At 56.0% G+C, this 112,654-nt stretch carries 111 protein-coding genes, 1 tRNA gene, 1 pseudogene and 1 riboswitch (2 of these 114 running past the window's edge); of the genes and pseudogenes, 59 read left to right on the top strand and 54 right to left on the bottom strand.

Annotation, left to right across the window (positions count from 1 at the left end):
* Positions 1-438 carry the 5' portion of a hypothetical protein gene (locus tag ACP0GE_RS05375; protein WP_424830971.1) on the bottom strand. The gene continues 1,308 nt to the left of window position 1, outside the view, so only the first 438 of its 1,746 coding nucleotides appear in the window; its start codon is at positions 436-438; its stop codon lies beyond the left edge, outside the window.
* A gap of 120 nt (positions 439-558) precedes the next feature.
* Between ACP0GE_RS05375 and ACP0GE_RS05370 the strand changes: the two genes are divergently transcribed.
* A complete protein-coding gene (locus ACP0GE_RS05370) occupies positions 559-1,266 on the top strand; it encodes a thiamine diphosphokinase (protein WP_424830970.1) in 708 nt (235 codons plus the stop codon).
* Here ACP0GE_RS05370 and ACP0GE_RS05365 read toward each other — a convergent pair.
* The 4 genes from ACP0GE_RS05365 to ACP0GE_RS05350 are packed head-to-tail and all read right to left on the bottom strand — an operon-like array spanning position 1,211 to position 4,703.
* Positions 1,211-2,125 (bottom strand): DMT family transporter, encoded by a 915-nt coding sequence (locus ACP0GE_RS05365; protein ID WP_424830969.1) that lies wholly within the window; start codon positions 2,123-2,125, stop codon positions 1,211-1,213. The genes ACP0GE_RS05370 and ACP0GE_RS05365 overlap by 56 nt on opposite strands.
* 47 nt (positions 2,126-2,172) lie before the next feature.
* On the bottom strand, positions 2,173-2,589 hold the full coding sequence (locus tag ACP0GE_RS05360; protein WP_424830968.1) for a GFA family protein: 417 nt from the start codon (positions 2,587-2,589) through the stop codon (positions 2,173-2,175).
* A 37-nt stretch (positions 2,590-2,626) separates the two neighbouring features.
* Complete coding sequence (locus tag ACP0GE_RS05355; protein WP_424830967.1) at positions 2,627-4,000, bottom strand: L-serine ammonia-lyase; 1,374 nt, start codon at positions 3,998-4,000, stop codon at positions 2,627-2,629.
* A gap of 1 nt (position 4,001) precedes the next feature.
* Positions 4,002-4,703 carry a glutathione S-transferase family protein gene (locus ACP0GE_RS05350; protein WP_424830966.1) on the bottom strand — a complete coding sequence of 234 codons (702 nt, stop codon included), beginning with the start codon at positions 4,701-4,703 and terminating at the stop codon, positions 4,002-4,004.
* A gap of 167 nt (positions 4,704-4,870) precedes the next feature.
* Between ACP0GE_RS05350 and rpiA the strand changes: the two genes are divergently transcribed.
* The 6 genes from rpiA (at position 4,871) to ACP0GE_RS05320 (ending at position 11,031) form a co-directional block, all read left to right on the top strand.
* Positions 4,871-5,656 carry a ribose-5-phosphate isomerase RpiA gene (gene rpiA / locus ACP0GE_RS05345; protein ID WP_424830965.1) on the top strand — a complete coding sequence of 262 codons (786 nt, stop codon included), beginning with the start codon at positions 4,871-4,873 and terminating at the stop codon, positions 5,654-5,656.
* A 119-nt stretch (positions 5,657-5,775) separates the two neighbouring features.
* Positions 5,776-7,134: a glutathione-disulfide reductase gene (gene gor, locus ACP0GE_RS05340; protein WP_424830964.1), complete on the top strand. Its 1,359-nt coding sequence runs from the start codon at positions 5,776-5,778 to the stop codon at positions 7,132-7,134.
* A 72-nt stretch (positions 7,135-7,206) separates the two neighbouring features.
* Positions 7,207-8,349 carry an FtsH protease activity modulator HflK gene (gene hflK, locus ACP0GE_RS05335; RefSeq protein ID WP_424830963.1) on the top strand — a complete coding sequence of 381 codons (1,143 nt, stop codon included), beginning with the start codon at positions 7,207-7,209 and terminating at the stop codon, positions 8,347-8,349.
* Positions 8,349-9,227: a protease modulator HflC gene (gene hflC / locus ACP0GE_RS05330; protein ID WP_424830962.1), complete on the top strand. Its 879-nt coding sequence runs from the start codon at positions 8,349-8,351 to the stop codon at positions 9,225-9,227. The genes hflK and hflC overlap by 1 nt, the downstream gene beginning before the upstream one ends.
* The gene (locus tag ACP0GE_RS05325; RefSeq protein ID WP_424830961.1) at positions 9,227-9,421 is read left to right on the top strand and encodes a DUF2065 domain-containing protein; all 195 of its coding nucleotides are present in this window, start codon (positions 9,227-9,229) and stop codon (positions 9,419-9,421) included. The genes hflC and ACP0GE_RS05325 overlap by 1 nt, the downstream gene beginning before the upstream one ends.
* A 164-nt stretch (positions 9,422-9,585) precedes the next feature.
* Complete coding sequence (locus ACP0GE_RS05320; protein ID WP_424830960.1) at positions 9,586-11,031, top strand: Do family serine endopeptidase; 1,446 nt, start codon at positions 9,586-9,588, stop codon at positions 11,029-11,031.
* Positions 11,032-11,263: 232 nt separating this feature from the next.
* Here ACP0GE_RS05320 and ACP0GE_RS05315 read toward each other — a convergent pair whose 3' ends face one another.
* From ACP0GE_RS05315 to ftsY, 4 genes are all read right to left on the bottom strand, one after another.
* Positions 11,264-11,932 carry a Crp/Fnr family transcriptional regulator gene (locus ACP0GE_RS05315; RefSeq protein ID WP_424830959.1) on the bottom strand — a complete coding sequence of 223 codons (669 nt, stop codon included), beginning with the start codon at positions 11,930-11,932 and terminating at the stop codon, positions 11,264-11,266.
* A gap of 95 nt (positions 11,933-12,027) precedes the next feature.
* Positions 12,028-12,633 carry an inner membrane-spanning protein YciB gene (locus ACP0GE_RS05310; RefSeq protein ID WP_424830958.1) on the bottom strand — a complete coding sequence of 202 codons (606 nt, stop codon included), beginning with the start codon at positions 12,631-12,633 and terminating at the stop codon, positions 12,028-12,030.
* Positions 12,634-12,650: 17 nt separating this feature from the next.
* On the bottom strand, positions 12,651-13,553 hold the full coding sequence (locus tag ACP0GE_RS05305) for an EamA family transporter (RefSeq protein ID WP_424830957.1): 903 nt from the start codon (positions 13,551-13,553) through the stop codon (positions 12,651-12,653).
* A gap of 81 nt (positions 13,554-13,634) precedes the next feature.
* Positions 13,635-14,774: a signal recognition particle-docking protein FtsY gene (gene ftsY, locus ACP0GE_RS05300; RefSeq protein WP_424830956.1), complete on the bottom strand. Its 1,140-nt coding sequence runs from the start codon at positions 14,772-14,774 to the stop codon at positions 13,635-13,637.
* 128 nt (positions 14,775-14,902) lie between these two features.
* Here ftsY and ACP0GE_RS05295 point away from each other — a divergent pair, with 128 nt between their 5' ends.
* Positions 14,903-15,298 (top strand): hypothetical protein, encoded by a 396-nt coding sequence (locus ACP0GE_RS05295; protein ID WP_424833809.1) that lies wholly within the window; start codon positions 14,903-14,905, stop codon positions 15,296-15,298.
* A gap of 8 nt (positions 15,299-15,306) precedes the next feature.
* Here ACP0GE_RS05295 and ACP0GE_RS05290 read toward each other — a convergent pair whose 3' ends face one another.
* A complete protein-coding gene (locus ACP0GE_RS05290) occupies positions 15,307-15,948 on the bottom strand; it encodes a glutathione S-transferase family protein (protein ID WP_424830955.1) in 642 nt (213 codons plus the stop codon).
* A gap of 3 nt (positions 15,949-15,951) precedes the next feature.
* Entirely contained in the window at positions 15,952-17,436 is a 1,485-nt protein-coding gene (xseA, locus tag ACP0GE_RS05285) for an exodeoxyribonuclease VII large subunit (RefSeq protein ID WP_424830954.1), read from the bottom strand.
* Between the two features lie 76 nt (positions 17,437-17,512).
* On the opposite strand from xseA, the gene purD reads away from it, so the two are divergent.
* Positions 17,513-18,775, top strand: a complete 1,263-nt coding sequence (purD, locus tag ACP0GE_RS05280; RefSeq protein WP_424830953.1) for a phosphoribosylamine--glycine ligase — start codon at positions 17,513-17,515, stop codon at positions 18,773-18,775.
* A gap of 80 nt (positions 18,776-18,855) precedes the next feature.
* Here purD and ACP0GE_RS05275 read toward each other — a convergent pair whose 3' ends face one another.
* Entirely contained in the window at positions 18,856-19,602 is a 747-nt protein-coding gene (locus ACP0GE_RS05275) for an FG-GAP repeat domain-containing protein (protein ID WP_424830952.1), read from the bottom strand.
* Positions 19,602-19,925, bottom strand: coding sequence for a 2Fe-2S iron-sulfur cluster-binding protein (locus ACP0GE_RS05270; RefSeq protein WP_170346586.1), 324 nt, complete (start codon positions 19,923-19,925; stop codon positions 19,602-19,604). The genes ACP0GE_RS05275 and ACP0GE_RS05270 overlap by 1 nt, the downstream gene beginning before the upstream one ends.
* A 127-nt stretch (positions 19,926-20,052) precedes the next feature.
* Here ACP0GE_RS05270 and ACP0GE_RS05265 point away from each other — a divergent pair, with 127 nt between their 5' ends.
* Positions 20,053-20,424, top strand: a complete 372-nt coding sequence (locus ACP0GE_RS05265; protein ID WP_424830951.1) for an OB-fold nucleic acid binding domain-containing protein — start codon at positions 20,053-20,055, stop codon at positions 20,422-20,424.
* 60 nt (positions 20,425-20,484) lie between these two features.
* On the opposite strand, the gene ACP0GE_RS05260 is transcribed toward ACP0GE_RS05265, so the two are convergent.
* Positions 20,485-21,258 (bottom strand): extensin family protein, encoded by a 774-nt coding sequence (locus tag ACP0GE_RS05260; protein WP_424830950.1) that lies wholly within the window; start codon positions 21,256-21,258, stop codon positions 20,485-20,487.
* A 233-nt stretch (positions 21,259-21,491) separates the two neighbouring features.
* Here ACP0GE_RS05260 and ACP0GE_RS05255 point away from each other — a divergent pair, with 233 nt between their 5' ends.
* On the top strand, positions 21,492-22,442 hold the full coding sequence (locus tag ACP0GE_RS05255) for a hypothetical protein (protein WP_424830949.1): 951 nt from the start codon (positions 21,492-21,494) through the stop codon (positions 22,440-22,442).
* A gap of 24 nt (positions 22,443-22,466) precedes the next feature.
* On the opposite strand, the gene ACP0GE_RS05250 is transcribed toward ACP0GE_RS05255, so the two are convergent.
* The gene (locus tag ACP0GE_RS05250; RefSeq protein ID WP_424830948.1) at positions 22,467-23,156 is read right to left on the bottom strand and encodes a glutathione S-transferase N-terminal domain-containing protein; all 690 of its coding nucleotides are present in this window, start codon (positions 23,154-23,156) and stop codon (positions 22,467-22,469) included.
* Between the two features lie 118 nt (positions 23,157-23,274).
* Positions 23,275-23,352, top strand: a riboswitch (SAM riboswitch).
* Between the two features lie 62 nt (positions 23,353-23,414).
* Between ACP0GE_RS05250 and metZ the strand changes: the two genes are divergently transcribed.
* Positions 23,415-24,605: an O-succinylhomoserine sulfhydrylase gene (gene metZ, locus ACP0GE_RS05245; protein WP_424830947.1), complete on the top strand. Its 1,191-nt coding sequence runs from the start codon at positions 23,415-23,417 to the stop codon at positions 24,603-24,605.
* A gap of 181 nt (positions 24,606-24,786) precedes the next feature.
* Positions 24,787-25,890 (top strand): GTP cyclohydrolase FolE2, encoded by a 1,104-nt coding sequence (gene folE2 / locus ACP0GE_RS05240; protein WP_424830946.1) that lies wholly within the window; start codon positions 24,787-24,789, stop codon positions 25,888-25,890.
* A 371-nt stretch (positions 25,891-26,261) separates the two neighbouring features.
* On the opposite strand, the gene ACP0GE_RS05235 is transcribed toward folE2, so the two are convergent.
* The gene (locus tag ACP0GE_RS05235; protein ID WP_424830945.1) at positions 26,262-26,672 is read right to left on the bottom strand and encodes a hypothetical protein; all 411 of its coding nucleotides are present in this window, start codon (positions 26,670-26,672) and stop codon (positions 26,262-26,264) included.
* A 54-nt stretch (positions 26,673-26,726) separates the two neighbouring features.
* On the opposite strand from ACP0GE_RS05235, the gene ACP0GE_RS05230 reads away from it, so the two are divergent.
* Together ACP0GE_RS05230 and ACP0GE_RS05225 are read left to right on the top strand one after the other, a co-directional pair.
* Positions 26,727-28,175: a TrkH family potassium uptake protein gene (locus ACP0GE_RS05230; protein ID WP_424830944.1), complete on the top strand. Its 1,449-nt coding sequence runs from the start codon at positions 26,727-26,729 to the stop codon at positions 28,173-28,175.
* Entirely contained in the window at positions 28,175-29,749 is a 1,575-nt protein-coding gene (locus tag ACP0GE_RS05225) for a thiamine pyrophosphate-binding protein (RefSeq protein ID WP_424830943.1), read from the top strand. Before ACP0GE_RS05230 ends, ACP0GE_RS05225 begins: the two co-directional genes overlap by 1 nt.
* A 45-nt stretch (positions 29,750-29,794) precedes the next feature.
* Here the strand turns inward: ACP0GE_RS05225 and ACP0GE_RS05220 are convergent, their stop codons facing one another.
* Complete coding sequence (locus ACP0GE_RS05220) at positions 29,795-31,528, bottom strand: serine protease (protein WP_424830942.1); 1,734 nt, start codon at positions 31,526-31,528, stop codon at positions 29,795-29,797.
* A gap of 192 nt (positions 31,529-31,720) precedes the next feature.
* Between ACP0GE_RS05220 and ACP0GE_RS05215 the strand changes: the two genes are divergently transcribed.
* Complete coding sequence (locus ACP0GE_RS05215; RefSeq protein WP_424830941.1) at positions 31,721-32,650, top strand: glycine--tRNA ligase subunit alpha; 930 nt, start codon at positions 31,721-31,723, stop codon at positions 32,648-32,650.
* An 8-nt stretch (positions 32,651-32,658) separates the two neighbouring features.
* Here ACP0GE_RS05215 and ACP0GE_RS05210 read toward each other — a convergent pair whose 3' ends face one another.
* Positions 32,659-33,291 (bottom strand): MarC family protein, encoded by a 633-nt coding sequence (locus tag ACP0GE_RS05210; RefSeq protein WP_424830940.1) that lies wholly within the window; start codon positions 33,289-33,291, stop codon positions 32,659-32,661.
* 78 nt (positions 33,292-33,369) lie between these two features.
* Between ACP0GE_RS05210 and ACP0GE_RS05205 the strand changes: the two genes are divergently transcribed.
* The 8 genes from ACP0GE_RS05205 to glmM all read left to right on the top strand — a co-directional run bounded on the left by ACP0GE_RS05205 (position 33,370) and on the right by glmM (position 44,459).
* Entirely contained in the window at positions 33,370-33,891 is a 522-nt protein-coding gene (locus ACP0GE_RS05205; protein ID WP_424830939.1) for a DUF6446 family protein, read from the top strand.
* An 11-nt stretch (positions 33,892-33,902) separates the two neighbouring features.
* Positions 33,903-35,114, top strand: a complete 1,212-nt coding sequence (gene gltS, locus ACP0GE_RS05200; RefSeq protein WP_424830938.1) for a sodium/glutamate symporter — start codon at positions 33,903-33,905, stop codon at positions 35,112-35,114.
* A 9-nt stretch (positions 35,115-35,123) separates the two neighbouring features.
* Complete coding sequence (gene glyS / locus ACP0GE_RS05195) at positions 35,124-37,559, top strand: glycine--tRNA ligase subunit beta (protein ID WP_424830937.1); 2,436 nt, start codon at positions 35,124-35,126, stop codon at positions 37,557-37,559.
* A 68-nt stretch (positions 37,560-37,627) separates the two neighbouring features.
* Positions 37,628-40,189, top strand: a complete 2,562-nt coding sequence (locus ACP0GE_RS05190; RefSeq protein WP_424830936.1) for a putative PEP-binding protein — start codon at positions 37,628-37,630, stop codon at positions 40,187-40,189.
* Positions 40,190-40,376: 187 nt separating this feature from the next.
* On the top strand, positions 40,377-41,015 hold the full coding sequence (locus tag ACP0GE_RS05185; RefSeq protein WP_424830935.1) for a cell wall hydrolase: 639 nt from the start codon (positions 40,377-40,379) through the stop codon (positions 41,013-41,015).
* A gap of 150 nt (positions 41,016-41,165) precedes the next feature.
* Positions 41,166-42,086: a dihydroneopterin aldolase gene (locus ACP0GE_RS05180; protein WP_424830934.1), complete on the top strand. Its 921-nt coding sequence runs from the start codon at positions 41,166-41,168 to the stop codon at positions 42,084-42,086.
* Positions 42,083-43,081 carry a dihydropteroate synthase gene (folP, locus tag ACP0GE_RS05175; protein WP_424830933.1) on the top strand — a complete coding sequence of 333 codons (999 nt, stop codon included), beginning with the start codon at positions 42,083-42,085 and terminating at the stop codon, positions 43,079-43,081. The genes ACP0GE_RS05180 and folP overlap by 4 nt, the downstream gene beginning before the upstream one ends.
* A 34-nt stretch (positions 43,082-43,115) precedes the next feature.
* Positions 43,116-44,459: a phosphoglucosamine mutase gene (gene glmM / locus ACP0GE_RS05170; protein WP_424830932.1), complete on the top strand. Its 1,344-nt coding sequence runs from the start codon at positions 43,116-43,118 to the stop codon at positions 44,457-44,459.
* Here the strand turns inward: glmM and ACP0GE_RS05165 are convergent.
* Entirely contained in the window at positions 44,456-45,358 is a 903-nt protein-coding gene (locus ACP0GE_RS05165; protein WP_424830931.1) for a DMT family transporter, read from the bottom strand. The two genes, glmM and ACP0GE_RS05165, sit on opposite strands and share 4 nt — an antisense overlap.
* 77 nt (positions 45,359-45,435) lie before the next feature.
* On the opposite strand from ACP0GE_RS05165, the gene ACP0GE_RS05160 reads away from it, so the two are divergent.
* Positions 45,436-45,747 carry an ArsR/SmtB family transcription factor gene (locus tag ACP0GE_RS05160; protein WP_424830930.1) on the top strand — a complete coding sequence of 104 codons (312 nt, stop codon included), beginning with the start codon at positions 45,436-45,438 and terminating at the stop codon, positions 45,745-45,747.
* The gene (locus tag ACP0GE_RS05155) at positions 45,744-46,199 is read left to right on the top strand and encodes an SRPBCC family protein (protein ID WP_424830929.1); all 456 of its coding nucleotides are present in this window, start codon (positions 45,744-45,746) and stop codon (positions 46,197-46,199) included. Before ACP0GE_RS05160 ends, ACP0GE_RS05155 begins: the two co-directional genes overlap by 4 nt.
* 46 nt (positions 46,200-46,245) lie before the next feature.
* On the opposite strand, the gene ilvC is transcribed toward ACP0GE_RS05155, so the two are convergent.
* Positions 46,246-47,268 (bottom strand): ketol-acid reductoisomerase, encoded by a 1,023-nt coding sequence (gene ilvC, locus ACP0GE_RS05150; protein WP_155151382.1) that lies wholly within the window; start codon positions 47,266-47,268, stop codon positions 46,246-46,248.
* Positions 47,269-47,399: 131 nt separating this feature from the next.
* Between ilvC and ACP0GE_RS05145 the strand changes: the two genes are divergently transcribed.
* Complete coding sequence (locus ACP0GE_RS05145) at positions 47,400-47,855, top strand: Lrp/AsnC family transcriptional regulator (RefSeq protein ID WP_424830928.1); 456 nt, start codon at positions 47,400-47,402, stop codon at positions 47,853-47,855.
* Entirely contained in the window at positions 47,852-48,310 is a 459-nt protein-coding gene (locus ACP0GE_RS05140; protein ID WP_424830927.1) for an Lrp/AsnC family transcriptional regulator, read from the top strand. Before ACP0GE_RS05145 ends, ACP0GE_RS05140 begins: the two co-directional genes overlap by 4 nt.
* A gap of 6 nt (positions 48,311-48,316) precedes the next feature.
* Here the strand turns inward: ACP0GE_RS05140 and ACP0GE_RS05135 are convergent, their stop codons facing one another.
* Entirely contained in the window at positions 48,317-49,018 is a 702-nt protein-coding gene (locus ACP0GE_RS05135; protein WP_424830926.1) for a GntR family transcriptional regulator, read from the bottom strand.
* 231 nt (positions 49,019-49,249) lie between these two features.
* On the opposite strand from ACP0GE_RS05135, the gene ACP0GE_RS05130 reads away from it, so the two are divergent.
* Positions 49,250-50,377, top strand: a complete 1,128-nt coding sequence (locus ACP0GE_RS05130; RefSeq protein WP_424830925.1) for an aminotransferase class V-fold PLP-dependent enzyme — start codon at positions 49,250-49,252, stop codon at positions 50,375-50,377.
* 12 nt (positions 50,378-50,389) lie between these two features.
* Here the strand turns inward: ACP0GE_RS05130 and ACP0GE_RS05125 are convergent, their stop codons facing one another.
* From ACP0GE_RS05125 to ACP0GE_RS05115, 3 genes are all read right to left on the bottom strand, one after another.
* Complete coding sequence (locus ACP0GE_RS05125; protein ID WP_424830924.1) at positions 50,390-51,586, bottom strand: UbiH/UbiF family hydroxylase; 1,197 nt, start codon at positions 51,584-51,586, stop codon at positions 50,390-50,392.
* A 74-nt stretch (positions 51,587-51,660) separates the two neighbouring features.
* The gene (locus ACP0GE_RS05120; RefSeq protein WP_424830923.1) at positions 51,661-51,909 is read right to left on the bottom strand and encodes a hypothetical protein; all 249 of its coding nucleotides are present in this window, start codon (positions 51,907-51,909) and stop codon (positions 51,661-51,663) included.
* Between the two features lie 86 nt (positions 51,910-51,995).
* Positions 51,996-52,640, bottom strand: coding sequence for a pyrimidine 5'-nucleotidase (locus ACP0GE_RS05115; RefSeq protein WP_424830922.1), 645 nt, complete (start codon positions 52,638-52,640; stop codon positions 51,996-51,998).
* Positions 52,641-52,740: 100 nt separating this feature from the next.
* Here ACP0GE_RS05115 and ACP0GE_RS05110 point away from each other — a divergent pair, with 100 nt between their 5' ends.
* Positions 52,741-53,388 (top strand): GntR family transcriptional regulator, encoded by a 648-nt coding sequence (locus ACP0GE_RS05110; protein WP_424830921.1) that lies wholly within the window; start codon positions 52,741-52,743, stop codon positions 53,386-53,388.
* Here the strand turns inward: ACP0GE_RS05110 and ACP0GE_RS05105 are convergent.
* Positions 53,345-55,264, bottom strand: a complete 1,920-nt coding sequence (locus ACP0GE_RS05105; RefSeq protein ID WP_424830920.1) for a glycosyltransferase — start codon at positions 55,262-55,264, stop codon at positions 53,345-53,347. The genes ACP0GE_RS05110 and ACP0GE_RS05105 overlap by 44 nt on opposite strands.
* 72 nt (positions 55,265-55,336) lie before the next feature.
* A complete protein-coding gene (gene carA, locus ACP0GE_RS05100; RefSeq protein WP_424830919.1) occupies positions 55,337-56,512 on the bottom strand; it encodes a glutamine-hydrolyzing carbamoyl-phosphate synthase small subunit in 1,176 nt (391 codons plus the stop codon).
* Between the two features lie 183 nt (positions 56,513-56,695).
* On the opposite strand from carA, the gene ACP0GE_RS05095 reads away from it, so the two are divergent.
* Positions 56,696-57,181, top strand: a complete 486-nt coding sequence (locus ACP0GE_RS05095) for a GatB/YqeY domain-containing protein (protein WP_424830918.1) — start codon at positions 56,696-56,698, stop codon at positions 57,179-57,181.
* Here ACP0GE_RS05095 and ACP0GE_RS05090 read toward each other — a convergent pair whose 3' ends face one another.
* The 3 genes from ACP0GE_RS05090 to ctaD form a co-directional block, all read right to left on the bottom strand.
* Positions 57,182-57,676 (bottom strand): DUF2244 domain-containing protein, encoded by a 495-nt coding sequence (locus ACP0GE_RS05090; protein WP_424830917.1) that lies wholly within the window; start codon positions 57,674-57,676, stop codon positions 57,182-57,184. It lies immediately after the preceding gene.
* Positions 57,677-57,721: 45 nt separating this feature from the next.
* Entirely contained in the window at positions 57,722-58,321 is a 600-nt protein-coding gene (locus ACP0GE_RS05085; RefSeq protein WP_424830916.1) for a 2-hydroxychromene-2-carboxylate isomerase, read from the bottom strand.
* A 148-nt stretch (positions 58,322-58,469) separates the two neighbouring features.
* Positions 58,470-60,128, bottom strand: coding sequence for a cytochrome c oxidase subunit I (gene ctaD, locus ACP0GE_RS05080; RefSeq protein ID WP_424830915.1), 1,659 nt, complete (start codon positions 60,126-60,128; stop codon positions 58,470-58,472).
* A 291-nt stretch (positions 60,129-60,419) separates the two neighbouring features.
* Between ctaD and ACP0GE_RS05075 the strand changes: the two genes are divergently transcribed.
* Positions 60,420-60,839, top strand: coding sequence for an HIT family protein (locus tag ACP0GE_RS05075; protein WP_424830914.1), 420 nt, complete (start codon positions 60,420-60,422; stop codon positions 60,837-60,839).
* Positions 60,840-61,197: 358 nt separating this feature from the next.
* Here the strand turns inward: ACP0GE_RS05075 and lipB are convergent, their stop codons facing one another.
* Together lipB and ACP0GE_RS05065 are read right to left on the bottom strand one after the other, a co-directional pair.
* On the bottom strand, positions 61,198-61,893 hold the full coding sequence (lipB, locus tag ACP0GE_RS05070; protein ID WP_424830913.1) for a lipoyl(octanoyl) transferase LipB: 696 nt from the start codon (positions 61,891-61,893) through the stop codon (positions 61,198-61,200).
* Positions 61,894-61,932: 39 nt separating this feature from the next.
* Positions 61,933-62,592 carry a DsbA family oxidoreductase gene (locus ACP0GE_RS05065; protein ID WP_424830912.1) on the bottom strand — a complete coding sequence of 220 codons (660 nt, stop codon included), beginning with the start codon at positions 62,590-62,592 and terminating at the stop codon, positions 61,933-61,935.
* Between the two features lie 143 nt (positions 62,593-62,735).
* Here ACP0GE_RS05065 and ACP0GE_RS05060 point away from each other — a divergent pair.
* Positions 62,736-62,822 (top strand) — tRNA-Leu (locus tag ACP0GE_RS05060).
* Between the two features lie 547 nt (positions 62,823-63,369).
* Here ACP0GE_RS05060 and ACP0GE_RS05055 read toward each other — a convergent pair.
* From ACP0GE_RS05055 to ACP0GE_RS05040, 4 genes and pseudogenes are all read right to left on the bottom strand, one after another.
* A pseudogene (locus tag ACP0GE_RS05055) lies at positions 63,370-64,344 on the bottom strand (recombinase family protein); the annotation flags it as partial.
* Complete coding sequence (locus ACP0GE_RS05050) at positions 64,332-64,631, bottom strand: hypothetical protein (protein WP_424830911.1); 300 nt, start codon at positions 64,629-64,631, stop codon at positions 64,332-64,334. The gene ACP0GE_RS05050 and the pseudogene ACP0GE_RS05055, both read right to left, overlap by 13 nt.
* A gap of 227 nt (positions 64,632-64,858) precedes the next feature.
* On the bottom strand, positions 64,859-65,155 hold the full coding sequence (locus tag ACP0GE_RS05045) for a type II toxin-antitoxin system RelE/ParE family toxin (RefSeq protein ID WP_424830910.1): 297 nt from the start codon (positions 65,153-65,155) through the stop codon (positions 64,859-64,861).
* Positions 65,152-65,403, bottom strand: coding sequence for a type II toxin-antitoxin system ParD family antitoxin (locus tag ACP0GE_RS05040; RefSeq protein ID WP_424830909.1), 252 nt, complete (start codon positions 65,401-65,403; stop codon positions 65,152-65,154). The genes ACP0GE_RS05045 and ACP0GE_RS05040 overlap by 4 nt, the downstream gene beginning before the upstream one ends.
* A gap of 64 nt (positions 65,404-65,467) precedes the next feature.
* Between ACP0GE_RS05040 and ACP0GE_RS05035 the strand changes: the two genes are divergently transcribed.
* Positions 65,468-66,187 (top strand): hypothetical protein, encoded by a 720-nt coding sequence (locus tag ACP0GE_RS05035; protein ID WP_424830908.1) that lies wholly within the window; start codon positions 65,468-65,470, stop codon positions 66,185-66,187.
* On the opposite strand, the gene ACP0GE_RS05030 is transcribed toward ACP0GE_RS05035, so the two are convergent.
* Positions 66,172-67,161 carry a hypothetical protein gene (locus ACP0GE_RS05030; RefSeq protein ID WP_424830907.1) on the bottom strand — a complete coding sequence of 330 codons (990 nt, stop codon included), beginning with the start codon at positions 67,159-67,161 and terminating at the stop codon, positions 66,172-66,174. The genes ACP0GE_RS05035 and ACP0GE_RS05030 overlap by 16 nt on opposite strands.
* Positions 67,162-67,276: 115 nt before the next feature.
* A complete protein-coding gene (locus tag ACP0GE_RS05025) occupies positions 67,277-67,513 on the bottom strand; it encodes a hypothetical protein (RefSeq protein ID WP_424830906.1) in 237 nt (78 codons plus the stop codon).
* Positions 67,514-67,682: 169 nt separating this feature from the next.
* Between ACP0GE_RS05025 and ACP0GE_RS05020 the strand changes: the two genes are divergently transcribed.
* The 4 genes from ACP0GE_RS05020 (at position 67,683) to ACP0GE_RS05005 (ending at position 72,958) form a co-directional block, all read left to right on the top strand.
* Positions 67,683-68,441, top strand: coding sequence for a hypothetical protein (locus ACP0GE_RS05020; protein WP_424830905.1), 759 nt, complete (start codon positions 67,683-67,685; stop codon positions 68,439-68,441).
* Positions 68,442-68,716: 275 nt separating this feature from the next.
* Positions 68,717-70,033 carry a hypothetical protein gene (locus ACP0GE_RS05015; protein ID WP_424830904.1) on the top strand — a complete coding sequence of 439 codons (1,317 nt, stop codon included), beginning with the start codon at positions 68,717-68,719 and terminating at the stop codon, positions 70,031-70,033.
* 17 nt (positions 70,034-70,050) lie between these two features.
* Entirely contained in the window at positions 70,051-72,021 is a 1,971-nt protein-coding gene (locus ACP0GE_RS05010) for a DEAD/DEAH box helicase (RefSeq protein WP_424830903.1), read from the top strand.
* A gap of 31 nt (positions 72,022-72,052) precedes the next feature.
* Positions 72,053-72,958 (top strand): DUF3883 domain-containing protein, encoded by a 906-nt coding sequence (locus tag ACP0GE_RS05005; RefSeq protein WP_424830902.1) that lies wholly within the window; start codon positions 72,053-72,055, stop codon positions 72,956-72,958.
* Between the two features lie 42 nt (positions 72,959-73,000).
* Here the strand turns inward: ACP0GE_RS05005 and ACP0GE_RS05000 are convergent, their stop codons facing one another.
* A complete protein-coding gene (locus tag ACP0GE_RS05000; RefSeq protein WP_424830901.1) occupies positions 73,001-74,683 on the bottom strand; it encodes a DNA cytosine methyltransferase in 1,683 nt (560 codons plus the stop codon).
* A 282-nt stretch (positions 74,684-74,965) separates the two neighbouring features.
* Between ACP0GE_RS05000 and ACP0GE_RS04995 the strand changes: the two genes are divergently transcribed.
* Positions 74,966-75,196, top strand: a complete 231-nt coding sequence (locus ACP0GE_RS04995; RefSeq protein ID WP_424830900.1) for a hypothetical protein — start codon at positions 74,966-74,968, stop codon at positions 75,194-75,196.
* A 1,268-nt stretch (positions 75,197-76,464) separates the two neighbouring features.
* Here ACP0GE_RS04995 and ACP0GE_RS04990 read toward each other — a convergent pair.
* A complete protein-coding gene (locus ACP0GE_RS04990; RefSeq protein WP_424830899.1) occupies positions 76,465-77,214 on the bottom strand; it encodes a hypothetical protein in 750 nt (249 codons plus the stop codon).
* A gap of 119 nt (positions 77,215-77,333) precedes the next feature.
* On the opposite strand from ACP0GE_RS04990, the gene ACP0GE_RS04985 reads away from it, so the two are divergent.
* Positions 77,334-79,598, top strand: a complete 2,265-nt coding sequence (locus tag ACP0GE_RS04985) for a S8/S53 family peptidase (RefSeq protein ID WP_424830898.1) — start codon at positions 77,334-77,336, stop codon at positions 79,596-79,598.
* Positions 79,599-80,705, top strand: a complete 1,107-nt coding sequence (locus ACP0GE_RS04980) for a trypsin-like serine peptidase (protein ID WP_424830897.1) — start codon at positions 79,599-79,601, stop codon at positions 80,703-80,705.
* A gap of 212 nt (positions 80,706-80,917) precedes the next feature.
* Here ACP0GE_RS04980 and ACP0GE_RS04975 read toward each other — a convergent pair whose 3' ends face one another.
* On the bottom strand, positions 80,918-81,670 hold the full coding sequence (locus ACP0GE_RS04975) for a hypothetical protein (RefSeq protein ID WP_424830896.1): 753 nt from the start codon (positions 81,668-81,670) through the stop codon (positions 80,918-80,920).
* A gap of 723 nt (positions 81,671-82,393) precedes the next feature.
* Between ACP0GE_RS04975 and ACP0GE_RS04970 the strand changes: the two genes are divergently transcribed.
* The 5 genes from ACP0GE_RS04970 (at position 82,394) to ACP0GE_RS04950 (ending at position 85,616) form a co-directional block, all read left to right on the top strand.
* Entirely contained in the window at positions 82,394-82,711 is a 318-nt protein-coding gene (locus ACP0GE_RS04970) for a hypothetical protein (RefSeq protein ID WP_424830895.1), read from the top strand.
* A 166-nt stretch (positions 82,712-82,877) separates the two neighbouring features.
* On the top strand, positions 82,878-83,201 hold the full coding sequence (locus tag ACP0GE_RS04965; protein ID WP_424830894.1) for an H-NS family nucleoid-associated regulatory protein: 324 nt from the start codon (positions 82,878-82,880) through the stop codon (positions 83,199-83,201).
* Positions 83,202-84,089: 888 nt separating this feature from the next.
* A complete protein-coding gene (locus ACP0GE_RS04960; RefSeq protein WP_424830893.1) occupies positions 84,090-84,650 on the top strand; it encodes a recombinase family protein in 561 nt (186 codons plus the stop codon).
* Positions 84,651-84,672: 22 nt separating this feature from the next.
* Positions 84,673-85,140, top strand: coding sequence for a hypothetical protein (locus ACP0GE_RS04955; RefSeq protein ID WP_424830892.1), 468 nt, complete (start codon positions 84,673-84,675; stop codon positions 85,138-85,140).
* 50 nt (positions 85,141-85,190) lie between these two features.
* Positions 85,191-85,616 carry a hypothetical protein gene (locus ACP0GE_RS04950; RefSeq protein ID WP_424830891.1) on the top strand — a complete coding sequence of 142 codons (426 nt, stop codon included), beginning with the start codon at positions 85,191-85,193 and terminating at the stop codon, positions 85,614-85,616.
* On the opposite strand, the gene ACP0GE_RS04945 is transcribed toward ACP0GE_RS04950, so the two are convergent.
* From ACP0GE_RS04945 to ACP0GE_RS04895, 11 genes are all read right to left on the bottom strand, one after another.
* Positions 85,613-85,999: a hypothetical protein gene (locus tag ACP0GE_RS04945; RefSeq protein ID WP_424830890.1), complete on the bottom strand. Its 387-nt coding sequence runs from the start codon at positions 85,997-85,999 to the stop codon at positions 85,613-85,615. The two genes, ACP0GE_RS04950 and ACP0GE_RS04945, sit on opposite strands and share 4 nt — an antisense overlap.
* Before the next feature lie 4 nt (positions 86,000-86,003).
* Entirely contained in the window at positions 86,004-86,549 is a 546-nt protein-coding gene (locus tag ACP0GE_RS04940) for a hypothetical protein (protein WP_424830889.1), read from the bottom strand.
* Positions 86,546-88,036 (bottom strand): type IV secretory system conjugative DNA transfer family protein, encoded by a 1,491-nt coding sequence (locus ACP0GE_RS04935; protein WP_424830888.1) that lies wholly within the window; start codon positions 88,034-88,036, stop codon positions 86,546-86,548. The genes ACP0GE_RS04940 and ACP0GE_RS04935 overlap by 4 nt, the downstream gene beginning before the upstream one ends.
* A gap of 107 nt (positions 88,037-88,143) precedes the next feature.
* On the bottom strand, positions 88,144-89,403 hold the full coding sequence (locus tag ACP0GE_RS04930; protein ID WP_424830887.1) for a relaxase/mobilization nuclease domain-containing protein: 1,260 nt from the start codon (positions 89,401-89,403) through the stop codon (positions 88,144-88,146).
* Complete coding sequence (gene mobC / locus ACP0GE_RS04925) at positions 89,400-89,756, bottom strand: plasmid mobilization relaxosome protein MobC (protein WP_424830886.1); 357 nt, start codon at positions 89,754-89,756, stop codon at positions 89,400-89,402. The genes ACP0GE_RS04930 and mobC overlap by 4 nt, the downstream gene beginning before the upstream one ends.
* A 166-nt stretch (positions 89,757-89,922) precedes the next feature.
* Positions 89,923-90,918, bottom strand: coding sequence for an ABC transporter ATP-binding protein (locus tag ACP0GE_RS04920; protein WP_424830885.1), 996 nt, complete (start codon positions 90,916-90,918; stop codon positions 89,923-89,925).
* Complete coding sequence (locus ACP0GE_RS04915; RefSeq protein WP_424830884.1) at positions 90,915-91,949, bottom strand: Gfo/Idh/MocA family protein; 1,035 nt, start codon at positions 91,947-91,949, stop codon at positions 90,915-90,917. The genes ACP0GE_RS04920 and ACP0GE_RS04915 overlap by 4 nt, the downstream gene beginning before the upstream one ends.
* A complete protein-coding gene (locus tag ACP0GE_RS04910) occupies positions 91,946-92,785 on the bottom strand; it encodes a carbohydrate ABC transporter permease (protein ID WP_424830883.1) in 840 nt (279 codons plus the stop codon). Before ACP0GE_RS04910 ends, ACP0GE_RS04915 begins: the two co-directional genes overlap by 4 nt.
* 10 nt (positions 92,786-92,795) lie before the next feature.
* Positions 92,796-93,710: a carbohydrate ABC transporter permease gene (locus ACP0GE_RS04905; RefSeq protein ID WP_424830882.1), complete on the bottom strand. Its 915-nt coding sequence runs from the start codon at positions 93,708-93,710 to the stop codon at positions 92,796-92,798.
* A 67-nt stretch (positions 93,711-93,777) separates the two neighbouring features.
* Positions 93,778-95,031: an ABC transporter substrate-binding protein gene (locus ACP0GE_RS04900; RefSeq protein ID WP_424830881.1), complete on the bottom strand. Its 1,254-nt coding sequence runs from the start codon at positions 95,029-95,031 to the stop codon at positions 93,778-93,780.
* Positions 95,028-95,951 (bottom strand): N-acetylmuramic acid 6-phosphate etherase, encoded by a 924-nt coding sequence (locus tag ACP0GE_RS04895; RefSeq protein WP_424830880.1) that lies wholly within the window; start codon positions 95,949-95,951, stop codon positions 95,028-95,030. Before ACP0GE_RS04895 ends, ACP0GE_RS04900 begins: the two co-directional genes overlap by 4 nt.
* A gap of 158 nt (positions 95,952-96,109) precedes the next feature.
* Here ACP0GE_RS04895 and ACP0GE_RS04890 point away from each other — a divergent pair, with 158 nt between their 5' ends.
* The 8 genes from ACP0GE_RS04890 (at position 96,110) to ACP0GE_RS04855 (ending at position 104,927) form a co-directional block, all read left to right on the top strand.
* A complete protein-coding gene (locus tag ACP0GE_RS04890; RefSeq protein ID WP_424830879.1) occupies positions 96,110-96,997 on the top strand; it encodes a BadF/BadG/BcrA/BcrD ATPase family protein in 888 nt (295 codons plus the stop codon).
* Positions 96,984-97,739 carry a GntR family transcriptional regulator gene (locus ACP0GE_RS04885; protein WP_424830878.1) on the top strand — a complete coding sequence of 252 codons (756 nt, stop codon included), beginning with the start codon at positions 96,984-96,986 and terminating at the stop codon, positions 97,737-97,739. Before ACP0GE_RS04890 ends, ACP0GE_RS04885 begins: the two co-directional genes overlap by 14 nt.
* A gap of 13 nt (positions 97,740-97,752) precedes the next feature.
* Complete coding sequence (locus ACP0GE_RS04880) at positions 97,753-98,781, top strand: SIS domain-containing protein (protein WP_424830877.1); 1,029 nt, start codon at positions 97,753-97,755, stop codon at positions 98,779-98,781.
* Entirely contained in the window at positions 98,778-99,914 is a 1,137-nt protein-coding gene (gene nagA / locus ACP0GE_RS04875; protein ID WP_424830876.1) for an N-acetylglucosamine-6-phosphate deacetylase, read from the top strand. The genes ACP0GE_RS04880 and nagA overlap by 4 nt, the downstream gene beginning before the upstream one ends.
* 115 nt (positions 99,915-100,029) lie before the next feature.
* Positions 100,030-101,013 (top strand): glycosyltransferase family 2 protein, encoded by a 984-nt coding sequence (locus ACP0GE_RS04870; protein ID WP_424830875.1) that lies wholly within the window; start codon positions 100,030-100,032, stop codon positions 101,011-101,013.
* A gap of 4 nt (positions 101,014-101,017) precedes the next feature.
* Positions 101,018-101,959: a hypothetical protein gene (locus ACP0GE_RS04865; RefSeq protein WP_424830874.1), complete on the top strand. Its 942-nt coding sequence runs from the start codon at positions 101,018-101,020 to the stop codon at positions 101,957-101,959.
* Complete coding sequence (locus ACP0GE_RS04860) at positions 101,956-103,950, top strand: hypothetical protein (protein ID WP_424830873.1); 1,995 nt, start codon at positions 101,956-101,958, stop codon at positions 103,948-103,950. The genes ACP0GE_RS04865 and ACP0GE_RS04860 overlap by 4 nt, the downstream gene beginning before the upstream one ends.
* Before the next feature lie 158 nt (positions 103,951-104,108).
* Complete coding sequence (locus ACP0GE_RS04855) at positions 104,109-104,927, top strand: hypothetical protein (RefSeq protein WP_424830872.1); 819 nt, start codon at positions 104,109-104,111, stop codon at positions 104,925-104,927.
* A gap of 82 nt (positions 104,928-105,009) precedes the next feature.
* Here ACP0GE_RS04855 and ACP0GE_RS04850 read toward each other — a convergent pair whose 3' ends face one another.
* Positions 105,010-105,312, bottom strand: coding sequence for a DUF6476 family protein (locus tag ACP0GE_RS04850; protein WP_424830871.1), 303 nt, complete (start codon positions 105,310-105,312; stop codon positions 105,010-105,012).
* Here ACP0GE_RS04850 and ACP0GE_RS04845 point away from each other — a divergent pair.
* The 5 genes from ACP0GE_RS04845 to ACP0GE_RS04825 all read left to right on the top strand — a co-directional run bounded on the left by ACP0GE_RS04845 (position 105,311) and on the right by ACP0GE_RS04825 (position 109,785).
* Complete coding sequence (locus ACP0GE_RS04845; protein ID WP_424830870.1) at positions 105,311-106,345, top strand: RluA family pseudouridine synthase; 1,035 nt, start codon at positions 105,311-105,313, stop codon at positions 106,343-106,345. The genes ACP0GE_RS04850 and ACP0GE_RS04845 overlap by 2 nt on opposite strands.
* A gap of 147 nt (positions 106,346-106,492) precedes the next feature.
* Positions 106,493-107,389, top strand: a complete 897-nt coding sequence (gene rpoH, locus ACP0GE_RS04840; protein ID WP_424830869.1) for an RNA polymerase sigma factor RpoH — start codon at positions 106,493-106,495, stop codon at positions 107,387-107,389.
* Positions 107,390-107,558: 169 nt separating this feature from the next.
* Positions 107,559-108,533, top strand: coding sequence for a Gfo/Idh/MocA family protein (locus ACP0GE_RS04835; RefSeq protein ID WP_424830868.1), 975 nt, complete (start codon positions 107,559-107,561; stop codon positions 108,531-108,533).
* 66 nt (positions 108,534-108,599) lie between these two features.
* Positions 108,600-108,869: a DksA/TraR family C4-type zinc finger protein gene (locus ACP0GE_RS04830; RefSeq protein ID WP_424830867.1), complete on the top strand. Its 270-nt coding sequence runs from the start codon at positions 108,600-108,602 to the stop codon at positions 108,867-108,869.
* A gap of 13 nt (positions 108,870-108,882) precedes the next feature.
* The gene (locus tag ACP0GE_RS04825; protein WP_424830866.1) at positions 108,883-109,785 is read left to right on the top strand and encodes a DMT family transporter; all 903 of its coding nucleotides are present in this window, start codon (positions 108,883-108,885) and stop codon (positions 109,783-109,785) included.
* Positions 109,786-109,819: 34 nt separating this feature from the next.
* On the opposite strand, the gene ACP0GE_RS04820 is transcribed toward ACP0GE_RS04825, so the two are convergent.
* Both ACP0GE_RS04820 and ACP0GE_RS04815 read right to left on the bottom strand, forming a co-directional pair.
* Positions 109,820-111,640, bottom strand: coding sequence for a M3 family oligoendopeptidase (locus ACP0GE_RS04820; RefSeq protein ID WP_424830865.1), 1,821 nt, complete (start codon positions 111,638-111,640; stop codon positions 109,820-109,822).
* 89 nt (positions 111,641-111,729) lie between these two features.
* On the bottom strand, positions 111,730-112,654 hold the 3' portion of the coding sequence (locus tag ACP0GE_RS04815; protein ID WP_424830864.1) for an alpha/beta hydrolase. The gene runs 47 nt beyond the window's last position; the window shows 925 of its 972 coding nt (coding positions 48-972); the start codon falls outside the window, past its right edge; its stop codon occupies positions 111,730-111,732.

Genomic DNA, 112,654 nt, shown 5'->3' with positions numbered 1-112,654 from the left:
CGCGGCGCTTTCGTTGGAATGCGAGACCACCGCGCGAATGCGCTGCAGCTTGGCGGCGATGCTGTCAGCGGCAGCGTTGTCCGCAGGGGCAACCTCGGCTGGTGATGCCGCTGGTTCGGAAGGCACCGCATCAACCGGTGCGTTGGGCGGGGCGGGTGGCGTTGGCACAGCAGCGGCTGCTGTATCGGTGGCCCGCAGCAGCAAGCCGCTGTCTTTCTGGCTGGCTTCGACTTTGCGTGCGATATCGCGCTGAGCAATGCGGGTCAGCATTTCGGCGTCTGGTTGCGGCGGTTCGGAGCCGAAATACCGGTCATCTGCCGCAAGATCCCGGAAATATTCAGCAATGGCTTTCATCGTTTCAAATGAATCGTCAAAGCCTTCCAAAGTGCAGGAAAAGGTGCCGTAAGAAACGGTCAATACCTTGTTGTTCTGTACCATCAGACGCACGTCCTTTACAAACTAACAGGCCGATTTCCGGGCGCGTTGCACGGCATCGACTCTAAACTTTGTCCATGAGTCTATCATTTTGTGGTCTCATTATGTCCAAAAGCGGGAAAAATGGTCAATCTTACGAAAAATGGGCCAATTGTACGGTCTGAGGAGCCAATCGCGCTGTTTGGAGGGGGCTATATCGGTTCCGAGGACACGAATCTGGTGCTAAGTCGCGTCCAGCGCGCTGTAGCGGCGGATGGGGGCGCTGCGGCGCTGATCGATTCGGGGTACATGCCAGAGGTGGTGATCGGAGATTTTGACTCGCTCACACCTCAGTATCGCGACCGCATTCCAACCGACAGGCTTCACCCGATCCGTGAACAGGACAGCACAGATTTCGACAAAGCCCTGCGGAGTATCCAAGCGCCTTTGGTCATCGGTGTCGGTTTTCTGGGCGCACGGGTGGATCATCAACTGGCGGTCTTCAACTCACTGGTGCGTTTGCAAGATCATCCCTGCATATTGCTGGGCGCGCATGAGCTGGTTTTTCATGCCCCGCCCCGTATCGCGTTTTCGGTTGAGGCAGGTGAGACGATTTCCCTGTTCCCGCTCCGGCCCGTGACCGGGCGCAGCAAGGGGTTGGAGTGGCCGATCGAAGGGCTCGACTTTGCTCCGGACGGGCGGGTGGGAACGTCGAACCGTGCGCTGTCAGATGTCGAGTTGCAGATGGATGGGCCCGGCCTGCTGGTCATGGTGCCGCGTGCGGCGCTGGATCAGGTCATGCAGGCGTTTCTGTCGGGCCGGACCGGGCGCTGGCCCGCTCGTGCAGAATGACGTAAAGCCCCGCGCAGATCGTAATGACGATACCCAGCGCGGCAATGCCGTCAGGCAGGTCATGGAAGATGAGCCACCCAATCAGAGTGGCGACTGGGATTTCGAGATACTGCATCGGTGCCAGCGTGGCCGAGGGCGCATAGCGTAAAGACCATGTCATCAACAGATGCGCGCATGTGCCCAATACCCCGATACCCAGCAACAGCCAGAGGGTATCTCCGGTTGGAAGGACCAGCGTTAACGCAGCGACCTCGGCTTGAGTTCCCAGCAAAAGTATCGGCAGCAATGCGACCGTTGCCATCACGCCCGAGACTGCCTGCAATCCCACCGGATCGATCTCTTTGGCGATTTGACGTGTGACGAGCATGAACAGGGAAAAGACCACCGCGACGATCAGGGGTAGCAGCGCAGGCAGGCCGACCTCGGCAAAGCTTGGCTTGATCACCAGCAACGTGCCGACGAAACCCACCACGCAAGCTGCTACGCGACGGGGACCGACCTGTTCCCCAAGTACATACTTTCCCAGAAGCAGCATGATGAAGGGCATAACAAATGCAATGGCAACCGCGTCTGCCAGCGGCAGGTATTGCAGGGCGCTGAACATGGCCGCGATGCCGATGATATGCAAAGCGGTTCGGATGGCTGTCAGCCTCAGAACCCGGCCCCGCATTTTCCAGACGCGCCCAGTCGCAGCAATCAGCGGGATCAGGATCGCCGCTTGTACAGCGAAGCGAACAAACACCAGCACGCCCAACGGTAGGGTCTCTCCCAACAGCTTTGCCATCGCATCGCCAAGCGGTGCGAGGACGCAAAATCCGAGCATCAATAGGATGCCAAAGACGGGACGATCCTGTGTCATGCCGCGACGCTAGCCTTTTGACAGGGCCGAGGGAAGCGTTCTGACTATTACCGATCCGGCAGCGGCTGAACTTTCGTGTAATCCGGTCCGATGCAGTTCGGCAGCCCGTCATCCAGCTTGAGCCAGTTGAGTTTTTCTTCATGCGCCACATGCAGCGTTGGTCGCAATACCTCGGGGTCTTCCAGCGCAGCCACATACAGATGCATGACATCCGACATGGCGGTCGAACGAAATGACATCGGCGTTCCGCAAGTCGGGCAGAATGTGCGCTCGACGCCGGGGGAAGAGTTGAACACGCGCGGCTCTATGCCCGTCCAGCGCCATTGGCCGTCGCGAACCCCGAAATAGGTGGTCATCGGGGCCGAGCATTGCCGCCGACAGCTTTCGCAATGGCAGGAAACGCAGGAAAGAACCGGTGGATCGACTTCAAAGCCGACAGCTCCGCACAGACAGCGGCCTTTCATGGGGCACCTTCCTTTCGCGTTTTCGCTCGGTTCGGTGTCAGCAGTTCGGGACGTTCACCGCCAACCCGCCGAGTGAGGTTTCCTTGTACTTTTCATGCATGTCCAGCCCGGTCTGGCGCATGGTTTCAATGGCCGAATCCAGCGGCACAAAGTGCTGCCCGTCACCGCGCAACGCCAGCGAGGCCGCCGACACCGCCTTGATGGCGGCCAAGCCATTGCGTTCGATGCAGGGTACCTGCACCAGTCCGGCGACGGGATCGCAGGTCATGCCCAGATGATGCTCCAGCGCGATCTCAGCCGCATTTTCCACCTGTTCGGGGGTGCCCCCCATGACCGCGCAAAGGCCCGCAGCAGCCATGGCCGAAGCGCTGCCGACTTCAGCCTGACATCCGGCTTCTGCACCTGAGATCGATGCGTTGTACTTAACCAGACCACCAATGGCGGCGGCGGTCAGCAGGAAATCCTCAATATGGCTGTCGGATGCGCCCGGCACATGATCAAGATAATACCGAAGCACCGCAGGCAGAGTGCCTGCCGCCCCATTGGTCGGCGCGGTGACGACCTGCCCACCGGCGGCGTTCTCTTCGTTCACTGCCATTGCATAAACGCTCATCCAGTCGTTGATCGTGTGCGGTGCGGTCAGGTTCATGCCGCGTTCAGCCATAAGCGCGTCGTAGATCCCCTTGGCGCGGCGGCGGACTTTAAGGCCTCCGGGCAGAATGCCATCCGTTTTCAGACCCCGCTCGATGCAGTTGTTCATGACTTCCCACAAGCGGGCAGTTCCCTTGGCAAAGCTGTCGGCACAGCCGCGCGCGATCTCGTTCTCGCGCTTCATCTGGGCGATGCTTTTGCCGCTGGATTTTGCCATGTCCAGCATCTCGGCCGCGGACTGAAATGGGAAGGGCACCGGAGCGCCGTCATTGGTGTCCTTGCCTTCGGCCAGTTCTTCTTCGGTCAGGACAAAACCGCCGCCGACCGAGTAATACACTTGCCGTAGGATCACGTCGCCTTGCGCGTCGGTTGCCATCAGGATCATGCCATTGGCATGACCGGGCAGGGTGTTGTCGTAGTCAAAGACCAGATCGGCCTTGGGATCAAACTGCAGTGTTGGCAGGCTTTCGGGCGATACCGAGTGCGTTGTTGCGATTTCCGCCAGTGCCAGTTCCGCTTTGTCATTGTCGTAGTTGTCCGGCACGAATCCGGCGAGGCCCAGAATGGTGGCCCGGTCTGTCGCGTGCCCTACACCGGTGAAGGCCAATGAGCCATGCAGCGAGCCGCGCAGACCGGCGAATTCGAACGGCGAGGCGCGCATCAGGTCCAGAAACCGTGCGGCGGCAACCATGGGGCCCATGGTGTGTGACGAGGACGGGCCAATGCCCACTTTGAACATATCGAAGACAGAGAGGAACATGTCAGGTAGCTGAGCCTTCTGAAGGGTTGGCATAGGTGGGTGAGGTAAAGGGCGTGGCGCCCAGCCCCTCGGCTTGAATGGCGGCGCGCGTTGCGGGCCGTGTTTCCAGCCGCATCACGAGCCCTCGCAGATGGGGCGTGTCCGGCAATTGAAACCAACTGCGGTCCGACCCGGCAGGATAAAGCGCCATCCACCGCAGCATGCAGGCCAGATAATACCCAAGAACCGAAGGGTGATCCGGTGACAGCCAAGCGGGTGCGCGCTGCGCCTCGGTATCCATCAGTTTCAGATGTTGCCGCAGACGTGTACGCATACCGGCACGCAGGGTTTCAGCCTGCGCAGGGTCGATGTACTTTTTGGCATAGAACAGAATGCGCAGATCCGCGTGCAGGGTGTTTGAGGCAAAGAACAGCCACTTCAGAAACGCAGCCCGGTCAGGGCTATCCGCGCCGGGGGCCATTTGCCCATGGCGATCCGCTAGCCACAGCAGGATGGCCGCGGTTTCAAAGATCGGCCCCTCTGGGGTCTCGAGCACCGGGATCAGGCCATTTGGATTCAGCGCGCGATAGGCCACACTATCCTGTTCGTTCCGTCTGCGGTCGACCAGAACGGTTTCATAAGGCAGGCCCATCTCTTCCAACACCAGCCGGATCACCAGCGAAGCGTTGTCGGGGGCGTAGTGCAGGCGGTAGGGCGAATCCATGTGTTCTATGTATGATGTAACACAGTCTGGCGAAGCCCTGATTGCGACGTTTCCGATAGGAAACGCGCATTTCGGCGACATGTTTACGGGGCGGTGGCGTGAATTGGCGCTCGCAGTCGGTCCGAGCATTCCGTATAACGCCTGTAACTGTCTGAGGGGAAAAGGCCATGTCGGCAGAAATGACACCGATTGAAACGGCCAAATACGTCGCCGCGCGGCGGGCTGCCGAATTTGTTCAGGACGGAATGCGCGTTGGCTTGGGCACCGGCTCGACTGCCGACTGGATGGTTCGGCGGCTGGGGGAGCGGATCAAAGACGAAGGTCTGCAGATCAAAGGCGTGCCGACATCTGCTGCAACCGGACAACTTGCGCGTGAGGTTGGCATACCCGTCGTTTCGCTTGATCAGGCGGGGTGGTTGGATCTGACCATTGACGGAGCTGACGAATTTGATGGTGAGTTCAATCTGATCAAGGGCGGCGGCGGTGCGCTGCTGCATGAAAAGATCGTTGCAACCGCCAGCGATCAGATGGTTGTGATTGCCGATGCGGGCAAAGAGGTCGAAACGCTGGGCGCCTTTCCCTTGCCGGTCGAGGTGATCCCGTTCGGCTGGCAGACGACCCGCACCCTGATTGAAGAAGCTCTGGATGCCATGGATGTGCTAGGCACTTCGGTCACTCTGCGGATGAAGGGCGATGCGCCTCGGGTTACCGATGAAGGCAACCATATTCTCGACTTGCATCTGAAAAGGATCGGTAATGCGCGGCATCTAGCGCTGGTGTTGAACCAGGTCCCCGGCGTGGTCGAAAACGGCCTGTTTCTGGATATCTGCGACAAGGTTGTGATTGGCTACGGTGACGGGCGGGTCGAGCTGCGTGATCTGAACGATGGCTCTGTGGAAACCGATCAGCCGGGCGACAAGGCTGAAAACCTGTTTTCAGATTTGGCAGACTAGACACCACGGATTGGGCTGGGGCCTTGCCAGAGCGCGATTTTTCAAACAAAGGGGTTGGCAAGTGGCTGATTGCCCCCAGATATCCAAAGATTTTTGACAAATGAAACGAAGGAACCGGCATGAGCTTTGACTATGATCTTTTCGTCATCGGCGGAGGCTCGGGTGGCGTGCGCGCGGCGCGTGTAGCGGCGGGCGAAAACGGTGCCAAAGTGGCGCTGGCGGAAGAGGATCGTTATGGCGGAACCTGCGTAATTCGGGGCTGTGTGCCCAAAAAGCTGATGGTTTTTGCCAGTGAATATGCGGGCATGGTCGAAGATGCGCAGGCCTATGGTTGGGATGTCCAGCCCGGAGCGTTTGACTGGGATATCTTCCGTGGCAAACTGTATGCAGAACTGGATCGGCTGGAAGGCATCTACCGGAACATTCTGAAGAACAACGGCGTTGAAACCTTTGATCAGCGTGCCCGTCTGGTAGATGCACACACGGTGGAACTGGCCGATGGAACCCAAAAGACGGCCAAGCATATTCTGGTGGCCACAGGCGGTCGGCCGGTTGTGCCGCAGCTCCCAGGCTCGGATCTGGCGATTACGTCGAATGAGATTTTCCATCTCGAAAAACTGCCCGGCTCGATCCTGATCGTTGGCGGTGGATACATCGCATCAGAGTTTGCCGGGATCATGAACGGGATGGGTGTCAAAACCACTCAGTTTTATCGCGGCGCGCAAATCCTGCGTGGCTTTGATGAAGAGGCGCGCGGTCTGATCTGTGAAGAGATGCGTCAGAACGGGATTGATGTACGTTTGGGGACCAACGTGCTTGAGATGACGCGGGACGGGGACCAAATCCGCGTCAAGGCGACTGACGGCACTGAAGACCGGTTCGATGTGGTTATGTATGCAACGGGCCGTTCACCGAACGCCGATGATCTTGGTCTTGAGGCAATTGGCGTCGAACGCGGCCGCAAGGGTGAGATTGTAGTGGATGAATACAGTCAAACCGGCGTACCTTCGATCTACGCCATTGGCGATGTGACTGATCGGGTGAACCTGACTCCGGTTGCGATCCGTGAAGGCATGGCCTTTGTTGAAACCGTCTTCAAAGGTAATCCAACGCCGGTGGACCACGATCTGATCCCGACAGCGATTTTCACTCAGCCAGAGTTTGGTACGATAGGTCTGAGTGAAGAGGAAGCCTCGGCACAGGAACCGATTGAGGTTTATGCGACCTCGTTCAAACCGATGCAGAAGGCTTTCGCTGGTGGCACCCAACGGGTTTTGATGAAATTGATCGTCAGCCAGTCAACCCGCAAGGTGTTGGGATGCCACATTGTGGCACCGGGCGCGGGCGAGATGATCCAACTGGCGGGCATTGCGGTAAAGATGGGCGCAACCAAGGAAGATTTCGACCGCACGGTTGCGGTTCACCCGGTCATGGCCGAAGAACTCGTGACAATGCGGCAACCTGTGCGCACTGCTTGATTTGCAACCGCGCGCACACAAGTTACAAGGGAACCCGTGATCACACGGTCCAACACGAAGGAATTGATACATATGGCGGGCAACAGCGGTGGCCCCTGGGGGGGCGGAGGCTCTTCCGGCGGCGGAGGAAATCGGGGTAACAACGGGGATGGGCGACGCCCACCCGAAGGCGACGGCCCGCAGATCCCCGAGATCGACGAGTTGATGAAGAAGGGTCAGGAACAGCTGCGCGTTCTTATGGGCGGTCGTGGCGGTTCGGGCCGTGGCGGCAGCGGTCAGGGTGGCGGCGGTGGTCCGGCATTCACCAAGGGAACTGTCGTGATTGGTTTGCTGGTCGCGGCTGGTTTGTGGGGGCTCGCCAGTTTCTACACCGTGAAGCCGGAAGAACAGTCGGTTGAGCTGTTTCTGGGTGAGTTCTCGGCCGTTGGCAATCCGGGCCTGAACTTCGCGCCGTGGCCATTTGTGACTGCCGAAGTTATCCCGGTCACGCGCGAACAGACCGAAGACATGGGCGGTGCGCGCGGTAGCGATGACGGATTGATGCTGACCGGTGACGAGAACGTGGTCGATATCGATTATCAGGTCGTCTGGAACATCAACGATCCGGCTAAGTTCCTGTTTAACCTGCGTGATCCACGCGAAACTATTCGTGCAGTGTCGGAATCGGCCATGCGTGAGATCATCGCGCAAAGTGAACTGGCTCCGATCCTGAACCGGGACCGTGGTATCATCGCGGACCGCCTGCAAGAACTGATCCAGTCGACAATGGACAGCTACGATTCAGGCGTGAACATCGTGCGTGTGAACTTTGACAAGGCGGACCCGCCGCAAGACGTGATCGCCGCCTTCCGCGACGTTCAGGCTGCCGCGCAGGAGCGTGACCGGCTGCAGAACGTGGCCGATGCCTATGCCAACCGAGTTCTCGCGGAAGCCCGTGGTGAAGCCGCGCAGGTGCTGGAAGAGGCGGAAGCCTATCGCGCCCAGCAAATTAACAGTGCTCAAGGTGAGGCCAGCCGTTTCAGCGCGGTTCTGGAAGAATATTCCAAAGCGCCGGACGTGACCCGAAAACGTCTCTATCTGGAACGGATGGAGCAGGTTCTGGGTGATGTCGACAAGATCATTCTTGACGAGAACTCGACCGGACAAGGGCAGGGGGTCGTACCCTATCTGCCGCTCAATGAGCTGCGCCGCAATCAGGCCGAGGGGAACAACTGATGCGTAAATCGACATTCATTCTGCCGGTTCTCGTAATCGCAATAGTCGGGCTTCTGTCTTCGATCTTTATCGTGGATGAACGTGAACGGGCGCTGGTTTTGCAATTCGGTCGTGTTGTCTCGGTTAAGGAAGATCCCGGACTGGCATTTAAAATTCCGTTGATTCAGGAAGTGGTGCGCTATGACGACCGTATCCTTTCGATTGATGTGCAACCGCTTGAGGTTACGCCTCTGGATGACCGCCGTCTGGTGGTTGACGCTTTTGCACGCTATCGGATCGCGGATCTGGAACGCTTCCGTCAGGCCGTTGGTGTCGGCGGAATTCCAGTGGCCGAGGATCGTCTGGACCGTATCCTGCGCGCTGAAACGCGTGAGGTTCTGGGTTCGGTTTCGTCCCGAGACATCCTCAGCTCGGACCGCGCGGCCCTGATGCTGCGCATTCGCAACAGCGCCATTGCCGAAGCGCAGGCGCTGGGCGTCAGCGTAATCGACGTGCGTTTGAAGGCGACCGATCTGCCGCAGGCCAACCTTGAGGCGACCTTCGACCGGATGAAGGCCGAGCGGGAACGTGAAGCAACCGACGAACGCGCCCGTGGTAACGAGGCCGCGCAGCGTGTCCGTGCGCAAGCCGACCGGACCGTGGTTGAACTGGTCTCGGACGCCAACCGCGAGGCCGAGATCATTCGCGGTGAGGCCGACGCCGAGCGCAACGCGATCTTTGCCGAAGCCTTCGGTAAAGACCCGGAGTTCTTCGAATTCTATCGCTCGCTATCCGCGTATGAGCGCGCGCTTGGCGGCAGCAACAGCTCGATGGTGCTGAGCCCGGATTCCGAGTTCTTCAACTACCTGAAATCGCCCACAGGGCAGGCGACCCAGTAATGGGTATGATCCTTCTGGCCTTAGGGCTGGTACTGATTGTCGAGGGGCTGGCCTATGCGCTGGCCCCTTCGCTTATTGAACGGATGCTGGAAGCCCTGCGCGCCTTGCCGGAACAGGCGCGGCGGCTGATGGGTCTTTTATGTGTGGTCAGCGGTCTGGCTTTGCTTTGGGCAGCATATCAAGTCGGTTTTTAGCTCACGCACCGGTGATTTCCCCGCGATCCTGTGTTGCGGGCTTGGACAAACTGACTACATTGTTTTGCAACAGGCGCCGTGAATACGGTCGGAGCGTTTCTATAAGGAGATCCCAGGTGCAGGCACAGGCACGCAGTCTTTCAGTCCAACGCGATGAAACGAACATGAAATTGCGGCTGATGTGGTTGGGGTTCGCCACCATGTTTTTTGTCATGGCTCAGACCCTTATGGCCCATGCCCGTGGTGAGAGTTTGGCCCCCTTGGCCGAACAGATCAGCCCGGCGGTGGTGAACATCACCACAAGCACGCTCATAGAAGGTCAAACCGGACCGCAGGGTATCGTGCCCGAGGGCTCTCCGTTCGAGGATTTCTTTCGTGAATTTCAGGACCGGAACGATGACGACGGCACCCCGAGCCCGCGTCGCAGTAATGCGCTGGGATCGGGTTTTGTGATTTCTGAAGATGGCTTCATCGTAACAAACAATCATGTCATCGCAGAAGCCGATGAAATCCTTGTGGAATTCTTCCCCGGGGACGGTCAACCCAAAAAGGAATTGCCCGCCCAGGTTATTGGCACCGACGAAAAGACAGATATTGCACTGCTGAAGGTCGAAGCTTCAGGGCCACTGAAATACGTCCAGTTTGGCGACAGCGATACAGCGCGGGTGGGCGACTGGGTTATTGCCATGGGCAATCCGCTGGGGCAGGGGTTCTCGGTCTCGGCCGGGATCGTTTCAGCCCGGAACCGTGCACTCAGCGGATCGTATGACGACTACATTCAGACCGATGCGGCGATCAACCGGGGAAACTCGGGCGGGCCTTTGTTCAACATGGATGGGCAGGTGATCGGCGTGAACACCGCGATTCTTTCACCCAATGGCGGCTCGATCGGGATCGGATTTTCGATGGCGTCGAATGTGGTGATCAAGGTTGTCGATCAGCTTCGCGAATTCGGTGAAACCCGCCGCGGCTGGCTGGGCGTCCGTATTCAGGATGTGACCGAAGACATGGCCGAGGCGATGGGCCTTGAAAAACCCGGCGGCGCACTGATCAGCGATGTCCCTGAAGGACCAGCCAAAGAGGCCGGGCTGCTGGCGGGCGATGTGATCCTCAGCTTCGATGGGGTCGAGGTTGAAGATACGCGCGCGCTGGTCCGGCAGGTCGGCGAGACGTCGGTCGGCAAATCCGTTCGCGTCGTGGTGCACCGTGATGGCGGAACACAGACCGTTCTGGTGACGCTGGGCCGCCGAGAGGATGCCGAACGCGCAGAAGAAGCTGCAGAAGAATCTCCCGAGGCGGTTGAAGAGGAAAACAAGGACATCCTTGGCCTGACGATCTCACCCCTGACGGATACCCAACGTCAGGATATGGGGCTGGATGCAGATGCCGAAGGGTTGGTTGTCACCAATGTCGATGAGACATCCGAAGCATATTCGAAAGGCCTGCGCGCAGGGGATGTGATCACCGAAGCGGGGCAACAGAAAGTGACTTCTATCGACGAGCTTGAGGCTCGTATGGAAGAAGCGCGCGAAGCGGGGCGGAAATCGCTGTTGTTGTTGGTGCGCCGAGGAGGCGAGCCCAGGTTCGTGGCACTGAGCCTCGGAGAATAAGCTTTGCAAATTAGGGGCCGGGCAACATCCCGGCCTTATTCATTCTGATGGCCTTTTCACCCTTTGAGAAAGAAGTGAGCCATATGCCGGGGAAGGCATATGGCTCTGGTACAGGGAGAGGCCGGTGGACAGATATCGGGGATGATAGAACCAGCCTCCTACGGTAACAGGAATGACCTTAGGTCAATTTTAGTTCTAGGTATGTGAAGCGGATCACAAGCCGTGAAATTTTTTAGATCAGGTCAGATTCGGCAAGCTGCTTGAGCGCGTCGAGATCGTGAATCTGAAGACCACCACGAGACGCTTCGACCACGTTGCTGCGTTTCCAGGTCGATATGGTTTTCGACACGGCCTCGCGCGTAGCGCCAACAAACTCGGCCAGTTCGCTTTGCGACAGGGTGATGCGTGCGGTTGGAGCCTCCTGCTGTCCGGCCAGCAGCAACAGTTTTCTGGCCAAACGCACAGGCATCGGCAGAAAGACCTGTTCGTTCAGCTGCGCCCCCATCCATCGCATCCGCAGGCCGGCCAGACGGATCATATCGACCGCAAGGCCCGGATTTTGCCGAATCTGTTCCATAACATCCCTGCGACGCACGCGCAGGACCTTGGATGGCTCTGCCGCGGTAATCGTCGCAGTACGCGGGCCGTTGTCGAACAAAGCGATCTCGCCAAATACTTCACCGGCCCGCATCAGGCTTAGCGACAGCTTTCGGCCGCTCATTGCAAGAAAAGACGCCTCAAGCGTGCCTTCCAGAATGGCGTATAGTGCATCGCCCTCATCGTCTTGTTCGAACAAAACCTCGCCACGCGCCAGGTTTACTTCGGAGGCCTGCGCAGCGAGCATCGCCTTAAGACCCTCGGATGCTTCAGACAGGAATCCGCTATCGGGAAAGGCCGTCATGGTGACGTGGTGCTCCGGTTGAGTGAGTTGAGTGGTCCCTCAACTTCCCACAGCTTTGCCGCCAAGCCAAGGTTTTTGTCGCATGGTTCCGGGTTCTATCGTTGATCCGGGTCGTCCATATAGCGTTGCAACATGCTGAATTGCAGCATCAAAAACCCCATCAAAGCGATTGGAAAGCCAAAGGTTTCGATCTTGACCCACAGGTCGGTCGACATCGTGCGCCAGACCAGTTCATTGGCTACTGCAAGCACCGCAAAGCAGGCGCAAAGGCGGCGGGTCAGGATCATCCAGCCTTCGTGTTGCATCGGCAGCATCTCGTCCAGAACATAGGCCAGATAGGATTTCTTTTGCAGCAGGCCAATGCCCAGGATCAGCGCGAAAAAGCCGTAGACCAGCGTGGTTTTCATTTTGAAGAAACGTTCGTCGTTGAACCACGCCGTCAAGCCACCGAAGAAAATGACCATGAAAGCGGTGAAAATCTGCATCCGGCTGAGTTTTCCCGTCAGGAACCAAAGGATGCCCATCGCGGCCAGCATCAGCGGTACAAACAGGATGGTTGCGACGATGAACCCCGAATATTCGATGCCACCGATCAGAAAGCTGTCATCGCGCAGGCGCAGGTAGATGAAGAAAAAGGCAAGTGGCGGGCCAAGCTCCAGCACTTGTTTCAGAATGGGGTTGATCTCTTTTTTGCCTGTCATTGCTCGCGTCCTGCTGCTTACCCGCCCATTTCAACTATTACGGCGCCGAGCGCAATCAATGCCATCAGTGCAATGCGCCTTGGGCCGACAGTTTCTTTCAGTATCAGCCAGCCGATTAGAGCGGCGAAGACGGTTGATGTCTCGCGCAGCACGGCGGCCTCGCCGACCTTGTCCAGTCGCGTGGCCAGCATAATTGAGCCAAAAGAGAGTGGGGCGATGACGCCCCCCACAAGACCACGCAACATCAGAGGGCCCAGAGACGGGCGATTGGCCATAGCCCGCCATCTGAGTGCGGCATAGATCGGCATGGCTGCGCCGTCGATCATGAAAAACCATGCCAGAAAGGTGAACGGGTCCGCGGTGGCGCGAATTCCATAAGCATCGTAGGTGGTATAGAGCGCGACAAACAGACCGGTTGCGACGGCCAGTGCGAGGGCGACGCCAAGTGTTTCGCGATCTGTTTCCAGAAACCGCAGGTTATAGACAGCAAGACCGAAAATCCCGGCCATCAGGGTGGCGACGCCCACCCATTGGACAGCCGAGAAGGTCTCTGCGAACAAAAGGTAGGCACCGATGACCGTGAACAGAGGGCCGGTCCCACGTACGACTGGGTAGACGACCGTATAGGATCCTTTGGTATAGGCCATGGCCTGCAAGATCTTGTAGGTGACATGGATCAGCCAGACGAGCGCGAAGATCGGCCACATATGCGGCTCGGGCCAAGGAACGACGAACAGGGCAAATGGGGCGGCCATCAGGCCATAGCTGGCGTCGATGGCTCCGCGTGACAGCCAAGGATCGTGACGGCCTTTTTGCAGAGCCCCAAACGCTGCGTGCAGGAAGGCTGCCATCAGCGCAAGACCAAGGGCGAGTTGGTGACCTGCTTCAGTGCCTTCAAGAGAGATCAGCCAGTCGCTCAAATCAGGGCCTTCGTTGGATGGCGAGGCCGGGGGCGCTGCCCCCGGACCCCCGGGATATTTAGGGCCAGATGAAGTTCTGGATCAGGTTTGCAGGCCCGTAAGGGCGGCGGCGAATTCTTCGGGATCGAACGCAGCGAGGTCGTCGATTTGTTCGCCGACGCCGATGGCGTGGATTGGCAGGCCGAATTTATCGGCCAGCGCGACCAGAACACCGCCCTTGGCTGTGCCGTCCAGCTTGGTCATCACCAGCCCCGAAACGTCCGCAAGTTTGCGGAAGGTTTCGACCTGGCTGAGCGCGTTCTGGCCGGTGGTAGCGTCGAGCACGAGCAAGGTGTTGTGGGGCGCGGTGTCGTCAATTTTTCGGATGACCCGGACAATTTTGGCCAGCTCTTCCATCAGGTCGGCGCGGTTTTGCAGGCGTCCTGCTGTGTCGATCATCAGCAAGTCCGCGCCGTCTTCCTGCGCCTTGGTCAGCGCGTCGAAAGCCAGGCTGGCTGGGTCGGACCCTTCAGGCGCGGTCAACACGGGTACGCCAGCGCGATCACCCCAGACCTGCAACTGTTCCACGGCCGCGGCGCGGAAAGTGTCGCCGGCTGCGATGACAACCTTTTTTCCGGCCGCTTTGAACTGACTGGCCAGCTTGCCGATGGTTGTTGTTTTGCCCGAGCCGTTGACACCAACGACCAGCACGACCTGTGGACGTTTAGGGTAGATCGGCATCGGTTTGGCAACCGGCTCCATCACGCGGGCCACTTCTTGTGCCAGAAGATGCTTGATTTCCTGCGTCGATAGTTTGCGGCCAAAGCGCCCCTCGGCCATGTTGGAGGTCACGCGCAGGGCGGTGTCGACACCCATATCCGAAGCGATCAGCAGTTCCTCCAGCTGTTCCAGCATGTCATCATCCAGCGCGCGGCGCACGACGGCTCGATCCTCGCCACGGTTGAACAGGCGTCCAAGCAGACCCTTGGAGTCGGGGACCTCGGGCGGCGGTGGCGCGGGTGTGGGATCGGCGGGGATCGGGGCGGGCGGTTCAACTGGTGGCGTTACAGGTTCCGGCGCGGGAACTTCAGGGACAGGCTGCGGTTCGGGCTCGGGGTCAGGGATGACCGGATCCGGGACTGAGGTCTCCTCACCGCCATCCTCGACAATCGCGTCGAGCCCCTGTTCCAGGCGCGATGAGGATTTGAACAACTTGTCCTTTAGCTTGGAAAAAAACGCCATTTTTGGTCTCCGCAGGTGTTCCCCCCACCTAATGCGGAATTGCGGCAGTTGCAAAGGGTCAGAGAATGGCATCGTTCCGGGTGGCTCGTGATTGGTACGTCAGCGCCTCATCTGCCACAATGCATCTCATGCTCAGGTATCTGCTGATTCTCACTTTTCTTCCGGCGCAGGCCTTACTTGCGCAATCACCCATGTCTGGCAGTGAGTTTGACAGCTACACCCGGGGAAAGACCCTGTTTTACGGTTTCAACGGGCAGATTTATGGTGTCGAACGTTACCTGCCGAACCGCCGGGTGATCTGGTCCTTCCTTGATGGGAATTGCAAGGAAGGGGTTTGGTATGAGCGTGCGGATCAGATTTGTTTCATTTACGAAGACCGGCTTGATCCGCAGTGTTGGGTCTTTACCCGATCGGGTGAGGGTCTGATTGCGCAGTTCGAGGGCGACCCGGCTGCGACTGAATTGTACGAAGCTGATGAAATCGGGGAAAAAATGGTCTGTCTTGGCCCTGAGGTGGGCGTTTAACCTGGGCCTCAGGTGGCGCGAAGCTCGTCATAGCTGATCATGACGTGGTTCTGATAGGCGGGCCTTTGGGCGAGCGTATCGTAATACCGGCGCAGGTTTGGCAATTTCGCACGCGAGATATCAATGTCGAAGTACCGGAACAGGACATGGCCAAGCTGAATATCGGCCAGCGTCAGGTTTGAACCGGTTATGTAAGTGTGGTCGGCCAGAATGGCCTCGGCAATCTTAAGTTTGCTTTCAAGGGTGTTGATGGCCTGTTCGATGGCCTGCCGATCCTGCCGGGCGGGCGCTGTTCGCACGGTGCGCCAGAACACCGGGACCGTGAAATTCATTGCGACGTTGATTTTGGCCCATTCCGCCCATTTGTCTACTTCCGCCTGTTGTATTGGCGCGCGCGGCCAAAAGGCATCGCTACCATACTGATTGGCCAGATATCTTAGGATTGCGCCGGTTTCCCACAGCGGCGGAGCGTCTCTGTCTTGCAGAACCGGAATGGTCCGATTTGGATTCAATTCTCCAAACGCGCTGCTACCCAGCCCACCAAAGCGATGACCAATATCATGGCGCCGATATTCCAGTCCCAACTCACCGACACACCACATCAGAGCCTGAACATTCGAGGAAGTTTTGCGACCCCAGATCGTCAGCATGGTTCAGAACAGCGAGCCCTGATCGGGCGTTCCCGGTTTGGCCTTTTTTGCAGTGGATTTGGCTGAGGCCCCGGTTTTAAGGCGGCCATCGGCGAATTCTATCTCAAGAACCGGATGACCGGCGGCTTGTTCCCTGGTTGTGACAACTCCGCCTTCAGCGCGGACCACGGCGTAGCCACGCGCAAGGGTGGCTTTGTAGCTGAGCGTTTCGCGCAGCCGGTCTGTGGCGCTGAGTTGTTGGCGCAAGCGGTCCAGCCGTGTTGTCTGGGCAGTGTTCAGCCGGTCGGCGAAGCGCGCGACAATCTGGCGTTGCTGGTCGATCTCGCGCTGGATCGGGCGTATGGACAGGCGTGAGGACAGGTTCAGTAGTCTTTCTTTACGTGAGGACACCAGATTGCGCAGGGTCGATGGGCGCAGATGCGCGGACATCTCGACCAATTGCAGTCGCCGGTTCTGAATGCCGCGATTCAAGGCTGGCGTCAGGCGTTCCGCAATAAGATCAAGGCGTTGCCGTGGGGTATTCAGCAAGGTGTCTGGCCGTGGAAGGGCGCGCGATAGATCGTGCAGCCGTTGTGATCGGCGCTGAACGGCGTCCGATGCCGCACGGGACAGGCGGACACCTTGCTCTCCGGTCCAGGCCAGCAACTCCATACGCACTGGCACAGCCAGTTCAGCAGCCGCAGTCGGAGTGGGTGTGCGGCGGTCCGAGACGAAGTCGATCAGAGTGGTGTCCGTCTCGTGCCCAACCGCAGATATCAGCGGAATTTCCGAGGCGGCTGCGGCGCGGGCGACAATTTCTTCGTTAAAGCCCCATAAGTCTTCGATGGATCCACCGCCCCGGGCGACGATGATCAGATCGGGCCTCGGCAATGCGCCGCCGGGGGTCAGTTTGTTGAAGCCTTCGATGGCGCGGGCGACCTCGGGCGCGCAGTTCGAGCCTTGCACGGCCACGGGCCAGATCAGAACTTTACGTGGGAATCGATCCCTGAGGCGGTGCAGGATATCGCGGATCACCGCGCCAGAGGGCGAGGTGACCACGCCGATGATCTGCGGCAGATAGGGCAGGGTTTTCTTGCGCTCGGGCGCGAACAGCCCTTCTGCCTCAAGCTGTTTTTTTCGTTTCTCCAGCAGCGCCATCAGCGCGCCCTGTCCGGCGACCGAGACTTCATCGACATTCAGGTTGTATTTCGACTGTGCGCCAAAGGCGGTCAGGCGGCCTGTGACGACGACCTCAAGCCCTTCTTCAGGAACCACCGACAAGCCCGATATCTGGCCTTTCCACGTGGTGCAGGCCAGAACGTTCCGGTCGTCCTTGATGTCGTAATACAAGTGCCCCGAGCGGGCCTTGAACACACGCCCGACCTCGCCTCTTACGCGGATTCGCCCGAACGAGCCCTCCAACGCGCGTTTCACCTCGCCCGAGATTTCGGAAACCGTGTATTCGGGGGTGTTTTGCCCCGGGATCGGGTCGTCAAGCAGATCGGACATTTCAGCGCCTTGTGTCAAATGCCTGCCCAGCTTAGAACGCCCCGCAGGCGAGGCCAAGCAGATCGGAGACGACCCCATGAACATCCTTATTCTCGGCAGCGGCGGGCGCGAGCACAGCCTGGCGTGGGCGGTGATGCAGAACCCCAAATGCGACCGTCTGATTGTTGCGCCGGGAAATGCCGGAATCGCTCAGATCGCGGATTGTGCGGCGTTGGATATCGAGAATGGCGGAGCGGTTGTCAGCTTTGCCGAGGAAAACGCCATTGATTTTGTGATTGTTGGGCCCGAGGCGCCGTTGGCGGCTGGCGTGGCCGATCGTTTGCGCGAGGCCGGTATATTGGTTTTTGGGCCATCGGCCGAGGCTGCGCGGCTGGAGGCTTCGAAGAGTTTTACCAAAGAGATCTGCGATGCCTCTGGCGCGCCGACGGCCGCATATGCCCGTTTCACGGAAGTAGAGCCTGCCAAGGCTTATATCCGCGAGCAAGGCGCGCCGATTGTGGTCAAGGCCGATGGTCTGGCGGCGGGCAAGGGTGTGATCGTGGCGATGGATGAACAAACCGCTCTGGACGCGATCGACGACATGTTCGGCGGGGCCTTTGGCGGTGCCGGGGCCGAGGTTGTCATCGAGGAGTTTATGGATGGCGAAGAGGCTTCGCTTTTCGTGTTGTGCGATGGCGAGGATATTCTGTCCATTGGCACCGCTCAGGATCACAAACGGGTGGGCGAAGGTGACACCGGCCTGAACACTGGCGGAATGGGTGCGTATTCACCGGCTCCGGTCCTGAGTGCCGAGATCGAGGCCCGCGCCATGTACGAGATCGTGCGCCCGACAATCGCCGAAATGAAGCGTCGCGGGACGCCGTTTCAGGGGGTTCTTTATGCGGGGCTGATGATCAAGGACAGCCAGCCCCGGTTGGTGGAATACAATGTGCGCTTTGGTGACCCGGAATGTCAGGTTCTGATGATGCGGCTTGGTGCGCAGGTCATGGATCTGATGCATGCGGCGGCCGAGGGGCGGTTGAGCCAAGCCAAGGTCAATTGGGCGGATGATCACGCGATGACGGTGGTTATGGCGGCGAACGGGTATCCGGGTGCCTATGCGAAAGGTACGGTGATCAATGGGTTGGATGAGCTGCCCGAGGACAGCCGCAACATGGTATTCCATGCCGGGACCAAGGCCGTTGGTGGGCAGGTTCAGGCGTCAGGTGGTCGGGTTCTGAATGTTACCGCGCGAGGCGAGACACTGCAGGAGGCACGGGATCGGGCCTATGCAATGGTCGATGGGGTAGATTGGCCCGAAGGGTTTTATCGGCGCGATATCGGTTGGCGGGCACTTTGAGTGGATGAGCGGTTAGGGGGCTTTGCCCCCTCGGCCTGCGGCCTCACCCCCAGGATATTTTCGGCCAGATGAAGAGTGGATCAGCATTTGAGGGCTTGGGTGAAGCTCTCGGGGCCTGTGAACGGGCCGATATCGGTTTTGGTCCATTCGTTGTTGTAAGAGACACTGATGATCCGCGACCAGTCGGCGCTGGCCACGATCAACTCTGGGCGCTCGTCGCAGTTGCGCAAGCCGCCTGAGATGAAATCCTCGCCGATCTTGTGGTTGGTCAGGCCAGTGAGCGAGGCGATTTCAGTCAGGTCGCCATTCGTGAATCGCCAGATTCGAAGCGTTTTGGCCAGATGCGGGCGGTCGATATAAGCGATTTCGATATGGCCGTCGCCGTCCAGATCGGCAGCGCCGACCGGGGCGAGCCAGCGGAAGCGGGTCCCGATATGCGGCGTGGATGCGATCTTTTGTCCAAGGGCATCGTATATTGCCAGTTGCGCGCCGGTTTGGGCCTGGGATTCAACGACAACAACTTCAAGCGTGCCGTTCTGATCTATGTCGACCATTCGGGGAGCGAGGTCCTCGAACACCCGGTCCGGCGGCAAGTGAACGGATATGGTCTTGTTTTGGAGTACTAGGTCCAGCGTGCCGTATTCAATCCTGTCACCCAGTACACCGTGGGGGTAGCGGGTTGTCGGATCCGTAAATCGGGCAGATATGATTTTTTCAGATGCGATGGCCGGGATCGCTCCGGCCAACCACGTGCAGAACGTTAGCAACGCGCCGCGTACCCCGTCTTGCCACAGGCGGGCGAGGCTACGCGGCGCTTTGGAATGCATCAGATCTGTTTTTCCGGCATCTGAACAACCAGACCGTCCAACGCGTCGGTGACCTTGATCTGGCAGGTCAGGCGCGAGCGAGCCGGGTCGGGTTCGAAGGCAAAGTCCAGCATGTCCTCTTCCATGTCGTCTTTTGCCGGGATTTTCTCGACCCAATCCGGGTGAATGTACACATGGCAGGTCGAGCAGGCGCAGGCGCCGCCGCAATCGGCCTCGATGCCGGGAATATTGTTGTCACGGGCCCCTTCCATGACTGTCAGTCCGTTGGCGACCTCGACTGTATGTTCGGTACCGCCATGCTCGACATAGGTGATCTTTGCCATTGCGTGCGTCTTCCTTCTGCGATTGTCGAATTCTTCCTTAGTCAAGGCGTTTAGCTCTTTCCAGTCTGATTTGCGACTCTGGGTGCCGCCTCTGGACATTCCTTTTGTTTGTTCTATTTTTGTTCTTATGCTTGTTGCCCCCATTCGCCCTTCGCGTTCAAACAGTGGCTGGCCGCGCCCGCCAGCTTGCTTGCCTGCCTGTCAGTTGAGCGCCCCGCCCGAGGGCGCGCGCGTGACGGTCGCGGGGCTTGTGATCCTGCGCCAGAGGCCCGGGACGGCCAAGGGCGTGATATTCGTGACACTTGAGGATGAGACCGGCATCGTGAACGTGGTGGTTTGGCGCAAGATTTACGAACGCTTCCGCCGCGCCGTGATTTCGGGGCGGCTGTTGCGGGTCACGGGCCGGATGCAGAGGGCCCATTCGGTGACCCATGTGATCGCGGAAGAGATCGAAGACATCTCGGGCATGCTGGATATGTTGGTGCGGGGTGAAGAATAACAGATTTGTAAACGAGCCGGCGGCAGCGCCATAAAACCAGCTTTCGTGTTGTCACGGATGTCAGCGACACACAGGTCCGCTTGTCCGCCTTGCCGTGTCAAAGTGGAAGTGATCCTTGTGGTACTGGTCCGCTTCGGGGCCAAGCACCGTGCCGAACAGACCGCAGGCACCGCCATGCAGCTGGCGCAAAACGTCGTTTGAATTCTCGGTCTCCCAACCGTCGCGCACGGATAGAACGCTTCCGTCCGCCAGTATGAAGGCTGAAATATCAATCGCTCGGCCCCGTGCATGCTCCGACAGGCGTGCGCGGATTTTATTGTTCTGCGTCCGGCAGGAATAGTGGCCAACCAGACGCATCCCTATCAGGCCGCCTCCGACATCGGCAAAGGCCGGTTTGGCAACAACTTCTATCCATGTTTTCAGCGTAATTGCCGTTTCGCAATCCATAAGCGCAAACTGGTTGAGGCCGACGCCGGAAACCATGTGGATCCTGACCGGGCTTGGAATGCCGCATCCCCGATATCGCCCCTTAATCGGCTTGAGCGTTTCGCCCAGAATGGTCCAATCTTTGCAGACTGCCCCCCGTTCACGCATTCTTTCTCGACCAAGCTCGAACATCTTGAACTTGCAGGGGCGCAATTGGGGTCTCAGAGATATTCCGGCCTCAAGTTTGGCGGTTTCGTCGGCGGTGGGTACGCCCGGGTGTGCATCAAAGTCGGAAGATGGGTCAAACGCAACAAGCTCGGATTGTTCCGGGGTTGGGCTTCCAGCGCAATCCGGTTCGGCACTGGCAGCACCAGCACAGAGCATCAATATTGTGATGAGTGCCCGCATCGGATGAGCCTCTTCCTTTCTAAATCTGTTTCAGTTGTTCAAAGGCTAGCTTAGCTCAACTCTGGTATTGTGCCACCGGGAACAGGTAAAATGTTCAAGTACAGTGCCTTCTTGACCAGGGCTTGTGTATTACCGGACAGTTTTGTTGGGAAAGCGCTGCTGGAAAAATATGAGTTGTCAAGATTTCGCCAAAGTTGTGTGTGATGTGAGGGTGCAATTTTGAGGCGAAAATTATGCAAAACAAATACTTGTATCGTATTTATCGTCTGCGACGGCTGATCATAGTCAGCCTAGCCGTGTTATTCGCGCAATGGTGTTTGGGATGGTGGTTCTTTGGATCTTCCGTTCTTTTGGAAAATCCTTTGGCCATGACTGGCGTCGCCTTGGCCTGTGTCTTGGTGATCATAACGTTAGTGATAACCTATCCTTGCGTTTGGTGGGAAACTCTAACCGCTGGGTTGGTAATCGGGTTTGTACTGATACTCCTTCCTCTGTTGGAAGATCTGCAGGCTATCGCACCAGATCAAAACCGCGTGCCAGCTACAGCTATTTTGACGCTCGGTATCGTTTTCGGCGGATTTTTTCTATGGCTTGGGTTGAATTGGCTTCCGGTTGTTCTTCCTCGAATCCCTTCTGGTTTTAAACTTATACGCTCACAAGTTTGGACTGATCTTAATCCGGATGAAGCGTTTCAGATTCTCAAATCCAAGCCGGATAGTGATGATGGATTCTGTAAGTCGGGTCCTATCAGAGAGGACGGCCTCTTTCTGGTAAACTCAAAGATAAACACCGTGAACGTTGAAACCTTCGATCAAGAGGCCGAGGTGCTGAGTTATTATTGTAAGGTTGAGCAGGAAAGCAACAATCATCAGGTCGTCTCAGTGTTTCACAAGATTGACGAGGAAGCGCAGGTCGATCTTGAGTACCTTCATGTCTGGCGTTCAGGTCGTAAGACTGTTTGTGAAACTCGCGTGCTATTTGGTCGGAGTGATATCTATACGGAAGCTGGGTTTTGGCTGAAAGATTACGGAAGTGACCATATGTACGGGCAATTGATGCGTGCGCAGGGGGGGAATGCGGTAGCGCTGATCGACCTGCCTTACAAATCTCCATTGGTTGGGCTTGCTCGATTCTTTCAGCAGATTGACAACAGCCCAAGAAACAGCGGAAGCGGCTCTATTTGAGCAGGGCGCATTGTTGCTATGATATCACCTCTGAAACAAAATCCCTTGCGACTGTTTATCCCGGTGATCCCCCCGCAACTCGGCGTGCAGCGCCCGACCTGCCTGCACCCCTCGACGTGCACTCATTGTCTCTAGCCAGCGCGTGAAATTGGGCTTGTCTTCCAGTACTTGCTGCTGCCCTTCCCACAGGCTCGCCCAGCCCCAGATCGATATGTCGGCGATGGAATAGAAATCACCCGCGACATACTCGTTTTCGGCCAGCCGCCGGTCCAATACCCCGTAAAGACGTCCGACCTCGGTGCGGTAGCGGTCTTTGGGGTAGGGCAAGTCCTGTGGCGGGTCCAGTTGCGGGGCGTATTTCAGGAAATGATGCGCCTGACCGGCCATGGGACCCACGCCGCCCATTTGCCACATCAGCCATTCCTCGACCGCGATCCGATCCCGTTCGGTTTTGCCATAGAAACGACCGGTCTTACGGGCGAGATACATCAGGATCGCGCCGCTTTCGAACACGGAAACCGGTGCGCCGTCGGGGCCATCCGGGTCCAAAATAGCAGGCATTCGGTTGTTGGGGGAAATCTTCAGAAACTCCGGATCGAACTGGTCCCCCTTACCAATATTGATCAGATGAGTGGTGTAGGGCAGTTCCATCTCTTCCAGGGCAATGGATGCCTTCCAACCGTTTGGGGTGGGCCAGAAATAGAGATCTATCATGATGCCTCCTCAGGTTGAGGGGATCATGCTGGTTTCCGCTGCGTCGGCAAGAGGTGTTACGAAAGCGTGAGCGCAGAGGCACCGGGCTTGACGATTCCGGGGACGAGGCGTAAGTGCAACGGTACCACGTGGCGATTTGTTACCGGATTGCGGGCCACGCTAAACAACACCGCTAAAAGGTCAGGATGAAAGACCCCTTTCGCTTGGCCGCGTCTGGGGTTTTTTGTTTGCCTCTGCCCAGGGGCTGAAAGGAATGACATGAGCGAGAGCTGGAATAAACGCACCCAAGCCGTCCATGGCGGCATCCGTCGCAGCCAATACAAAGAGGTCAGCGAAGCGATCTACCTGACCCAGGGCTTTGTCTATGACACCGCTGAGCAAGCCGAGGCCCGGTTTATCGAGACCGGCCCGGATGAGTTCATCTATGCCCGTTATGGCAACCCGACCGTGTCGATGTTCGAACAGCGTATCGCCGCGCTGGAAGGGGGCGAGGACGCGTTTGCCACCGCCTCGGGCATGGCAGCGGTCAACGGGGCGTTGGTGTCGATGCTGAATGCAGGCGACCACGTTGTCTCGGCCAAGGCGTTGTTTGGGTCGTGCCTTTATATTCTTGAAAGCATCCTGACACGTTTTGGTGTCGAGGTGACCTTTGTGGACGGCACAGATCTGGAGCAGTGGAAAGCGGCACTGCGCCCGGACACAAAGGCCGTATTCTTCGAATCCATGTCGAACCCCACGCTTGAGGTGATCGACATTGCCGCTGTGTCCGAATTGGCCCATGCGGTGGGCGCGATTGTGGTGGTCGATAATGTCTTTTCGACCCCAGTGTTCTCGCGCGCGATCGAGCAGGGCGCGGATGTGGTCGTTTATTCGGCGACCAAACATATCGACGGTCAGGGGCGCGCGCTGGGCGGCGTTATCATCGGCACCAAGGACTTTATCCGCGGCACGGTTGAACCTTACCTCAAGCATACCGGCGGCGCGCTGAGCCCGTTCAATGCTTGGATCATGCTGAAGGGCCTTGAAACCATCGCCCTGCGCGTGAATGCGCAGGCCGAAACGGCAACGGCTCTGGCCGAAGCGCTGGAAGGGCATCCCGCGCTGGAGCGCACTCTGTTCCCCGGCCTGAAATCCCACGCGCAGAACGCCTTGGTGCAGGAGCAGCTTGGCGGCAAGGGCGGCACGGTTCTGTCGCTGGACATCAAAGGCGGGAAAGAGGCGGCCTTTGCCTTTTTGAATGCACTGACCATTCCGGTGATTTCGAACAATCTGGGTGACGCCAAATCCATTGCGACCCACCCGGCGACCACGACGCACCAGCGTCTCAGCCAGGAGCAGCGGGATGAGCTGGGCATCACTCCGGGTCTGATCCGTTTGTCCGTTGGGTTGGAAGATGCAGGCGATCTGCTGGAAGATATCAAAAAGGCGCTGGACGCGTCTCAGGCATAAAGCCGTCTGGGGCGGGTTATCTGGCCGGGCTAAACGTGTGCAACACGGCGTTTTTCTACCGAAAAAGACGGTTTCGCCCGGATTTTTTCGATCCGGGCTGCTATGTCCCGCGTAAAGGGCTATAGTGACACGTGGCCCGAAGCCGTCGATAACCCGTCGGTGAGACAAGGATAGACTGCGCATGAATCTACATCCCCGAGATCTGGACGATGCACCTGATCGTGAAGAGGCCGCCGCTGCGCTGAAAGTGTTGCGCAAATGGGCGTCTTTGGCATCCGAGGCGGAAATCAGCCAACTCGATCCGGCCGTTGCGCGGTTGGTGCCTGGTTTGCCGCCGGAAAGCTATCCGACTATGTCGCGTGAGTATCCCGAAGAATTTGTTGCGGATGAGGCCTATAAAGCCACTCTGCCAGACTTGCAGAATGGACCTTCCAGTCTGATTCGCGGGGCCAAACAGCAAATCCAGCATGTGGGCATTTCGAATTTCCGCCTGCCGATCCGCTTCCATCGCAAGCACGGCGATGATCTGACGCTTGAGACATCCGTGACCGGCTCGGTCAGCCTTGAGGCTGAGAAGAAGGGCATCAACATGTCCCGGATCATGCGGTCCTTCTACAAGCATGCCGAGCGCACTTTCAGTTTCGAAGTGATGGAAGCCGCGCTGGATGACTATAAGACCGATCTGGACAGCTTTGATGCACGTATCCAGATGCGGTTTTCTTACCCGGACCGGGTAAAAAGCCTGCGCTCGGGTCTGGAGGGTTATCAATACTACGACATTGCGCTTGAGTTGATCGAGCGGGGCGGTGAACGCCTGAAGATCATGCATCTGGACTATGTCTATTCGTCGACCTGCCCCTGTTCTCTGGAACTCAGCGAACACGCGCGGTCGATGCGCGGGCAGCTGGCGACACCGCATTCACAGCGCTCGGTGGCGCGGATTTCGGTTGTGGTCGACTGCAATGCCGACTGCCTGTGGTTCGAAGACCTGATTGCCCTGTGCCGCCGTGCAGTGCCTACCGAAACCCAGGTTATGGTCAAGCGCGAGGATGAACAGGCTTTTGCCGAACTGAACGCCGCCAATCCGATTTTCGTCGAAGACGCCGCACGCCTGTTCTGCGCTGAATTGCAAGCCGATCATCATGTTGGGGATTTCCGTGTCATCGCCAGCCATCAGGAAAGCCTTCACAGCCATGATGCTGTGTCGATTCTGACCGAAGGTCCGACCTTTGATTCCGCCAGCCTGGACCCGCGTTTGTTCACGACTCTGTTCCACGTTGGCTGATTGACCCAGCGGAACCTTTTGAAAAACCGTTGAAAAAACTGTCATTGGTGCATTATTGCCGCAGCGCAGCAAGAATTGCTGCGCTCGCAAATGTTTTGACGTAATATCGGGTCCGAGTGCAGCCGCTACCCGTTTATGTGGTGGCGTAGCCTGAAAAGGATGCCGGAACGTGCCAAGTTTTGGACTGCGAATCCGAATGCCCGCTCCGAAAATCGGGGTGGGAGGGCTCTTTTCACTTTTTTGCCTGCCTCGCTTTCACAGGAGAAACACGTAATGAATCCGATTTCCCACTCACTTGAATTTCAGGCGGCAGCCTTTCGTGTGGCGGGTTACGCAGTAGCGAACCAGATGAAGATCATGCGGATCATGGCTCAGTCGGCGATCGAACTTCCGATGGCGCCTTTGCATGCGTTGCACGCAGCCTCGGCCGCACCGGCAAAGCCTGCGCGCCCTAAGGCTGCGGCAAAGCCCAAACCGGCTGCCCGCAAGGCGGTCAAGCGGACACCTGCCAAAGCCAAGCCGTCGGCGGCAACGTTTGTCCGCAAACCCCAGGCCGAGCCCAAAGCGCCTGTTGCACCAAAGGCAGCTGCAGCAAAGAAGCCGGTTGCGAAGCCTGCACCGACTCCAACCCCGCAGCCCTCAGTTCCGACTGCGGCTAAATCCGTCAAAACGGGTTCCTCAGTGGTGCCAAAAGCGGCAGCGCAGCCCACTGCGCCCGTGCGCCGTGCGCGTGCGCCTTCGAAACCACGTGCAATGCCAACACCGAAGGTGAAAACCGACACATAAGCATCATCATCTGTTGACACGGTCGGGCAGGCGCGCCAACGCTGCCCGTCATGATGGACCTTCGCCCTGTCGGATATGTGATTGGCCAACTGGTCGCCGTTCTTGGGGTGACCATGCTGTTTCCGATGATCGCCGACCTGATTGAGGGTCGCGGCGAGTGGACGGTCTTTTTTGAAAGCGCGGTGATTACGGTCCTGACCGGCGTCGTTCTGGCCATGAGCTGTGCCAACGGCGTGGGTGAGGGGTTGACGATCCGTCAGACCTTTTTGCTGACCACCGGCGTCTGGGTTGCCCTGCCGGTATTCGGCGCAATTCCCTTTCTGTTCGGCGAGTCTGAACTGCGCTTTGTCGATGCCTATTTCGAGGCCATGTCTGGCCTGACGACCACCGGGTCCACCGTCATCAACGGACTGGATGATCTGCCGCAGGGCCTGCTGTTGTGGCGGGGAATCCTGCAATGGCTGGGTGGTATCGGGATTATCGTGGTTGCAATGGTTTTCCTGCCCGAACTCCGGGTTGGCGGGATGCAGATCTTCCGTTCGGAAGGGTTTGAAACGATGGGGAAAATCCTGCCTCGCGCGCAAGAGATTGCCGGGCAGATTTCGCTGATCTACGTGTTCCTGACCTTTGTCTGCGCACTGGTCTATGCCGGTTTCGGCATGAGTTTTATCGATGCCACCGTCCATTCCATGACCACAATCGCCACGGGTGGTTTTTCCAATTATGACGACTCGTTCGCGACCTTCTCGGGTCCCACCGAATATGCGGCGTCTGTCTTCATGATCCTCGCAGCGCTGCCATTTGTGCGTTATGTGCAACTGGCCAACGGTAACACCAACTCTTTGTGGCGGGACAGCCAGATCCGGGCATTTGTTATCACGATTGCGGTTTTGGTGGCTGTCATGACCATATTCCTGACCTCGGTCTTCCCGCATCATTGGGAACAGGCTTTCCGCCAGTCATTGTTCAACATCACCTCGATCATTTCGGGCACTGGTTACGCCAGCGTCGACTATATGGGGTGGGGCAGCTTCCCGGTTATGGTGTTCTTTCTGATCGGTCTGATCGGCGGTTGCGCGGGCTCGACGGCCTGTTCGATCAAAGTATTCCGATACCAGTTGTTGTTTGCGTCGATCCGGACACAAATCCGCCGGATCAGATCGCCGCATGGCGTGTTCATGCCCACCTATGATGGTCGCCCGATCGGACGGGACGTTTTGACCTCGGTCATGAGCTTCTTTATGTTCTTCGCGCTGTCGATGGGCGTTCTGTCCTGGGCGCTGGCTTTCACCGGTCTGGATTTTATCACGTCTGTTTCAGGTGCAGCCACGGCGCTGGCCAATGTCGGGCCCGGGCTGGGGGACCAGATCGGCCCGGCGGGAAATTTCGCAGGCCTGAATGATACCGCAAAATGGCTTTTGACAATCGGCATGCTGGTCGGGCGGCTTGAGCTTTTGGCCGTGTACGCGATCTTCACTGTTCAATTCTGGAGAGATTGATGAAAAGACCCCTTGGTGCGCAAATTTCCCACATGCTGAGGGATCGGGGCGTTGACGTGATATTTGGCATCCCAGGTGTGCACAATCAGGAAATGTATCGCGGCATTGAAGAGGCCGGAATCACTCATGTGCTGGCGCGCCACGAGCAGGGTGCGGGGTTCATGGCAGATGGATATGCCCGGGCGACAGGAAAGCCTGGTGTGGCTTATGTGATCACCGGGCCGGGACTGTGCAACATCATGACGCCGGTGGGGCAGGCCTATTCCGATTCGGTTCCGTTGTTGGTTCTGTCCTCCTGTCTGGACGAAGCGCAGGCCGCCCGTGGACAGTTGCATCAGATGAAGGACCAGCGAATGGCGGCCGAAACGGTTGCGGACTGGTCACGTCAGGCCGACACTGCCGATGCGGCCTATGGCCTGATCGAACGCGCGTTTGAAGAATTTGCCCTGTCCCGGCCCCGGCCCAAGCATATTCAGGTGCCGATTGCGCAGCTTGAAGCCGAGGCTGAGCCTGCACCTTTTCCCAACCAGGCGGCGCTGCGCACAAAGGCCTTGCAACCCGATGTGGCTCCGGTCGTGTCGCTGCTGAACATAGCGCGTCGTCCGCTGTTCATTCTGGGCGGTGGTGCCCGTTCCAATTCGTGGCGGCAAATCCTGACCAATCTGGGTGCGGCCTGTTTCACGACTTACGCGGGGCGGGGTATGGCGGGGGCAAACTACCCGCTGGATTTTGGCGCAATGTTATCGCGCCCCGGCAGTGCCGAGATTATCGGCTCGGCTGATCTGGTCGTGGCCGTCGGTGCCGAGCTGGGCGAGGTCGATCTGTGGCGGCGCGAGCTGGGTCATACGGCCAACCTGGTACGTGTTGATCTGGATGCTGAGGTTCTTTCGGATCATCATCGGGCAGCCGTGAAGATTCAGGCCGATGGCGAAAGCTTTGCACGCGCCCTGTGGGAGGCCACCGAGACCGCCAAGGCGGCCGCTGGATGGACACCCGAAGAGGTTATTGACGCCCGCGCGCGTTGGCGTGCCGAGATTGACGCGGACCGCCCCGGCATCGCGCCTGTGATAGAGGCATTGCGGGCGGCACTGCCCCTGGACACAATGATTTATTCCGACATGACACAGATTGCTTATGTCGCGAAAGAGCTTTGGGACATGGCCTATCCCTATCATTGGCATCACCCGACCGGCTTTGGCACGCTGGGCTACGGCTTGCCAGCGGGGATCGGTGGTGCTGTGGCGCGGCGTGGCAAGCCGACTGCCGTAATTGCCGGGGACTACGGCTTTCAATACACGCTGCAAGAGCTTGGAACGGCGGTCGAGCTTGGGTTGTCGCTGCCGATTATCCTCTGGGATAACGGCAAGCTGAAAGAGATTGAGGACAGTATGGTACGGGGTCAGATCGCACCGAATTCGGTCATCGCTCACAATCCAGACTTCTGCAAACTGGCTGAGGCTTACGGCGCCTTGTCCGCGACGCCAACGAATTTTGAGGAACTGCAGGCTGTCGTCAAAGCGGCTCTTGAGGCTCCGGTGCCAACGTTGATCCGGCTGACACCCGAAATCTTGTAGATACAGATATACGGCGCCGTGTTGTCTGCGGCACCGTTTCTGTCTTCAATCCCAGCAGTGAACCAGAACAGTCATGCCGCTGGCCCTGCGGGTCAGTTCGTTGGGTGACATTTGCGTGCTGCCCTGACCTGGTTGACCTGACACGCCTGCCTTAGTCAGTACGTCGGTCAGGCTTTCCACATTTGCGGCCAGGCTGACGCTGGCTGGCAGTGTGCGGCCTTTTGTTGGTTTTGGCAGCAACATACCCACGACATTGCCGCTTTGATCAAAGACCGGTCCGCCTGCATCCCCCGGCTGGGCGGACAGGGACAGTCGTTTGACGCCGGTTTCACCGTCCAGTCCGCGAATGTCTGCGACCTGACCAAAGGTCAGTGTCGGTGCACCCAAAGCACCCTCGTAGGAATATCCTGAGACCGCGATTTCCGATTGCAGACGCGGCGTTTCTGCCTTGAATTCGGCGACACTGATCGGGGCCAGGGTTTGGTTCGGGCGCAGCACGGCAATCCCCTGATCCGCATCGGACCAGGCGACCTGCACTTCCTGATCGCCGTCCAGCGTGATCCGTCCACAGCCCTGCGCAATTTCGGACACGGTGAGGACCGAGCCCGAGGCGTCCGCAAAGAACCCGGACCGCGACAGGCGCGGTTTGCGGATTTGCAGGCCAGAGACCAGATCGATCCTCTGCTCTGCGCTGGCGCCAGCGCCCGCATCCAGAACGGCGTCTGTGGTGGCATAGCTGGCGCGCATCGCAGCCAGAACCCGGGCACGACGGGCGTCATCCCCTTCGGGCCAGACTAAAGTGAAACCTTTGATTTTGCCGTCTTTCAGCGCAGCTTGCGTATAGGACACGATCCCATTGCCGCGCCCTTCTATCGTAAAGGCATCGCGGCGCAGTTCACGTGGGCCGTTTAGGGGCACAATCTCCAACGATTGCATGACCTCGTACAGGGCCTGCAATGTGGCGCGGCTGCCTTCCTGTGAGATCAGCAAAACCTGTGTGTCCAATTCCGAAGTAGAGTTGAAATGGGCAAAGGGGGCCTCGTACCGGTCAAACGAAACGATGCCCAGTGGCAGATCCATTGAAATCCCCGCCTGATCATCGATGTGGCGGGCCATACCAACACTGATCAGCGGAGCGTTGTAGTCGTCCAAAAGGGTCTTGCGTTGCAAGGTTGTCAAAACGCCGGTTTGCTCAAAACCGTTGAAACGCTGCCACTCGGACATAGAGCGGCGCGTACCCGCGCCAAAGGCCCCGTCGATGGTCGAATTGTAAAACCCCGCCGCCTGCAGCGCGGTTTGCAGGTCCTTGCGTTCCTGCGCGGTCAGCAGACGTTCACCCTGTAGAGCCTGCGGCCGGGTTTCCTCGGCCGGTTGTACAGACAGGCTGACGACAGGCGGCTCCGCCTCAGGCTCGACCGGCGAAGTGACAACGCCTCGGTTCAGAATATTCGCACCAACCGGCCAGAATTGTTGGGCCAGCCCGTTAGAAAATGCGATGAAACTGTCAGCCGGAATCTGCCCCTCGGCCCGATAGACGCGCAGTACCTGTTCGGCATCCGCGCGCAGATATGGCCCGATTACAATGGCATACCAGCCACTGTTCAGGCGGAATCCGTTCACATCCGGCAGGTTCTGTGCATAAGCCTGTGCCCGATCTTGCGCCTCTCGCAGCGACGGTTGCGCCTCGACCTGAACCCAGACGCCTTGATCCTGCTGCGCCCACGCGGCACGCAGGCCAAAAACAAGAAATAAAAGAAATGCCGTGAAAAGCCGTGTCATTTTCTGCCCGTTTTATGCAGTGTCGTTACTTCGCGGCAGAGTACGCGATTTCGCGGGTCAAACGCCATGCCTGCGTTACGGGGAATTTACGGTGTGGCTGCGCAGTGACAGCCCCGGTGCATTGGCCCGTTGACGCCCATTGGCCCCTTGCATAGGAAGGGCCAAATCCACCCGAAGCCCAAAGGGAATGTCATGACCGAACCGTCCAGCGCACCGCGTTCATTTCAGGAGATCATCCTGCGGCTTCAGACCTATTGGGCGTCGAAAGGCTGCGCCATTCTTCAGCCTTACGACATGGAGGTCGGGGCAGGGACGTTTCACCCGGCCACAACCCTGCGCGCTTTGGGCTCAAAAGCCTGGGCTGCGGCTTATGTGCAGCCGTCGCGCCGCCCAACAGACGGGCGCTACGGAGAGAACCCGAACCGCCTGCAGCATTATTACCAGTATCAGGTGCTGATCAAACCCAGCCCACCTGACCTGCAAGAGCTGTATCTGGGCTCGCTTAAGGCCATCGGTATCGACATGGACCTTCACGATATCCGTTTTGTCGAAGATGACTGGGAAAGCCCGACCCTCGGCGCGTGGGGTCTTGGGTGGGAAGTCTGGTGCGATGGTATGGAAGTCAGCCAGTTCACCTATTTCCAACAGGTCGGCGGCCATGACTGTGCCCCGGTTTCGGGCGAGTTGACTTACGGCCTGGAGCGCCTGGCCATGTATGTACTGGGCATCGACCACGTGATGGACATGCCGTTCAACGATCCGCAGTCACCAAGCCCGTTGACCTATGGTGATATCTTCAAGCAGACCGAGGAAGAATACGCCCGCTGGAACTTTGACGTGGCCAACACCGAAGTTCTTTTGCGTCATTTCGAAGAGGCTGAGGCCGAGTGCGCCGCCATTCTGGCGCAGGAGCATGACGATCCGAAAACCGGCAAGCGTATTATCATGGCGCATCCAGCCTATGACCAGTGCATCAAGGCTTCGCATATCTTCAATCTGCTGGACGCACGCGGTGTGATCTCGGTGACCGAGCGTCAGGCCTATATCGGCCGGGTCCGGGCGCTGGCCAAACAGTGCGCAGATGCGTTCGTTCAGACCGAGGCCGCCGGGTTCGAGGCTTGATGGGGCATTCAGGCCAATCCGGGCAACAATACTTTGAGGCCGTCGGCGATCATGCTGATCGCGATGGCCGACAGAATCATGCCCATAAATCGGCTCATGATCACGCGGGCATTGTCCGAAAGGCGTTCAGCCAGCCATGCAGCATTCCAGAAAGTTACCAGAAGCAGGGCGACCACCGCCAGAAAAACACCTGCGTAAACAGTGGCTTCAAACGGGTTTTTGATATGGTGCGCGTACAGGATCAGGGTGGTGATTGTGCCCGGTCCAACCAGTATCGGAAAGGCCAGCGGGTAAAAGGCAACAGTCTCGGGCGCCGGGTAGGATTGCTTTTCTCCGTCGGTTCCGTGGTGCGAACTGCTCTCGTTCCCGTTCAGCATGTTCAGACCGATCATCATGACCACCAGCCCGCCAGCGACCCGCAGGTGATCCACGCTGATCCCGAACAGCCCCAGCGCCTGACTGCCGACCGAGGCGAAGGCGCCGCCCAGAATCACACAATAGATCGCCGTTTTTACCGCGATCTTGCGCTGATCGGCGGCGGGCAGGTCCTGAGTGACACTCAGAAACACCGGCAAGTTGGTAATCGGGTTCATGATCGCAAAAAGCGCGCCGAAAAACCCGACGGCGAGGGTCGTTTCCATAAAGGTCACCTTTTTTCTGCCTGTACCCCGATGGAACCTGTCCTATTTTACAAGAACTTGAAAGAGGCGGTCTAAGAAATGACGGGAAAACTGCTTGCAATCATTTTGCTTCTGTCCGCCCTTCTGGCCGGTGCGGGTATGTATTATTTGCAGGTTTACGGGTTTTATTATGATGTGGAGCCTGTGCCCGGTCAGGATGTCGTCTTGCTTGAAAACGGGGCGGATGAGCCAACTCCGATTGCCTATTCGGCATTTCGGGCGATTGACGCCGACAGCTCTCCGATCCGGTATCGGGCTTGTTTTGAAACCGAACTGACGCCGGATCAGCTGGCAGGCTTCCAACCTGTGGAACACCCTGAACCCCTGACCGCGCCGGGTTGGTTTGATTGCTATGATGCCGTGTCTCTGGCTCAAGACCTGAAATCAGGTCAGGCGCGGGCGTTCATGGGTGTCAAGAACATCCACTATGGGGTCGACCGGATCGTGGCTGTCACCAATGATGGCCACGGCTTTGTCTGGCACGCGCTGAACAATTGCGGCGAGAAAGCCTATGACGGAACAGTCGTGGGCGAGGAATGCCCGCCGCGACCTGAAAACTAAGGAGCAAGCCCGTGGGTCATGTCATTGAAATCCCTGATTTCCTGACTGCCACGCTGGGCTTTGCCGTCTATCTCGTGGGGGCTGAAATCAACGCCCGTGTCGCGACCCTGCGCAGTTACAACATCCCCGAACCCGTAACCGGTGGGCTGTTGGCCTCTTTGGCCGTACTATTGTTGTATCTACTGTTCGACATCGAACTGTCCTTTGGTTTGACAGCGCGCGATTTTCTGCTGGTTCTGTTTTTTGCAGGGATCGGGTTGAATGCGCGCCTGTCGGATTTAGTTGCGGGCGGCAAGCCTTTGCTTTTGCTTCTCATTCTGACTCTGGCGACAATCCTGTTTCAGAACGTGATCGGCGCAGTTGGGGCTTCGATTTTCGGTTATCCTGCGCAAGCTGGCGTCCTGTTCGGCTCTGCCGCTCTTATAGGTGGGCATGGCACGGCCATTGCCTGGGCGCCCGAAGTGGCCAGTGTCACGGGACTGGACGGTGCGACCGAACTGGGTGTGGCGGTTGCGACGCTTGGTTTGGTTCTGGCCGCGCTGGTCGGCGGCCCGATTGCGCGCTTTCTGGTCGAAGGACGCAACCTGACCCCGGACCGCCCGGACGAGGGGCCCAGCGTCGGCTTGCCGGATAACGCCGCGGACCAGAAACCCGCGATTGATCACCTGACCATCATGCGCGTTCTGCTCTACCTGAACATAGCGATCATTCTGGGCTATGCTTTAGGCGAAGTGATTGCCGCAGCCGGTCTGAAGCTGCCGCTTTTTGTGCCCTGCCTGATCATGGGGATCGTAATAGCCAACCTGCGCAGCGCGTTGTTTCCTTCGGCCCCACCCGTTGCACGTACGCCATCCCTGGCGCTGATCTCGGAATTCGCGCTGGGCGCATTTCTGGCGATGTCGTTGATGAGTCTGCAGCTTTGGACCATTGCCGAACTGGGGCTGGCCATCGCTGTGATCATGACGGCCCAAACCCTGTTTGCCGTCCTGTTCGTGCTGTTGGTACTGTTCCCTGTCATGGGCTCGAATTACCGCGCCGCCGTGCTGGCAGCGGGTTTCGGAGGGTTCGCTTTGGGCGCAACCCCCACCGCTATCGCGAATATGACGGCCGTAACCAAGCGATATGGCCCGTCGCCTATTGCCTTTATCGTGCTGCCCCTTGTATCCGCCTTCTTTGTGGATATCGCCAACGCCATCGTCATCCAGACGATTGTTTCATTCTAAGGACCGACAATGCCCGACCTGCTGATCGAACTGTTTTCCGAGGAAATCCCCGCCCGCATGCAGACCCGCGCCGGTGAGGACCTGAAAAAGCGGATCACCGATGGTCTGGTCGAGGGTGGTCTGACCTATGCCGGGGCCGCCGCGCTAACCACGCCCCGCCGCCTGACGCTGGCGGTCGAAGGATTGCTGGCGGAAAGCCCCACCATCCGCGAAGAACGCAAAGGCCCCAAGGTCGGCGCGCCCGAGAAGGCCGTCGAAGGCTTTCTGCGTGGTGCAGGCCTGACCCGAGATCAATTGGAAGAACGCGACACGCCCAAAGGCGCGGTTTATTTCGCCACCATCGAAAAAGCCGGTCGCCCGGCGGCCGAGATCGTGGCCGAAGTGCTTGAGGGCACAATCCGCAACTTCCCCTGGCCCAAATCGATGCGCTGGGGTAATGGCCCGATGCGCTGGGTGCGGCCGCTGCACTCGATCCTTTGTATTTTGAGTGACGAAGCTGGCGCGCAAGTCGTTCCGCTTGAGGTCGAAGGGATCAAGGCGAGTGATGCGACCGAAGGCCACCGTTTCATGGCGCCGAACCGGTTTTTTGTTTCCTCCTATGAGGATTACGCCGCCAAGCTGAAGCGTGCCTTTGTGGTTCTGTCGCCCGAGGAACGCGCCGAGCATATCTGGAACGACGCCCAGAACATGGCCTTTGCCGCCGGTCTGGAAGTGGTCGAAGATCAGGGCCTGCTGGCCGAAGTTGCCGGTTTGGTGGAATGGCCCGTCGTGCTGATGGGGCAGATCGACGACGAATTCCTCGACCTGCCGCCCGAGGTGCTGCAGACCTCGATGAAAGAGCATCAGAAGTTCTTTTCGGTGAAGAACCCCAAAACGGGCCGGATCGAGCGCTTCATCACCGTCGCCAACCGCGAAACCACCGACAATGGCGCGACCATTCTGGCGGGGAACCAAAAGGTGCTGTCGGCCCGTCTGGCCGATGCCAAGTTCTTCTGGGAGAATGACCTGCGTGTCGCCAAATCGGACATCGCCCAATGGACCCGCGCGCTGGAGAATGTGACCTTCCACAACAAGCTGGGCACACAGGCCGAGCGCATCGACCGCATCGCCGCACTGGCCCGCGAACTGGCCCCTGTGACCGGCGCGAATGCCGATCAGGCCGAGAAAGCCGCGCGTCTGGCCAAGGCCGACCTGAGTTCCGAAATGGTCTATGAATTCCCCGAACTTCAGGGGTTTATGGAGCGCTATTACATCGAAGCGGCAGGCGAAGACGCCGCCGTGGCCGCAGTGGCGCAGGAGCATTACTCGCCGCTGGGTCCGTCGGATGACGTGCCGACCGCGCCGCTCTCGGTGACCGTGGCGCTGGCTGACAAGCTGGACACGCTGACCGGGTTCTGGGCGATTGATGAGAAGCCGACCGGGTCGAAAGACCCGTTCGCCTTGCGTCGCGCGGCGTTGGGGGAGTTTAGGCTTCTGTCAGAAAATGAAATTCGAGTATCAGTGAAAGACATGATTGAAGCCTCAGTTCTTGGGCTTTTGCTGACTCTCTCCAAAGGCGACCATAGGTTCTTTCAGAACTTACCGCAGTCATGGGACCCGGCGCAGGGCGAGGCGAGACCGCACCAGCTTTGGCGTGAAAAACCGTACTCGCATTTTACCCTTAGCGATCCGGAAGACGATGACTTTGCAGATTTGGTAGAGCAGCATCTAAGCGGTATTGCTTATGATTTGATGGACGAGCACCCAGCAAACTACGAGGCGGTTCGAGAAGCCTGGGACGTTTTCTCTAAGCGTCTTGAAGATTTGGATTACTTCGCGTCTGTTGTAGATTTTGTCGATGATGAGCCAAGCCCTTTGAGCTTTTTCTTGAAGAGTCAAAATAATAGCCACGTTTGGAAACCTGCCGCCGAACGTATTTCTGACGACCTTCTCTCCTTCTTCCACGACCGCCTCAAGGTCTTCCTGCGTGATGAGGGCATCCGCCACGACATCATCGACGCCTGCATCGCGATGGACGGCAATGACGATCTCAACCTGCTGGTCAAACGCGCGCGCGCTCTGAACGCGGTGATTGCGACCGAGGATGGCGAGAACCTCGTGCAGGGCTTCAAGCGCGCCAACAACATCCTGACGCAGGCCGAAGACAAAGACGGAGTTGAATACTCCTACGGCGCAGATGTGAAATTTGCCGAGACGGACAGCGAAAAGGCGCTGTTTGCAGCCCTCGACGCGGCTCAGGCGCAGATCGATCCGGCGCTCAGGGCCGAGGATTTCCCTACTGCCATGGCGGCCATGGCCGCCTTGCGTGGGCCGGTCGATGCGTTCTTTGAGGATGTGCAGGTCAATACTGACAATGACATCCTGCGCCGCAACCGTCTGAACCTGCTCAGTCAAATCAGGAAGGTCTGTTCCAGCGTCGCGGATTTGACGAAAATCGAAGGTTGACGCACGGGGCGCGCGGCATTGTGCGCCCATAACGCCCTTGCGTGTAAGGCGCATCTGCCTATGCTGCGGTGAAACCAAAAGGTGCCGCAGTGCAGAATAATCCGCATACAACGCTGATCACACCCGACGCCCCCGTCGCCGCCAATACCCATGGGGGGCGTGCGAAATGTCTACAACGTCTGGTCCGGCTCGACATGCCCGTGCCGCGCACGGTGGCGTTGTCGTTCGAGTCGGTCCAGGCAATTGCAACCGGGCAACTGCCTGATATCGCAGCGATTCAGGGGCAATTCGCGCCAACATCCCTTCTGTGCGTGCGGCCCAGTTCCGAAGACCCGGATTGGGGCGGGCCGGGGGCTGTTCTGAATATCGGCATGAATGACGCTGCTTATCTGGACCTGTCCGCCGAAATGGGTCGGGATGCGACCGCCGCGCTGTATCTGCGTTTTGTCCAAAGCTACGCGACACATGTCGCACGGCTGGACCCCGATGTGTTCGATGAAATCGAGGCAGACGGGCGCGAAGGGTTGAGCTTGTCCCTGCGCGCCTATGAGGATGAGACCGACGAAGCCTTTCCACAAGACCGGGGTGAGCAACTGGCCGCCGTTTTGCGTTCGATGGCGCGGGCGTGGGATGGAACCTCGGCGCGCCTGCTGCGGCAGGCCAAAGGGGCCCCGGCGGATGCGGGGCTTGGGTTGGTGATACAAGAGATGATCCCGGGCGTCGGACAGGGCGAATGCGGCTCGGGTGTGTTGCAACTGGTCGACCCGGTCACCGGAATGCCTCAGATTACCGGACGTTATCTGAGCCAGAGCCAGGGGCGGGATGCGCTGGGCGAGGGGGTATCCGCCCTCTATCTGGAAAAGGACGAGCGCGGCCAGTCGCTGGAGGATGTGGCGCCGGAAGCTTTTGCCGATCTCAAGGCCCATGCCGCTTTGATGCGGGTGAAACTGCGTGAGGAAATGCAGGTCGAGTTCGTCGTGCAAAACGGGCAGGTGCATATTCTGGACGGTGTCCGCGTTCAACGCGGATCGCGCGCGGCGATGCGGATCGCGGTGCGGTTGGCCGAGGACGGGATCATCCCGCCGCAAGAAGCAGTGATGCGGATTGATCCGCATTCCTTGAACGAGCTGTTGCACCGTCAGGTCCATCCGGATGCCGAGCGTGATGTTCTGGCCACCGGGATCGCCGCCAGCCCGGGTGCTGCGACCGGCAAGATCGTCTTTACCGCCGCCGAAGCGCAGGCCGGCGCCGCAAGGGGTGAGCCGTGCGTTCTGGTACGTCGGGAAACTTCGCCCGAGGATGTACGCGGCATGCACGCCGCCGTTGCCGTTCTGACGGAAAAAGGGGGTATGACCAGCCACGCGGCGGTAATCGGGCGCGGGCTTGGGCTGCCCTGTATCGTCGGTGCCTCGGACATGCGGTTTCAGAGCAAGAAAAGACTTCTGAGTGCCCCGGACGGACGTGTGTTCAAAACCGGGGATACTCTGACAATCGACGGCAGTTCCGGGCAGGTTTTGGCAGGTAAACCCGCGATGCTGGAAGCAGCCCTGGACGATTGTTTTCAAACGCTTATGGGCTGGGCTGACGCCGAACGCGACATTGAAATCCGCGCCAATGCGGATACGCCTGCTGACGCCCAGACAGCCCGGAACTTTGAGGCGAAGGGTATCGGCCTCTGCCGGACCGAACACATGTTCTTCGATCCCGGTCGCCTGACCGTGATGCGAGAGATGATCTTTGCGCAGACCCCCTCGGGGCGCGCTGCTGTGCTGGAACGCCTGTTGCCGATGCAGCGGCAGGATTTCGTGCAACTGTTTCGCATTATGGAAGGTCAGCCCGTCTGCATCCGACTGTTCGACCCGCCTTTGCACGAGTTTCTTCCGACCACCCGCAGCGGTCAGCGAGAACTGGCAGAGGCGCTGGATCTACCGGTTTCGGACGTAGAACGCCGGGTCTCGGCGATGAGCGAGTACAACCCAATGCTGGGGCTGCGCGGGGTGCGTTTGGGTGTGACCGTGCCGGAAATCTACGACATGCAGGCCCGCGCGATTTTTGAAGCGACGCTGGAAGCCAGCAAAGACGGCGCGCCCGTCGTGCCCGAGGTGATGATACCGCTGGTTTCGGCCAAGCGCGAGGTGGAACTGGTCAAGGCGCGCATCGATGCCGTGGCGGCCGAAGTGGCCTCGGAACAGGGGCAGGAGTTTGATTATCGCCTTGGCGTGATGGCGGAAACCCCGCGCGCTTGTCTGCGTGCCGATGAGATTGCACCGCATACGGCCTTCCTGAGTTTTGGCACGAACGACCTGACGCAGATGACCTATGGCCTGTCGCGTGACGATGCGGGCCGGTTCATGTCGGCCTATGTTCGGCTGGGGGTCTTCAATGAAGACCCGTTCCATGTGTTGGACGCCGATGGGGTGGGCGAATTGCTGCGCTTGGGCTCGGAACGAGCCCGGGACGCGCAGCCAGATGTGACTCTTTCAGTGTGCGGGGAACATGGGGGAAATCCCGAATCAATCGCGATCTGTCGCGACCTTGGGTTCGACTATGTTTCCTGTTCACCGTTCCGGGTGCCCGTCGCTCGGCTGTCTGCCGCTCAGTTGGCGATTTCGTCCAAACTTGGGGGTTGACTAAGCCCGCAAGCCCTAAGAATAGTGGGTCAGGGACGGTTTTGCGGGGCAATTTTTTTTGCCTCGACGGGCAAGATTCCACTTGCATTTTTTTCAGAACTGGACGTTTCGCTTCGTCTGGGGTAATAGCCTCATCGCGCCCGCCGGGGGAGGGTTAGGCGCGTTTGTGCCTGTGCGAGGTTATCTGATGAAACGCTACATAGTGGCTGTTGCCTTAACGGCAGCAACCGTGCTGCCGAATTTGTCTTATGCCGAAAGGCAGGACGTCGAAGTAACCAAGGAAGAGCTTGTGGCCCGCAATGAATTGCCGGGGCAGAGCTTTCGTGACTATCTGACTCTGTTCAAGCCTCGCAAGGCACCAGTGCAGCAGATGTCCTTCACCAAGGATTGGTTGGATCAGCAACCCAAGGCCAGTGGAGACGAGAATTTCCGCTGCCTGGCCGAGGCCCTGTATTTCGAAGCGCGCGGTGAAAGTGTGCGTGGGCAATTTGCCGTAGCCGAAGTCATCCTGAACCGTGTTGACAGCACACGTTTCCCAGATTCCCTTTGTGGTGTCATCAAGCAGGGCACAGGCAAGAAATACCAATGCCAGTTCACCTATACCTGCGATGGTTACAAAGAGGTTATCCACGAAAAACGGGCGTATGAGCGTGTCGCAAAGGTCGCCCGTGCCGCGTTGGACGGAAAGGCCAAAGAGATGACGTCCGGGGCGACGCACTACCACACCAAGGCGGTGCGCCCGTCCTGGTCGCGGGTGTACAAGGAAACGGCCCGCATCGGCGTGCACATTTTTTACCGGCATAACTACCGCACTGCCAGCAATTGATTGGCAACTGCATTGCTGTTGTGACGAGGCCCGTCCTGGCGGGCTTCGGGGCCGCATTCTGTGGGTAGAATGGCGCTTGTAGGGGTGTTATAGGCCCCCGATGCCCCTACAAGGGGTCATTGTTCTACTAAGCCCGAAAAGGCACGCTCTATGAGTTCAGAAATTCGCCTTGCCTTTGCGCACCCGTCCGAGCGGTCCGAAGCGACCGCACCGCGCGGGCCGTTGGACCGCATTTCCCTGCGCGATCATATCGTTGAGGTCGAAATCGGAGCGTTTCAGGCCGAAAGGGGTACGACCCAGCGCATCTGCTTTAATATCGTGGTCGAGGTCCGCCCGCTGACCGGTCCGATTGATGACGATGTGGATCGTATCCTGTCCTATGACCGCGTGACCGAAGCCATTTCCTATGAGCTTGCGGCGGAGCGTTTGAACCTTTTGGAGACTCTGGCTGATCGTGTGGCAGAGCGTATTTTGCTTGAACCTCAGGCGGTAAGAGCTTTTGTTCGCATCGAAAAACTGGATCGTGGCCCAGGTGCGTTGGGGGTAGAAATCGTGCGCGGCAAGGACACGTTGCACCACGAAGTCGCAGAAGAAGAGCGTCCGCATCCGCGGTTGGTATTTCTATCCAATGATGCAATTGCCTCGGAGAACCTGACGGGCTGGATTGATCAGCTTGAGAACCGGGTGCGTCCGTTGATCCTGTGTGTTGGCGCCTCGGACCTTGCAGTACCACAAACAGGTCACGCGATGACGCAGCGACGGATCGATCTGTTGGCGATCGAGCAGAACGCATGGGTTCTGGCGGCCCGCGATCATCGCTGTGTCGTAGTTTCAACCCGAACCGAGCTGGATTGGGCCATGAAAAACGGCCAGATCTGCGTCTGGGCGCCGTCCAAGATCGTACTGGATGCAGTGGACGGCCCCTCAGCCGCGCCGTCTGACGCGGTTGCGCTGGCAGCTTGGTTTGCAGCGACATTCGAGGCCAGCGAGATGCTGGTGATCGGAGGGAGCCTGCCCAAGCAGCCCAAAACGCCGCTGCGTGCGGTGCCGGTTTCGCAGGCGGAATTGTGACAGTATACTATCGACCTCTGGTCCAGCACGGTGTGATGCGTCCGGACGGGGCAGTGCCGCTGGCCGGGCAGGAATTTTGGTTTACGCATGCCGAACGACTGACTCGCGAAGCGGATGCGGCAATAGTAGAATCTCGCGACATACCAAAAGATTACCTTGATGCCTTAACCCGATCTCGAGGCAGTATTGCGGGGCTGGATATGGCGCGCCTGCATATGATGGGCATCCTGAACGCTACCCCCGACAGTTTCTCTGACGGTGGCGTGAATAATTCCGTTGAAGCCGCCTGTGCGGCGGCCATGGACATGGTGGCCCACGGCGCGACCATTCTGGATATCGGCGGAGAATCGACACGCCCAGGAGCCACCTATGTTCCAGAAGATGAAGAGATCGACCGCACGCGTCCTTTGATCCAGGCCATCCGGGCAGAGACGGACGCCGTGATCTCGATCGACACGCGCAAAGCCAGCGTGGCGCAGGCCGCGCATGAGGCCGGTGCTGATCTGATAAATGATGTGTCCGGTTTCACCTTCGATCCCGCACTTGCGCCATATTGCGCAGGTCTGGACCTGCCTGTTTGCGTCATGCACATGCAGGGGGACCCGGCCACGATGCAGGACGACCCGCGCTATGACAATGTTCTGCTGGATGTCTACGATTTCCTTGCCGCTCAGGTGGCCAAACTCGAAGCGTTGGGATTGAAGCGGGAGCTTGTTTTCATCGATCCGGGCATTGGTTTTGGCAAAACCACAGAACACAATTTGACTCTGCTGCGTAATCTTAGCCTGTTTCATGGGTTGGGCTGCCCAATCCTGCTTGGTGTTTCGCGCAAGGGCGTCATCGGCGAAATCGGCAAAGAGCCGCGCAAGGACGCCCGTGCTCCGGGATCAATCGCTGTCGGGTTGGCTGGATTGTCGCAAGGTGTTCAGGTTCTGCGGGTGCATGACGTGGCCGAAACCGCTCAGGCCTTGCGCCTATGGGCTGCTGTCCGGTAATCCGGACGCAACACGAATTCACGGAGTTGACCTGATGCGCAAGCTGTTCGGTACAGATGGGGTGCGGGGCACCGCCAATACACACCCGATGACGGCGGAAATGGCCCTGCGCATCGGGGCAGCGGTCGGTCGGTATTTTCGCCGGGATGCCTCGGGCGTGCACCGCGTGGTGATTGGCAAAGATACCCGCCTGTCGGGATATATGCTGGAGAATGCGCTGACGGCGGGGCTGACCTCGACAGGAATGAACGTGTTGCTTCTTGGGCCGGTTCCGACGCCTGCAGTGGGTCTGATGACCCGGTCAATGCGAGCCGATCTGGGTGTGATGATTTCGGCCAGCCACAACCCGGCTGAGGATAACGGCATCAAATTCTTCGGTCCCGATGGCTTCAAACTGTCCGATCAGGCTGAGATTGAGATTGAACGCCTGATCGAAGAAGGTGTGAAACCGGCTCAGGCGCAGAATATTGGCCGCGCCCGCCGTGTAGACGATGCCCGGTTCCGCTATGGCGAGCGTGTGAAATCCTCTTTGCCGCGTGATCTGCGGTTGGACGGGCTGAAGGTGGTGATCGACTGCGCCAACGGTGCGGCACACCGTACTGCGCCTGAAGTTCTGTGGGAGTTGGGCGCAGATGTCATCCCCGTCGGGATCGAGCCCAACGGCAAGAATATCAACCTGGATTGTGGTTCGACCAAGCCTCGGGTCGCGGCAGAAACTGTTGTTGCGCATGGCGCAGATGTTGGGATCTGCCTGGATGGCGATGCCGACCGAGTGGTTGTGATCGACGAAAACGGGCAGATCGCTGATGGTGATCAGCTGATGGCGTTGCTGGCCCTGGCCTGGATGCGGGCGGATCAGCTGAAGGGTGGCGCGCTGGTGGCCACAGTAATGTCCAATCTTGGGTTGGAGCGTCATCTGGATGCACAAGGGTTAAGGCTGGAACGGACCGCTGTTGGAGATCGCTACGTGGTAGAGCGGATGCGCGAAGGCGGTTTTAACCTGGGCGGAGAGCAGTCTGGTCATATCGTAATGAGCGATTATGCCACCACTGGTGACGGGCTGATGGCGGGCCTGCATTTTCTGGCCGAGATGGTGTTGTCGGGTCGTAAGGCCTCCGAGCTTTCACGGCAGTTCGAAACTGTGCCGCAATTGTTGAAAAACGTACGCTATGAGGCCGGACAAGCACCGCTTGAGGTCGCAAGTGTCAAAGCCGCCATTGCCGAGGCCGAGGCACGTTTGATGGGGCAGGGGCGTTTGCTGATCCGGAAATCCGGGACCGAGCCCCTGATCCGTGTCATGGCCGAATGCGAGGATGATGCGCTTTTGGTGCAGGTCGTTGATGGTATCGTGACCGAGGTTGAGGCCGCAGCGGGCTAACGTCCGAACAGCGTCCTGCGCAAGCTGAACCATTGGCTGATCGCCATACCTGTCAGGATCATCACAAGGGCGATGTAAAACCGCAGCGGCAATGCCTCGGACAATATCCAGGCACCGAAAAACATCGACCAGATCGGGACTTGATAGTTCACCACCGACATGAAAACCGAACCGGCGCTGCGAATGATTGAGACACGCAGCAACGTGGCAAGGGCTGTTGGAACCAGTCCCAGAATGACGATGGCGAACCCGGATCGGTCGCCATGCCAGGTCGGAATACCCTTGGTGATCAACATTACCGGCAGAAGGATAATGGCCCCTACAACCAACGTCAGCGCCGACAGGGTTACAGGGTCAATTGGCGGGCAGCGGCGGGTCAGGACCGACGATAAGGCATAGCAGAACGCCGCGCCGATACAGGCAAGCTGCGCCAAGGGCTCTGCCCCGTGGCCCAACTGTGACAAGCCCGGGCCGATCAGCACCAGGGCTCCGCAGAAGCCCAAGACCACCCCGCAGAGCCGTCGCATGTTCAGGGGTTCGTCAGAAAAGAAATGCGCCAGTGGTAGTACCATCAGCGGGGTTGCGGTCATCGACAGACCGGCGAACGCCGAAGGGACGTATTGCAAGCCCCAGCTTAGTAGCAGGAAGGGAAGCGCTGTCGACAAAGCTCCGATCACGAAAACCGCGCGCCATAGATGGGCATTGTGGTTCGGCAGTCGGCGTCCGGTGAGTCGCATCAAGACAAGCAGAGTAACCGCCCCCAGCGTGGTTCGTGCTGTGGCCACGGTAACCGGTCCGTAGCCTTCCAGCGCCAAGGCCACGACCATGAAAGTAGCGCCCCAGATCAAGCCAAGCGCAACGATACCTGCCCAGTCTTGTTTTGAAGGTTGTTGAACCATTCCATTTCCTTATCCCGGGCTCCTAACGTTGTCACTGCTGATATTGACATTTCGTAAGTCATCACTTACGGTAAGTTATGACTTACGAAAATGTACTTTCCGCTTTGGGTGATCCGACACGTCGTCAGGTATTCGAAGCTGTATCGCGCAAGCCGCGCGCGGTGGGCGAATTGGCCTCGGACCTTCCGGTCAGCAGACCTGCGGTTTCGCAGCATCTGAAGGTGCTGTCTGACGCAGGTTTGGTGACCTGCCGGGTTGAGGGTACACGCCGAATATATGGTGCCCGGCCCGAAGGGCTGGCCGAACTTCGCGCATGGCTGGATCGGTATTGGTCCGATGTGCTGGAAAATTTTGCCAACGAGATTGACGCAGGAGGGCGGAGCTCATGACAGATCCCATCGTAAAGACAGTGATCGTGAATGCGACACCCGAGCGCGCTTTTGATGTGTTCGTGAACCGTGTCGGCAAGTGGTGGCCTCTGGATGGCCATGCTGTATCTGCATCTCGGGGTAAGCCTGCGCTGGCCGTTGTGATCGAACCTCAGGTCGGTGGCGCGATTTATGAGACGATGTTTGATGGCGCGCGTGCGGATTGGGGCAAGGTTCTGATTTTTGAGTCTGGGCAGCGCCTGGCGTTTACCTGGCATCCGGGCACGGACGAAAGTCGCCCGACCCGGGTTGAGGTTGTGTTCGAAGCGTATGGGTCAGATCAGACCAAGGTAATACTGACCCATTCGGGTTGGGAAATCTGGGCGTCCGATGCGCCAGACAAGCGCGGCGGCTATGACAGTGGATGGGATTATGTGCTGGGCGAGTGCTATGCCAACGCGGTGACCCCATGAAAAAGGGCGGCCACCGGGGCCGCCCTTGTGCTGACAGACGTCTGGCTTAGTTCTTTTCTTTGTCGACCATTTTGCCGGCCGAAATCCAGGGCATCATGCCACGCAGTTTCGCGCCGGTTTCTTCGATCATGTGCTCGTCATTGGCGCGGCGCGACGCTTTGATGGTCGGCTGGCCAACGGCGTTTTCCAGCATGAAGTCACGAACGAATTTGCCCTGCTGGATGTCGTTCAGAACCTCTTTCATACGCGCTTTGGTCTCGTCATATTTCAGGATGCGCGGGCCGGTGACATACTGGCCGTATTCAGCAGTGTTCGAGATCGAGTAATCCATGTTGGCGATGCCGCCTTCATAGATCAGGTCAACGATCAGCTTCACCTCGTGCAGACACTCGAAATAGGCCATCTCGGGCGCATAGCCTGCTTCGACCAGTGTCTCAAAGCCGCAGCGGATCAGCTCGACCAGACCACCGCACAGAACAGCCTGTTCACCGAACAGGTCGGTTTCGCATTCTTCACGGAAGTTGGTTTCGATGATGCCAGAACGACCGCCACCGATGGCCGAGCAATAGGACAGGCCGATTTCCAGCGCTTTGCCGGTTGCGTCATTGTCCACGGCCACCAGGCAGGGCACGCCGCCGCCTTTGGTGTATTCGCCGCGTACGGTGTGGCCTGGGCCTTTGGGGGCCATCATGATGACGTCGACGCCTTCTTTCGGCTCGATCAGGCCGAAGTGGACGTTCAGGCCGTGGGCGAATGCGATGGCTGCGCCCGGCTTGATGTTGTCATGCACGTATTTCTTGTAGGTTTCGGCCTGCAATTCGTCGGGCATGGTGAACATGATCACGTCGCACCATGCGGCGGCTTCGGCGATGCCCATCACCTGCAGACCTTCGGCTTCGGCTTTCTTGGCCGAGGGCGAGCCTTCGCGCAGGGCGATGACCAGGTTCTTGGCGCCCGAGTCGCGCAGGTTCAACGCGTGGGCGTGGCCTTGGCTGCCATAGCCCAGAATCGCCACTTTCTTGTCTTTGATCAGGTTGATGTCGCAATCGCGATCGTAATAGACGCGCATGTCGCCGGTCCTTTCAGTTTCGATTGCGGTGGTTCTAACGGGCCTTTGGTGCATTGGCGATAGGGTTGGGGTTGAGTATTTGCGAAAAAGATGAAGAATAATTCTTCAAATTACTAATCTATGAAAAAATCATGCTTGATGACGTCGACCGCCGCATTCTGCGCCATTTTCAGGCCGATCCCAGCCTGACCACCGTCGAACTGGCCGATCTGTGTCGGATCAGCGCGGGGGTCTGCTGGCGTCGGATTGAAAAGATGCAGGCCGCAGGGATCATCCAAGGTCAGGAGGCTGTGATCGACTGGGCCGTGTTGGGATATGCGGTTGAAGTATCTCTGAGGATCACTCTGGACAAAACCCAGCCGCGTGCCTTTGACGAATTCACCGGCGCGGCGCGTGAGGTGGCTGAGGTGATCGAGATTCAGACCTTTCTGGGCCGTGTGGATGTGCGTCTGTCGGTACTGGCAAGGGACATGCCGCATTACCAGCAGGTCTATCGCGACCGGATTCTGACCCTTCCGCATATCGCAGATATTGAGGCGCTGATGCACATCGCCCGGGTGAAACGGGACGAGGTTCTGCCGGTATGATCGAATTGGACGAAATCGACCGCAAAATTCTGCGGGCTCTTGTGCAGGACGCGACCCAGAGCGCGGGTGCCTTGGGTCGTCGGTTCGGGTTGTCCCAGCCCGCGACATGGCGGCGCATTCGACGGCTAGAAGAGGCGGGCGTGATCAAAGGGCGGCATCTGCGTTTGAATGCCGAGGCGCTGGGGTTTGGGGTCACCGTCTTTCTTGGTGTCAAACTCGCGCGCAAGGGGCAGGTCAGCCTTGAGGATTTCGAACGTGCCGTCAGCGCCATCCCCGAGGTCCAGACGATCGAACATGTTCTGGGGCTGTACGACTATCGTTTGCGGGTGGTCGCCCGGGATCTGTCCGACTTTGAACGGGTTCTCCGGCGGCGGATCATGACATTGCCGGGGGCGGGGGACGTCGAGGCAAATGTCCTGCTCAGCGAAGAGCGTCTGCCCGGGCCAATCGGCTGATCGCTATCAGTACCTGGTGCGGACGCAAAAACCCGGGTGATGGGTCATACGCGCAAATGTTATCGGCTGCCCGTCCTTCCACGTGGTGCGTTCAAGCTGGATCATGGACGTGCCGGTGGTGGTGCCCATATATTCGGCTAGTCGACCATCGGCAGAAATTGCGCAGAATGCGATTTCGGCGTCGGTAAAGGGGGCTGCGTTCAGTAGCCATTCATGCGGGCCGCTTGTGTTCAGGTCGGCATGCTCGACTTCGGGAACCGCTTGGATATTGATCCAGCGCTCCTCAAACTGAAAAGGGCGGTTGTCCGCGTAGTGCATGCAAATCACATGCAGCACCCGGGCACCCGGTTCGACATTGAGCTGCGAGGTCAGCCAGCCGGGGCTGTTGACAAGGTTCCGTTCGACCAGGGCATAGCGATAGGTGGCGTTCTGGTTCTCAACCGTTTGACGCGCCAGAGAAATCTCAAGCTTGGCTTGCCTGCGGGGCTCTTTCTTGACGCGAGTTCCGCTTTTGCGTTTGCGTTCGACAAATCCCTGATCCGCCAGTTCGCGCAAAGCCCGGTTGACCGTCGCCCGGGCACAGTTGAATTCTTCGGCCAACTGCGTTTCTGTCGGCAGAAGTGATCCCTGGGGCCAAACGCGGGCTTCGATCCGCCGTTTGACCTCGTCCCGAACAACCTGAAAACTTATCCGCCTATGCGCAGTCACGAGAAAGAATACCTTTTCTATTTCAAAGTGAGTGTATCTGCTCAGAAACACGCCATGGTGTAAAGAGACGGTGACACTATTTGGCGTCATATCTTTGAATTGTGACCAGCGAAATATCAAAATAATACTGAAGGTTGAGGCTGCTCATAGGTCAATTACCTCGTCGCGCTCATCGTTTTGTTATTATGGTGTCCAAGCGTAATTGGGAAACCACTTTGGAAAGGACAGTAAATGCCTGCACTATTGGACCACGTTGACCCGGATGGGCTGGAGGAGTTTTCGGTCGTTTTCACCGATCGGTCGCTCAATCATATGTCTGCGCGGTTTCAGCAGGTGATGCGCGACATCTCGGGAATGCTTCGGCAGGTATATAGCGCGGACGGGGTTGCGATCATTCCCGGCGGCGGGACTTATGCGATGGAGGCCGTGGCACGTCAATTCGCGCGCGGTACCGACGTGCTGGTGGTACGCAACGGGTGGTTTTCCTATCGTTGGAGCCAGATTATCGAAACCGGTGGTCTGACGGCGAAAGCGACGGTCTTAAAGGCGCGCGAGACGGGTAACAGCAGCCCATCCCCCTTTGCCCCTGCACCGATCGAGGATGTCGTGGCCGCTATTCGGGACCAACGCCCCGGTGTCGTCTTTGCTCCGCATGTGGAAACAGCGGCTGGGGTCATTCTGCCGGACGATTATGTGACGGCTATGGCCGCCGCGGCGCATGAGGTGGGTGCTTTGATGGTTTTGGACTGTATCGCCTCGGGATGTGTCTGGATCGATATGAAGGCCACGGGCGTCGATGTTCTGATCTCGGCGCCGCAAAAGGGGTGGAGCGCTTCGCCTTGTGCCGGTCTTGTCATGCTGTCGGAACGGGCCGAACAGCGGCTGGCTGAGACAGACTCAGACAGTTTCGCAATCGACCTGAAGAAATGGCGCCAGATCATGCAGGCCTACGAGGACGGTGGTCATGCCTACCATGCTACGATGCCGACCGATGCGCTGTGCGCCTTTCGCGATACGATGGCCGAGACGCGGAACTATGGGTTCGACAAACTAAGGGATGCGCAATGGGCCCTTGGGAACGGCGTGCGCGCCATGCTTAAAGATAAAGGTGTTATGTCGGTTGCAGCAGACGGGTTCGGTGCGCCGGGTGTGGTGGTCAGTTACACCGCGGACGCGGATGTTCAGAACGGTAAGAAATTTGCAGCCCTCGGTATGCAGATAGCGGCCGGGGTCCCGCTACAATGTGATGAGCCGGACGGGTTCCGCACATTTCGTCTGGGCCTGTTTGGGTTGGACAAGTTGTACGATGTGGACGCCACCATGTCGCGGCTGAAAAGCGTATTGGATCAGGTGCTATAGCGCCTTGAGGCCTCAGCGCACGCCGAGGCCCATCTGCATCAGCGTTTTGCGTACGGGTGGCAGGGAATAAAGCGCATTCAGCCCCATCGCTCTGGCATCCCGCAACGGGCGCGCCTCAATCATGGAGGCTCGGTTTAGCAGGTCTATGCCTTTGACGCGCAAGGCAATCTCTCGGTGGCGCGCGTTGTGGTAGGCCTCGAGCATCTGCGCGTCGCCCAGGGCATTGGGTTGGGCCTGCGCCAGATCCAGCAGGCTGCGCAGATCGCCCAGCGACATGTTCAGACCCTGCGCGCCAATGGGGGGAACCACATGGGCGGCTTCTGCCATCAGGGCGATGCGTTCACCGGACAAGCGTTCTGCCGATTGACTGATAATCGGCCAGATGGTCCGGCGGGAGGCCAGCTTCAGCGGCCCGAACAACCCGCAGGAGCGTTCGGTCATCAATGTCTCGAATGCTTCGGGACCGGTATTCAGCAATTCGACCGCACGCGGCCCGCGCTCCATCCAGACAACCGCCGAGGACGGCTGACCGTTCCAGTCGGGCAGGGGCACCAACGTGAACGGCCCGCCTGAACGGTGGATCTCGGTCGAGACATTGTCGTGTGGAAGTGGATGAGTAACGGCAAAAGCCAGTGCTTTCTGCCCGTACCGCGTGGTGTGAACATTGATACCCGCCGCCTCGCGCATGGGCGAATTACGCCCGTCTGCGGCAATGACCAGCTTGCAGCAAATGCGGCTGCCATCGCTCAGGCTCACGCGCGCTTCGGCGGTGCGGGTGAACAGACCGACGGTGCCGGTTCCGGGGCGGAAATCGACATTGGGAAGTTCAGCCAACCGCGCCACCATTTCGCGCCGCAACAGCCAGTTTGGAAGATTCCAACCGAAAGGCTGATCCGAGATGTCCGAAGCGTTAAAGTCGCGCACCACCCGGGGTTCTGGCACATCCCCGCCTGCGTCCACAATGCGCATGATCTGTAACGGCGCGGCATAAGAATCCAGGCGTTGCCACAGGCCACATTGTTCCAATAACCCGTGCGCTGGTTGCAGAAAAGCTGTCGTGCGCAGGTCGGACCCGTCGACATCCCGTTCCGTGATCGGTGGGGTTGGGTCCACGCAGATCACGTCGAACCCGGCTGCGCCAAAGGCGGCGGCGGCGGTCAGCCCGGCGATTCCACCACCGGAAATCAGGATGTCACAGGTATCAGTCATGGCGCAGGTCTCCGTTGCAGGCAGACCCTAGTGCTGATCCACACGCTGCGCCAAGTGACATCCTGTCCCGTGTCTCAGCCGCGCGATATCAGGATGAGGATCAAGAACATCATCGGCACCATCAGCAAGGCCGGGATGTACAGCCCCGGCAAGCCGAACACCATGATCGAGCAGCCCCACATGCTGAAGATCGCCGCTGCGGTATAAAACAAATCCTCTGGCTTGCCGTGGGCGGCATCGCGGGCCAGCCAGCCAAACAGGGGAATTGCAAACAACAGACGCTGCCAGATGGGCAGGCGTCCGGGCATCTCGATCGCGCTCATGGGGGTCTCCGTTCTGTCTGTTTCAAAACAGCATTTAGGAGTCGTGTTTAAGTCGTGGAATGTGCAGATCGCCGCAGTGTGACAGCCTATCGCAGGCGTCCCAGGAAATCGGTCAGATCGTCGGTATGGTGATGGATGTGATCCGCTTCATGCGGGTTAGGGGCCACATGGACCGTGCGCATTCCCATGGCATGTGGTGCCGCCAGATTACGGGGGTCATCCTCGAACATGGCTGCTTTTTTTGTCTCGATACCGTCTTGAGAAAAGATCGCCTGAAACGCAGCCATTTCCGGCTTTGGGCGATACCCAGCGTGTTCGACACCGTAGATCGCATCAAACAGCCCGCTTAAACCACGCGCCGCCAGAACCCGTTCGGCGTAAGGTGCTGATCCGTTGGTGTAGACAATACGCCGCCCAGGCAGGGAGCGGATGTGATCAGCGAGCGCAGCATCAGGTTCCATATGGCTCATGTCTACCTGATGAACGGCGTGCAGATAGGGATCGGGGTCCAGATCGTGCTCGGCCATCAACCCGGCCAATGTGGTACCATACTCGCGCCAGTAATGGCTGCGCAGGCGGTCCGCCTCGGGGCGGTCCACGCCGATGGCCAGAGCCACGTAATCCGTCATCAACACCTCGATCTGATCGAACAGGCGCATGTGCGGCGGATATAGCGTGTTGTCGAGGTCGAACACCCATTGGGTGACGTGATCAAAGGCCTGTTTCACCATGCGTTTGGTTTAGGCCGAGTGACGGCGGTTTTCAATGCATGCCCTTGATAGTGGCCCCTAGTGACGGATAGATATGTCCGAACGAGGAGACAAAGACCCTATGCCCCAGAGCAAACAGTCCAACAAGGATGCCTACAGCCTGATACTCGAAGCGATTGATGTTGGCGTCTACAAGCCGGGCGACCGCTTGGTCGAAAGTGAGCTGGCCGAAAGGTTCGGTGTCTCCCGCACCCCAATTCGCGAAGCGTTGCAACGGCTTGAGACGCAATCGCTGCTGGAGCGGGATGGGCGGTCGTTGATCGTGGCCTCCTTGGATCACAACCAGATGGCCGAGCTGTATGTCGTCAGGCGTGAGCTTGAAGGGCTGGCTGCGCGGCTGGCGGCCCGTCATGCGACCGAGGAAGAGGTCAAGGTGCTGCAAGACATGGTTGCGGCGGACGATGCTCTGGTCGATGATCCGATTGCCCTGTCGCGTGCGAACCGGCGGTTTCACGAGCAGATTCATTTAGCCTCGCACAATCGCTATTTGGTCCAACAGTTGGATTTGGTGCATCGCACGATGGCATTGATGGCAACCACGTCCTTGGCGGTTCAGGGGCGAGGGGAAATAGCGCAAAGCGAACATAAGGCAATCGTTGAGGCCATTGTAGCGCGCGATGAGGACGCCGCTGCGAGAGCGTTGAAAGACCATATCTCTGTCGCCTTTATGACGCGCTTGAAACAGGACGCGGTCCAGCGCGAAAAGTAAGGTTTGGGGCGGTTGATGGCTCCTCGGCGGCGTGGCCGTGCTGGGTCTTGTCCCAAAAGAACGGATTGACCGCCAGTTCCCAAAGCCCTTTGTAGGCTGCCAGTACCCCCAGCGGGTAATAAAGCACCAAGGCCGGAACCCACGGGATCAAGAAGCGCCGACCTCCTGCCCAGACCCCAAGTGCGCCGACCAGAAAATTCACAACCTCTGCCGACAGGAACAGGTAAACACAGACCGTTAGAACCTGACCGGGAATGATGGCCTGAAACGGGTGGGACAGCCCCAGAAAGGCTAGCCAGAAGACCCATAGAACTGGCGCGAGAAGGAATTGCCCCACTGTGCCAAGGAAAAAGGCCTGCACCCCCATAAACCTGATGAACCCCAGCTCGCTCAGCAATCGGTGCGGGGATCGCATGTGGACCAGATAAGTGACCATGAACCCCTTGAGCCAGCGGGACCGTTGCTTGACCCAGGGCCAGGCGCGAAAGTTGGCCTCCTCATAGGTGGTCGTCTGGACGACTTCGGTGCGATACCCGGCCCGGGATAAGCGGACCCCCAGATCGGCATCTTCGGTTACATTATGGGCGTCCCACCCTCCCAGCTCGATCAGCTTGTCCCGGCGGAAAAAGAAAGTTGTACCACCCAAGGGAACCACCAGGCCCAGCCGTGCGATGCCCGACAGAACCACGCGAAACCAACCGCTATACTCGAGAGTAAAGCACCGCGAGCGCCAGTTGGTGCGCGGGTTGTAGTAGTCCAAAACGCCCTGCAGGCAGACAACTTCATCGTCCGCTTGTGAAAAATGCCGAATGACCGTTTCAATCTGATCAGGAGCCGGTGCGTCTTCGGCATCCCAAACGCCCAGAATCTCGCCCCGACAAAAATCCAGCGCATAGTTCATGGCGCGGGGTTTGGTCGTCAGATTGCCGTGTTCGGGTACTTCGATGACGCGAATCCAGCTTGGCATACGAACATCCTGCAAGGCGGCACGGGTCACCTCGTCGCGTTCCTCAAGCACCAGAATTACGTCCAGAAGCGCCTTTGGATAGGTCAACCGTTGCAACCGGGCGATCAGCGCATCGGCAATTTCCTTTTCCTTGAACAACGGCACCATGATCGAAACACAGGGCAGACGTGTCCTGTCGGCCTTAGCCGGTTTCGATGGCGCCTTTTGGGGCAACAGATAGGCGATCAGACCAGCCAGCCGGAGCACAAGGAACATCAGCAGTGTCAGCACCGTTATCCCGAACAGAAAGGCGAGTCCGAAATGCGGCAGTGCAAGACAAGTCGCGCAAAACAACAGTGACAAGGCAATTGGCCTGGAACGCGACTTGGCCGTCCAAGTGCGGCAACTTTGGGCCTGATCGACACGCGCTTGAGCCGTTTGTGCCAGGGGTTGCGCGAAGGACCGCGCCAGCGCTGCATCGATTTCATTGGCACTTGCCAACACAGGAACGGCCGAGAGCCCGCAATCGCGCAATGCTTCGGCCACGGGGTCGAACAGGTCTGGCCGTGCTGTAGCGACAAGCACCAACGGACCAACGCGTTTCCACGGGATGACGTTATGGCTCAGCCAGAACGACACCGGCTTGATCGCACAAAGTACAGCATTCGCGTCAGTCTCTGAAAAATCCGCGATTTGAAGGCCGGTTTGGTCGGACAGAGCATCGATCACATCCTGTCGGTTGGTCCAGCCTTCGCTCACCAGAATCTCACCCAGAGGGGCTTTTTGGCGTTGCTGGAGGTGCAGAGCACTGGCGAGCTGGTCCGGTGTGATCAACCCCCGGTCCACCAAACACTTGCCCAAGGGCTTGCGCGGTCTTGTGGAGGACACAGGAACAGCAGGTGCCAGACGTTGAAAATTCAGTTCGACCATAAAGAAACCCTGCCGCCGATGCTCAGCGACAGGGTTGCTAAAACAGGGTTAAAGTCCGGTTAACGCTATTCTTTAACTGGCATTGACCTGAGCTTTTCTTTGGGCCATCGCGCTGGCGAAGCGTTCGAACAGGTAGAAACTGTCCTGTGGGCCGGGCGAAGCTTCGGGGTGGTATTGCACCGAATAAACCGGGCGGTCCGTCATGCGGATACCGCAGTTCGAACCATCGAACAGGGAGCGGTGCGTCTCGACCACGCCATCAGGCAGGGATTGTGCGTCGACAGCAAAACCATGGTTCATCGAGGTGATCTCGACCTTACCGGTTTCCATGTCCTTGACAGGGTGGTTCGCACCATGGTGGCCGTGGTTCATCTTGACGGTTTGACCGCCCAAAGCCAGCGCCAACATTTGGTGACCAAGGCAGATGCCGAACACAGGCAGGTTTGTTGTGTTCAGAATTTCTTTGATCATCGGCACAGCGTATTCGCCGGTCGCAGCGGGATCGCCCGGGCCGTTCGACAGGAAAACGCCGTCAGGGTTATGGGCCAGAACCTCTGCCGCTGTCGCAGTTGCGGGCAGAACGGTCACATCGCAGCCGGCCGACGCCAGACAGCGCAGGATATTGCGTTTTGCGCCGTAGTCCAGCGCAACGACCTTGTGCACCGGCGCTTTCTGCGGCTGATAGCCATCGGGCCAGGCCCAACGCATCTCATCCCAACGATAGCTTTGGGCGCATGTGACGTCTTTCGCCAGGTCCATGCCTTCCAACCCTGCGAAACCGCGCGCCGCGGTTACCAGTGCTTGTATGTCAAAATTGCCCTCGGGATCATGCGCCAGTGCCACATGCGGCGCGCCTTGTTGCCGGATCGCGCGGGTCAGACGGCGTGTATCCACACCTCCAATGGCGATACGGCCGCGACGGGCAAGCCAGTCTTTCAGCTCCTCGGCCGAGCGCCAGTTCGAGGGTTCCGTTGGATCCCATTTAACCACCATCCCCTCGGCCACCGGATCACCGGTCTCGTCATCCTCGGGATTGACGCCGACATTGCCGATATGGGGGAAGGTGAAGGTCACGATTTGCCCGGCATAAGACGGATCGGTCATGATCTCCTGATACCCGGTCATCGCGGTGTTAAAGCACAGCTCGGCCACGGTCTGACCGGTGGCACCGAACCCGTGGCCGTAGAACAAGGTTCCGTCGGCCAAAGCCAGACATGCGGTGGGCTTGGACGGGGCGTTCTGGGCCATTGGGCGACTCTCCTGCAGGGTAAACCGGCGCATTCCTAAGGGGGATATACGCTCGGGTCAAGTCTGTTCAAATTTTGGGCTATTGTTGATTTTCAATTACTTAGCCCTATTTGTATCCTGTTGTGTCGTGCTTTTTCTTTCGATATGTTCGGGGTTCCGTTGCCATGGGGATGGACAGACCAAATGGATATGCGATCACGGGTGAATGCCGCCCTGAAGCAAGCAATGAAAGACAAACAGGCTGAACGCCTGTCAACGCTGCGCCTGATCAATGCCGCGATCAAGGACCGCGATATCGCTGCGCGTGCCTCTGACAACGAAGAGGTTAAAGGCTGTGGCGATGCCGAGGTGCTTGAAATTCTTGGGAAAATGACCAAGCAGCGCAAGGAGAGCGCGCGCGCCTATGAAGAAGGCGGACGCCTGGATCTGGCCGAACGCGAGATGCGCGAGGTCGAGGTGATCGAAGAGTTCCTGCCAAAACAGCTGGACGAGGATGAGGTGGCGAAGGCCATCCAAACCGCGATCACTTCAACCGGAGCGGGTTCGATCCGCGATATGGGCAAGGTTATGGGCGAGTTGAAGACTCGGTACACCGGCCAGATGGATTTCGGCAAAGTCGGGCCGATGGTCAAAGACCATTTGTGCGCGGCATCCAACGGCGGCTGCTAGTCATTCACTGCTTTGCGGGGCACGCAGTTTCCGCGTCAATTCATCGTAGAGAGTGATGCGTTCGTCTTCCGATAGGAATGCACCAATCTCAACTTCGCGCCCATCACCGATCAGGGTGACATAGTGCGGCACGGGGCCGCCCCGCTTGTGCATTGCAGGGCGCGCCCAATAACGGTTGCAGGACCATTCCTGATCCCCGCTACGGGGGTCGTGATGCACCAGATGTGCCTGGTTCCCTGTTAGGGTCAGCACTTCGAACATGCCGCGGGCGCGATAGTTCATCTCAAAGGCCAGCCACAGGCCGAGTACCGTGATCAGTAGGAATGGCAGCAATCCCCACAATAAAACCGAACCCAGCACGGTCAGCAGCGGAATCAGCCCAAATAGAAATACCGCGAGAATGACCCCCATCGCCGCACGAGGCGGCATCGAGTTATGAGGCCAGAGGCGCAATTCTTCATCGACATCTGACGTGTGTTTCCAGCGATAGGGCATGGTTTTCAAATATCTCAGTGCACTTGGATGTCGAAGGGTTTTTCGTCACACCACATGCCCGACGCGGACCCAGGAGAGAGCGTCCTCTAACCTGTCATCGCCCCAAAATACTTCATCGCGGACCACAAAACTGGGCGCGCCAAACACACCAAGCTTCACAGCCGTTGTAGTGGCCTTCTCCAGCGCCGTTACCGCTTCAGGACTGCGTGCTTTTGCCAGGGTCAGACGGGGATCTTGCTGACACCGGTGCAGAGCTTCTGAAATCGCTATCTCTCCGCCGGCCTCGACACCGTCTTCGAACCAAATACGGTACAGCGCCTGCGTGAAGGCGACGCCCCAGCCGTCGGACATGCCCAGCAACGCGACCTGATTGGCTAAAGGCAGATCCGAAATCGGATAAGGTGCGGGCAGTTTGGCGTGGATATGGTATTTGGCCGCGCGCCGCTCGATATCGCGCCACATATAGGCGGACTTCTCGGGCTTTCCGGCAAAGGGGACGTTCTGTTGTGCCGTCATGACCGACCGCACGTTGAACGGTCGCCATATCACTGTGACATCATTTTCTGTGCACCAATCGTCCATCCGCATGATCGTCAGAAAGCTGTAGGTGCTGCCGATGGAATACCAAAATTCGATTTCGGGCATCGTCTGATCCTCCGGTAAATCGGGCGCATTTACTTTGACAGAATAGCTGAAATTCACCGATCTGGCGAATGATTGGGTATTCCGCACCATCTGGGCAAAGAAAAACCCCGCCACAAAGGGCGGGGTTTTTTTTAAGTCTCTGACGGGATTAGTGCGCGTGGCCCTTGTCCCAGTCTTCCTGCTTTGGCAGCTGCTCGAATGTGTGTTCGGGCGGCGGGGTGGGCAGGGTCCATTCCAGCGTATCCGCGTATTCGTTCCACGGGTTCGGACGGGTCTCTTTCGCGCCACGCAGCAGGGCGTAGATCACGATGCCGAAGAACAGCAGGAACGAAGCGAACGAGATGAACGCACCAATCGAAGATACAAAGTTCCACTGAGCGAAGGCTTCGGGATAGTCGATGTATCGGCGCGGCATGCCCTGACGGCCCAGGAAGTGCTGCGGGAAGAAGGTCAGGTTGGCACCGATGAAGAACAGCCAGAAGTGAACCTTGCCCCAGAACTCCGAGTACTGGCGACCCGTCATCTTCGAGAAGTAGAAGTACACGCCCGCGAAGATTGCAAAGACAGCACCCAGCGACATCACGTAGTGGAAGTGAGCAACCACGTAGTAGGTGTCGTGATAGGCACGGTCGATACCGGCCTGCGACAGAACCACACCGGTCACACCACCAACGGTGAACAGGAACAGGAAGCCGAAGGCGAACAGCATCGGGGTCTTGAACTCGATCGAACCGCCCCACATGGTCGCGATCCACGAGAAGACCTTAACGCCGGTCGGAACCGCGATCACCATGGTCGCCAGCATGAAGTAAGCCTGCTGACGCAGCGACATGCCAACGGTGTACATGTGGTGCGCCCAGACGACGAAGCCCAGAACGCCGATTGCAATGATCGCCCAGACCATCGGCAGGTAACCGAAGATCGGCTTGCGCGAGAATGTGGCAATCACGTGGCTGATGATGCCGAAACCGGGCAGGATCACGATGTACACTTCCGGGTGGCCGAAGAACCACAGGATGTGCTGATACAGGATCGGGTCACCGCCACCGGCCGGATCAAAGAACGTGAAGCCAAAGTTACGGTCCATCAGCAGCATGGTGATCGCACCCGCCAGAACAGGCAGCGACAGCAGAATCAGCCAGGAGGTGATGAAGATCGACCAGCTGAACAGCGGAACCTTGAACAGGGTCATGCCCGGGGCACGCATGTTCAGGAAGGTCGTGATCATGTTGATCGCGCCGAGGATCGAGGAGGCGCCCGATACGTGCACGGCGAAGATCGCAAGGTCCATGGACATGCCGCCCTCGGTCGTGGACAGCGGTGGATACAGAACCCAACCCACGCCCGAACCCAGCTGGTCGTTACCACCGGGGCTCAGCAGCGACGCTACGCCCAGCGAGGTGCCAGCAACGTAAAGCCACAGGGACAGGTTGTTCATCCGTGGGAACGCCATATCCGGCGCGCCGATCTGCAACGGCATGAAATAGTTGCCAAATCCGCCGAACAGAGCAGGGATGACCACAAAGAACATCATCAGAACACCGTGATAAGTGATCATCACGTTCCACAGATGCCCGTTTGGCGTGCATGGGTCGGCCATGAAGCCTTCCAGGCACATGTACTGAACACCGGGGTGCATCAGTTCGAGCCGCATATAAACAGTCATCGCTACCGAGATGAACCCGGCGACGGCCGAGAAGATCAGGTAAAGAATCCCGATGTCCTTGTGGTTGGTCGACATGAACCATCGCGTGAAAAAGCCGCGTTGGTCTTCATGATCGTGACCATGAATGGCTGCGTCTGCCATTTAGGTGCCTCCTGTTACAATTCTACCGCGCAGTCGGACCTCTCCAACGCGCGGGATTCCTGCTGGTTTTAGATTGCGAGGGGGCGACCTTCAATGGCCGAGTTTGATCTCGATCAAGATTAATTGTCGCGGGGCAGGTATTGCCCTGCGGTGATTTGATCGCGGATGCAGTCAATCTGGGCGCTTAACGGGGAAATTCAAGACACACTTGCCGAGGTAAAAAAAACGGCCTTGACCCATATCGCGCTGACCCGCAGAAGACTGAGAACCCATCAGGACCGGAGTTCAGACATGACCGCATATGATCCCGACAATATCTTTGCCAAGATTTTACGTGGCGAGATCCCCTCGACCCGGGTCTACGAAGATGACGAGACACTGGCGTTCATGGACATCATGCCACGCGCTGACGGTCATTTGCTGGTTATCCCCAAGACTCCCTGCCGAAATGTGCTGGACGCAACGTCGGATCAGTTAGCGGCCGTAATGTCGACGGTGCAAAAACTGGCACGCGCGGCCAAGGCCGCCTTTGATGCCGATGGTGTCACTATCCAGCAATTCAATGAGGCGGCAGGCGGGCAAGAGGTCTTTCACCTGCATTTCCATGTTCTGCCCCGGTTTGAAGGTGTCTCGATGCGCCCGCCGGGAAATATGGGCGATTTCGACCTGATCGCCGAGCATGCCGAGAAAATTCGTGCCGCGCTTGATTGATTTCAAGCTCGGGAGCAACTAGTCGGGCCTATTGATAGGGCCCGTCCCAAATTGGTGCTTTAGGGTTTCGAGTTAATGCTTTGGTCCTAAAAAAGGAATTGCCGTTCCGATATGGGGTCGGAACGGCAGACTCGTAACCAAAACACTTCACGGATTTCATGGGTTGGACCCACGATCACCGGTTAACCACCACTCACTCTTGAACGGTCATTACATACTACGTGGCTCGAACCCGTTTGTATTGGGGGGACGTGAAGAAACCCTGAATTTTAGGCGAATTTGGGTTAACGTTGGGGAAACTTCGATGGATTCCAGAAACAGAGCGCCGAGTTGAAAGCGATTGTCGTTCGAAGCCGCTTTATTCAGCGATTCGTGCCGCCGGATTTGGGGATTCCGACAGCGCACTTGGGTGTTCAAAGACATCGGTGAATGTTTTTTTCAGGGCCACATCCACATCTGACATCGTGACCGGTAGGCCAAGATCGACCAGAGAGGTAACACCGTGTTCCTGAATGCCGCAGGGGACGATTCCGCCGAAATGTTCCAGATCGGGTTCGACATTGATTGAGATCCCGTGAAAACTGACCCATTTCCTCAGACGAATACCGATTGCTGCGATTTTGTCCTCGGCAGCTTCACCGGTCACGGTCAGAGGTTTGTCGTTGCGCTGCACCCAGACGCCTACGCGGCCTTCACGGATTTCACCGGTGACATTGAATTCTGCAAGCGCAGCGATCACCCAGTTTTCCAGCTGTTTGACAAAACGGCGCACATCATGGCCGCGTTTGCCGACGTCCAGCATCACATAAATCACGCGCTGACCAGGCCCGTGATAGGTATATTGCCCGCCGCGCTTGCTTTCATAGACGGGAAAGCGCTCCGGATCTGTCAGATCTTCGCGTTTCGCGGACGTGCCAGCGGTGTAGAGCGGGGGATGTTCGAGCAGCCAGATACATTCATCTGCCTCGCCCGCGGCGATGGCGGCCACGCGCGCCTCCATAAAGGCGGTTGCCTCGTCGTAGTCGGTTAGCCCGTCTGTCGTCTTCCATTCCATGTGGTGTCCTTAGACGGTCTGTGGGGCAGGGGAAAGACCTCAGGCGGCTTCAGCCAGACAGCGTTCCAATACCTGCGCATAGGTTTCAGAGCCCTGCGCGCCGGTCAACAGGTACTTGCCGCCGAAAACCATGGCTGGCACCCCGGAAATTCCGTGGTTGGCCCAGAACTGCTGTTTGTCCCGCACCGGTTTGATATGAGCGCCAGACTCCAACGCAGCGCGCGCCGCCGCCGGATCCAGCCCGACCGTTTTAACCACGTCCAAAAGGGTCTCGATGTCCGAGACGTCACGTTGCTGGGTGAAATATGCATCAAACAGAGCCAGTTTCAGAGGATGCTGTCGCCCCTGGCTTTCGGCCCAATCCAACAGCTGATGCGCCGCAAAAGTGTTATAGATACGGCTTTCATCGCTGAAATTGAATGTGAATCCCAGATCGTCCCCTAACGAAGTCAAGCGGTCGCGCGCCTGCTGGCTCTGCTCAACGGTGGAGCCATACTTCTCAGTGATATGCTCACCCAGGTTTTGACCTTCGGGGCCCATGTTCGGGTTCAGCTCAAACGGATGCCACCGCAACTGCGCCAATACGTTTTGCTGGTGCAGGGCCAGATCAAGTTGGCGAAACCCCACAATACACCATGGGCAGACAACATCCGAAACAACGTCGATCTGCACGGCGGGGTGATGATCTTCAGCTGTCATACAGGGCTCCTGACTTTCGGCTTTGGAGTTTCTTCAAAACTACAGATATGAACCGACGAAGTGAAATCAATCCACCCTTGTTTTTGCCTCTTCACATCCCGAGCCTGTCCGTCTATACGCGCCTCTACCAAGTCATTGGCAGTGCGGTCGTGGCGGAATTGGTAGACGCGCAGCGTTGAGGTCGCTGTGGGGTAACACCCGTGGAAGTTCGAGTCTTCTCGACCGCACCATTTCACATTTTGATGTGAAATCCGCTAAAAAATCAAAAATAACAGATGTTTGCGAAGTTCGATAGCCGTTTTGGCGGTCGTATGCCAATGGGGCTTTGAAGGCTGCATTGAGGATGGTTTTCTTCACGAGAAGTGATCCGTTTTCATAGATATTCCAAGGGTTTGAGAGGAAGTCCCTCAAGAGTTCGATAATTTCGCTGAGGCTGCGCGTGGGTTTCGTGGTGTGTGATAGCTTATCCGTCAGCAGCAGCTTTTCCTCTTCCAGCTTGGCGATCTTGCTTTCAAGCGCCGCCATCACTTTTGGATTCGAGGTCTCAATCATGCGCTCAACGAGTGCGTCTTGTTGCTTGTCCAACTCGTTGTGCTGGCGTTTGATTTCAGCCTTCGCCTGCTTGGCTTGATCGCCGCGCTGATCCCACGCGTCTTTCAGCATCGACAAAGCGATATCGAGCAAGTTTTTGCTTGGGGCCAGTGAGCGCAGGATTGCCTCAAAGCCTGTGTCAATTTTCTCGGCACGAATACCTTTGCGATATTCCGAGCACCCTTTCGTCTGGCAGTTGTAGTAGGGGTAGCGTCTGCCTGTAGCGCTCCGCGCGTGGTATGCTGTCATAGGTTTATCGCAACACGCGCAGTTCACTGCACCACGCAGCGGGAAGTCTTCGTTGATGTCAGGACGCTTCGCCGCAATACCTCTGCCATTGCGTCGCTCTTGGATAGCCTCGAATGTTTCCAGCGAGATCAGCGCTTCGTGATGGCCTTTGCGGCGTGTGATGCCCCAAGGTTCATGCTCAACATAGCCCGCGTAGATCACGCGGTTCAGCATGTCAGTGACTTTCTGCTGGCGGATTTTCCCATCCGGTAGGTCTTTGGGAAAGTCAGGCTGGCTTTCTAAGAACCGTCGCACATCCGCCTGTGCCGAGAACCGGCCAGAGGCATAGCCTTCCAATGCTTCCTTGATGATGGTGGCGATGGGTTCAACACGGGTGAGCAGTTTGCCGTGTGAGCCTGTTTTCTTATACTCGTAACCGATGGGGGCGGCGAAGACGGAATAGCCGTTCATCATTCGCCCTTTCATCCGGTTGGATGTTTGTTCGGCGTTCTTCTCGCGTTGGTGCTGGGCGACTGAGGCCAGCATGTGCTCCACAAGGCGAGAGTCGCTGTCCTCGCCAAACTCAATGGATGGGCTTTCCAGAATGCCGCCAGCGTCCGACAGAGTTTCACGCAAGGCAATGTGTGCCTGCACGTTGCGGGCAAAGCGGCTGATGTCGTCAATGATCACCACAACGCTGTCCTTGGGATGCAGACGCAGGAAGGCCAGCATCCGATCCATCGCTGGGCGGCGTTCGAATTTGCCCGACATATCGTCCATGAACACCTCAACCACATCATAGTCTTTGTAAGTGGCATATTCCCGACAACGGTTTTCCTGAGAGGCGAGGCCATCACCTTCACGCACCTGCTTGGCACCGGACACTCGCGCATAGATCACGGCCTTTGTTGGTTTTGATGCTACTCCTGCCATTGGTCCTCCTCTGCGCGGGTCTGCGCCCATTTGTTATTCAACAAGGATACCAAATCTGTGGAATCCTGATCCAATGCTTCTTCATCTTCTCCACAGATTTGCGGGATGGGGTGCAGGTCGTAACCGAGATCGACAAACATCACGACGATGGACCACAAAGTTTCGATCAGATCTTGCTGCTGATCCAATGGCATATCGCTGTCTTCCAGCATTGCTGCATAAGCTTCCCAATCTACGGAGAGGCTGGGTCGAATAGGCATATCTTCTTTATCTGGCGGACAGGTCATGCACGCACTCCTTTCTTAAAAATGTTTGGTGATGGGTTCGTTCCACTATGGTCTCGCCATAAATTGGAATGAGAACAAATATAGAACATATAACCACATCATCTTGCTTCACGCAAGAATAATTCTTCAATCATCCTATGCGCTTAGATGTGACCATACCGTGGCAGGCCCACGGTGATCTCAGGTGAAAGGAGGGTGTAATCGGGTGATCGGGAGTGTTGAAACGGTTATCCGATGGGGTTATCCGGCCAGTTCTCACGGCCATGACGCACACGCAAAATTCTGACCATCCGGTTATCGTCAACCAGATAGATGATTGCATGCGCATGCACCGGATGGATGCGAACAGGTGGGGTGATCTCATCCCGCAGACGTGCCATTTCCGGGTTCTCAGCAATCAGTTCAATCGCTTGGTCGATCTTGTCCTGATAGGCTTCGGCCTGCATGACGCCAAAGTCTTGAACACCATCAACATAGATTTGGATCAGATCGGCTTCCGCCTTTGCAGAAAGGCGGTAGTTCATTCTGTGGCTGGAATTCCTGCCTGTTGTCGGGCAATGGCGCGGATTTCGGCGAGGGAATTATCGCTGTCTTCACTTGCCATAGCTTCATCGACCAGACGTTGCATGACAGCGATCTTGGAGGCACGATCCTGATCATGGCGGATGAGGTCACGCATGTACTCGCTGGCGTTGTCGTAACGCCCGGATTTCATCTGCTGTTCCACCCAGTCCCGCATTGGATCGGGGAGGGAAATATTCATACTGGCCATATCTGGTCCTCCTACGCATAGTATGTCAGAAAATGACAAATATTGCCATAGGAACATAGTCCTCATGTCATTTGATCCAAAGAGCAAAGCGCATAAAGCGAAGCTTTACAAAGCCCTAGTTGCAGTGGCGGAACTGGCAAATGAACCGTTTGATCAGTTTCTACAAACGCCCTTCAACCCGCCTTGGAGCTTGGCGGATAACTATCGGCGCAATCTGCAACGTGGTGAGTATTCAGCGATACGGGCCAAGGTGCTGTATGACTTCTTGCTCAATCATCACTTCAATGTTGTGCATGTGGAAGCACCGGAGATATTCCCTCAGACGCCTGAGATTCGATGGCGAGAGATATTGGAAGCGCGCGCGACGTCGGATCATCTGAGGATCGTTTTGACCAAATCGCAGTTTGGGATTGTGCAGCGGGAAAGCCAGTTAGAGGCGGCTGGAGCAACACTGAAGTTGGAGCAACCGTTCCTGCTTGAGCTCACAAGCGACGTTGATGGCTATGCTGTTGCGCTACAAGGGGTGCGAGGGCAGTGGCACCCAATTCCGCTTGGGCAGGACGAGGAGCTATCTGCGCCACTCGTAATTGGGAAAAATCTCTTGCCGGGACATCCAGACGGACGACCGGACCCTTTGATTGAAGGCCACGATGAAGGCTTACACGAATTTGTATTGATCACGGCGCAAAAACCGGATGTTCCGGTCCAAACCAAGCAACTGGCAACGTGGGTAGCGGACAATCCGTGTTCGCTACATCGTACTTCGGTTCAGTTTGTAAAGTGACCACCGAGAAGGGGCTTGAGGGCTTCGTTGCACGGCCAAAGCTTGGCCCATTCCTGTGCGCCTTGGGTTTCCAATTCATCATATTGTGACGGATCACCCAGCTTGGCGATTTCCAAGTCTTTAAAGAAGTTTGCGGGATCGCCAAGGTCGCTTGCGATGGAGGTCGCACCTGTGATTTGAGCCATTCGGATAGCATCAAAAAAGCAGGGGATGGTCACTTCTCGCGAGAAGGCTTCAAGTTCTTCTGCATCCGGTATGAGCGAACTGTCTTGATGAGTTTGTGCAGCGATCAAAGGCATCTCTGCCAGATGACCTAGCAGTTGAAAAATTCGCGTTGACGCTTTGGGATGAGTTTTGTTCAAAGGCCCGTGTTTTTCATCTTCGCGTTCAATTAACATCATCATTGCTGACGCAGCCATCGCCCTAAGTCGTAGACTGTTCCATTCCTCGTCTGAGTAGTTTTCCAGTAACATTTCAGCGGCATCATGATCTGCCTGTAGCTCCAGACAAAAAGGGACCAATTCCCGCAAGTTTGGCGGTATGGCATCCAATGGGTTGGGCGTTAGCGAAGCACGTCTGGATACACCAAATGTTGGCGCGTTACGTGTTTCAGAAATGGCAAACTCACCCGTCAGATCAAAATGATGCATATCGATATGGTGAAACTCGTGAAGCATCAACCAGACTAACGAAATCTGCGTCATTTGAATGGCCTCTGGCGCTAAAGGCTTTTTTGAGACTATCGGAAGGTCTTCCAGGGGGAGGGTCTCTGCCCAAAGCTGGATAACTTTCTCGACTAGGCCAGTCGTCACACTCAGCAGATAACCGTCACCTTTCGCCTCTACCACTGCCCAGAATTCATGAGCCTCGATCCAAACATCACATGGCCTTTTCTCAGGAGGAAACACCATATACTCATCATAACGTCGTAACGCTGTCTCAAACGCCAATTTGAGCATTTCGCTAAAACACATAATGCAATCTAAGGGATTGTAACTATTTGAAAAAATTTCTTCATAAACTCAACTGGTTTCGCGTTTAGGAAGTAATGTGGGCGACGCCGCCAGCGGGCTCTACTATCCGCGAAAATCAATTTAGTCCAGTTGGTCCAGCCGCCCGGCGGTTCTCCGAAAGAGTGCTGACCATCTTTTGCGCGACTTCTTCGCCAAGAGTTTCTGTAAGCACGCGCTCGGCGGCTTCCCTCAACGCACTATCTGCCAATTCCCCGATGTTTACGCCCTTCATGGCAGATGCTTGCTTGAATAGCTTCTTTGTCGACGGGCGAACACCGCGTAGGGCCCACACCGTAGTTTCATCGGACGTCATGCTCACCTTCTTTCATTTTGAGATTACGTAGCGTCATTGCCTGTATAGCTACTTGTAATCATTTTTCTACTTATTAATATGTTTACAAATAAACTAAAGCGACAACGGAGACGCGTCAACAGTCAAATTTCGGAAGCAGCGGATTTTGGCGCAGGAGGAGGAAAACTCCATGTCAAAAAGTAAAATGAGTGATTTCAGCATCTTCGCGATGAACTTCTTGAAGCTAGCGCAGGATAGAAAACTCATGAACCGCTTTGACCGCCAAGAACTGGAATCGAAGATCAAGGCTCTGCCGAAATTCAAGGTGATGATTGCTGATCCGAAGTTGTGCGACGATTTGTCAATTGAGTATTCGCGCTGGAAGTCTTCCAAAAATCTGTTTGTCTTGATGTCTTTGCTTCGAGAAATCAGCCAACACAACATGGAAAACGCCCCTGCCGGAGGTGCTGCGGACAGTGAGGAAATAGATGAATCTGCTGTCGAGGAATATGACGAGGAAGAGGCTGATGAGGAAGATGAGAACTCCTCTCAACAGATAATGGCGGGGCTGAAAAAGTACGAAGACCTTCTTGCTGAGAGGGTCAATATGAGAGCATTTCGCCAATGGATACTCAGAGTAAAGTTCATTGGCAGAGCCGGGGGTTGGTTGCAAGAATTGCTTCAATCAGTCCAACTAAAACTCTATCTGTTTCGGAATGCGGTCAAGGACTACAAAGATAAGGTAGATAACGCGGCCTACACAGTATTCGAAAGAGCCATAGATGGGTTGCCAAACGGGCCCAGAAAGTCACTCATGTTGCTGCTGGCTTGGCTGGTGTTGAAGGTCGTCGGCGTTATTTTGTTTGCATTGCTGATATTCAGTCGACCAACAATACTGTTAGAGAAACTCGGTATAGACGGTGAGACACTGCCGCTACCCGGTGAATAAAAGGCTTGCAGCAACAAAACGGCGTGTTGCGGGCCTGAGCCTATCCAACTTCAAAAGGTTTTGGCGGCCCAAAGCTGAAATTGAGTGCCACCGTACTCTCTTCATGATGCGACCGGTCTAGGTAGGCATTCGCTGCGGTCGCGAAGTCCATTTGTAAAACTCAGTCCGTTTGGAACATTCAAAACCGTTAACCAATGCACGCCATATGTTGTGCTGGGGTTACAACATGCTACTCTGCGTTGATGTGATTCAGCAGATACTTTTTTGGGGATTGGATGGTTCTCTCTACAGCGGTTCGTAAGCAAAAGCTCTCAGAAATTAGGTCATCAAGCGAAAGTCAGGGCAGGGAAAAGCTCTACTACATGAACGAGCGGCAGAGCTTCGAAGTTCATAGGATCGATCTCGATTACTTGATTTACAATCGACACAACGGACGTATCGAAGCGGAAATGCTCACTTGGGAGCAAGAAAACACGGCGTCGCACGAAGTTTATGACGAGGAACTTCACAAGAAGATCGAGAACTTCCTTTGGGAATCTAACAAGGGTCGAAACAAGGCGACGCTCAAAGACATAACTACCAAAGGTCAATTGAAAACCGGAATCGTCAGTCTCGATGGAGTCATCATTGACGGAAATCGTAGAGCCATGTTGCTTCGTCGGCTTGAAGAGAAAGGCAAGCCCAAGGAAAAACAGTATTTCGATGCAATAATCCTTCCTCACTCTTTTGCTGACAACCAAGCAGAAATTGTTCGCCTAGAAACTCAGTATCAAATTGGTGAGGATTCAAAGGTCGAATACGGGCCTTTGCAAAAGTATCTTCACGCCCGAAGACTACGATATGATTTGGGCATTGAACCCGACGAAATCGACGCCCTCATGGGCGCAAATCCCGGAAATGCCCAAATGCTCCTAAGAATCATGGAGTTAATGGACGAATACCTAGAGCACATTCAGTGCCCGCGGCTCTACCTCCTCTTAAAGGATGCTGATGGCACCAAGGAGGGCATGTTTGTAGACTTGTATCGAGATTTGAAGAGACTGGAATCTGGCAACGCGAAGATTCCCTGGAATTACGACTCTGAATTGGATGTTTTGCAGCTGAAGCTCATTCACTTCGATTTCATACGCTTCGGACAATACACATCAAACAAAGCATATCGAGAGATTTCGTTTAATAGCGCAGGCAAGAAGACATTTTTTGCGAACAAAGAGATTTGGGAGAAGTTTAGCGCCAGCCACGGGACTAATGTGGATCCGATAACGCAGAAAATGGGCGACCTTCGCTCGTTCATCGAAGCTGGCTCGGGTTCCTATGAGACCAAGTTGGATGCGGCTCGCGCCAGAGACAAGCAATGGTGTGACAAAGTCGACTCTCATTTAAAAAGCAGCTTTGGTCAGGCCAGTTGGAAACTTGGACTTCTCAACGAAGGTAGCAAACCCGGTGAGTTGTTGAGAAAGGCAAGGGATTTAATGGAAAAGATTGATCTCGACAGCGATGGACTTCTGTCTCCTGAAAATGAAGATCTCACCATGGAAATCAACCGAATGTCATACGCGATCAAGCAACGATTCAAAAAGTCGAAGTCATAGTTTCGTTAGGTATTTCAGTGGCCAAGATCGAATACTATTCAGAGGAAGAGTACTTAGTCGTCAAGGGTGTCGAAGGCGTGGTTAATCATCCATTGTTTTCCGCCTTTGCACGGCAACTAAGCGGAAGAATTGAAAACCAAAGTGTGCTTCGCGTTCCTACTCGTTCTGATCAAGTTACGGAGCAGTACCGAAGGGTAGCAAAATTGTTAACGAAACTTGGCGTTTCGATAGAACAGAGCGAGATTGTCGCTGAGGAAATTCGCGCTGTAGAGAGGCAAGAAAAACAGTTTGAGGAGTTTTCGCGTCGCGCTCAAGAAATTTGGGATGCGCAGATTGATACAGAAGAATTCAGGGAATTTGTTGCTGTCGTCGAACAACAATGCCCAGGGAGAACGTTTTATAGAAAGCAGTTGCTTTCTGCCTTCCACCTCGCGTTTTCGCAGAACGCATGCAACTTTTCTGTGCCGGGGGCAGGAAAAACCTCTGTTGTGTACGCTGCCTACGCATACCTTCGCAGTCTTCCGCCTGATGATCCCAAGTCAGTAGATCGTTTGCTCATTGTTGGACCATTGTCTTCATTCAAGGCATGGGAGGATGAATTCGTAGCTATTTTCGACCGACAGCCGACATCTAAACGGATTTCAGGGGGCGTAGCAGCGCAAGAACGCAGTGAGCACCTCAGGGGGATTTCAATTGAATCGAGAAAAACGGAGTTAACTCTGACGACATATCAGACGCTGGCTAATGTCGAAGATGACTACAAAACATACCTTAAGCACGTTGGGCCACGCACGATGGTCGTATTGGATGAAGCTCATTACATAAAGAAGAACGAAGATGGTAAATGGGCTGAAGCTGCTTTGAGTCTCGCTCCTCTCGCGAGGTCCCGCGTAGTGCTTACTGGTACACCCGCACCTAACGGTTACGAAGACTTAGCGAACCTATTTAAGTTCCTCTATCCTGATCGACACATTATCGGATTTCCGGTCGCATCATTGCGGGCAATGACAGATGGTTCGATGCCAACTGCTGTTCCAGAGCTAAAGTCAAAGATTCAACCGTTCTACACCCGAATTAAAAAGGTCGACTTGTCACTTCCGAAAGTCGATGTCGCGCGTAACAGGGTGCCAATGCGTGAAAAGCACTCGAAAATCTACCACTCTCTCGAACGCAAAGTTATGTCCCAGTTGCGCGAACAGATCGCAACTGAGAACGCGAGCGTTCGTTTGAGAGCTCGTCTGGTTCGGCTGCGTCAAGCGGTAGTAAACCCGGCCCTGCTACTACTGCCTCTTGAGCGTGATGAAGACGGTATCTTTGATACTGGAGAGTCCGGAGATCTCAATGTCGCCGAGCTCGAAGTCGCGGACCTAATACGCGAATTTGATCCCTTGGCCGACCTTGAACGTCTGAATGTCTGTTGTTCATTAGTTGGAAGAACTTTGGAGCAACAGGGCAAGGTACTCGTTTGGTCCTATTTTTTAGGGAACCTTGCGCTACTTCAGAAAGTACTCTCCGGCTATGCAGACTTCGTAGAAGTCCTGACTGGAGCGACGCCTTCGTCGACAGGTGACAGTGATGTAGGCGCGGATTATGGTACGCGTGAAGAAATAATTGACCGTTTCCACGCCACCAAAAGCAGCGCGGTGCTAATTGCGAACCCGCAAGCAGTTGGTGAGTCAATATCGCTGCACAAGGCTTGTAGAACTGCGATTTACTTTGACCGTGATTTCAACGCAGGCAGGTTCATCCAATCGAAAGACCGCATCCACAGATACAATCCGAAAGGGGGGAAGACGGTCAGATATCACTACTTGTTGACAGAGGTAACCGTTGATCAAGATATTGACCGTCGGCTTAGCGCCAAAGAGCAGCGGTTGTTGGAATTGGTCGATGCCGATGACATTCCCCTGTTGACCGCGACCGACGATGCTGACCGAGGGGATTTGCGCGAAATCCTTGAAGCGTATGAACTTCGCAAGACCAACTGATGGACTGTTGTCGTCGAGCACGACAATTAAGTTGATTGAGCTGCTCTTGGCGCAAAGCGGAACTCTATCCGTAGAGCAGTTGATCTCTGGTTTTGCCGCTCTCGAACCTGTTTCACGTTCGCGAACCAGAAATACAATCTTAAAACTGTTGCATTACAAAATAGCCGATCTTGAACACGATGATAAGGTAGCACTAACGCATGATGCCAAGACCGATTGGTGGGCGGCCATAGCCTCGCAAGTTGCGGTCGATTTGGCGGAACGTCTTACGCTTGCGAAGGCGTGGTCTTGCATGATGCTAGACAGTGTTTCAGGGTCTCTGCAGATTGATGCGATGACGCTTCCAATGACCAACGATGGCTTCTCAAACTGGGTCGTCGAGTTCGGTGTGGCAAAGAGACAGTCTACATCTACAAGATACTGGACGGTATCTGAGCGCTACACGAGCAATTTTCTTTCAGCTGCATCAATCGAAAACGACCGGCGACCGCCGCGTGCAAAGTCTGTCGTTGAATTGGATGCTCAACTTGAGCGCCAAAGACAGCTCGGTGATGAAGCCGAAGATTGGGTTTTGCAATTTGAACGAGCGCGCCTTGCGTCTCATCCACTTCAGTCGCAAATTCGCAAGATTTCATCCGAAGACGTAAGCGCAGGTTACGATATTGTTTCGTTCTCATCCCCGACATCACTAACACATGACCTGTTCATCGAAGTTAAGTCACACGGATCCAGAAAGCTGTTTCATTGGTCCCGAAACGAGATAGCGACTGCGTTGGAGTTCGGCGAGGCATATGCGCTATATTTGGTCGACCGTACGAAGTGCAACGAGCCAAGCTACAAGCCTCACATTATTTTAGCGCCCTCGCCAGAGTTGTTCTCGAGGCTAGGCAGCGGCTGGACTGTCGAAGCAACTTCGTTTGAATTCCAATCGACATAGAACGCCGTTCGTGGAAATTTGGTAACAAGGTCGTTACCAAGATTAGCTGACTCGTGAACTCAGGGGACTCTCGCCCAATTGTTGAGAAGTTCTCCGATCAATGATTGGATTTAGTGACGCTCCAATTAGTAGGCCGGAGAGTATCAGAGGAGCGTTCCGTTGCAGTTTCTTGATGCCAGGCAACTGAAGAAAACTAGCCCCATAGGAATCTTCCAATGCTAGGTTCACGAGATCAGTGGCTTCATCGATATGTGGTTCGACCCGGGCCACCAACGCTTTGCCTTCTTCATCCAACATATCCAAATAGGTAAAAGGCCTGGTCCCAGCCGGACCTCTGTGTGACCAAACCGATTGCATATTTCGAAAGTCCACCGTCTTCGTATACCTTTCTATCTCGCTAATGGTCTCCTTGACCACTTCACCCAACGTGTTTGACATCCCAGCTAGGAGAAGTTTCTTAAGATCGTCATTCAGCTGTAGATCAAGAATTTCCTTTGAAGTTCCAAAATAAAACTGGATTTGCCATTTAGTCAAATCTTGTTGTTTCTGGTTTCGGAACTCGAACCGAACACCACTCTTCAGTCGTAGACTGGGTATAGCGAACCGAAACGTTCTTCCTTCAGGGTATTGGGAGCCAACTTTGTCGGGCGGAGTCGCTGGCGGTTTTGGTCCGGGCTGCGAGACACCTACTGCTGCCTTGCACAAATCGACTGGTTCTTCAGCTCCGGTGCCTACTAGAACTTTGCCCATCAAATACGTAAATGCTGGAGGAACAGCATTGCCAATCATCCTCAGCTTCTGGCCATAACTCGTACCGTAAAACTGGAAAGTTATTGGGAAACCTTGAAGACTGGCGCGTTCCCTCAAGGTCAACCTACGAAACTGGTCTCCTTCGTCGCCGGAACGAACAACTACACTTTCCCGGGACACTCTGGTGCAGGTCGCAGTTATTGTCCTAACACTTCGATCTAGTGGATCTGGGAACGGCATTGAGTTATATATGTGGTGAGTGGTTTTATTGGCTCGGTTTATTCTAGCTTCTTCGTCACTTAGGACATCCTCTTTGTGGTGTTCGGTGAGCTCGTCACGCGGAAGCTCTACCCCATATAACGGGTCGACCACTGGATCAGTCCCAAGCGCCTGTAAAACATCGCCTAACGTTTTTGCTGTCATTCTCTTCTTAAACGAGTTCAGGCGCTCAAAGCTGAAATTCCCAGCAATGCATCGTTTTCGCCTTTGGGGCAAACCAAACGCAGCCATATCTACGATGTGTGTTTCGCAGCCAAGATGTCGAAATCTATGAAGCTCTCCGCCACTCTCAAGTTCAGCCTCGATAATTTTTGCTACTCTAGGAACATTTTCCATCGCCCAATGCGTGGGTTTAAGATGATCAACGATCGTAAGAAATTTCTTTATATCTTCGAGGCCGTCGGCGACATCGCCGCTTCCTCCTCGATTGCTGTATGAGAACTGAGTGCAAGGCGGGCTTCCCACAACAATGTCGATATCGCTTGGCAAATCGTCCAGCGAAAGCCGACGAATATCAACCGTCTGAGCCTGGTGAGCGTTGTTCTTGAAATTGGTTTCGTTGGCTGGCCCCCAGATTTCATAGGAAGCGACGACATCGATACCTGCTAAACGCAAGCCGAAAGACCAACCACCAACGCCTGAATAGAGATCAATTGCCCTGTGTGACTTTTTCAATGTTTTATCACTTTCTTCCACTTCTTGGTGCAATGTGTCTGTTGAACCCCATATGTTGTCCTCTGACAAGGTGTTTTGGGGAACTTATTTTCGCTTGTTACACTGGGCATTCCACTGAAACGCTCGCCTCGCCAACTGCCGTTTCGTCATGGGAAGCAGACAACCCCTTTCGCCGCAATGCGCAGCCCGCACCACTCCTCGCTAAACGCTCGAACCGAGTAACGCATGCGGAGAAAGGGATGGTCGGCTCTTACCCACGTCATCGGCCAAATGGCTGGCCGAGATCAACAGAAAGGAAAAGCCATGACAAACGAAAATCAAACTTCCAAAACCGAAAATCAAAACGCACCTGATTGGGTCGTAAAGACACCGAAGGGTTTTGGTCAAAAAGCCAAGTTGGAGCGCATCGGCGTCGCCTGGAACCGAGCCAACGATGGTGGCATTTGCATACGCACCGTAGGAACGCAGATTATTGAAAATGATGTCTACCTATTTCCGGTACAGAATTTCGAAACTGAAGCCAAAAACATGTAGTGACGTTTGATCCACTAGGATAAGCCGGATCAACCGGCTTATCCTAACAACCACCATAGTTCTTATTGCCGCTTGCAGTGATGGTGTAGGTTCCGCCACGCGGTCCTACATAACAACGCGAACTCGAATAAGTGGGTCGCGCTCTCACAGGCGCTGTAGCTCTTGCTTTCCGAGAATTCGAGCGTAGTGTCGTTCCCCATTCGCATGCCAATCCGTCGCCATCGCGATCTAAGTTATGGGGATCGGTCAAAGGTCCGCCGCTGTCGAGAAAAAAGCGTTGGGCTTGCCACGGTGATGCAAAGTCTGCGCAGTCCCGATCACTTGACACCGTTGATGTCGCACTGCCGCGAGAATATAGAGATTTACCGTAAGCGCTTGCTGTTTTCTGTCCGATGTAAGACGAGCCTGAGGATGTCGCGCCACGAGATGCCAACTCAGCTTCGACAAAGGCCAATTGCAACGGAGTGAGTCTTGGATCACGGTGTGCTTGCCACAGGCTTGCCGTGGGTGCATTGTCTACTCGTGGACCAATTGTCTTCGGCGTTGTTGCCGCGCAAGCCGACAAAGCAATAGCAGGCAACATCAATGCCGCTCGAAATAAACTCATAATGCGAAACCCTTTTGAACAAACTCTCTCGAGAGTTGCAAGCTGGGTCATGCCGGTCAATGGCCCTTTTGTTGGCTGAGGCAAAGTGAAGTCAGTGACACAGAAGGTGGGAATTCTGGGTGATCGCAAGATGTGTGCGGTAGTACCGCACATCTTGGCAAGGGGGTTCGCTGCGCGCCCCCGTTGCATCCCCCTAGGCTGTGGCCGGAGCAGGGCATTGAGCCCTGAACCAGCCAGCAAACATGTCGGTGTTTGATCTCTCGTCAGGGAGAGTTCTTCTCTCCCCAACACCCCATAGATCAACCCTACGCGGTTTGAATGCCGTCAGCTTTTCGAAGCCGAACCCGAGCATGGGGATTTCACTCTCCCTGCACCCATCGACTTGGGAGGCGTTCCTGCCCCCAAGACCCCAGACCATTTTCATGGAAGTTGAACAACGTTAGGTAGCACATAGCTCAAGAAACCGATTGGTGTTGTTTCAGTACCGACAACTGTTCACTGACACAAAACACGGCCCTATCGACAAGATGAGGAAATGCCGATCCGCCCAGATAGCAAGAGTAAACAGCTTCTGGTCACCCAAAGTTTAAACTTGACAGGCGGCGGGACTCGAAAGACCGGATCAATTTAGAATACTGATATCCAAGAAAATTGGTTCCCCTCAAAAACCAAATTCACCGATAAGTATTGCCTTGTCACTATCTGCGTCGAAATCTTCTGTTAATAGATCAAGCGGTTCAAGCCCAACGTCCTCTGGAACTGCTGCAATGCTTCTAGGAAATGCCTCCAATGCAGCAGCTTTATGTTCTTTAGAAACTCTGTGACCTTCGCACGCGCCTTTCCGGTTCCATAGCGAACGAGAAATAGGGCCACTAACCGCGGATGACACCGCAAATCCCGACACGTCATTGTTTTGAACTTGTCCTGACACTTGCAAGGATTTTATCGCTTCAGCCATAATTATCGCTGAATCAGAGAAGTTGAGGTCTGACATCCTTTTTTCTTCTTCTGTTGGAGTCCCATCGACATTGCAGTGATGCGCGATGAAAAGCCAGTCATGAACCATGTAGGCAGGAGCGTAACCCCATGGAGATAGTCCCTTAAACACTGTCGCAAGTCGTGGGATTGATCCTCCGTCTGTGTACATAATTTCCGGTCTTATCGGCTGTCCAATTACATTGCCCAAGTTGTCTAATCTAGTGAACGTTAGCGGGTCGTTTGGGTTGGGGATGAAAACGAACCTTCCGTCGCCCGAATAGGCCGACCCTTCTCCGACCCACATTACGAATAATCGCCCATCAAATTTGCTGGTTTCCACAACTCGGCTATAGTCGATTGACCCACAGCCGAACAAAACCAAAAAAATTGGTAGCTTTAAGACAACTTGCGTTGCACTATTGAGCCATCTCATTTGGAGATTCCTTTCTTACAATAACTTTTGGCAAAATTTCAGATAGATGCGACGATACTTTAAAAATTTTCTGATCATATGATTCGTTGAAGAAGTTTGAGCTACTTGGAGGTGGATAGGTGAAAAAATTACCATGCCATTCAATGGTCGCAATGTGTTTCTGCGTTAGTATTCTTCCCCCAAGCCAACTGATTGCGGAGCAAACATCAGAACCTACAACCCCCCTTGTATTTGATTGGTCTGCCGAGGCGCTAAATGTCGGCGACCTAACGCAAGACCTGAGTAGCTTTTACACGGTTATGCACAACAGCGGACAGTTGCGTACCACACAGATTGAAGTTCTAGAATCGGATGAGACTATTACCGATACGATGAGACGAACCGGTGTGTGGCCAGCATGGATACAAGACTCTAACTTGTTAATGGATGCATTGCTTTGTGATATTAACACTAAGTGCTCGAGAACTAAGAAATCCAGTTCGTTCGCAAGCCTCTCGGGTTCAATAGATGGTTTAGCGCCTACGCCCGGAAACTGGACTATTCGAGCTGGTGACATAGTCACTATACCTGACTACCGGCTAGTTAATTCTTACGTTACTCAGGTCAATCCGATAGCTGTGGCCGAAGGGCGGCCTCGAAACGCCATCACGACGGGTGATTTCGACACCATGTATTGCGGGGCAGTACATGGAGCCTGCGGTTCAGAAGTTAAAGCATTGTCTTGGGAGCAAAATACTCGACCCCCCATAGTGTATTACGATGCGTCGTCGCTTAGTGAGCCGACTGAAAAATCAAAGCTTGTCCCTATTGCAATCAGAGACTATTACAACAGCCCGAATGCTGCCTTTGAGCTGGTGGCTATTCCACGGGTAAAGTTCGAAAACGAACCCGAAGTAAGTGTAACTAGCGGTGGTACAACGCTGTCTAACGGCACTTCAATGACCGAGTTCAAGAAAAGCTTGGGGGCAAATGCTCTTCTTCCAGGCGGAGTTCAATTTGAACAAGGAGGCGGCGATGATCTAACCATGCTAGACGCTATAGAGAGCGCTTCCTTTCAACTAATGAACTTCAGTCTAAGCGACGACGAAAAAGCGAGGATTTTTGCAGACTCCCCCAGGAAAAGCCTGAACATATTTCATGTTGATCATAAGGCAAATTTCGAAAATTGTTTTTTTGCCCAATTTCAGGATTTCGAATTCCGCTCATGGAAAATCACATATACCGACGACGTCGGGATTGATCCAGTCGACGCTGCAAAATGTAAACTCAAGGTGGCAAACAAGGTTCACCCGTCCGAGCACGGAACTCATACACTCGGAATTTTGGCCAAATATTTGTCTTCTGGATTGTTTGATTCAGATGATCCATTGATATCGATCCGTCATTTTTCGGTTGAATATGATGACGCAGGCAACATCACGAATGCAGATAAACTCTTAGCCTTCCTTGGTGAGGCTGAGGTTGCCGCGCCAGCGGTCAACACGATTTTTTCGATTAGCATGTCGTGGGAAGAGCAGGATTTGAAACCCATAAGCGATAAAATCCTAAGTCTCTCCCATATCCCCTTCATTGTTGCCGCTCCGAGGCTAGAAAATGACGACAGGTGTTCTAGAAGCCCTGCTGCGTTGCGAGTTGGGAACGATCCCGCAAAGCACATTATTTCTGTAGTGGCCTACGACTTGGAAGAAAAAGGCGAAGGTTGGAGTGTTGGTCAAATGGACGGGGCTGGTTATGGCGACACCTGCCACGATTTTGGTGCGATTGGCGTGGGTGTCGGCCCCTGGGGAGCCGATAAGATTGGCGTTGGGAAAGGTTCCTCCCAAGCGACACCAATTGCTGCAGCGGTTGCAGGACACGTCCTGTCTATGTCGCATGACCGAATTAGCCCAGAGGATCTTGCCGCCAGGTTGGTTTCAACTGGCAGTTACCAAAGTGACCTGCAAGAACTTGCACTGGGTGGGATGTTGGATTTTGGAATAGCCATCTCTATTGAGGATGACATTCTGCATACCGTCGACGATTGTAAGTATGTGGGAAAAATTAGATCAGTTAAGCTTGACACTGGGGTAAACGCTAGCCTTTCGATGAAGCGGTTACATCATGGCAGCGGTAGCTTACCAGATGTAAGAGCAAGAGAGTTGCTTAGGCTGAAGCGTCTGACTCTCGACGGGGAGCTTAGTAATGTAAGGTTTTGGTCTGTACACGAAACAGTTCAGGACCTTTTTAGCGATGTTGTTGAGATCAGTGCTAAACATCAACGACATCGCAAACTTATATTCGATGTTTTCGAAGCCTATGGCGAACAGTGTAAACCTGTTGGAATTCAAGAGTTTGTATTTTCAGAAGTATCCGATGTTATTAACAGCAAAGTGGGAAGTAATTAGATGATTAGAAATTTGATAGTTCTCGCGGCACTAACTACGTCGACCACCTTATTGGCCGAGGAATCTGCTTGGCCTCATCAGGAGGGTGCAGTTGATATCTTAGACATAGCGTATCCTCCAATTGAAGAAGGTGGACCTGCCATTAACTTTCTGTGGCAAGAGACTTTTGAACGACCCGGTGCACAGTTCATTCAACTCGAGCTTTTGGATGACAGTTCTGGTGCATCTTCGTCCTTTATTGAAATAACCAATTTTACTGGCAACGTAGTCCAAAAAATATCTGCACAAGAATTGTCAGAAGCTGGAACGTTGTTTACCCACTTGGTTCCGGGACAAAGCGTAACAGTCTCTGTACGAGGGGTTGAAGACGACCAATTTGGGTTCAAAATTGTTAGTATTAACTATGACAAGAGCGGAGCAAGGTTTGAATCTATCTCCGAGCCAGATGAGCGGGAACATGTAGGTCGATACACAGGAGAATGGGAGTTGCTTGACGCGGTTGAACGGTCGGTCGCAAAGCTCTCTTACTTGAAGAATAAAAACGGTGTGCGTAAACGATATGTTTGCACCGGGTTTATGGTATCTGATTCCACAATGATCACTAATCATCATTGTGTAGCCACTGCCGACGTATGCAAAACTACCAAGGTTTTATTTGGGTACCAGAAAAGCGATGCTTTTTTTACGGCTCCAAAAGAACAATTTGGCTGTGTGAAAGTTTTGAAAGCAGACAGAAACTTGGATGTTGCTCTTCTCGAACTAGATGGGAAGCCTGGGGCTGTTTCTGAGTGGGGTTCGCTTAAGCTCTCTTCATCAGTTCCTGTCACAGGGCAAAAACTGTTCCTAGTCCAGCATCCGGCCGGAGAACCAAAGCAGATTAGTGACTATGATTGCAGTGTTTCTAAGTCACCCGTCAATGGATATGAAAAGGATCTAGATCTTGCTCATGAGTGTGACACTCTAGGAGGGTCATCAGGCTCACCAGTTTTCAATGAGGAAGGAGAAGTCATTGCTCTTCACCACCTCGGAATGAGTCGTTCTGGCGAGTTCTCTACGTTGAATCGAGCTGTTCTGAGTTGGCGTATCGTTAAATTTTTAGGCAACTAATTCCTTTGCATTGGAGCAAAACCCCCGACTTCAGCTTAAACCTGTTTCAGAATTTTAGAGCTAAGTTGCGAACTTGTTCTTTGGGATTTGAGGCGTTCGAGTGCTTCTGGTCATCTTCACGGAGGTAATGCTCGCGCGTCTCTGTGTGCCCTCAATGCTGCCGCAATCGTGGTTCCAATCATTGCTGTGATTACCCTGAAGTCACCGTTGTCTTATGTCTCTTCCGGCACCTCCTTGGGTAGGCAGAGCTTCAAAGATGCTTCAAGGGCCTCTAGATCCACTGAAGATAAAGCAGCTGTTTCAGCAACATCACTTTCAACTGATTCTAGTACATTCAATGCCTTCAGAACGGATGACAGGTCCGGAGTTTTGCGTTCCAGAGCGGTGCGAAGAAGAACCTCATTCTTGCGGATGTACCATAGTGACAAAGTGGTAACTTGATAAGTCGGGTCTGTATTGATCGGAACGTGGCTCGCTATCGCTGTGCTAGTACATGCCATTGCTTCTGAGGCGGAGTAAAACGCCGAAGATGCTGCGCCGGGATTAACATATTTTACACCTTCATTTATTACGGCACCAGTTGCCAATACTATTGCGGCATCTTTGGCGGATATCGAGGACGCATTGCCGAGGGCAGCTGCTCCGGCCAAGGTTATTATTGCGGCAGCGGAAAAATCTCGATTTCGAGCGGCCTCATCACCAAGCCGCTTGTAAGAATCAGAAAGCTGCAATGCGTATATGGCTGTTCTGATGGGTGGTTTGTCTAAAAGTATAGTTGTGGACTTGAATGTTTTCTCAAGAGGATTCAACGGAGTTCCCAGCGTGATTGAGTGAAGTGGCTCATCACCAGAGACATTACCAAGAACGGCCTGTTCGGCATCAAATGCTCTACTTTCATAGGCGCAGCCAGAAACAAGGGATGATCCAACTAAAGTTGCGGCAAGAATAGAATAGCTCAGTTTCAATGAAGTGCTCCTGCGAAAGTAATAGCTTAATAACAAAACACTACACTCAATCGCATTTCAGCGTAAACTCTGATATTTCTATTCGCAATTGCTGTCTCGTCTGACGTCGGCATTGGTTTTGCCGTACCGCAAGTTTAGAAGAGTGATGCCCGTTTTTAGGAACGTGTGTTTCACGCAATGTTGGTCGAGCTACTATACCGCAATCGCAATTAGACTCCGAGGACATGGAGCAGAGGCTCAGATGCCCGCACTATATATCCAAAGTTCATGACCGAGTTATTCTTATACATCTAGTTTAATTTGTGAAACTGGGGAAGGGACTGTTGGATTGAGGAGTCTGGGTACCGGCTCTGTCGGCTTGACCAGCCCCTTGTTACACGTCCTCTGCTTGGGTTTTCTTAGGGCTACCGCCCCCCGGCGCGGATCAAAGGGTGGGTCCTCGCCATGCTCGCTTCATGTGCATTGCAGCTCCGCGTGGCTCTGGTCCCGTGTGGCAGGTACACGCCCTTTATCCTTGCACCCCCGTTCCTCGGCGGAGGCCAGACGGTTGCATCGGCAACACGTCAGGACAAAGAGAGGAAGAACCGCTGAAACCGTTCACACAATGGAACTGCGCCTGCGAAACGCATCCAGAAATATATTTCGGAAACCTCGTGTGTCAAATCTGTGGATAACTTACCGATATCTCGGATGTGCATCAGCTTGATTTGATAGCATCTCACAATGAAAGTCCTAGATGAATGGCAGTTGTTTATCCAAACACAGTGTGACGATGATTTGCGTGAATCATGCACCTGCAAGGATGTTTCATTTGATGAGGGTTATGCTTACCTCGAGCGGTTCTTAGACGAGCATTTCATAGGCGAACGATTACCCGGTGAAAAGTTAATCACACGCACCCCAGAACGCAGCAATGCCATGGATTATCATTTGATCCCATCTGATGAACAAAATTTCAAGCCGCCCAGATGGAAGCCATCCCAAACGAAAGAAATCACCCTCAGCCGTGTCCGAGCCGGAGAACGGATCGCTAAAACCTAATGTTTGGCGGATAACGGTTTCTAGGTGGATTGCCTGTGTATCGCGCGCTCCTTATTCCTATGCCTCGAATTTCGTTGGGCTGTAATTCGCCTTCTTGTTCGGCTCAACTTGCTCTTGGTGTGGTTTTCTGCTTTGTCGCGATTGGACAGAAAGCAAGGGGAATGAGATGTCGATAGACATTAGCGGCCTGAATGCGGCTGAACTGAAAGAGCTTGCGGTGAAGATCGAAAAGCGCGCCGTGGCAGTGGAAAAAGAAACACTGCAAAAGGCATTGAAGGAAATGCGCGCGATTGCGGATAAGCTGGGCGTGGCTTTTGAAGATGTGATTGCTATGCATAGTGGCAAGGGCAAAAAAGCGGCGACCAAGTCGGCTGCCAAATACGCCAACCCTGATGACCCGACACAGACATGGACGGGGCGCGGTCGTAAACCTGCATGGGTCAAGACGGCTCTGGAAGCCGGAAAATCCATCGACGATCTGACGATCTGATTTGTCAAATACAATGAGGAGCCATTGGCTCCTCATCTTGTTTTTTCTCAACGATTTTGCGAGACTGGTGGAAATTAGAAAACGCGACGCCGCGCCTGATCTCGATGCGGCGAAACTGCATGTGTTTCAGGAATTTCGTATGCGCTTCCAACCCGGCGCAGGGTCACTACAAATTGGACAAGGCTTGTCGAAAAAACGACCCTGACTTGAGCCCTGATGAATGCTGCTAACGTACCTCCGCGTATCTTCTATCAAAGCGACGTGACCGCAAACCTGACACTGACGTTTGGCTCCACTTCCGAATGGATCACGCGTGCTGCAATGCGGGCAAATCTTGCTCCTGTTGCTGATTTGGTTGTCGCACGTGGGACAAGCTACGAGCTCCGGTCTTTTTCCCAACACCATTGCAGCCAGGGGCCCGCTCAAGCCAAAGACAAGTAAAATCAATGCGACGATTGCTGGGAATACAAATACAACAAAGAACCCGGCTGTATCCGACCTGACGCCCAGACGATAGAGGGCGTCACCAACACCTGCGAATAGCAGAAATGCCCAAAGCGCGTATACTGTTCCAAATGTCAGGATATTTCTTTTCATGAGCTCTCCAAGGGATAATCGCCGCAAATATCACGAGCAGAATTGGGAGACGGGCCGAAGCCAAGAACCAAGTATTGATGTCGTGATACATGATCGCATAGCTTAATCCGTCCGATTGCATCTTTCGGAAAGCCGTGCGCAAAAGGGGTCCCTTTCGGGTAATTCTACCATGTAGCGGCTCAAACCACGCAAGTGGCTCGTTTTCCACAGGTTTTTAAAGAGCCCTAACCAGTCAACTCAGCGGTCAGCCCAGCTTTGCAAAGGGACCCCTTTAGGCAAGGATTTTTTGCAATGAAAACCGCTTGTTCGATGGAATTCACCTGTCAAACTGAGGAGGTGAAGGATCAAAAAATCAAGAAAGATGAGTCCAACCAAACAGATAGCAGGCAGGGGCGAAGGATCGGCTATGTTCGCGTTTCTGACGCGGATCAATCCGAAGCCCTTCAGATTGATGCACTCAAGGATGCAGGATGCATCAAACTCTACACTGATCACGGCGTATCGGGTGCTAAAGCGGCACGGCCTGCGCTCGATCAGATGCTGAAAGACTTGAACGAAGGTGACACGCTCACTGTTTGGAAACTGGACAGGCTGGGGCGATCTACCATCCATCTGTTGTCCATTATGGACAACTTATTGGATCGCGGCATCCACTTTCAGGCCATTACTCAGGGCATCGACACATCGACTGCAGTTGGGCGAATGATCTTTGGTCAACTTGCCGTCTTTGCGGAATATGAACGGAGCCTGATCAGCGAACGTACAAAGGCTGGCATGAAGGCAGCTAAGCAGCGTGGGGTGCACGTCGGGCGGCCCAAAAAATCACGCGATTTAGAGCACGCTGATCTTTGAAACATACGCGCTTTGGGCATGTTTGACGACAATTAGCGGAAAGAGCGGCCAAGAGCAGATCGACACAGAGTTTTGTAACAATCGGGATGCAAACAAGGAAAACCAGCAACTATTTCTTGGGAATTCGCTACTTCTTAAGTCCAATACGTGCTATAATATTCAAATGAATTCAAAAACTTGGTGGGATTACTTTGATGAAGACCCTTACGAAAAAGTAGGACGATACGTTCCTAGTGTAATGGGAACGCCAATTGTTGTTCGCATGGCCCGCGTATCATGGGTCTATTTGGACTGGTTAAGCGAAGTGGAGCATTGCGACATTCATGAGTTCTTCGCCGAAAATGAAAAAGCACACGACCCGACGGAATGTGATTTTGATGAGTGGATGGAAGGAGCGGTGCAGCAGGGCTATTTGCGGCGAGAGAAAAAGGGACTACCGAGACCGGATTGGTGCCCGCCAGCAAACCCAGCTGAGTTGGTAGACATTTAAATTAGAATACATACATTGCTTTGAGTATTAGTATTGTGGGGAGTGTATTGGTGTCGGAAAATGATGACAACGAAGACCGGCGGGGCAAGAAAAGCAACGTCGGACGAGACCACAAGCCAAAAGAGTCACGAAACTACGAGAGTGCTCCAACCGGGCATCTTGGTATGGAGGTGGTTTTTACACCCTCTCCTAGTTTGGCTAAGGCCATTCGAAAGGCTCGGCCAACGAGTGCTATTGAACAGTCGAACCTTACCGCAGAACCACGGGAACCTGATGTCCGTCCTCTGGCAATGGAGACCGGTATTGAAGAAATAGACAGACATACTATCGAAAATGGCGAGCGTCCAGTGTCACCGAAAGAGTACAAAGAGCTCACACAGCATCAGGAAGAAGGCAAATCGAAAGCTGGACAATCGGTCGAAGACATTTTTTTCAAGTTTACCAACGATAAAGAGCAGGATAGAGGTCGGGGCTAGGAGTCGTCGTTTGGCACGGCCTTTCGTTGGCTGAGGCGACGGTAGAACGTGTAAGTCAACGCGACAAAGGTCAGTACACCAATTGCGAAGTTGACCGCGAGGTTATCGCGCCTCGGTTGGCTGTAACCGACTGCCATTTCGTCATAAAACTCTAGGATCGCAAGCTCCGCGACTTCACTGAAAACCACTGCAAGAAACCCGACAAACAGGGAAATCATTGTGAAAACAATAAGCGGGATCACTCTTGGTGCATGAGGAAATGCTCGCGCGCCAAACTTGCTCACGCGAGCTTGAAATTGTGGTTTGCGAGGCTTTGACCGATAGACAAAGGCTCGTCCTGTTCTGGGCGATCTGGCCGTATCTGAGGTTTCTTTTTCTGTCATCACACTAAAACTTCTGCAGTCGGATACCTGCTTTGGGAGAGGGCTTGTGTATGACGCCCGTATCATCCGCTAGATCATTGAGCCAAACGACCACTTCGTCGGGGCTAACAGACTTGTTGTAGCTAATCGCGGCGCTCGGCAACTCAAAGCCTGTGTCTACTGCTTTTCCACGGTAATAGAATCCCAGAGTAGTATTGCTGATTAGAATAAAGCCGCTCAAAAATCGTCGATCATACTCGAGCCCGTGTATTTCGATGGTCTCGGGCGTAATTATGATATCAACAGTGACCGAGCCGAACTTAAAGACAAGGATTCCACCACCCACGGAAAACGCGAGAAGGATACCAGCCGCCGTCAGATTTCCTTGCCCGATGGAGACAAAGAACCCGAGCAGCCCTAATAGCCAACCAATCGCCAGAAAAGCGATCAACGCTCGCATCCAAGGTGTTCTGAACTTTGAACGAAATGACACCTCGGCTGTATCTCCATCATAGTGATGCAGGGTAATGCCAAGGGGCGGATCAGTTTTCAATGGCTCGATTGAATTCATTGCTGAGGCCTCAGGTCTTTCATTCGATCATCAAGATAGGACAGCCGCCGGATCATAATCGGATCGGCTCCCGGATAGATAATGAGTTGGTTTCCCGATTGCCTAGAAAAGAAGTATGCAATCTCATCTGGGCTGAGCAGGGGTGACGCTTGGATCGACATTGATTGCCCTGAAAACCCACTCGCTGCCTGAGCAACGCTAATCTCACTTTGGCTGACTTGTCCTATCGACGAGACACCAAGCCTTTCGGAAACGTATTTAAGCGTACTCATATCATTGAGGCCAAAGGTTTGAAAAATTGATGCGTTTCCAAGGAATGTCTCCCATCTGTCGCGGTATATCTGCTTGAGCTGCGCAAGGTCCTGCCAAATTGACCAAATGCGAACACCATAACCAGCAAGTAGTCCCGCAGCGGTTTCCAAAGACTTCATATGACCCAGAACATGCATTTCATCTAGGATCATGAGAGCTGGGGTTTCAGGGACTTCCGGTGAACTTTCCACTGCACCTAAGAGCCGGTTGATGAACAACCTGAACATACGAAAATGACGATGCAGGCGTGAGGCAGGAAGGCACAGATACACACTGTTGTTCCCGAACTTCCATGCTTTCAAGTCAGGGGATCGATTTTTATTGGACAACGTTTTTGCGATTGGCGGGGATGAGAGAAACGCAATATTTTCGCGAACTGTGGATAGAACACCACTGCGTTCACGGTCACTCATACTGATTAGTGCTGATGCGGCTTCATGTGGCACCCCATGCGCAATCATCGAGCCTTCATCGTCTGGGTCATTGAGCATAGCAAAAAGTTGCATCTCAAACTCGCCCGGCTCATCAATTCCAGCCGGTAGAAAAATAAGACGACGAACTTCGTTCAGGTCGCGTTTGTTGACAGTCGGGGCAGCAGCCACCCACGCAATATACCCACGGAGGATCGATCTTGCTGAATTGGACCAGTGATCACCGCCGTCACGATTGGCATCCTCGACCACGAGCGCGTCAGCGATTGCATCACATTCATCGACAAAGTCGTTTGCTGTTGGATCAAGCCCCGCAAGAGGGTTGAAGCCCGAAAGATAGGTTTCATCGACATCCGCAATACCAAAGGGATCGATCACAAAGATATCTTGTCCGAGCCCACCCAGCGGCACGTCTCGTCCCAAACCCCGCCGTTCGGCGGTGATGCTTGCATTCTCACCTTTGGGATCAAGAACCAGAACCGAGCCGGGATACAAAAGGAGATTGGGAATAATGGCCGATGTTCCTTTGCCAGCACGCGATCCAGCAATGGTCAAAAGGTGCCGATTATCCGCTATCCCAAGTAAATCTCCTTGCAGGGATTCTCCGATGAACAATTTGCCTGTTTCGTAAGACCAAAAGTCACTTTCTTGAAGAACTCTTGGGTCCATCCAGAGTGATCTGGGAGCCTCTCCAATTGCGCGGCCAGTACCCGGCAAACCGCGTGGCAGTTGATTAAATTCCATCGCTTAAAACCCATTGAATCCAATAGGGGTGACTATGTTCGTTGCCAATTTGATTGTCACGGCAAAACTCTCCAGCTCGGCTTTAGAAAATTGAACAGGGCGTTTGCCTACAATCCCAAGCCACGTTGCCGATCACGGTTGTAATGTTTGAAAAGTTTGTTTTGTCGCATGCTTCGTGAAATCGATTGCAGCAAGTGTCGGCGTTCTTGTTGATGTTGGCGCTTTACTTCTTCGAAACGTCTCTGCAAGGCACGGCGTTCCTTCAGTTGCTCCCACACCATGAAGTCCCGCTGTTTCTGGTCACGGCGCGCGCAGGCTCGAGCTTCCACTTCGTTTTGAGCTTGAATGGATTTGGCTTTGCCTGAAAAGCGGTCAAACAAACCACGAAGGCCTTTGTTGAGCCGATTGGATCGGGTTCTGGTTTCTTCCACCCATCGCTTTTCCTGGCCTTCTGTCAACTTCCGCCGCTCTAAGCGATGCGCACGCCTTAAATCGTCGTTTTCTTTTTGCAGTGGTTCCAATTCATGGAACTGGCGATCTTTGGTCTGAGAGATGAGGTCTCGCATTTGGCTGGTGACTTTGCCTCGAATATCTGACTCCGCGTCCGCCACTGACGGCAAGTCTTCAGGTGAACCCAGCTTGGCCCTGACATCTTTGGCTTTCAGGCCAGTCCATTTGGGAACGGCGTAGATATTGCCATCGACATCAAGAGCGACGAACCCACGCCGGTTTCCCTTGGCCAAGAAATACCCGCGACTCTCAAGGGCATTCTTGAAACTGATCTGGTTGTCACTGCGTTCCCATGCTTGCTGGAACGCCTGTTTGATCTCGCGCGGATCAAGATTCTGCCGTTTGGCTTGTTGCCATACTTCCAATGTGAAATTCAGAGGGGATTTATTGCCGTAGGTTGCCAGCCCATCCGGTAGCCGCCACCCATGATCGAGAAACAGACCACGCGACACATTCCGCATCTTATTCTTGAAGTGAGGCAGGTTGATTGCGTTCATCTCCTCCACATCAATACGCGACCACACTGCATGGGCATGACGACGGCCATTTTTTTCGTGAATGACCATCGCAAATGGTTGGCCTGACAATCCCATCACATCGGAGATGCGATCCGCCGCAGCTTCAAAATCAGCCTCGGATGCCACCACATCCTCGGGCGGATTAAGACTCACTGAGAATAGAAACTGTTTGCATTGTGTTGCTTTAGATACTGCGTGAGCCTCATCTAACGCTCCATGCAAATCGTCAGACATGAACCCGTCAATCTTAGCCAATGTGACGTGGTCATTGTCCCGATCATTCATAAGATGGTCCGCCAACGCACGTGCGCCAGACCTTTGAGATGCAACAATGATCATCGCTTTTTCCCTAACGCTTCAATCAAAGTCGCTCGCAACCATGCAACTTCAGCGACAGCGCGCTTAAGATCAGATTCTAACTCCTCATCAAGGATCAGGGTGCCTTGGTTCAAGTGTTTGGCGATCTGGTTGAGATTATTTGATGTACGGGTTTGACCAAGACGCGCCAGCACCTCCGCCAAGAGCTGTTGCTCCGCAACAGGTGGTTTTTTCCGCCTACGGTATTTGGGGGCCTCGTCGGCAAAAACCACGGACTTGATGTATGACGCCAACGGCATAGACCCGGCTTGGGATTCCAGTCGCTTGCGTTCAGCATCAGTTAAACGAAGTGAAAACGGTGCGGGACGTGTCATGGGCGCGGCCCCCGCAGAAACGATTTGTCGTGATCTTTCAGGATGTCATGCCAACGCTCTAGCTCGTTGAATACTTGATCTAAATCAGGGGTGTTTTCGTCATCAGAACAGTTCGAAGTCGCTCTTCCCGAGCGCACCAACATCCTGAAATCGGTGGTGGTTTTCCTCAAGTCAGGCGCGCGCCCTGGTGGTCGAAGCGATAGGTACGGTCCTGCGCGTAGCCGAACTGGACAGCTTCACCGGCATTGACTTGGTGCTGGCCGAATAGGCGCGCAGTGATCTGGTGGTCCTGCATCATGGCGATCACGTTGGTGTCTCCGCCCAGATGTTCGACATGGGTTACGTTTGCGGTCAGTGGGCCGTCATTGGTCAGGTGCAGGTCTTCGGGGCGAATGCCCAGGGTGGTATCCGCGCTTTCTCCGATCAGGCTGGCGGGGAAGAAGTTCATCGAAGGCGCGCCCAGAAACCCTGCGACGAACTGGTTGGCGGGGTTGTTATACAGCTGCATCGGGCTGCCGACCTGTTCAACGCGCCCATCGCGTAGGACGACGATCTTGTCGGCGAGTGTCATCGCCTCGGTCTGGTCGTGGGTGACGTAAATCATCGAGGCGTCGAGCTGCTGGTGCAGGTTGGCGATTTCCAGCCGTGTATTCATACGCAGGGCCGCGTCCAGATTGGACAAAGGTTCGTCAAACAAAAACAGCTTGGGTTCACGAACAATCGCGCGGCCGATGGCGACGCGCTGGCGCTGACCACCGGAGAGTTCGGAAGGGTAGCGGTCAATATACGGTTCAAGGTTTAGCATCTTGCTGGCCTTGGCCACGCGGTCGTCAATGACTTGCCTGCTTTGACCTTCCTGTTTCAGCGCTAGCGACATGTTCTTGCGCACATTTAGATGCGGATAGAGCGCGTAGCTTTGGAACACCATCGCGATGCCGCGTTTCGAGGGCGGGGTGAGGTTCATCAGCTCTCCGCCGATGCGCACTTCGCCCGAGGTCACGTCCTCCAGCCCCGCGATCACGCGCAGAAGGGTGGATTTGCCGCAACCCGAAGGGCCGACGAAGACGACAAACTCTCCGTCTTCCACTTCGATGTTGATGTCCTTCAGGACTTCGACAGTGCCGAAGGACTTATTCACGTTAGTGAGCGTCAGGGCGGTCATTTGGATGCCTCTTTCAGCGAAATAGGTTGGCTGGTGCGGATGCTTTCATCGGCAGCGAGGCAGATGGCGAGCGATTGCACAGCGTCGTTCATATGGCGGGTCAGGTCGATGTCTTCGGCGATGGCGCGCAGCATATAGGCTTGTTCGGCGTCGCAGAGCTCTTGGTGGCCGGGTTCATCCGGCATCTCGATTGTTTGGTCGCCGTCGGGGCGATGGACCAGAAGGCCGCCGACTTTGGTGTGGCCATCGATATCGGCCGATGCGCCCTTGTTGCCGTCGGTGATCGAGACCGAACCGTTGGGCGACACGATGTCTTTCACGAAGAACGCAGTCTCGGATATCATCGGCCCCCAACCGGCCTCGTACCAGCCGACCGAGCCATCCTCGAAGATCACCTGAAACTGGCCGTAATTGTACATATCCTCGGCGATCTCATCGCTCAGCCGCAGGCCCATGCCGTGGACTCGCACGGGGTCGGAGTCGGTGATCTGGCACATCACGTCGACATAATGCACACCGCAATCGACGATCGGAGAAGTAGTCTGCATCAGGGCCTTGTGCGTCTCCCACTCGGCCCCGCTGCTTTGTTGGTTGAGGTTTAGGCGGAAGACGTAAGGCCCGCCAAGGTCGCGCGCCTCGGCGATCAGGCGCATCCACGAAGGATGGTGGCGCAGGATGTAACCAATCACCAGTTTGCGGTTGGTTTCAATGGCCTTTTTGACAACGCGCTTGGCATCCGCGACAGTGGTTGCCAGCGGTTTTTCTACAAATACATGCGCCCCGTCCTCCATTGCCGCGCAGGCGAAATCGGCGTGGCTGTCGGAGTAGGTGGCGACGACTACCAGATCAGGGTTCGTCTGGGCCAGAGCGGTCTGAAAATCGGAATAAGCCGGGTAGTTCGACAAGTCGGGATGATCCACGCGACCGGACCGGTTCACCAGCCCCACGATTTGCGCGTCCGGGTGGTGGTGGTGGGCCAGCGCGTGGCTCAGGCCCATATTCCCAAGCCCGGCAATCAGAACTTTGGTCATTTGACAGCTCCTGAAGTGATGCCGCGGATCAACTGGCGTGAGAAGATGACATAAAGCACCAGCACCGGCAGGATCGCCATCGACAGCGCCGACAGAACCGCGTTCCAGTCGGTGACGAACTGGCCAATAAAGACCTGGCTGCCCAGTGTCAGGGTTTTGGTCTCTTCCGCTGGGGCGAGGATCAGCGGGAACCAGAGGTCGTTCCAGATCGGGATCATGTTGAACACGGCGACGGTTGCCATGGCGGGGCGGACGAGGGGCAGGACGAGCCGGAAGAAGATGGTGTATTCTGAAAGCCCGTCGACCCGGCCCGCGTTCTTCAGATCGTCCGAGACCTGACGCATGAACTCGGACAGGATGAACACGGCCAACGGCAGACCTTGCGCCGTGTAAACAAGGATCAGCGCCCAGAGCGTGTTCACCAGCCCCGTGGCGACCATTAGCTCTAGTATGGCGACGGTGCCGATGCGGATCGGGATCATGATCCCCAGCGCCAGATACAGACCCATCAACAGGTTGCCCTTGAACCGGTATTCGCTAAGCGCGAAGGCGGCCATGGCCCCGAACAGTAAAATGAACGCCAGCGACACCACTGTAACGATCAGCGAGTTCTGGAAATAAAGGAAGAAATCCCCCTGTTTCATCACCGTCTGGTAGCCGATCAGCGAGAAGCTTTCGGCATCGGGCAGGGCGAGCGGTTCGCGAAAGATGGCGCGGCGCGTTTTGAAGCTGTTGATAATGATCACAAAGACCGGGAACAGGGCGATCAGAGTGTAAAGGATCAGCGCCCCATGCATGGCGGTCGTGTTCAGCGGGTTCTGGCGTGCCTTGTTCATTGCGGAACCCTCACAGCTGATACCGGCGCATCCGGGTCTGGATGCCGAAAAGGTAGATGCAGACACCGACGAGGATGATCGCGAACATGGCCCCTGCGATGGCCGATCCCATGTGTGGATCACCCAGTTGCAGCTGGAAGCCAAAGAAGGTGCGGTACATGAACGTGCCCAGAATATCAGTCGAGAAATCCGGCCCCGCCAGCGCGCCTTGCGACACGTAAATCAGGTCGAACGCGTTGAAATTACCCACAAAGGTGAGGATTGAGATGATCCCGATCGAGGGCAAGATCAGCGGAAGTTTGATCTTCCAGAAGGCCGAGGCGCCGGTAATGCCGTCGATCTCTCCGGCCTCGAGGATTTCTTCGGGGATCGAAAGCAGGGCGGCGTAGATCAGCATCATCGGGATACCGACAAATTGCCAGACCGAAACCAGCGCCAGTGTGGTCAGCGCGTATTCTTCTTTGCCCAGCCACGGGGCAAACAGGGATTTCAAGCCAATGGCATCCAGCATCGACGGCGCAATGCCCCAGAGCGGCGACAGGATCAGTTTCCAGGCAAAGCCCACAATCACAAAGCTCAGGATCGTCGGGATGAAAATGGCCGACCGGTACAACGCGGCAAACCGCAAGCGAGGATGAGACAGGATTGCGGCCAGCGCGATGCCAATTGGGTTTTGTACCAGCATATGGATCAGGAAGAACCAGAAGTTGTTGCCCAAAGCGTTCCAAAACTGCTCAGACCAGAGCGGATCGAAAAACAGAGTGCGGAAATTCTGTAACCCGACGTAGACGCGCGCCTGATCGACCTCGGTGAACAGTGCAAGGCGCAGCGTGTTGAACAAGGGAAAGATCATCACCGCCGTGTAGACCAGCACCGCAGGGGCGAGGAAAACGGCAATGTGCCAGCGTATGCGGCGGGTCTGCATGGGAATCTCCGGGGAAAAGGGTGCCGGACGCGACGCGCGCCGCGTCCGGGATTGCTAAGCTTTGGCTTTACTGGTGCGGGGCGTACCAGCCGGACAGACCGTCTTGAAGACGCTGACCAGCATCGGCCGGAGTTTCCGCTCCGCGAACAACATTGGCGGATGCGTTCCAGGTCTCAAGCTCGAGGTTCGGCTCGCCGCGCGACAAAATCTGATAGGTTGACCGGATCGTTGTCTCACAATCTCCACGCCAGCTGACAAATTCTTTGGCCAGTGGGTCCTGCAACTCGACCGGCTCATTGGAAAGCGGGAAGAAGCCGGGCAGGGCGTTGCCGAAGATTTCGGCAAATTCTGGCGAGGCGACCCATGCCAGGAATGTTTCCGCGGCCTCACGGTTTTCGGTTGCGGCGTTCATGCCGATGCCGATGTCGGTATGGTCCGAGATATAGCAGGTATCGCCTGCATTCCGAACCGGTGGCTTGAAAGCACCCATTTCAAAATCGGCTTGAGTATTGAAACCCGAAATCTCCCAACTGCCCGCCGGATAGATCGCGGCGCGACCCAGAGTAAACAGGTTTTGGCTGTCCGGATAAGTCTGTGCCTCATAGCCGTCGCCCAAATAATCTTTCCATTTCGCGAGCGTCTCATATGGCTCGACCCATTGCGCGTCGGTCAGTTTTTGCGTCCCGTCGATCAGAGCAAGGCGGCCTTCCTCGCCTTTCCAATAGTTCGGGCCGATGTTGTTGTAACCCATCGTTGCGGCTTCCCACTGGTCGTTGGTGCCCATCGCCATGGGGATATAAGTTCCGTCTTCCTTGATTTTGTCCAACGCTGCAAAGAACTCGGCCTCGGTGGTCGGAACCTCGATGCCCAATTCGCTAAACGCATCTTTGTTATAGATGAAACCATGGATTACCGACGCCATTGGAACACAGAATGTTGCCGAGCCGTCATCCGTCTGCCAGGCCGCTTTTGCCACGTCTGAAAAGTTCGACATGGCCGAAAGGCCCGACAGGTCAGTCAAATGACCGCCTTCATACAGGCCCAGCGAACGGTCAAAGGGGCGGCAGGTTATAATGTCACCCGCTGAGCCTGCTTCCAGCTTGGCATTCAACGCAGCATCGTATTCAGTCGGCGCAAACGGTGAGAAAACCAGTTTGATACCGGGATGCTCGGCCTCGAAGGCTGGGATGATTTTATCCTGCCACAGCGTGAGATCATCGTTGCGCCAGCTTTCGATGGTCAAGGTCACGTCTTCCGCTGCGGCTGTACTGGCGACCAGGGCGGTGCTCAGCAAGGCCAGGCTCAGAACTTTACGTGTCATTTGGTTTCTCCCGTGTTGATGATATCGTTATTGTGGTTCAGTCGCGCCAATGCCGGGCGCAGGTGATCCTTGGTTTCCTCAAGCAAAGCATACGCTGCGTCGGTTGATGGTGCGCCAGCAGCCAAGAGTGCTGCGCGTTTCAGGTTTCCCTGAGCTTCGGCCAATGCTGCTTCAGCGCGATCGGGGGTGGTGCCGGTCAGTTGGCAGACAATTCCGTTGGCGCGGGCGCGCAGCTTGTCGTTGTCCGCACGCAGATTGATCATCATGCCATCCTGAATGTGACCCAGATCCATCGCCATCAGCGTCGACAACATATTCAGTGCGATCTTTTGCGCCGTACCAGCCCCCATCCGGGTCGAGCCCGAGATCAACTCGGGTGGGGTCGGTAGCAGGATAGGGTGGTCGGCCAGTTGCAGCAGCTCGGAACCCGCATTGTTGGCTATGCCGATCAGGGTTGTACCTTTATCTCGTGCAATCCGCGCTGCCGCCACCGTGTAAGGTGTTGTCCCGCTTGCCGAAACGGCGATGAGCGTGTCCTTTTCATGCAGGTCGGCCAAATCACTTTGCAAACTATGCGCCGTATCTTCGGCATCGCCCGGCATTTCGGGGCCGGTTGGCAGGCCACCCGCCATGTGAATCCGAATTTGCCGTGAAGGGATTGAGAATGTTCCCCCCAGTTCAAGTGCGTCGGATGCGGCCATCAGGCCGGATGACCCCGCCGCCAGATAGCGTAAGGCACCGCCCAGCCGGATTGTTTCGGCCATCGCGCGCGCGCCTGAACATATTGGGTCAATTGCCGACATCGGCGCCTGGGCAGCTTCGGCCTGTGCGCGGGCAAGCAGCGCCGCAATGTCGCCGAACGGCCGGGCATCCAGCCCGATTGCGTCTTTATGCAACTGTTCCGTCGTTGGCGTTTTCAAGTGATTCTCCTCCCAGAGCCAGTGCATCATACCTTTTAAATACCATTAGTCTACCATTTTGTTTTTTGATAGATCTCAGTGAGATTTGCCGTGTAACGGCTCTATTTGGTTGCATTTGGGTCTTTAAAAATGTAAAAAGGTATTATAAAGGTTCTGCCATGACTCGCGCTTCCGATACCATTTATCTGGCTGTTGACGGCGGCGGTACCAGCTGCCGCATTGCGCTGTCCTATGGGGCTGAACTTCGGCAGATCGAGGTTGGCGCAGCCAATGTTTCCACTGACTTTGAAGCCGCTTGTGCCGAGTTGAAGTGTGGCCTGCATGCTCTGGCCGAAGAGGCGGGTGTGGAGTACGAGGACTTGGCCGGTGTTCCTGCATATCTTGGCTTGGCCGGGATAACTGGTGACACAATGGCTGAAAAGTTGGCAGCGGCGTTGCCGTTTCGGCGGGTTCGGGTTGCGGATGATCGCGCTTCGGCGCTGCGCGGGGCGTTGGGCCCCCGAGATGGGGTTGTGGCCCATTGTGGAACCGGTTCTTTCATCGCAGCCCAGATTGCGGGTACAGCATCGTTTGCCGGTGGTTGGGGGCCGATACTTGGAGATCAGGCCTCGGCCCAGTGGGTTGGCCGCTTGGCTTTGTCAAGAACACTGGAAAGCACGGATGAGCTGGATGCGTCATCTGATATGACCAAGGATATGCTGGACCAGTTCGGCGGGGTAGCAGGCATTGTTCAGGCGGCCTCCAGCATGTCCCCGACCGAGTTCGGCGCACTGGCACCGCAAGTCACGAAAAGCGCCCGCATAGGGGATGCGATTGCGATCTCGATCCTTCAACAAGGCGCGGGTTACCTTTCTGACAAAATGTCGAAAATGGGCTGGCAGCCGGGCATGCCGATTTGCCTGACAGGCGGTATCGGCCCGCACTACAGGGGTTTTTTACCTGCAACGATGCAGGCGGAATTGGCCGAGCCGGTCGGCGACCCGATAGCCGGCGCGCTGGACCTTGCACGTGCATTTCAACAGGAGATCGAAGATGAGCGTTGCTGATTTTCTGCGCCCCGAAGGGTGGCTGGGGCAAACCTCCGGTCCGCGCTACGTGCAACTGCGTCAACGGCTGGAGCAGGGGATCGCGGATGGCATCCTGCCGCCCAACAGCTCTTTGCCGCCTGAACGCGAAATCGCGGAATTGACCGATCTGTCGCGCGTTACCGTGCGCAAGGCCATTCAGGAACTGGTACGGAAAGGAACGATCGAGCAGCGTCAAGGGTCGGGGTCTTTTGTGCGGGAACCGGTCGCAAGGGTCGAGCAGTCTCTCTCGCATCTGACGTCTTTCACCGAAGACATGGAGCGGCGCGGTCTAAAAACGACTTCTACCTGGCTGGAGCGGGGGATTTTTCTTCCGTCACCAGACGAAATACTGGCTCTTGGCTTGTCGGCGGGTGCGCAGGTGGCGCGAATTCACCGCCTTCGAGAAGCAGGTGGACGCCCCATGGCGCTAGAGCGAGCCGCTCTGCCTTTGGATATTCTGCCCAACCCGACCGAGGTTTCGGGCTCGCTTTATGCTGTGCTTGAAAAACTGGGGCATCGTCCTGTGCGGGCTATCCAGAAAATCTCGGCCATTAATCTGGGCTCGACCGAGGCAGAATTGCTGGACGTTGCCGAAGGTACGGCGGGGCTTCGCATTCAACGCACTTCTTATCTTGAAAGCGGGCGGGTGGCTGAGCTGACTCGCTCAATCTATCTTGGCGAGGCTTACGATTTCGTGGCCGAGCTGCGCTTGTCAAACTGAAAAGGTCGGGATCATGTCCACCGAGACCACGCAAATGCGCAAGGAAATCAACGAAATCCCTGATGCGGTTGAAAGGCTGCTGACCCATGATGCAGGGGCTATTTCGCAAGCTGCTGAAGAAATCCGGGCGCGTGACCCGCGTTTTCTGATCTCGGTCGCCCGGGGGTCTTCCGATCATGCGTGCAGCTATTTGAAATACGCGTCCGAGTTGCTGTTGGGGCTGCCCATGGCCTCGGTCGGGCCGTCAGTTAAGTCGATCTATGGTGTCGATATGCGCAGCGACGGTGCGTTGTGTATCGCGGTGTCGCAATCGGGGCAGAGCCCGGACATCGTGCAACTGACGCAATCGCTGACCAACGGTGGTGCATATTCCGTAGCGATCACAAACAATACCGGATCGGCATTGGCTGGGGCTGCGTCTTCGGCGCTGGCCATTCACGCCGGACCCGAACTGAGCGTTGCCGCAACAAAAACCTTTGTGACCTCTTTAGTGGCGGGGTTGTGGTTGCTGGCCGAAATCAAGCGCGACGACGTGCTTTTGGCATCAATCCGCGGTTTGCCCGAAGCTTTAGGGCGCGCCATAGCATGTGATTGGGGCGCAGTGGTTGAGGCTGTGAACGGGCAATCTCTGTTCACACTGGGGCGCGGCACGTCGTGGGCGATTTCGAATGAGGCGGCGTTGAAGTTCAAGGAAACCTGTCTGATCCACGCTGAAAGCTATTCGTCGGCCGAGGTGCTGCACGGGCCGGTCTCGATAGTCGACCAGGGGTTTCCCGTGCTGGCCTTTGCGTCCGGAGATGCGGCAGAGAGCAACATTGCCGAGGTTGCAGATGCTTTGGCTGTCAAAGGGGCACAGGTTTTTGCGACGTCCAATCAGGTGTGTCAGGCGACGTCTCTGCCCTGCGTGCGAACCGCGCATTGGATGACCGACCCGGTAGCCGCAATCGCGTCTTTTTACGGAATGGTCGAAACGGTGGCGACCCAGCGCGGCATCAATCCGGACACGCCACGCCATCTGAAGAAAGTGACCGAAACGGTATGACCGACCAACCTGTAACCTTCACCGGTGGACCGATCTTCGACGGTCAGAAACTGCGCACCAACATGGCGGCGCGTTTTGCTGGCGGGGCGTTACAAGCCTTGGTGCCCGAGGCCGAAGTCGGGGCCGATGAGACGGTTGTGGACCTGTCCGGCGACATTCTGAGCCCAGGTTATGTCGATTTACAGGTTAATGGGGGTGGGGGCGTCATGTTCAATGATGACCCTTCGGCCCGGACGTTGGCACGGATCGCGTCGGCGCATAGGGCGCTGGGCACGACCTCGATCCTGCCAACTCTGATTACCGATACGGCTGAAAAGACCCGAGCCGCGATCGACGCGGCCATCGAGGCGGTCAAGGCAGGTGTGCCGGGTGTCGCAGGGTTGCATCTGGAAGGCCCGCATCTGTCCGAGGCTCGCAAAGGGGCGCATGATGCCAAACTGATCCGCCCGATGGATGAGGAAGACTTGGCGTTCATCCTGATGGCCGCGCAGACTTTGCCCGCGCTGATGGTGACTGTTGCGCCAGAGAATGTCACAACACCTCAGATTCAGGCCATGGCTGAAGCTGGGGTGATTGTCTCGCTGGGCCACACGGATGCCTCGTTTGACACTTGTATGGCATGTGTAAAGGCTGGCGCGCGCTGTGCGACCCATCTGTTCAATGCGATGAGCCAACTGGGTAGTCGAGAGCCGGGTCTGGTCGGCGCGGTGTTGTCTAATGGCCTGATGTCCGCAGGCTTGATCGCGGACGCAGTGCATGTTCACCCCGAAACCATCCGCGCGGCCTGGACGGCAAAACAGGGCCCGGGCCAGATTTTTCTGGTCAGTGACGCAATGGCCGTGGCGGGAACGGGTTTAAGCGAGTTCCGGCTTGAAGGTCGCCTGATCCGGCGCGAAAACGGTCGGTTGACGTTACAGGATGGAACCTTGGCCGGGGCCGATCTGGACCTGACACAGGCCGTGCGAGTTCTGACCGAAAAGGTTGGCGTGCCTATGCCTGAAGCCCTGGCTGCTGCAACCAGCGTTCCTGCGGCTCTTATCTCAAAGGACAAAAACGCCCCTTTGCAGAAGCTATCGCAAACAATCCGGATTGCATCGGACCTGTCGGGTGCAAGAGCTGTAGCCGAGGGTTGAGACCCCGACCGGATGTAGCTGTGCATCAGTTCTGCGCAGGGTGAAATTCCCCGCTCGCCGCGGCCCGAGGGGTTGTGTAAGAAAGAGGGCAAAGCAGTTTCGGGAACGGCAATACATGTCCCAATCCATTACCGTCATCACAACGATGAAGAACGAAGGCCCCTATATGCTGGAATGGGTGGCCTTTCATCGGATGTTGGGGGTCGATCACTTTGTGATCTTCACCAATGATTGTGACGACGGCACGGATGAGATCGCCCGCAGGCTTGAGGCGATGGGCTGGGCCTCGCATGTCGACAACGCGGTGGCCCAGGGCGGCAACCCGCAGCATCAGATGCTGCGCCGCGCGCGGCGACATCCGAGGGTCAAAGAAGCCGATTGGCTGATGTGTCTGGATGTGGACGAATATTGGAATATTCGCTGTGATGGCAACAGCTTTGCGGCACTTATTGATGCGGTCGAAGGGAAGGCCGGGCAACACGTCGACGCAATTTCCTTTGCGTGGAAACTGTTTGGCAGCTCCGGCAACATCAGTCTGGAAGACAAGCCCGTGACGCAGGTATTCTCGATGGCGGATCTGGAGTTTCCCTACCATTCGGGCCGGGCTTATGGGCTGAAAACGTTGTTCCGGAACAACGGTAAATTCACCCGGTTCGGGCCGCACCGCCCGAAGGGCATTGAAGAGGGTAAAGAAGGCGAAGTCATCTGGTCGGATGCTGGCGGTAATCTGTTTCCCGCAAATGATGTGGGTTGGCGGGCCTGGCCCGGGTTTGACCACAGTTTTGGTCGCTTGCATCACTACTCGGTCCGATCCCTCGATGGATTTCTGATCAAACGCGACCGGGGGCGAACCAATCACATCAAGGTGGATCAGGGACAATCCTATTGGCGCGACATGAATGCCAACAAGGAAGAGGACCTTTCAATTCTGCCCCTGGCGGAACGCGCGGCACCTGTGCTGGCCGAACTAAAAGCTGATCCCGAACTTGCAAAGCTGCACAAACAGGCGTGTGACTGGCATCGGCGCAAGGTTTCGGAAATCAAACTGCGCCCGGAATGGGTAGAATTCCGGTCCTGGCTGGCCGACAATCTGGTGTAACGCCATGGCAGACCTTTCCAAAGATCAGCTCAAACCCGAGCACCCTGACCGCAAAACCGGTTATGAGCGCATTCTGACCGACCCTGCGCCCCCATGGTTCGTAGAGCTTTACCCGGGCGGCAACGGCACGGGATTTCTGGAGAAGCTGGATCGGCACGCGTTTCTGTATCATCAGCGCGAGCCCAAGCAGTTGGTGGTCAGTTTCGACAATATTGCCAACGTGAACGATCTGTCCTTTGCGCGCGAGCCGTGGGGGTGGAAATTCTTCCGAGACATCGGCTGGTCGCATCTGGGCATTCTGGCGCGCACCAAGGCCTGGTATCGCGACCCTGAAATCATCGACTATCTGAAATCCAAGGCTGCCGCAGGTTTCTTTGATCGGTTCGATCAGGTTGTGTTTGCCGGTGCCTCAATGGGTGGCTTTGGGGCGTTGGCTTTTTCAGCCCTTGTACCGGGGTCGATTGTGATTGCCTTCAACCCGCAAACCACCCTGGACGAACGACTGGTGCCGTGGGAGACCCGATACCGGTTCGGGCGTGTGCAGGACTGGGATTTGCCGCTAAGCGATGGGGCTGCGGCCCTTGACGCAGCACGCAGGGCCTATGTGTTCTATGATCCGTTCTTCGATTTGGATCGCCAACATGCCGCTCGGCTTAAGCATCCCAATGCGATGTTGCTGAAAACGTGGTCTTCGAACCATTTTGCTGCCCCGATGTTGCGAAAGCTTGACCTGCTCAAGCCCGTCATGTTGGGAGCGATGGATGGCACCTTGGAGGCACCGGAATACTACCGGATGATGCGGGCGCGTCGCATGTTGCCCATGTATATGCGGGGCCTCGAAACGGTTGCGTCCGAGCGTCACCCGAAGCTGGTCGGTCTTGCCCGAAAGCGGTTTCAAAGCTTGCGCCGTCAGCAGGCCGCCGAAACAGCCAGGGCTGCGCAATGACCGCATCGCCGGGGGTTTTCATCGGCCAGCGCAAGGACCGAATGGGCGCGCGCCTGTTGATGATGCTGACCTGCATTCGTCTGGCCGAAGACTTTGACACTGACTACCGCGTGAACTGGTTCCCGCAAGGATCGGACGCCCCTGAACTGGACACTCCGCAAGAACTGTTCGCGCAGGACTGGATGGATCGGCACTTTCTGGATGAAAAGGCCTTTGATCGCCTTGCTCAGGATGCGCTTCCGGTTTGGGCCTTTCAAAGCGATCCGTCACCTGATCGGCTGAGGGCGCACCTTGCAGCAGGGCGTTCGGTTCTGGTCGAGGAAGGGTTCGAGGTTCTGGCATTTCCGTGGGAGGATATCGAAGCCATCCGCCCAAGGTACCGCGCGTTCATTCATCAAATCGGTTTCACCGACCAGATCCGTGCCATCATGCAGCGGGCAGACGAAAAGCTGTCGGGGCAGGGGGTGTCGGCCTACCACATCCGGCGCGGTGACATTCTGAACGGGTTGCCCTGGAAACACTCGACATGGCCTGCAAAGATCGAGCCCGAGGAACTGTACGCGGCGCATCTGAACAAGGCCGGGGGTAAGCCCGCGATCATGTTCTCGGACCAACCGGAACTGATTGCCCGATTCCAGCAGCGCTTTCCAAAACTGATGCAGATGTCTGATATTGCAGACCTTTCCGGCCTGACTCGCGCCCAGAGGGACTTTCTGGAGCTCTACACCATGTCCCGGGCCGATCAGGTGATCGCGCCCTTCATTTCGGCCTTTTCCATGGCTGCGGCGCGCGTTTCCGGCCAGCAGAGAAAGGTGTTTCGCGATGTCCTGACCGAGGATGAGATGCAGGCGGCGAATACGCGGGTCATAGAACGGACCGCGCAAGGGCCGGATGCGTTCCTGAGCAGTTCCGAGGCCGCGCATGTCTACTCGAAAGCAGTGCAATATCTGATTGCGCAGGATCGAGTGCAAGAGGCCTATGACATTGCCAAGCCGATCCTTGAGGCGGGCGCCGACAATGCTTTTCTGCCGCTGCTTCAGGCGCTGAACAGTTTTTATCTGGGCCAGTGGCAAGAAAGCGAGGCGATCGCCACGCAAGGCTTAGAGAACCCACATCTTTGGCCGGAAGATCACGCTGTGCTCAGCGCGCTGCGCGGCGCCATTCTGGGGGCGCAGAAAAAGCGGTGGGGGGCGACTATCCAGTTTTCAAAAGCGTTTTGGGCCAAACCGTTACGCCCCGATGTTGTCGTGCTGGGGTCACGCATGCTGTATCGGGATCAACTGGCGTTCCGTCTGTTTCCTCCGGTGGATTGGGGTTTGCAGCGCGCCTTGCGGCAACGCCGGTTCCCTCCGTTTAACAATCTGTATCTGGTCCAGCACAAGGTTATCGCGCGTCAGCCCTGTAACTTTGACATGATCCTGATGGATTGGTCAGAGCTGGCATTGGATCAGCGCGCCAAACGGTTGTTTGGTGACGGGCCACGCCTGTCCAAGTTGCAGGCCGGGCTTGATGAAATGTCAGGTATCGAAGCTGAGGATCCCCAGCTTCGCAGTTTTTCGTCGCTCTTGCAGATGCATCGCGGAGAGATGCCGCGCGACAAGGTCATCGACATGGCCCGGCAGGTCGTCGCAGACCACCCTGAAAATGCACTGTATCACAAACGCCTGGCCGAGCTCTACGAGGCCGAAGGCGACACAGGCCGTGCGCGCCGGACCATGGCGGACGCCCTGACTTGTGATCCCGACAGCCCGTTTCTGGTCTTTGCAATGGGTCGTCTACTGGAACGGATCGGAGCCACCGAGCAGGGTGAAAACCAGATACTACAGGCCGCAGACATGGATGAGGCGACCGCCGCCATTCAGGGTATGGCCGGGCAGATTCATCTGCGTCGGGGAAACAAGGGCAAAGCGCGTGGCTATCTGCGCAAGGCAAATGCGCTGTGCCCTACATTCAAACGCTTTGCCAATCAGTTGAAGAGATCAGAGAATTGACAGCTTTGCACCGGGGCGGCTGGCGTGTTTGCCATTGGTTTGCGGTCTCAAACCAAATACTGTGCCCAAAACCGGTGGCAACCGGTAGCGAACAAACAAGAACCTGACGCAATAAGCTTTTGAAGGCATTTGCCGTCAGTATGCGAGGATCGAGTGAGATGCCAAGTGACTACAAAATAGGCATGCTCTGGGTGGAAGGGCCGCTCAGCTTTCTCGAGCAGTTGTGCATGGTGTCCTTCATGGATGCTGGTCAGGATGTCGTCCTTTACGTCTACAACAATGTCACGAATGTTCCTGACGGGGTCGAAGTGCGCGATGCACGTGACGTGCTGCCCGACGAAGACTTTGTCGTTCACAGCCGCACCGGCAGCCCCGCGCCGCATTCCGACAAGTTTCGATACCGCATGCTTGCCCAGGAGCCCGATCTTATCTGGGCGGATACTGACGCCTATTGCATCCGGCCATTTGTACCCACTGATGGGCATTTTTACGGTTGGATCACGAACACCGAAGTTGCCAACGGTATTTTGAAGTTGCCACCCGATAGCCCAACCCTGCGGGATTTGGTGCGCTATACCGAAGATCCATATGCGATTCCGCCTTGGATCGCACCGCGCCACAAACAAGAGTTGATAAAGGCGCAAGAAAGCGGTGATCCCAAACATGTCGGGGAAATGCCGTGGGGCGTCTGGGGGCCAAGCGCGGTGACCTGGCTGTTAAAGCGTCACGGAGAGGACAGGCACGCGATCGAGCCGCATATCCTGTATCCCATTGCCTATGAAAACCGAAGGATAATGGCACGGCCCCGCGGAAACTGTCAGCGGTTCATTCAGCCCGATACGGTTTCGATCCACTTTTATGGCCGGCGGATGCGCCCGCTGCTGCGGGATCGGTTTGACAGCCGTCCTCCACCCAACAGCTTGATTGGACAACTGCTTGAAAAACATGGGATAGATCCGGCCGCTGCGCCGATTTGATCGTTGGTTGTTACCTGGCACACGCGTCGATACCTCCGGTTGGATCGTTAAGACTGACCTGGCGACAAAGCTGTCGCATCAGTCATTCAACCGGAATGTCTTGCCGTAGCTTTCCGGTCGTTTTGTCAAAGATCAAAATGCGATTGTCATCGGTTACAACCGCGTACCAGTTGTTCCCGATTGTCACGGCCTGTGCGCGCGCTCCGTCTGGCAGTTCGACCTGATCGGGCAGCGTGGGTGTTCGGTCTGATAAGCGGATGACAATCAATGCGAATGTCACTAGAACCCCGCCAATCATCACCGCGGTCAGCAGCATGACCATGCGACGCAATAGGCGAAGCTGAGGCGTCTCTTGCGGTTCAAGAGGTTCAGAAGGATCGGTCATGGGCACTCGCCTGATTGAGTTTCGCATCGCGGCAGCGCCGCCACCCCGCCTTGATAAGGCGCTTTCGCGGGATGTGCCAGAGACCGAGGCATTGTCGCGCACCCGTCTGGCCCGCCTGATCGCCGACGGCGCAGTCCGTGTCGACGGGGTTGTGTCGAAAGACCCAAAGGCGAAAGTGGCCGAAGGTGCTCGGATCGAGATTACTGTGACCGAGGCTGAAGACAGTCATATCGGTCCGGAAAACATTCCGCTTGAGGTTGTTTACGAGGACGCCGATCTGATCGTGATCAATAAACCTGCGGGAATGGTGGTGCATCCCGCCCCGGGTTCTCCGAGCGGGACATTGGTGAATGCGCTGCTGCATCATTGCGGCGCCGATCTGTCCGGGGTGGGTGGCGTCAAGCGCCCCGGGATCGTGCATCGGATCGACAAAGAAACCAGCGGCTTGCTTGTGGTGGCCAAGTCGGATGCGGCCCATCACGGACTGGCTGCTCAGTTCGAAGCCCACAGTGTGGAACGCTATTATCATGCGATCTGCTACGGTGTGCCGGATGCCAATGATCCGCGTCTGCGTGGGATCAAGGGCGTCAGTTTTGAGCCCGGCAATATCATGCGCCTGACGACGCAACTGGCACGGCACAAGACAGATCGTCAGAAACAGGCGGTTCTGTTCCATGGCGGGCGTCATGCGGTCACAAGGGCGCGGGTGGTCGAGAGGTTTGGGACTCCGGCCTCGCTTGCGCTGATCGAATGTTGGCTGGAAACCGGTCGGACCCATCAGATCCGCGTTCACATGGCCCATGCCGGGCATGGTTTGGTCGGAGATCCCGTCTATGGAGGCAAGCGCAAGCTTCCCGCCAGGGCGTTTTCACCGGAAACCGCCGAAGCTGTTCGAGCCTTTCCGCGGCAGGCCCTGCATGCCGCAGTTCTGGGCTTTGAACATCCCATAAGTGGAGACATGCTGCGCTTTGAGGCTCCGCTCCCCGATGACATGAAAACCCTACTGGACGGGCTGCGAGTACCGCTGACATAATCTGCAAAGGCTTGTGAGGAGGCCGCTTTTAGCTTTTCTTAAGCGGTGGTTAATTTCAGACTGTTAACAGATCCTCTTGAATGTATCGGGTCTGGTACCCATATCCCATGTTAAGGGCTTAAACATTTGTCCAAGGGGCAGAATTATATGGCAAATTACTCAAATCTTCCCGCGCCGACACCTGAAGGTGGGCTGAACCGCTATATGCAGGAGATTCGCAAGTTTCCCCTGCTGGAGCCGGAAGAGGAATATATGCTGGCGAAACGCTGGGTCGAAGAACAGGATACCGAGGCCGCACATAAGATGGTGACCTCGCACCTGCGTCTGGCGGCCAAGATCGCCATGGGATATCGCGGCTATGGTCTGCCGCAGGCTGAGGTGATTTCCGAGGCCAATGTGGGTCTGATGCAGGCGGTCAAGAAATTCGACCCTGAAAAGGGATTCCGTCTGGCGACCTATGCCATGTGGTGGATTCGCGCTTCGATCCAGGAATATGTGCTGCGGTCGTGGTCGATGGTCAAACTGGGCACGACGTCGGCGCAGAAAAAGCTGTTCTTCAATCTGCGTAAGGCCAAGGCACGCATAGGCGCGCTGGAAGAGGGCGATCTGCGGCCCGAAAACGTGACCAGGATCGCGGAAGACCTCGGTGTGACCGAAGAGGAAGTGATCAGCATGAACCGCCGGATGTCCGGTGGTGACGCCTCGCTGAATGCGACTGTCGGGTCCGAAGGCGAAGGCACGATGCAGTGGCAGGATTGGCTGGAAGACGAAGACGCCGATCAAGCGGGCGACTACGAAGCCCGGGATGAGCTTGAGGCGCGGCGCGAATTGCTGGCCGCTGCACTGGAAGTGTTGAATGATCGCGAGAAGGACATCCTGACCCAGCGTCGTCTGATGGATCAGGCCGTGACGCTTGAGGAACTCAGCACGCAGTACAATGTCAGCCGCGAGCGTATTCGCCAGATTGAAGTGCGCGCGTTCGAGAAATTGCAGAAAAAGATGCGTGAGCTGGCGCGCGAGAAGGGGATGCTGGCCAAGGCCTGATCCCGCTTTCGATACAAAAGAAAAGACCGGTCCACTCACGTGGGTCGGTTTTTTCGTGCCCTGAACATATTGAATTTGTCCATGACAGGGGGCTGTCGTGTTGTTAGAACAGCTCGATTCCGTTTGCGCTAACGTAAGTGGATGTGACACTTCGGGGGGAGGGACGATCATGCATAAACCGGTTCAATGGGGCGTGTTGGGTGCCGCGAAATTTGCGCGACAACACATGGGGCCTGCCATTCATGCGGCGGGTGGGGCACGGTTGGCCGGTTTGGCGACCTCGGATACGGCTAAGGCCGAGCCGTTCCTTGAATTCTGTCCCGACCTGACAACTTATGACAGCTATGAGGCACTGCTGGCCGATCCCGAAATCGAGGCGGTATACATCCCCCTGCCAAATCATCTGCATGTGGAATGGAGCCTGAAGGCGCTGGACGCAGGCAAGCATGTGCTGTGTGAAAAGCCAATGACACTGCAGGCCGAGGAGTTCGATCAACTGATCGCCAAGCGGGATCAGACCGGCCTGCTGGCGGCTGAGGCGTATATGATCGTGCATCACCCGCAATGGCAATTGACCCGCAAATTGATTGCGGATGGCGCGATCGGGCGTCTGGCACATGTGACCGGGGCGTTTAGTTTCGACAACCGGATGGATACCGGTAATATCCGCAATCGCGTCGAGACCGGCGGCGGTGGGCTGCGGGATATCGGAGTTTATGTCATCGGTTCGGCCCGGTATGCGTCGGGGCAGGAACCCGAGGCCGTTCAGTCAGCGATCCGATGGGAAAATGGAATCGACGCGTTTACCGAGATACGGGCGCAGTTCCCAGATTTTACCTACTCGGCCTATGTTTCGATCCGAATGCACCCGCATCAAGAGATGGTGTTTCACGGTGAAAAGGGCATTATCCGCCTGACCGCCCCCTTCAACGCACGTGTTTTCGGCGAAGCGCGCGTTGAGCTGCATCGCCCGGGGCTTGAGGTCCAGGTCACGCGCTTTCCGGGCGAAGATCATTACAAACTACAGGTCGAGGCGTTTGGCCGAACCATCCGCACCGGCGAGGATTATGCCTGCCCGCTGGAATTCTCGCGCGGCACGCAAGAGGTGATCGACAAGGTCTTCGCTGGTGCCGTGGCGTTGTAAAGCCATGACTTGCCAACACATCCCCGGCGCGTCTAACCTGTTTGATACCTGAACGGGAGAGGGGCAATGGCTGGTGGTTGGGCACGCGACGGCGCGGTGAGCGAGCAGATCGAAGCGTCGATTTCTGACGAACTTGCACGCATGCAGGCGCAAAAGCGCCCTGTGGGCGACAGCCTGACTCATTGCGCCGAATGCGAAGAGCCCATTCCCGAAAAACGTCGACTGGCCTTGCCGGGCGTCAAGCTATGCCTCGATTGCCAGCAAGAGCGAGATGGAGCGTTCCAGACACGTGGCGGTATCAACCGGCGCGGTTCGAAAGACAGCCAACTGAAATAGGCAGGAGCGCGACGTGAAGGGCGGATCGGAAAAGACCTTGGGGTGGTTAAACAACGGTCTGCTGCTTGGGTTTCTGGCGGCGTTTCTGTGGGGCACGCATAGTGTCATTGTTCGATATCTGACCAGCGATCTGGGGGGATTGCAGATCGCTGTGTCCCGGCTGTTCATCGCTGCGCTGGCAATCTATTGCATATTGCGCGTGATGGGTGCCGGTGTTGCGATCCGGTTCAGCGACTGGAATTTTCGCCTGGCCGTTTTTGCGACTGTCGTGAACTATATCCTCTTTCATATCGGGTTAGAGCATACCGGTGCGGCCAACGCGATGGTCTTGGAAAACACGGCGCCTTTCTTTGTGTTGGTGTTTCTCTATTTTTTTGCGGATACGCCTGTCACCCGGGTGGATGTTCTTGCCACTGGTTTGGCGATTTTCGGCGTCTTTCTGACGGTCTACCAAGACTTTCAGGGTGGAGGGGAACCTCTGCTGGGCGATATGATGGAAATCGGCGCGGGGTTCAGCTGGGCCGTGTTTCTGATCGCAAGCAGCCGGGCCATGCGGTCGTCGCAGACCACGGCGGAGCGTTTAAACTTTTTGTTCGGGATATTTGTTTGCTCGGGTGTTCTGCTGGTTCCGCTGGCGCTGTTCTCGCTGCAGGTTCCAACTGCCAACGATCTGGTATTTTTGCTGCTGCTTGGAATATTGCCGACAGCGCTTGCGTATTATCTTTGGTACGAGGCTGCGGCCCGGGTTTCCACACTTACGGCGACGCTGTTATTCGCCGCCTCGGTTGTGTTCACATTCGTGAATTCCGCCGTATTTCTGGGCGCGACCATCACGCCACTGGCAATCGTCGGGGCCGTACTGATCGTAGCCGCCATTTTCCTGACATCGATGAAGAAATCCGGTGACAGCGGATAGGACGGCCCGCAGAGGGCCGCCCCAACGGGCTGCGTCAGCTTTCCATCGCTTCCAGTTCGTCGATGAAACCTGAGATCATCGACAGACCTTTGTCCCAGAATTCCGGATCGCTGGCGTCCAGCCCGAACGGGGCCAGCAGCTCTTTGTGGTGCTTCGAGCCACCCGCACGCAGCATCTCAAAATACTTGTCCTCGAAACCCTCGGCGCCACTTTCGTACACAGAGTACAAGGCATTCACGAGGCCGTCGCCAAAGGCATAGGCGTAGACATAAAAGGGCGAGTGAACAAAGTGCGGGATATAAGCCCAGAAGGTTTCATACCCGTCCATGAATTCGAATGCCGGACCAAGGCTTTCGGCCTGAACGCTCATCCACAGTGCATTGATGTCATCTGGGGTCAGCTCGCCTTCGCGCCGGGCCGCGTGCAGCTTGCATTCGAAGTCGTAGAAGGCGATCTGGCGGACCACCGTGTTGATCATGTCCTCGACCTTGCCCGCCAGCAGCACCTTGCGCTGTTCCGGGGTTTCCGCCTGATCCAGCATCTTGCGGAAAGTCAGCATTTCACCGAAGACCGAGGCGGTTTCGGCCAACGTCAGCGGGGTGGATGACAGCATCTCGCCCTGATCGGCGGCCAGTACCTGATGCACGCCGTGGCCCAGCTCATGCGCCAAAGTCATCACGTCGCGCGGTTTGCCCAGATAGTTGAGCATCACATAAGGATGAACTTCGGTCACCGTTGGGTGGGCAAAGGCGCCAGGCGCTTTGCCGGGCTTAACTGCTGCGTCGATCCAGCCTTTCGAGAAGAAAGGCGAGGCGATTTCGCCCATCCGGGGATCAAACGCGTTATACGCGTCCATCACTGTCTTTTCGGCTTCGTCCCAACCAACGATGCGCGTGTCTTCCATCGGCAAGGGCGCGTTGCGGTCCCAGACTTGCATGACATCCAGGCCCAGCCACTTGCGTTTCAGTTCGTAGTAACGGTGGCTCAACTTGGGATAGGCGGCCACGACGGCCTCGCGCAGGGCCTCGACCACCTCGGGTTCGACATCGTTTGACAGGTGGCGACCGGTCTGGGCGGTGGGCATGTTGCGCCAGCGATCAACGATCTCTTTTTCCTTGGCTTGCGTGTTGTGAACGCGCGCGAAAGTTTTGATATTGCTTTGGAAAACACCGGCCAGCTCCCGCGCGGCTGCTTCGCGTTTGGCGCGGTCCTGCTCGGTCAGAAGGTTCAGCGTGCCTTCGATGTTCAGCTCCTGGCCGTCGACGTCAAAGGTCAAACCTGCGATTGTTTCGTCGAACAGGCGTTCCCACGCATCGCCGACTACGCCAAGGTCATGCAGGAATTTTTCCAGCTCATCGGGCAGCTGATAGGGCTTCATCGCGCGGATGCGGCGGAAGACGGGTTCGTACCGCGCCAGATCGGCGTTGGTATCGAAATGCGCTTTGAGCGCGTCATCGTCGATCCGGTTGATTTCCAGCGTAAAGAACACCAGCGGAGTGGTGAAGACGGTGATCTTTTCCTGCATGTCCGACAGGAACTTGGCGCGATCCGCGTCTGTGGTCAGTTGGTAGTAGCGCAAGCCCGCAAAGGACATGATCCGACCGGCGATGGCGTTGATCTTTTCGTTGCGTTGCACGCAGGTCAGCAGACCGGCAGCGTCCAACTCGGCCAACTTGCCTTCGTAATCTGACGCGAAGGAGGCGCATTCGCCCTCCAGCCAGTCCAAATCGCGGGATAACTCCGGTGCGTCTTCGGATGTGTAGAGGTCGGTCAGATCCCATTCCGGCAGGTTGCCCAGGTTCTCGGCACCTCCGGCTGCGTTTGCATCTCGGACGGGAAAGGGCAGGTCGCGCATGGAACACCTCTTGGAAATTTGCTTTCACGGACATCTAGGCGCGCTGAGCGCGGATCACAAGCAGGCTGAAACTGTGCGGTCTGCTGAACTCAGACCGCAGGCTCACATGGGCGAGCAGACCGCGCGGCTGCAAAATGCTCGGCAAGCTGGTCAAATACGGGGCCGCGCACCTGGGGTGCTTCCATCATCACCTCATGCTCGCCATCCGGAATTTCGACCAGCGTACCGGTTGGCCAGTTTGCCATGCGGTCGCGGATTGCGTTCCGGTCCACGATTTGTTCGTGGCTGCCCAGAAAGGTCAGGCAAGGAATGTCAGGGGCGGTTTGTTCCATCGCCCACGCACATTCATCCAGCGCTTCACGCAGCCAGATTGTGGACGGCGCGCCCAACGCCAGTTCGGGGTAGGCGGCCAGTTGATCCTGCATCAGCTTGTACATGTCGGGGTCGCGGGTCAAAACGTTGCCCTCAAACGGTTGCGAGGCGACATAGCTTTCCCGTGAGGTTGTCGGGGGCGTTTTTTCACCCAAACCGATCCGCGGGCCCCAATAGGCCGTGACCCGGCTAAGCGGCTTCATGATCGGAGAGAAATAAATCCCCCACATCGGCCCCGTAAAGCCGCAGGCCGAGAAACACTTGTTTTCCACTACGGCCCGCAGGCCAATTGCGCCGCCCATCGAGTGGCCGATGACATACCATGGCTTGGGCAGGTCCAGTTCCGCCGCATAGGTCAGCACAACACGTACATCATGTTGATAATCCGTGAATTTCTCCACATGCCCGACACGGCGGTCTTCCAGCAGGCGATCTGCAAGGCCTTGCCCCCGCCAGTCAACGGCAAGTGCCGCGAAACCACGGCGGATGAACTCCGATGCCGCATCACCATATTTCTCGATATATTCAGTGCGCCCGGGAAACAGCAATACGGTTCCCTGCGCCTCGCCTTCGGGCAGCCAATGGGCCACCCGAATGCGTTTTCCGTCCTCGGTCTCAAGCCAATGGGCTACACCGCCGGCG

The organism is Ruegeria sp., assembly GCF_965243365.1.
In the GTDB taxonomy this organism is placed as follows: Bacteria; Pseudomonadota; Alphaproteobacteria; order Rhodobacterales; family Rhodobacteraceae; genus Ruegeria.
The sequence above is the reverse complement of the archived record's forward strand: the minus strand, read 5'-3'. Positions and strand labels throughout refer to the sequence as shown.

Coding starts and splice junctions, on each gene's coding strand:
- ACP0GE_RS05370 (WP_424830970.1), top strand. CDS start 559: ATGGTCAATCTTACGAAAAATGGGCCAATTGTACGGTCTGAGGAGCCA.
- ACP0GE_RS05365 (WP_424830969.1), bottom strand. CDS start 2,125: ATGACACAGGATCGTCCCGTCTTTGGCATCCTATTGATGCTCGGATTT.
- ACP0GE_RS05360 (WP_424830968.1), bottom strand. CDS start 2,589: ATGAAAGGCCGCTGTCTGTGCGGAGCTGTCGGCTTTGAAGTCGATCCA.
- ACP0GE_RS05355 (WP_424830967.1), bottom strand. CDS start 4,000: ATGTTCCTCTCTGTCTTCGATATGTTCAAAGTGGGCATTGGCCCGTCC.
- ACP0GE_RS05350 (WP_424830966.1), bottom strand. CDS start 4,703: ATGGATTCGCCCTACCGCCTGCACTACGCCCCCGACAACGCTTCGCTG.
- rpiA (WP_424830965.1), top strand. CDS start 4,871: ATGTCGGCAGAAATGACACCGATTGAAACGGCCAAATACGTCGCCGCG.
- gor (WP_424830964.1), top strand. CDS start 5,776: ATGAGCTTTGACTATGATCTTTTCGTCATCGGCGGAGGCTCGGGTGGC.
- hflK (WP_424830963.1), top strand. CDS start 7,207: ATGGCGGGCAACAGCGGTGGCCCCTGGGGGGGCGGAGGCTCTTCCGGC.
- hflC (WP_424830962.1), top strand. CDS start 8,349: ATGCGTAAATCGACATTCATTCTGCCGGTTCTCGTAATCGCAATAGTC.
- ACP0GE_RS05325 (WP_424830961.1), top strand. CDS start 9,227: ATGGGTATGATCCTTCTGGCCTTAGGGCTGGTACTGATTGTCGAGGGG.
- ACP0GE_RS05320 (WP_424830960.1), top strand. CDS start 9,586: ATGAAATTGCGGCTGATGTGGTTGGGGTTCGCCACCATGTTTTTTGTC.
- ACP0GE_RS05315 (WP_424830959.1), bottom strand. CDS start 11,932: ATGACGGCCTTTCCCGATAGCGGATTCCTGTCTGAAGCATCCGAGGGT.
- ACP0GE_RS05310 (WP_424830958.1), bottom strand. CDS start 12,633: ATGACAGGCAAAAAAGAGATCAACCCCATTCTGAAACAAGTGCTGGAG.
- ftsY (WP_424830956.1), bottom strand. CDS start 14,774: ATGGCGTTTTTTTCCAAGCTAAAGGACAAGTTGTTCAAATCCTCATCG.
- ACP0GE_RS05295 (WP_424833809.1), top strand. CDS start 14,903: ATGCTCAGGTATCTGCTGATTCTCACTTTTCTTCCGGCGCAGGCCTTA.
- ACP0GE_RS05290 (WP_424830955.1), bottom strand. CDS start 15,948: ATGCTGACGATCTGGGGTCGCAAAACTTCCTCGAATGTTCAGGCTCTG.
- xseA (WP_424830954.1), bottom strand. CDS start 17,436: ATGTCCGATCTGCTTGACGACCCGATCCCGGGGCAAAACACCCCCGAA.
- purD (WP_424830953.1), top strand. CDS start 17,513: ATGAACATCCTTATTCTCGGCAGCGGCGGGCGCGAGCACAGCCTGGCG.
- ACP0GE_RS05275 (WP_424830952.1), bottom strand. CDS start 19,602: ATGCATTCCAAAGCGCCGCGTAGCCTCGCCCGCCTGTGGCAAGACGGG.
- ACP0GE_RS05270 (WP_170346586.1), bottom strand. CDS start 19,925: ATGGCAAAGATCACCTATGTCGAGCATGGCGGTACCGAACATACAGTC.
- ACP0GE_RS05265 (WP_424830951.1), top strand. CDS start 20,053: ATGCTTGTTGCCCCCATTCGCCCTTCGCGTTCAAACAGTGGCTGGCCG.
- ACP0GE_RS05260 (WP_424830950.1), bottom strand. CDS start 21,258: ATGCGGGCACTCATCACAATATTGATGCTCTGTGCTGGTGCTGCCAGT.
- ACP0GE_RS05255 (WP_424830949.1), top strand. CDS start 21,492: ATGCAAAACAAATACTTGTATCGTATTTATCGTCTGCGACGGCTGATC.
- ACP0GE_RS05250 (WP_424830948.1), bottom strand. CDS start 23,156: ATGATAGATCTCTATTTCTGGCCCACCCCAAACGGTTGGAAGGCATCC.
- metZ (WP_424830947.1), top strand. CDS start 23,415: ATGAGCGAGAGCTGGAATAAACGCACCCAAGCCGTCCATGGCGGCATC.
- folE2 (WP_424830946.1), top strand. CDS start 24,787: ATGAATCTACATCCCCGAGATCTGGACGATGCACCTGATCGTGAAGAG.
- ACP0GE_RS05230 (WP_424830944.1), top strand. CDS start 26,727: ATGATGGACCTTCGCCCTGTCGGATATGTGATTGGCCAACTGGTCGCC.
- ACP0GE_RS05225 (WP_424830943.1), top strand. CDS start 28,175: ATGAAAAGACCCCTTGGTGCGCAAATTTCCCACATGCTGAGGGATCGG.
- ACP0GE_RS05220 (WP_424830942.1), bottom strand. CDS start 31,528: ATGACACGGCTTTTCACGGCATTTCTTTTATTTCTTGTTTTTGGCCTG.
- ACP0GE_RS05215 (WP_424830941.1), top strand. CDS start 31,721: ATGACCGAACCGTCCAGCGCACCGCGTTCATTTCAGGAGATCATCCTG.
- ACP0GE_RS05210 (WP_424830940.1), bottom strand. CDS start 33,291: ATGGAAACGACCCTCGCCGTCGGGTTTTTCGGCGCGCTTTTTGCGATC.
- ACP0GE_RS05205 (WP_424830939.1), top strand. CDS start 33,370: ATGACGGGAAAACTGCTTGCAATCATTTTGCTTCTGTCCGCCCTTCTG.
- glyS (WP_424830937.1), top strand. CDS start 35,124: ATGCCCGACCTGCTGATCGAACTGTTTTCCGAGGAAATCCCCGCCCGC.
- ACP0GE_RS05185 (WP_424830935.1), top strand. CDS start 40,377: ATGAAACGCTACATAGTGGCTGTTGCCTTAACGGCAGCAACCGTGCTG.
- ACP0GE_RS05180 (WP_424830934.1), top strand. CDS start 41,166: ATGAGTTCAGAAATTCGCCTTGCCTTTGCGCACCCGTCCGAGCGGTCC.
- glmM (WP_424830932.1), top strand. CDS start 43,116: ATGCGCAAGCTGTTCGGTACAGATGGGGTGCGGGGCACCGCCAATACA.
- ACP0GE_RS05165 (WP_424830931.1), bottom strand. CDS start 45,358: ATGGTTCAACAACCTTCAAAACAAGACTGGGCAGGTATCGTTGCGCTT.
- ACP0GE_RS05160 (WP_424830930.1), top strand. CDS start 45,436: ATGACTTACGAAAATGTACTTTCCGCTTTGGGTGATCCGACACGTCGT.
- ACP0GE_RS05155 (WP_424830929.1), top strand. CDS start 45,744: ATGACAGATCCCATCGTAAAGACAGTGATCGTGAATGCGACACCCGAG.
- ilvC (WP_155151382.1), bottom strand. CDS start 47,268: ATGCGCGTCTATTACGATCGCGATTGCGACATCAACCTGATCAAAGAC.
- ACP0GE_RS05145 (WP_424830928.1), top strand. CDS start 47,400: ATGCTTGATGACGTCGACCGCCGCATTCTGCGCCATTTTCAGGCCGAT.
- ACP0GE_RS05140 (WP_424830927.1), top strand. CDS start 47,852: ATGATCGAATTGGACGAAATCGACCGCAAAATTCTGCGGGCTCTTGTG.
- ACP0GE_RS05130 (WP_424830925.1), top strand. CDS start 49,250: ATGCCTGCACTATTGGACCACGTTGACCCGGATGGGCTGGAGGAGTTT.
- ACP0GE_RS05125 (WP_424830924.1), bottom strand. CDS start 51,586: ATGACTGATACCTGTGACATCCTGATTTCCGGTGGTGGAATCGCCGGG.
- ACP0GE_RS05120 (WP_424830923.1), bottom strand. CDS start 51,909: ATGAGCGCGATCGAGATGCCCGGACGCCTGCCCATCTGGCAGCGTCTG.
- ACP0GE_RS05115 (WP_424830922.1), bottom strand. CDS start 52,640: ATGGTGAAACAGGCCTTTGATCACGTCACCCAATGGGTGTTCGACCTC.
- ACP0GE_RS05110 (WP_424830921.1), top strand. CDS start 52,741: ATGCCCCAGAGCAAACAGTCCAACAAGGATGCCTACAGCCTGATACTC.
- ACP0GE_RS05105 (WP_424830920.1), bottom strand. CDS start 55,264: ATGGTCGAACTGAATTTTCAACGTCTGGCACCTGCTGTTCCTGTGTCC.
- carA (WP_424830919.1), bottom strand. CDS start 56,512: ATGGCCCAGAACGCCCCGTCCAAGCCCACCGCATGTCTGGCTTTGGCC.
- ACP0GE_RS05095 (WP_424830918.1), top strand. CDS start 56,696: ATGGATATGCGATCACGGGTGAATGCCGCCCTGAAGCAAGCAATGAAA.
- ACP0GE_RS05090 (WP_424830917.1), bottom strand. CDS start 57,676: ATGCCCTATCGCTGGAAACACACGTCAGATGTCGATGAAGAATTGCGC.
- ACP0GE_RS05085 (WP_424830916.1), bottom strand. CDS start 58,321: ATGCCCGAAATCGAATTTTGGTATTCCATCGGCAGCACCTACAGCTTT.
- ctaD (WP_424830915.1), bottom strand. CDS start 60,128: ATGGCAGACGCAGCCATTCATGGTCACGATCATGAAGACCAACGCGGC.
- ACP0GE_RS05075 (WP_424830914.1), top strand. CDS start 60,420: ATGACCGCATATGATCCCGACAATATCTTTGCCAAGATTTTACGTGGC.
- lipB (WP_424830913.1), bottom strand. CDS start 61,893: ATGGAATGGAAGACGACAGACGGGCTAACCGACTACGACGAGGCAACC.
- ACP0GE_RS05065 (WP_424830912.1), bottom strand. CDS start 62,592: ATGACAGCTGAAGATCATCACCCCGCCGTGCAGATCGACGTTGTTTCG.
- ACP0GE_RS05050 (WP_424830911.1), bottom strand. CDS start 64,631: ATGACCTGTCCGCCAGATAAAGAAGATATGCCTATTCGACCCAGCCTC.
- ACP0GE_RS05045 (WP_424830910.1), bottom strand. CDS start 65,155: ATGAACTACCGCCTTTCTGCAAAGGCGGAAGCCGATCTGATCCAAATC.
- ACP0GE_RS05040 (WP_424830909.1), bottom strand. CDS start 65,403: ATGGCCAGTATGAATATTTCCCTCCCCGATCCAATGCGGGACTGGGTG.
- ACP0GE_RS05035 (WP_424830908.1), top strand. CDS start 65,468: ATGTCATTTGATCCAAAGAGCAAAGCGCATAAAGCGAAGCTTTACAAA.
- ACP0GE_RS05030 (WP_424830907.1), bottom strand. CDS start 67,161: ATGTGTTTTAGCGAAATGCTCAAATTGGCGTTTGAGACAGCGTTACGA.
- ACP0GE_RS05025 (WP_424830906.1), bottom strand. CDS start 67,513: ATGACGTCCGATGAAACTACGGTGTGGGCCCTACGCGGTGTTCGCCCG.
- ACP0GE_RS05020 (WP_424830905.1), top strand. CDS start 67,683: ATGTCAAAAAGTAAAATGAGTGATTTCAGCATCTTCGCGATGAACTTC.
- ACP0GE_RS05015 (WP_424830904.1), top strand. CDS start 68,717: ATGGTTCTCTCTACAGCGGTTCGTAAGCAAAAGCTCTCAGAAATTAGG.
- ACP0GE_RS04995 (WP_424830900.1), top strand. CDS start 74,966: ATGACAAACGAAAATCAAACTTCCAAAACCGAAAATCAAAACGCACCT.
- ACP0GE_RS04990 (WP_424830899.1), bottom strand. CDS start 77,214: ATGAGATGGCTCAATAGTGCAACGCAAGTTGTCTTAAAGCTACCAATT.
- ACP0GE_RS04980 (WP_424830897.1), top strand. CDS start 79,599: ATGATTAGAAATTTGATAGTTCTCGCGGCACTAACTACGTCGACCACC.
- ACP0GE_RS04970 (WP_424830895.1), top strand. CDS start 82,394: ATGAAAGTCCTAGATGAATGGCAGTTGTTTATCCAAACACAGTGTGAC.
- ACP0GE_RS04965 (WP_424830894.1), top strand. CDS start 82,878: ATGTCGATAGACATTAGCGGCCTGAATGCGGCTGAACTGAAAGAGCTT.
- ACP0GE_RS04960 (WP_424830893.1), top strand. CDS start 84,090: ATGAAAACCGCTTGTTCGATGGAATTCACCTGTCAAACTGAGGAGGTG.
- ACP0GE_RS04945 (WP_424830890.1), bottom strand. CDS start 85,999: ATGACAGAAAAAGAAACCTCAGATACGGCCAGATCGCCCAGAACAGGA.
- ACP0GE_RS04940 (WP_424830889.1), bottom strand. CDS start 86,549: ATGAATTCAATCGAGCCATTGAAAACTGATCCGCCCCTTGGCATTACC.
- ACP0GE_RS04935 (WP_424830888.1), bottom strand. CDS start 88,036: ATGGAATTTAATCAACTGCCACGCGGTTTGCCGGGTACTGGCCGCGCA.
- ACP0GE_RS04930 (WP_424830887.1), bottom strand. CDS start 89,403: ATGATCATTGTTGCATCTCAAAGGTCTGGCGCACGTGCGTTGGCGGAC.
- mobC (WP_424830886.1), bottom strand. CDS start 89,756: ATGACACGTCCCGCACCGTTTTCACTTCGTTTAACTGATGCTGAACGC.
- ACP0GE_RS04920 (WP_424830885.1), bottom strand. CDS start 90,918: ATGACCGCCCTGACGCTCACTAACGTGAATAAGTCCTTCGGCACTGTC.
- ACP0GE_RS04915 (WP_424830884.1), bottom strand. CDS start 91,949: ATGACCAAAGTTCTGATTGCCGGGCTTGGGAATATGGGCCTGAGCCAC.
- ACP0GE_RS04910 (WP_424830883.1), bottom strand. CDS start 92,785: ATGAACAAGGCACGCCAGAACCCGCTGAACACGACCGCCATGCATGGG.
- ACP0GE_RS04905 (WP_424830882.1), bottom strand. CDS start 93,710: ATGCAGACCCGCCGCATACGCTGGCACATTGCCGTTTTCCTCGCCCCT.
- ACP0GE_RS04900 (WP_424830881.1), bottom strand. CDS start 95,031: ATGACACGTAAAGTTCTGAGCCTGGCCTTGCTGAGCACCGCCCTGGTC.
- ACP0GE_RS04890 (WP_424830879.1), top strand. CDS start 96,110: ATGACTCGCGCTTCCGATACCATTTATCTGGCTGTTGACGGCGGCGGT.
- ACP0GE_RS04885 (WP_424830878.1), top strand. CDS start 96,984: ATGAGCGTTGCTGATTTTCTGCGCCCCGAAGGGTGGCTGGGGCAAACC.
- ACP0GE_RS04880 (WP_424830877.1), top strand. CDS start 97,753: ATGTCCACCGAGACCACGCAAATGCGCAAGGAAATCAACGAAATCCCT.
- nagA (WP_424830876.1), top strand. CDS start 98,778: ATGACCGACCAACCTGTAACCTTCACCGGTGGACCGATCTTCGACGGT.
- ACP0GE_RS04870 (WP_424830875.1), top strand. CDS start 100,030: ATGTCCCAATCCATTACCGTCATCACAACGATGAAGAACGAAGGCCCC.
- ACP0GE_RS04865 (WP_424830874.1), top strand. CDS start 101,018: ATGGCAGACCTTTCCAAAGATCAGCTCAAACCCGAGCACCCTGACCGC.
- ACP0GE_RS04860 (WP_424830873.1), top strand. CDS start 101,956: ATGACCGCATCGCCGGGGGTTTTCATCGGCCAGCGCAAGGACCGAATG.
- ACP0GE_RS04855 (WP_424830872.1), top strand. CDS start 104,109: ATGCCAAGTGACTACAAAATAGGCATGCTCTGGGTGGAAGGGCCGCTC.
- ACP0GE_RS04845 (WP_424830870.1), top strand. CDS start 105,311: ATGGGCACTCGCCTGATTGAGTTTCGCATCGCGGCAGCGCCGCCACCC.
- ACP0GE_RS04850 (WP_424830871.1), bottom strand. CDS start 105,312: ATGACCGATCCTTCTGAACCTCTTGAACCGCAAGAGACGCCTCAGCTT.
- rpoH (WP_424830869.1), top strand. CDS start 106,493: ATGGCAAATTACTCAAATCTTCCCGCGCCGACACCTGAAGGTGGGCTG.
- ACP0GE_RS04835 (WP_424830868.1), top strand. CDS start 107,559: ATGCATAAACCGGTTCAATGGGGCGTGTTGGGTGCCGCGAAATTTGCG.
- ACP0GE_RS04830 (WP_424830867.1), top strand. CDS start 108,600: ATGGCTGGTGGTTGGGCACGCGACGGCGCGGTGAGCGAGCAGATCGAA.
- ACP0GE_RS04820 (WP_424830865.1), bottom strand. CDS start 111,640: ATGCGCGACCTGCCCTTTCCCGTCCGAGATGCAAACGCAGCCGGAGGT.